This window comes from Longispora fulva (genome assembly GCF_015751905.1).
Lineage (GTDB): Bacteria > Actinomycetota > Actinomycetes > Mycobacteriales > Micromonosporaceae > Longispora > Longispora fulva.
Map to the genome: position 1 here is coordinate 5,821,808 of NZ_JADOUF010000001.1, position 111,676 is coordinate 5,933,483.

Below are 111,676 nucleotides of genomic sequence, written 5' to 3' on the forward strand. Positions count from 1 at the left end.
GTGGACCGCAACTACCAGGCCGGGCTCCGGCAGTACTTCGCCGGGCACAACAAGGCGGCGATCGGGTATTTCGACGCCGTACTCGCCGCGTCGCCGCAGCACCAGCAGGCGTGGGAGTACCGGCGGCTCGCCGGGGAGAGTCCCGGGAGCTCCGCCGTGCCGAACATCCTGATCGCGGTGTGCGCGCTTGTGGCGGTGGGGACGGGGGTGGCGGCCGGGTTCCTGTTCCTGTTGCGGAGGACCACCGGGGGCGTCGCGGTCGCCGGTGGCCCTGAGGTCAGGCCCGGGCCCGGATCCGGGGCCTGGCCTGGGGTCGGGTCAGCTCACCACGTCCTTGCGGAGGAAGCGCCACCAGCCCAGCGCCACGAACACCGTGACGTAGAGCAGGGAGGAGATCGTGCCCCGGATCATGTCCTCGGTCTGGACGGGGCTGGCCAGCAGGCCGAGCCAGCCGGTGTCGTAGTGCCCCGGCAGGTAGTTGCGCAGATCGCCGAGGGCGGTCACCGCGTCGAGGATGTTGGCGATGATCTGCAACAGCACCGCCCCGCCGACGGCGCCGAGCGGGGCGTCGGTGCTCACGGACAGCAGGAAGGCCAGGCCGGCGATCGGTAGCAGTTGGACCGCCAGGTAGCCGACGACGCCGAGGACCCGGCCGAAGCCCGTGCCGGCCGGCAGGACGCCGCCGAGCGGGGTGCCCAGGTCGTGCCAGCCGAAGAAGATCCAACCGCAGAGCATCGCGCTGCCGGCCAGCAGCAGGACGGCGATGGCGCAGTAGGACAGGGCGACGGACAGCTTGACGGCGAGCAGGCGCGAGCGGGGCACCGGGACGGCCAGCAGGTAGCGCAGGCTCCCCCAGCTGGCCTCGCTCGCGATCGTGTCCCCGCAGAACAGGGCCACGACCACGATCAGCAGGAACGTGGACGACACGAACAGCGCGAAGATCGTGAAGTTCAGCGCGCTGCCGGTCGCCAGGTCGACGAGGCTGCCGTAGGCGTTCTGCCGGCTGGGACCGCCGCCGCCCGGGTTGAGCTTGAACGCGCCCGCCAGGAGCAGTGGCAGCAGGGCCAGGAAGCCCAGGGCCAGCTTCGTCCGGCGGCGGGTGAGCTGGCGGCGGAACTCGACCCCGTAGCGGAGGGTGCGGCTCGCCAGCCAGCCTGCGGCGCGGCCGTCGGTCTCGATCGCGGTCGTCATCGGGCCACCTCGGTCCGTCGGGCCGACTTGTCAGTCGCGGTCATCTTCGGGGCCTCCTTCCACCAGGGCCAGGAACGCGTCCTCCAGGCGTCGGCCCGAGCTGGCCACCTCGGCCACCGGCCCCGACGCGACGAGCCGGCCGGCGTTGACGACGACCACGTGGGTGCAGGTCTGCTCGACCTCCGCGAGGAGGTGGCTGGAGACCAGCACCGCGCGGCCGTCGACGGCGTACTTCTTCAGCACCCGGCGCATCTCGGCGATCTGCGGCGGGTCGAGCCCGTCGGTCGGCTCGTCGAGGACCAGCAGCTCCGGCATGCCGAGCATGGCCTGCGCGATGGCGAGCCGCTGCTTCATGCCGTGCGAGTAGGTGCGGGCCTTGCGGTGGATGGACTTGCCCAGGTTGGCGATCTCCAGCACCTCGTCGAGGCGGGAGTCCTCGGCGGGGCGGCCGGTGGACTGCCAGTACAGCCGGAGGTTCTCCATGCCCGACAGGTGCGGGAGGAAACCGGGGCCCTCGACGAGCGCGCCCAGCCGGGACAGCACCGGGGCACCGGGGATGAGCTGGTGGCCGAAGACGAGCACCTCGCCGGCGCTCGGGCGGGTCAGGCCCATCAGGACGCGCAGGGAGGTGGTCTTGCCGGCGCCGTTCGGGCCGAGGAGGCCGACGACCTGGCCGCGTTGCACGGTGAGGCTGATGTCGCGGACTGCGACGTAGCCGCCCGCGTACTCCTTGCGGAGGCCCTTGATGACCAGCGGTGTGTCCGCGTACTCGGCGACGACCGCGCGGTCACGGCCCCGGTGCCGGGCGCGCGCGACCAGGATCGCGGCGAGGATGCCGAGCAGGATCAGGCCGACCAGGACGGCCAGCGCGATCAGCAGCGGGGTCTCCGCCGACGTGAGCGGGGTGCCGAGGGCGGTGGGCAGCGAGACGGCGTTGCCGACGGCCACGGTGTAGACGACGGGTTGCACCGGGCCCTGGTAGGACTGGTCGGATGTCGCGATCACCAAGCGGACCCGGTGCCCGACGTCGACCCGGGTGGAGATCGCCGGCAGGGTCACCTTGACCGGCTGGGCGGCGGAGACGTCGGCGGGCAGGCCGGAGAGCCGGACCGGGGCGACGAGTCCGTTGGGGAGGGACGCCTGGCCGTTGGGGCTGACGTCGTACAGCTTGGCGAACAGCACCGCCTCGCCGGTCGGGGACGCCACCCGCAGCTGCACGCTGGGCGTACCGACGACGTCGACGGCCTGGGTGAGGGGCGCCGACTCGAACGCCGCGTTCTGGCCGGGCATCTCGACGCTGGTCAGGCCGGTGCCGCCCAGGGCGAGACCCGGCAGCACCGAGATCGCCGACGGCACCCCGTTGGGCGGGCTGGCGATCCGCTGCTCGCGGCCGGTGAGGTCGACGGAACGCGGGGACGCGTCGAGCCCCGGGTACGTGTCCAGCTTGAACCCGGTCGTCGTCAGGCCGCGTTCCTGGGCGCTGACCCCGGTGACCCGGCTGTACGTGAACGAGGAGCCCGGCACGTCGCCCTTGTGCAGGAGATAGTGGTCGAGCCACTGCACGGTGAGGAACTTGACCCGGTCCTGGTCGCTGTTGGAGCCGGCCCCGCCGTCGTGCCCGCCGGAGAACCAGGCCAGGCGGACCGGCGCGCTGGTGATCGCCTTCGCGTTGGCCTCGGCCTCCGGCAGCGGGAACAGCGAGTCGGCCATGCCCTGGATCAGCAGGGTCGGGGCGGTGATCTGGCCGGCGACGGCGTTGGGGCTGACCGACCGGAGCAGGTTCACGGTGTCGGGCGTGGCCCGGCCGGTGGTCACGGTGTCCAGGAACGCCGCGCACACGTCGGCGGCGAACCGGCCGCACTGCGGATCCCCCGTGGCCCGGACCGGTCCGCCGAGGGAGAAACCCGAACCGGAGCCGAACAGAACGCCGACCCAGCCCTTTTTGAGCACGCCGTTCTCCGGCGGACCGCCCGAGCCGTCCGGCAGCAGGGACCGGGCCAGGTCGTTGTAGGTGATCTGCGGGACGATCGCGTCCACCCGCTTGTCGACGCCGGCCAGGTTGAGGGCCAGTGCCCCGCCGTACGAGCCGCCGACGACACCCAGCTTCGGGTCTCCGGCGGCGTCCAGCGCGACGGACTTCTGCCGCGCCGCCCAGTCGATCAGCGCCTGCGCGTCCTTGATCTCGTAGTCGCGGGCGTTGAGGTGGATCTCGCCGGACGAGCGGCCGAAGCCCCGGGCGGTCCAGGTCAACACGTTGTATCCGCGCCCGGCCAGTTCCTTCGCCGAATCAGCCACGGAGTTCTTCGAACCGCCGAAGCCGTGCGCGAGGAGGATGACGGGGGCCTTGCCGGAATCCTGGGCGTAGAAGGTGGTGTCCAGGACGACGCCGTTGACGGGGAGTTGTGCGTCGGTGGAGTGGTAGTCGGATTCGTTGTCCGAGAAATACCACCAGGAAAGGCCGCCCAGCAGGCCGATCACTACGGCGAGCGCCCACAGGCGGTGTCGACCGATCAAGCGCATGGAGCGACTGTACGCGGCGCGATGGCGTCGGCTAAAAAAATACGGTTAAATCTCCCCCATGCTTGGCCCTGACCTCCCCCCGCCCCATGAGCCGTTCAAGACGGACGCATTCGAAACGCGCTGGCCGACCGGTGCGACGAAATGTGAGCTCATCGATGGCGCTCTCATATTCTCCGGCGCGTTCGACGACCGCGACGTGCAGACGGCTTCCCGCGCGTACCCGGGCCGCCGGGTCCAACTCGGGCCGGACAACGGCGTCGAGGTGTATCCGGGCGGCAGTACCTGGACGATCTGGGACCAGTGGGGTGGCGTCGAGGCTGCGCGAGCGGCTATGAACAACGGATGACCCGGACCCTGATCCACGGCGGTGTCGTGTTCGACGGCACCGGCGCCGCCCCGTTCCCCGCCGACGTGGTCGTCGAAGGAGATACGATCGTGGACGTCGGCGTCGGTCTCGACGGTGACGTCGCCGTCGACGCGACCGGCCACACCCTGCTGCCCGGCTTCTTCGACTGCCACGTGCACGTGATGTTCTCCGGAGTGGACTACCTCAAGGGCCTGGCCCGGCCGTTCTCGCTGCCGTTCTACGAGTCGGTGCACAATCTGCGGGCCACTCTGGAATGTGGCATCACCTCGGTGCGCGACGCCGGCGGCGCCGACCTCGGGGTGAAGGAGGCCGTCCGGCGGGGCCTCGTCGCAGGGCCCCGGATGCAGATCTCCGTCAACGCGCTCAGCCAGACCGGCGGGCACGGCGACGGCTGGATGCCGTGCGGCTCCTCGGTGAAGCTGTTCCCGGCGCACCCGGGACGGCCGTCGGGGATCTGCGACGGGCCCGACGAGGCCCGGAAGAAGACCCGGGAGATGCTGCGCGCCGGGGCAGACGTTCTCAAGATCATGACTTCGGGAGGGGTACTGTCCCCCCGCGACGACCCGCGCCACGGCCACTTCCGCGACGCCGAGGTCGCCGTGATGGTCGAGGAGGCCACGGCGGCCGGCAAGTACGTCATGTCGCACGCCCAGGCCGCCGACGGCATCAAGGTGGCGCTGCGCAACGGGGTGCGCTCGGTGGAGCACGGCATCTACCTGGACGACGAGGGCGTCGAGCTGCTCCTGGAGCGCGGCGCCTGGCTGGTGCCGACGATGCTCGCGCCCCAGATGGTGCTGCGGATCGCCGCCGACGGCGGTGGACTGCTGCCAGAGGTGATCGAGAAGGCGCAGATGGTCGTCGGCCAGCACACGGCCGCAGTGGAGCGCGCGATCGCCGCCGGCGTGAGGATCGCGATGGGCACGGACTCCGGAGTCGGACCGCACGGCGACAACCTGGACGAGTTCCGGCTGCTGATCAAGGCGGGGATGACCCCGGCCGGAGCCCTGCACACCGGGACCGGGTCGGCGGCCGAGCTGCTCGGGGTCTCCGACACGCTCGGGACGGTCACGCCGGGGAAGAAGGCCGACCTTGTGCTGGTGGAGGGCGACGCGCTCGCGCACGCCGGGGCCAAGGGTGCGCTCAAGGAGGCCATCCGGGGCGTGTGGCTGGACGGGGCCCGGGTGGTGGAGAGGACCGGCGCGGCCCGGTGAGACGTCGGACCCGCGCCGCAGGGTGAGGGGTCGGACCGGCGCTGCCGGGTGAGGGACCACTCGTAACCGTCTGATCTGGGTTTGTGGGTTTGTGGCCCGGGTCGTTGTGCCTGGGGCAGGGCCCGGTGCGGGACCGGGGCGGTTCGGGCGCAGGCCCCGGGGCGTGCCCCGCCCGGCTAGTCTCGGGGCGTGACCGAAGCCCTGACGTTGACCGCCAGCCTGCGCCCCGCAGCCCTCGACGCCCGGCGCGGCATCGTCCGGCTGCACGCGGAGGTCCTCACGGCCCTGGGCCTGCGCCCGGGCGACCCGGTCCGCCTCGTCGGCCGGCGGGAGACGGCGGGCATCGCCGCGCTCGCCGAGCCCGACGCCGCCCGGGGCCTGCTGCACGCCGACGACCTGACGCTCGGCAACCTCGGCGCGCGCGACGGTTCCTCGGTGACGGTGTCCGCGCTGCCCGTCGAGGCCGCGCGGCGGATCACGGTCGCCGGCCAGCCGGAGATCATGGCCTCGGTCAGCCCGGAGATGCTCCGCCTGGCGCTGCTCGGCAAGGTCATCACCGTCGAGGACAACGTGTCGCTGCTGCCGCACGACATGGCGTCCGGCGCGCGGCAGAGCCTGGCCAACCGGGTCGGGCTCGCGTGGACCACGGTGCTGCTGACCGCCACGGGCATCGAGCCGGGGCCGACCGGGCTGGTCACGATGGACACCGTCGTCGGCTGGCGGGACGGGCACGCCACCCACTCGCCGTCCGCGCCGGAACCTGCCGGACCCGCCGCGGAGGAGATCGAACTCGCCGGGCTGCGCGGCCAGGCCCAGCAGCTGACCGAGCTGCTCGACCTGGGCCTGCACCACCGGGAGGTGCTCGACTCGCTCGGTACCGACGTGTCCCTCGGCGTGCTGATCACCGGCCCAGCGGGCTCCGGGAAGTCCACTCTGGTCAAAGCCGTCGCGCACTCGCTGCACGCCCGGGTCGACACGTTGTGGGGCCCCGAACTCGCCGCGATGCCCCCGAACGACGCCCTCACGGCGCTCCGCCGGTCCGACGGCATTCTGCTGGTGTCCGATGTGGACGCGTTGTCGGGCGGGCTGGCCACGGCGTTCCGGTCCCTGATCGCCGACCGGGTCGGACGCGGCCGGGCCGTCGTGTGCACCACGAGCCGCCCCGAGGACCTCGAACCGGGGCTGCGCGGGCCGGGCCTGCTCGAACACGAGATCTCCGTGCCGCTCCCCGACGCCGTCGGCCGGCGCGAGCTGCTCGAGGTGCTCACCCGGGGCGTCGCCCTCGCCGGCGACGTGACCCTGGACGACATCGCGGGCCGCACCCCCGGCTTCGTCGCCGCCGACCTGAGCGCGCTGACCCGGGAGGCCGGCGTCCGCGCGGCGCTACGGGTCCGGGGCGGGGCCGCGCCCAACGTCACCCAGGCCGACTTCGACGCGGCCCTCGAGGTGGTCCGGCCCAGCTCCATGGGCCAGTCGACCCTCGACCTCGGCCGGATCACCCTCGACGAGGTCGGCGACATGGCCGACGTCAAGCAGGTGCTGACGGAGAGCGTGCTGTGGCCGCTGACGTACCCGGACACGTTCGCCCGGCTCGGGGTCGACGCGCCCCGGGGCGTGCTGCTGTACGGGCCGCCCGGCTGCGGGAAGACGTTCCTGGTGAAGGCGATCGCCGGTACCGGGAAGGCCAATGTGCTGTCCGTCAAGGGCGCCGAGCTGCTGAACAAGTGGGTCGGCGAGAGCGAACGCGGGGTCCGCGAACTGTTCCGCCGGGCCCGCGACGCCGCCCCCACCCTGATCTTCCTCGACGAGGTCGACGCGCTCGCCCCGCAGCGGGGCCAGTCCACCGACGGCGGCACCACCGACCGGGTGGTCGCGGCGCTGCTCACCGAACTCGACGGCGTCGAGTCCCTGCGCAACGTGGTCGTGATCGGCGCGACCAACCGCCCGGACCTGATCGACCCGGCCCTGCTCCGCCCCGGCCGTCTCGAACGCCTCGTCTACGTCCCGCCGCCGGACGCCACGGCCCGGGAGGCGATCCTGCGCGCGTCCGCCCGCAACGTGCCGCTGGCCGACGACGTGGACCTCGCCGCGCTGGCGGAGGAGCTCGACGGGTTCTCGTCGGCGGACTGTGCCGCGCTGCTCCGGGAGGCCGCACTCGCGGCGATGCGGGAGTCCCTGGACGCGGCGACCGTGACGGCCGGGCATGTGGCGACGGCCCGGACGCGGGTGCGGCCGTCGTTGGATCCGGCACAGGTGGCGGCCCTGGCGGCCTACGCGGCGAGCCGCTAGCCGGCGGGTAGCGGGGCGGTGGGGCCGGGCGGCGGGGCGGCCGAAGAACCAGATCAAACCCATCATCCGATGACGGAGGAGTGTCCCCGCCATCCATCGGCCGGAGCCTCGCGGCTGACCGGCACCACCCGGCGATCGGCACCCCACCGACGGGGTCGGCCACCGGGCCTCTCCAGGTGCGGTGGCCGGGCAGTCCCTACCCCCGCGACCGACGCCGCGTGTCCCGGATCCGGCGCAGCCGCCCGACCAGGACCGGGTCGTGCACCAGGGCCGCCGGATTGTCGAGCAGCTCGTTGATCAACTGGTAGTACCGCGTCCCGGACAGGTCGAGCTGGTCGCGGATCGCCTGCTCCTTGGCTCCGGGGAACCGCCACCACTGGCGCTCGAAGTCGAGCAGCTCGCGCTCCCGGACGCTGAGCTCGGGCAGTTTCGCCTCGGGGCTGTGCGACGGAATGACCATCCCCCGACCCTAGCGAAGCCCCCGCCGCGAACGAAAGGCCAGTTTTTGCCATCCACAGGGTTATCCACAGGCCAACGGCGGATCGGCATTGATGTCCACCGACGTTCGGTTGCATGACAGACCCTTTTAGGACATGGATCACTATCTATTGGAGGCCCTCGGGGCACCTGCGAGGGTAAATCGGTCATGTTCAATCTTTTAAGGAGCTGGCATGAATTCGACATTCCGCAGAGCGGCGCTGGCCGTGCTCGGAATCCTCACGGTGCTCGGCCTGTCGGCCACGCCTGCGGCAGCGGAGGGCCGCCAGAGCACGGGCAGCCACGACCTGGTGATCCAGGGCCAGAGCCCGACCCGGCTCGCCGCCGGGCTGAGCGGCCCGGTCTACATCGTCAACAAGTGGACCGGTCGCTGCCTGGACGCCTGGTACAGCGACGGCGGGGGCAACGGCAACCGGGTCGGCCTGTGGGACTGCAACGGCGGCATCTCCGAGAAGTGGTACCTGTACAACAACGGCAGCTCCGGCCCCTACTGGCTGGAGATCATCAACGCCAGGACCGGCCGGTCCCTGGACTACCCGGCGTCCTCCGGCGGTGCCAACGGCTACCAGTATCTGACCTGGGACTACATGAACTCGACCGGCCAGCGCTACTGGCCGTACCTGCACACTGACACCAACGACTACGAGATATCCGTCGAGCTCGGCGGAGGGGCCAACGTGATGGACGCGTTCACCTCCGACGGCGGCGGCAACGGCAACCGGGTCGGCAACTGGTCGATCACGAACCACCCGGCGCAGCGCTGGACCTTCGTGGCCGCCTAGCCAGGCCAACGCCCGGGTCGCCGGTCGGCGCGGTCCAACCGCCCGGCACCCGGGTCCGCCGAGCGGCGCGACCCACCCGGGTCGGTTGATCGGCGGGGTACCCGAAGGAAAGGTCTTCGACCCCGGCGGCGGCACCCTCACGATCCCGGGCTCGGGCCGCCGGTCGGCCCCGGACAGCAGTGAGCCCGCGCGATGAGGGGGCCGCCTCGCCGCACGGGCTACGTCTACTCCAGATGATTACCCAGATCCGGACATGCGTCAACGCGCCGAAGCGTGTTCCGGTGACGAACCGGTCACACCTTGACGACCTTCAGCCCGGCCGCCTCGAACTCCGCTACGAGCCGCGGGTCGGCGTGCTGGTCGGTGACCAGGGTGTCCACCCGCTCGATGGGGCAGATCCGGGCGAAGGCGTGCTTACCCAGCTTGGAGCTGTCGGCGATGATGACGACCCGGCGGGCGCGCGCGGCCATCAGGTTGTTGATCGCCGCCTCGCCCTCGTGGTGCGCCGCCGCGCCGAGCTGGACGTCGACGGCGTTGACGCCGAGCAGGACCATGTCGAGGGTCAGCTCGCGGAGGATGCCGGTGGCCAGCGGGCCGACGAGTTCGTAGGACTGGGGGCGGACCACGCCGCCGGTCACCACGATCTTGATGTGGGAGCGGACGATCATCTCATTGGCGATGTTCAGCGCGTTGGTGACGATGGTCAGCCCCTGGCCGTCCACGCCGCCGGCCAGGTCGGCGCGGGTCGCCAGGGCCCGGGCGACCTCGGTGGTCGTGGTGCCGCCGTTGATCCCCACCACCATGCCGGGCGAGACCAGCGAGGCCGCGACCTGCCCGATCCGCTGCTTCTCACCGATGTTCTTGGCGGACTTGTACCGTAATGGCAGGTCGTACGACACTCCGTTGGCGACCGCCCCACCCCGGGTTCGGGTGATCATCTGTTGCTGGGCGAGCTGGTCGAAATCCCGCCGAATTGTGGCTTGCGACACAGTCAGGCGGTCAGCTGCGTCCTCAACACTGACACGTCCGGACTCCGCGAGGAGCTCCAGCAGCGCATTCCAGCGCGCGTACCGGTCCACGTGCGGCCCCTCTCCCAGTCAGCCCCAGTTGGGCTCGATCCCAGTGCTATGCATCCTACGGAGTTCCGTGCACAATGATTCTCCTGCACAATGATGCTCGAAACTAGGCCCTTACGTCGAGTTCCGTGCGCGAAATCGGATCATAAGCCATCAAGGAGGCCACGCAGGTGACGTACGTCGAGCAGGAGATCGCCAGCCAGCCCGCGTGCTGGACCCGCGCCGTCGAGGTGGCGGGAGCCCGGGCCGACGCTCTGCCCCGTCGCGGGGAGCGGATCGCGGTCGTCGGCTGCGGCACGTCGTGGTTCATGGCGCAGTCGTACGCCGTGCTACGCGAGTCCGCAGGACACGGCGAGACGGACGCGTTCGCAGCGTCCGAGTTCCCGATCGGGCGCGGCTACGACCGCGTCCTCGCCATCACCCGGTCCGGCACCACGACCGAGGTGCTGGAGCTGCTCGGCCAGCTGCCGTCCAGCATTCCGAGTGTCGCCATCATCGGCGACCCGACCTCGCCGGGCGTCGCCCTCGCCGGGGACGCCATCGTGCTGGACTTCGCCGACGAGAAGTCGGTCGTCCAGACCAGATTCGCCACCACCACCCTCGCCCTGCTGCGCGCCAGCCTCGGCGAGGACCTGACCGGGGCGATCTCCGACGCGGCCAAGGCCGTGGAGATCGCGCTGCCGGTGGACGTGGCGACGATCGAGCAGATCACCTTCCTCGGTCGGGGCTGGACCGTCGGGCTGGCCAACGAGGCAGGGCTGAAGTGCCGGGAGGCCGCGACGTTCTGGACCGAGTCGTACCCGGCGATGGAGTACCGGCACGGCCCGATCTCGATCGCGGCCCCCAACCGCGCGGTCTGGGCCTTCGGCGAGGTGCCGGTCGGCCTGGCCGACGACGTGGCGCGCACCGGGGCGGCGTTCGTGAGCAGCGACATGGACCCGCTCGCGGACCTGGTCGTCGCCCAGCGGGTCGCCGTGGCGCTCGCCGCGCACCGGGGCCTCGACCCCGACCAGCCGCGGCACCTGACCCGTTCGGTGATCCTGGATGGTTAGCACGGTCGTCGCGATCGACGTCGGCGGCACGGGGATGAAGTGCGCCCTGGTCGACACCGCCGGCCAGGTGCTGCACGTCGAGCGGCACGCGACGCACCGGGAGCGGGGGCCCGAGGCGGTTCTCGACACCATCGGCGACGTCGCGGCCGGCCTGGTCCGCACGGCGCACGACAAGGGGCTGGACCCCAAGGCCGTCGGCGTCGTCGTCCCCGGCGTGGTCAACGAGGACGGCGGCATCGCCGTGTACTCGTCGAACATCGGCTGGCGCGACGCGCCCCTGCGCGACCTGATCGAGACCCGCACCGGACTGACCGCGGCGCTCGGGCACGACGTCCGGGCCGGGGCCCTGGCGGAGGCCCGGATCGGCGCGGGTCGCGAGTACGACAATGTGCTCTTCATCCCGATCGGCACCGGGATCGCGTCCGGCCTGGCCGTCAACGGGCACGTCCGGAGCGGGGCGCACGGTGCTGCCGGCGAGATCGGGCACATCGTCATCCGCCCAGGTGGGCCCCAGTGCGGCTGCGGTCAGTTCGGCTGTGTCGAGGCGATCGCGTCGGCCAGCGCCATCGGCCGCAGGTACGGTGAAAACGTGACCGCGGCCGAGGTCGCCGCCCGGGCGGAAGCCGGGGAGGCCAAGGCGCAGCAGATCTGGCAGGAGTCCGTGGACGCCCTGGCCGACGGCCTGCTCGCCGGGATCGCCCTGCTCGATCCGGAGATCATCATCATCGGGGGCGGGCTGGCGGAAGCCGGCGGCCTGCTCCTCGCCCCGCTCGCGGTCGCGCTGGACGCCAAACGGACGTTCCATGCCCGGCCTCACCTGGTCCGGGCCGCGCTCGGCGACGAGGCCGGCTGCATCGGCGCAGCTCTCCTCGCGCTCGACAGGTTGGAGAGCTCGTGAAGATCGTTACCCCCGACGGGGTCATCACCGGCCAGCTCAACAGCGAAGACGGCATGATCACCGAGGTGGTACCGGGGGACGACGCCCACTGGCTGGTCCCCGGCTTCGTGGACATCCACACCCACGGCGGCGGCGGGCACACGTTCACCACCGGTGACCCGGTCGCCGCGCGCGAGGCCGCCGCGTTCCACCTGGCCCGCGGCACCACCTCGATCGTCGCCTCGCTGGTGACCTCGCCCCCGGAGCTGATGAGCACCGCGACGGCCAACTTCCGGCCGCTGGTCGGCGACGGGACGCTGGCGGGCATCCACTACGAGGGCCCCTATCTCTCTGCGATCCGGTGCGGCGCGCAGAACCCGGACTTCCTCCGCGACCCCGACCTCGACGAGCTCGCCGCGCTGATCAGCCTCGGCGGCGGCGCGGTGCGGATGGTCACCATCGCCCCCGAGCTGCCCGGGGCGCTGGCGGCCACGAAGATGCTGGTCGACGCGGGGATCGCGGTGGCGATCGGGCACACCGACGCGACGTACGAGCAGACCCTGGCCATGATCACGGCCGGGGCCACGGTCGGCACCCACGTGTTCAACGGCATGCGCCCGCCGCACCACCGCGAGCCCGGCCCCGTGTTCGCGCTGCTGCGCGCCCCCGGAATCGTCTGCGAGTTCGTCGCCGACGGGGTGCACCTGCACGACGGCACACTGTCCTTCGCCGCCGGGGTGACCGGCCCGGAGCGCGCGGCGCTGATCACCGACGCGATGGCCGCCGCGGGGATGCCCGACGGCGAGTACGAGCTGGGCGGGCAGGGCGTGGTCGTCGCCGACGGCGTGGCCCGGCTGACCCGCAACGGCTCCATCGCCGGCAGCACCCTGACCATGGACGCCGCGTTCCGCCGGGCCGTCGGGGCCGGCTTCTCGATCGTGGACGCCGCGCGGATGGCCGCGACCACGCCCGCCGGGGCGGTCGGCCTGCTCGACCGGGGCGCGATCGAGGTGGGCCGCAGGGCCGACTACGTGATCCTCGACGACAACCTCCAGGTACTCGAGGTGTACAAGGGCGGAGCGCGGGTCGCGTGATCCTCACCGTCACCCTCAACGTCGCACTCGACGTCACCTACCAGGTCGACGCGCTCGTGCCGGGCGCCGCGCACCGGGTCCGCACCGTCGTGGAACGCCCCGGCGGCAAGGGCCTCAACGTCGCCCGGGTGCTGCACGCCCTCGGCGAGCCGGTGATCGCCACCGGGCTGGTCGGCGGCGCGGCCGGCGCGAAGGCCCGCGACCTGCTGGAGACCAGGCACGCGTTCGTCGAGATCGCCGACGAGTCGCGGCGGACCGTTGTCGTGTCCGACGGCTCGGACGCCACCGGCTTCTGGGAGCCCGGCCCCCTGGTGACCGCCGAGGAGTGGGCCGAGTTCGTCGCGCGCTACCGGGGGCTGGTCGCCGTCGCCCGGGTCGTGGTGCTGTCCGGTTCGCTGCCCCGGGGGGTGCCGGCCGACGCGTACGCGCAGCTGGTGACCATCGCCAGGGAACGCGAGGTGCCGACCGTCCTGGACACCAGCGGTGAGCCGTTGACCCTCGCCCTGGCCGCCGGCCCCGACGTGATCAAGCCGAACGCCGAGGAGCTGGCCGAGGCCATGCGCGGCGGGGCCACACCCACAGACCGTCCGGGCGCTGACGGGGGCGCCCGGACGACCGCTCACCCCGATCCAGGAGCCCCCACCGGCGGACAACCCGCCTACGACGGTGACCGGATCGCCACCGCCGGGCTCGCGCACATCGTCGAGTGCGCCGAGGCGCTCCGGACGGCAGGGGCCCGCGCGGTCCTCGCCTCCCGAGGCCCCGACGGAATGCTGGCCGTCACCGCCGACGGCCGCTGGCGCGCGGCACCCCCAGCACCGGTCGCCGGGAACCCCACCGGGGCCGGGGACTCCGCCGTCGCGGCGGTGGCGCGGGGGCTGGCGTACCAGAAGGAATGGCCCTGGATTCTCGCCGACGCGGTGGCGCTGTCCGCCTCGGCGGTGCTGGCCCCCGAGGCCGGGGCCTTCGACTCGATCGCGTACCGCGGGTTCCGCCGCGCGGTGACCTCTCAGGAGTTGTAGATGCTGACCCCCACCGCAGAGCTCGTCGTCCCCGGCCGGGGCGTGGGCGCGTTCAACGTGATCACCGTGGAGCACGCCGAGGCCATCGTCGCCGGCGCCGAAGCCGCCGGCCAGCCGGTGATCCTGCAGATCAGCCAGAACGCCGTGCTCTTCCACCACAACCGGCTCGCCCCGATCGCCGCGGCGGCCCGGGAGGTGGCCCGCGCCTCGTCGGTGCCGGTGGCGCTGCACCTCGACCACGTCGAGGACATGGCCCTCGTCGAGCAGGCCCCGGAGCACGGTTTCGGCTCCGTGATGTACGACGGCTCCAAGCTCGACTTCGCCGCCAACGTGGCCGAGACCCGCAAGGCCGTCGAGTTCTGCCACGCGCACGGCCTGTGGCTGGAGAGCGAGCTGGGCGAGGTCGGCGGCAAGGACGGCGCGCACGCCCCCGGGGTGCGGACCGATCCAGCGGAGGCCGTGGCGTTCGTCCGGGACACCGGGGTGGACGCGCTGGCCGTGGCCGTGGGTTCCTCGCACGCGATGACGTCCCGGGATGCGGCGCTGGACCTGGAGCTGATCGGGCGGCTGCGCGAGGCCGTGCCGGTGCCGCTGGTGCTGCACGGGTCCTCCGGCGTGCCGGACGGGGAGCTGACGGCGGCGGTGCGCGCCGGCATGACCAAGATCAATATTGGTACGGCGCTGAACATCGCCTTCACCGGGGCGGTGCGCGACTACCTCGGCGCGAACCCGAAGGCCGTGGACCCGCGCAAGTACGTGGCCCCCGGCCGCGACGCGATGGCCGCCACCGTGGAGCACTTCCTCCGGGTGCTGGCCGCCTGACCACCGGGCCGCAGGTCACCCGCGCGGGTGGGGCCATCCGGGGAGGGCCGCCCAGTCCACCCGGTTGATCAGCCGGGACAGCAGCACGCCGATCAGGATGCCGGCGGCGGAGTCGGTGACCCAGTGGTACCCCAGGTAGACCGTGGTGAACGTGACCACGACCACCGGCACCACCCGCACCACCCGCCGCCACCGCCGGCTCAGCCACGGCGAGAGCAGGATCACCAGGATCGTGTACCAGACGAACGTGTTGACCATGTGCCCCGACGGGAACGACTCGTTGGCCGGCCCCCCGGAGAACCCGGGGTGCGGAGCCGCGAAGAAGGCCGGGTCGTTGGCCGGGTCGCGCGGCGGCAGCCGGTGCGACCACACCTTGAGCGGCTTGATCGCCAGCCCGGTGAGCAGGTAGCCGGCGACCACGGTCATCGGCGGCCAGATGTTGAGCAGGCCGTTGCCCCGCCAGCCGCGCCACAGCGCGATGAGCAGGCACAACACCATCAACGGGGTACCGCCGCCGAGCCGGTTGAACACCTGGCCCAGCACCCAGGCGGCCCAGTCCGGCCGGCTAGCGTCCGCCGCGTCGCGCACCGCCAGGTCCAGGTCGAGCAGCCAGCCGGCGCCCTGGGCGAGCGCCGTGGTCAGGGCAAGCAGAACGGCCAGGCAGGCGGCATCGAGCCACCAGCCTGGCCGTACCGTGGCCAGGGGAATTCGCATCCCCTATTAAAGCTTGCCGGCGAGCTTCTTCTGGATCAGATCGACCCGGACGCCCGAGTTGGGGCAGCCGCCGAAGTGGTGCAGGGCGACGACCTTGTGCGTCCGGCGCGACAGGACCGGGGAGCCGGACGAGCCGCCCTCGGTGTCGCAGAAGTACGAGACGTCGGTGCCGGGGCCGTACCCCTCGAAGTTGGGGTCGTCGACCTTGCAGTTGGCGCCGCGGTCCACGTCGCTGGTCATCGCGATCTGCTTGGCGTTGCCGCCCGGGTGCTGCGGGATGTAGATCTCCTCGCCGGCGTCGGGCCGCCGGTCGTCGAACTCCAGGTAGCCGAACGGCTGGATCGCCTCGAAGTCGTCCACCGTGAACAGGCTGAAGTCCAGCTTGTCGTCGGTGGCGAGGAACTGGTCGCCGTACACCTTGGTCACCGGCACGGACTTCGACCCGCCGCACACCTCACACTGGTAGTTGAACCAGACCTCGGTGTTGGACACGTCGCGCTGGCTGGCGATGCAGTGCTGGTTGGTGAGCATCCGGTTGTTCGCGCCGATCCGCCACGCGGTGCACAGCTCCACCCCGTTGATCAGGAGCCGGGCGACGGGCTTGGCGTGCTCGAACTCCTTCGGGTACTCCGACTGGAAGCACACCGCGTCGGACTTGTCATCCCGCTTGCACACGCTCTCGGTGCGCGGCTTCTCCTTGGCGGCGAGCTCCTTCTTGCTGAAGCCCCGGGCGACCTTGTCGACGGTGACGCCGAGGCCGCCGAGCTTCTCGGTCGGCAGCCCCAGCTTGTCGGTGGGCAGTCGCTTGCTCACGACCTCCAGGACCGCCGTGTCGCCCGGCACGGACATGGCCCAGGTGTCCACGCCCTTCAGCGGGCCACCGGACAGGGTCTTGCCCAGGTCGAGCAGGCTCGCCGGGTCGGCCAGCGGCAGGCCCTCCGGGCCGTAGTACCGGCTCTCCCTGCCCGCCGGGTCGCTCACCTTCAGGTACTGCCCCGGGAGCAGCAACAGGTTGCTGAAGTGCGGCTTCACGTACTCCGCCTCCGCGTAGTGCAGCTCGGTCCGCTGGTGTCCGAGCAGGTCGAGCACCTGGTGCACCGGCTCCACCCCGCCGATCAGCGACGGCGCCGGCTTGACCTTGGCCACCTTCGCGGCGGCCTTCGACACCTTCGTGCCGGGCGCGCTCGCCATTCCCTGCTCAGGCTGCTGCTCCGCACTCGAGGAGGCGACCAGCATCCCGAAGGGGCCGTCCTGTCGGTGCGTGATCGCCGCCTCCGCGACCCCTCCGGCGACGATCACCATCGCCACCCCCATGAGTACCGCCACGACTCGCCGCATGATGCCCCTTCCGCGCATTTCGGGTTTCGCCGTGGTTAACGACCCGTGCGGGGAAGGCGACGCGGTTATCGGATGATTCGTACCTCGTCAAGGGGCTTCTTCGTGATCGCGGGCACCTCGGCGTCGTCCGTCGGGTAGCCCACCGGGATGACCACGTACGCCCGCTCCTCCGCCGGGCGCTCCAACACCTCGTTGAGGAAACGCATCGGGCTGGGGGTGTGGGTGAGGGTCGCCAGGCCGGCGTGGTGCAGGGCCGCGAGCAGGAAACCGACCGCGATCCCGACGGACTCCTTCACGTAGTACGGCCGGGGCGTGTCGGGGCCCTTGTGGACCTCGAACACCACGATCAGGGCCGGCGCGTCCTCCAGGAACGGCTTGTCGGTGTCCGTGCCGAGCGGCGCGAGCGCGTCCAGCCATTCCTGGGTGGCCCGCCGGGTGTAGAACTCGACCTCCTCCTCCTCGGCCGCGACCCGCAGCCGGGACTTGATCTCCGGATCGGTGACGACCACGAACCGCCACGGCTGCACGTTCGCGCCGCTCGGGGCGGTCGCGGCGACCCGGATCGCCGCGTCGATCACGTCGAGGGGCACGGGGGCGGTGGAGAAGTCGCGGATGGTCCGGCGCCGGGACATCAGGTCCGCGAACGCCTCGACCCGGGCGAGGGCCTCGTCGGCGGGCACGTCGTAGTGCGGGGCCGGGACGGTGGGGTAGCTGCGCGTCATGCGTCCATTGTCAGACCCCGACCGCCTAACGGACAAGAGTGTTCACTATTCGGACGGGTCAGCCCGGGGACTGCCCTGTCGTCCTCGGCAGCAGCCGCCCCAGCCCGGCCCTGGTCGCCACCACCGTGATCCGGTCCCCCGGCCCGAGCACATGGTCGGCCGACGGCCGATACCCCGTCCGCCCGCCGTTGCGCATCCCGATCACCCGCACCTCGCCCGAGTCGTGCGCGGCACTCAACCTGGCCCCGACCAGCTCCGACCCGGGCGCCAGCGGCAGCTCCGCCACCAACAGCACCCGCCGGCCGACCGGGATCGTCTGGATCGCCTTCCGGTCGATCATCGCGGCGGCGAACGCCGGCGCCGCCAGGTACGACACGCTCCGGGACCGGGTGATCCCCAGATGCTTCTCCACCCGGTGCGCCAGGTCCCCGTCGAACAGCCGCAGCGCCACCCACAGGTCCGGCTGCAGCTCCTTGCCGAGCAGGCCGGCGTCCAGGTTCGTCGCGTCGTCGCTCGTGATCGTCACCAGCGCCCGGCAGGTGTCCACCCCGGCGGCGAGCAGCGTCTCCCGCCGGCTGGCGTCCCCGACGATCACCTCGAGGCCGAGCGACCGGACCACCGGCACCCCGACGGCCTTCTCGTTGCTCTCGACGGCCACCACGTCCACGCCCAGGTCGTGCAGCTGCCGGACCACCCGGGTGCCGACATTCCCCAGCCCGATGACGACCACGTGTCCGGAGTGCGAGGTCCGGGGCTTGTTCAACGCGATCGCCAGCCGGGTGTTCACCACGAACTCGACAGCCAGCGCCGTGGCCACCGGCACCAGGATCACCAGGCCGGCGAGGGTGACCACGACCTGTACCACCCGTTCGGGCCCGTGCAGGTTCTGGTCGACCTGGCCGGAGCCGGCGGAGGTCATCATCATCTCGTACGCCGACGTCAGCCAGGACTTTCCGGTCAGCTCCGACCACACCGTCGACACGACAGCCATCAGGCTCAGCCCCACGGCCGCCGCGATCCACAGCTTCCGGAACCGCAGCACGTCCCACAGCATCTTGGCCGGCGCGCGCCGCTTCGGCGGGGCCGGCGCGGCCTCCTCCGGCACGCCGGTCGCGAGCGCGAGCACCAGGTCGGTACTCCGCTCCCCCTCCGGCAGCAGCGGCGACGGCGTCTCGGTCGGGTCGGTGAGCGTGCACAGCACCTGGTCCTCGGGCACCGAGTCGCGGTGCGCGACCCGCAGCGTCTGGCCGGGCAGCCGGACCACGCTCAGCGTCGGGTCGTTGAGGGCCGCCACCACGAACGCCGGGGCGGCGATCGTCGCGTCCGACAGCGCCGTGCAGTCGTCGAACAGCTCGTGCATCCGCCGCCCGAGGCTCATACTCGACATCCGGACCACCAGCCGCAGCCCCGGGTGCAGATCCTGGGCGCGCAGGGCGGCGTGGATATTCTCGACGTCCCCGTGCTGCACGAGCGCCAACGCCCGAGCCTCCGGCAGCCCCGCCGCCCGGAACGTGTCCTCGTCGAGCCGGGTGGACTCCACGATCCGCACCCCCGGCAGCCGGGAGATGTCGGGCCCGTGATTGTCCCGTTTGGACCTGAGGATGACGGTGACGTTCTCCCCGTACTTCTTCGTCAGCTCCTCCGCCAGCCGGAACGCGAGCGGATTGTCCCCACAGACGACGAAATGCCGGCGTTGCACGCGCCGAGGGAGCACAGGGGACATGTGCCCGATGGTAGCCACGCGACGCAACCCGCCGTCCTCGCGCCGGGCCGGAGACGCGGAACGGCGGGCGGCACGATCGCCACCCGCCGTACCCGTAAGGTCAGAGCGCCGGTTCGAGGACCAGGACCTCCCAGGCCCCCTCGCGCACCTCTTGCACGCTGTAACTGTTGGGGCGGACCAGGACCAGCGGCCCGTCGGCGGTCGGCAGCTCGCGAATCGCGCTGCCGTCCTCCTCCACCAGGTGGCCGATCAGAATCCCGTCAGCGTCGACGAGCTTCCAACCGTCGTTGGGGCGGATCTCGTAGCGGAGGCCGGGCACCAACCACTGTCGGTAGGTCATCCCATCGTGCTCGACCAGGACGCCGGCGATCCCGTAGATCGTCGCCGGGTGGCCGGAACCGCCATGGCGGGCCGGCTCGTCGCTGGTCCGCCCGTAGGTCTCCAGAGCAGCCATTACTCCCCCTTTCGGGGCGTGTGCGCTGACCACGGCGGGTGGCCAACGCAGGACAATTGCCGCAATTAGGGTAACCAACATCTTGCAGATGTGGGTACCCTTCGCGCTTCTGATCTACGCAACGAGCGAATCCCGCCCAGGGCTCGCCCGGACGGCCGATTATTCGCCATCAATGGCCAGATCTCCGCAACCTTCCGAATGAGTGCCCACGCCACCACACTCCGCAACAACCAACCCGAAACCCATTCACATGTACGAATGGTCCAGCCCCCGACAGCGCCGACCCTCAACGACACCTTCGCCCTTCGTCCACCGAATCGTTCAGGCTCCGAAACATCGCGACTGATTCAGCAGCTCAGCGCCCTGTTTGGATCCTCCAGCGAGGCGCGTGGACCGCTCCGTTCGCCACGGAGGCCGGCTACTGCGGATCGCCGCGCCACTCGCCCTCGTCAGGCCCGTCCCAGTGCAGGCCCCTGTCGTTGCCCTCCGGGTCGAACTCGCGGACCACGAACCACCCTGGCCCGTCGGCTGGCGGCGTCAAGCCGAGCGAGCACGCGAATTCGGTGAGTTCGTCCGTGCCCATGACCTCACTGCGCACGAGCAGGTCGTCAAGAATGGGTTGAGCCGCCCGCAGGGGGAACTGACCTGGCCTGCTCATGGTGCCCCTTCCAGTCCGTCTCCGGTGCCAGGGTAGTTGAAGACCTTCGTGCTGCCGTCCGCGAAGACCTGGTGAACGACGAGCCGCGTGCCGGCCGGAAGGACCGCTCGAAGGTTTTCCGCGCAGCCCCGCGCACCGAGGCACGGCCGCATATTGATGTACAAGGTGGCCTCCCGCACGCCGTCACGCCGCATGATCGCGGCCGCGTGCCCCTCGACGTGCCCGGTCATCGACCCATACGAGTCATAAGGCTCCTTGAGCCCGGCTCCGCCCGTGGCGGGTCCGTCGCCAACGGGGCCGAACAATCCTGTGAGCGGCTGACCGAACCGGTCATAGAGCCTGCCGATCGCCGACCCCCGACCGACATGCGGCACGATCTCAGCAGAGCGGGCCGGAACCGACCGCACCAGCGGCTCGGGCTGCCGCTCAACCGGCCCCGCAGGCGCCGGGGCGCTGGCGGCCGGCGTCGGCCCTCAACCGTTGCCCATCGCGCGGTGCACGCCGCCAAGTGCTTCCTGGATCTGCTCCTTGGCAGCGTTGATCAGATTGGTCGCCTCTTCGGCCTGGCCCCTGGCGTACAGCGCGTTCTCCAGTCCACGCTGATCTCCCACCTCGGAGAACAACCCAATGGAACCCTCAAGGCCCTCCTGGGCGGCCGAGCCCATCTCGATCGCGGAGTCCGCCTGCTGGTCCATCTCCGTCAACTGACCTAGCACATCGTCAAGCCGTGACACGTCTTCTCCCCTACGGAGTACCGAGCCCGAACAAGGGTGGGTCAGGACAGCCAGGCGTCGTCACAGACGAGCGCCGCGAACGCCTCACGCTGACCGGGCTCGGCGAAATCCCCGGACACGAAGGTGTGCAGCACCATGAGCCGGTCGACCCCGCCGCGATTCATGATCGTTCGACAGCCGACCGGCGCGTCCGGCCCCTTGGAGAACCCGAACTTCCCTTCGTCGTCGACAAAGATCAGCGCGTCGATCTCGTCCGGCCGATAGCTGTCGACGAAACTCACGATCCGCTGACCCAGTTCCACGATCTGCGCTGGTGAAGCCTTGAACATGGCGGCTGCCCTTCGGGAGGATCATTCAGTTTCTTCCGCACACAAGCTCACCAGCTGCCGCATCGGGAAAGAACGGCTCGGCGACGCCAGCGGGAGGGCAACGACTAGGCATCGAGAAGGCGGCGACTGTCCTCGATCCCAGCCCGTTAACCTGTGGAGACACTGTCGAGCGCGGGAGGCGAAGTGGTGTCGCGAGCAGCGGACGCGGTCCCCAACATCGCTCTGTACAACCTGCGGGACGCGGCCGGCCAGACCCAGCAGGACGTCGCCGACGCGCTCAACGCACTGGGTGCCACCATCCAACGCCGTGGAATCGCCGTGTCAGCGAATCAGGTCAGCCGCTGGGAGCGGGGAATCACCCACCCGTCCGGTATCCACAGACAGCTGCTGGCGGAGCACTTCGGCGTGTCCTTGGCAGAGCTCGGGCTCGCCAGGCCGCGGGTCATAGGGGGCGCCGCCGCCGGTACCAGTGAGACCGCATCTTTCGGGTTCGACACACACCTCGCGGAGCACGTAACAGAGCCGCAGGTGGCGCGTAGCCAGTCTGATTGGCGCGCTGTCCGTGCTCGGCTGAACCTCCGCCGCGGGCACATCGCCCGAGCGGCGGCCTTGCTCTATGACCAGGAGTTTCGGCTGGGCAGCACTGGCCTCATCGCGCATCCGTCCTGGTTGCTCGCGGCTCCGAAAGAACTCAACGAGATCCGCATCGGCTACGAAGACCGGGGACAGCCCCCGGTTGATGGCACCGAGGAAGTGAACTCGAGGGCAAGGCCGCTCGTGGGCGTTGGCCGTCGCTATCAGCGCTACAGCCAGGCTGTGCGCGATCTGGACCATCCACGGCTCTTCGAGAACCGCCTGGCATGGCGTCTGCTGGACGTCAACTGGGACCACCCGGTTGCGGCGCTGACTTTCGGCCCCAGCACCTATTTCGAAGGATTCGACGTCGCGGAGTCTCTCGCCCACGAGATGGCCTCCCAGCACGTTGTCGAAGGAAGCGATAATCTCCGGCCCACGAGCTGGCGGGGGCTGCCCTTTCGCCGGGAACTGGCTGATCCCTTCGATCTGTCCCGGCGTCCGACAACGTCATCCACGGACACGCTGACTCTGCGTGTCGACCGGGATGGTGCGACCTTCGTCCTGCACAGTCGGGCCGCCAATCGAGTGGCTATCGCGGGCGGCACGCTGCACATCATGCCGGCGGGAGTCTTCCAGCCGTCGAGCATCGTGCCGACCGCCCAGCACTCGGACTTCGATCTCTGGCGCAACATCATGCGGGAGTACAGCGAGGAGTTTCTGGGCAACGCGGAGCACGGTGGCGACGGACAACCAGCGGACTACGCAGCTGAGCCGCTCTCATCCTTCGCCCAAGCCAGAAACGCGGGCGGAATCCGCGTCTATTGCCTCGGCATCGCCCTCGACGCGCTCACGCTCTGGGGTGAGATCCTGACCGTCGCCGTCTATGACGGACAGGTTTACGACCGCCTCTTCGCCGACATGGTCGACGCGAACGACGAGGGCACCGTAGTCACGACGGGCTCCGCTCATCCCACACCGGCACTCCCTTTCACCCGTCATGTCATCGATGAGCTGCTCAATAGTGGCCGTCTCGCGCCGGCGGCAGCAGGGTGCCTGGAGTTGGCATGGCAACACCGCTCGACGATCCTCGAAAGGAAACGCACGTGAACGTGTTGGTCACTGGAGGGCTCGGGTATCTCGGACGGGCTGTCACCCTTGATCTCCTCGCAGCCGGGCACCAGGTCGCCGTCCTCAGCCGGGCCCGAACCACCCTCACACTCCCTGGCGGCGCGACACTCGTCCACGGCGACGTCCGGGACCGGGGCCGGATGCGTGAGGTCGTGGCCGAGGGCCGGTTCGACGCCGTCTGCCATCTCGCGGCCCTCGCCCACGGCCGAGAGTCCTTCGCCCAGCCACTGGCCTACTTCGACGTCAACGTGGGCGGCACTCTGAACCTGTTGCTCGCCCTGGAGGCGGCGAAGCTCCCAACGAAGCCCCGCTTCGTGTTCGCCTCCACGAACATCGTCTACGGCTCGATCCACTCCGGCGCGCTCACCGAAGACATGGAGCCACACCCCGAAAGCCCGTACGCCGAGTCGAAGCTGGCCGCCGAGCGGCTCGTCGCGGCACAGGGCGCAACCGGTGCCCTCGCCGCTACGAGCCTGCGCCTGTTCAACTTGGCGGGAGCCGTTGACGGAGTCCCGGACACCGACAAAACCAGGATCATTCCGAACGCGCTGCGCGCCGCGTCCGGGGAGTCCGACCGGGTCACCCTCAACGGCAACGGGTCGGCGGTCCGGGACTTCGTGCACGTCCTGGACGTCGCCACGGCGTTCAGGCTGGCGCTGGAAGTGACGAAGCCGGGGCAGCACGGGCTGTACAACATCGGCAGTGGAACCGGGTCGAGCATGGCCGAGGTCGTGCGGGTCACGAAAGAGGTCACGGGCGTGGACTTCACGGTCGAAGAAATGCCGCCAAAACCCGAGCCCCAACTGCTGGTCGGCGACATCAAGAAGGCATCCGCCGGGCTCAACTGGGCCCCGACCAGGTCAGGGCTCCGGCGGATCGTCGAGGACGCCTGGCTCGCGTGGCGCACACGATGATGGACACGAGGGAACCCCGTACCCAAAAGACTGGGTTTGGGGCGATTTGAGCCGCTATCGGGACTCGAACCCGAAACCTTCCCATTACAAGTGGGGTGCGCTACCAATTGCGCCATAGCGGCCTACCGGCTGCAGAGGATCATACCGTCAGCTGTTGGCAACCGGTCTCCCCCGCACCTATGGTGACTGGGCACTGCACTTTCACTCGGATCGTCCGGCACGTTCCTGCCGGTGGAAGGAAGGTTCGTCGCACCATGGCCACAGTCAGTTACAGGTCCGCCACTCGGATCTACCCCGGTACCCCCCGCCCCGCCGTCGACTCCCTGAACCTCGAGATCGGGGACGGCGAGTTCCTGGTCCTCGTGGGCCCCTCGGGTTGCGGCAAGTCGACCAGCCTGCGGATGCTCGCCGGCCTCGAGGATGTCGACAAGGGTGGCATCTTCATCGACGAGCGCGAGGTCACGCACCTCGCCCCGAAGTCCCGCGACATCGCGATGGTCTTCCAGAACTACGCGCTGTACCCGCACATGACGGTGTACGAGAACATGGCGTTCGCCCTCAAGCTCCGTAAGACCTCCAAGGACGAGATCCAGCGGCGGGTCAAGGAGGCGGCGGCGCTCCTGCAGCTCGAGGAGTACCTGGACCGCAAGCCCAAGGCCCTCTCCGGCGGTCAGCGCCAGCGGGTCGCCATGGGCCGGGCCATCGTGCGGGAGCCGCAGGTCTTCCTCATGGATGAGCCGCTGTCGAACCTCGACGCCAAGCTCCGGGTCCAGACCCGCTCGCAGATCGCGGCGCTGCAGAAGAAGCTCGACATCACCACCGTGTACGTGACGCACGACCAGGTCGAGGCCATGACCATGGGCCACCGGGTCGCCGTCATGCTCGACGGCGTCCTCCAGCAGGTGGACACCCCGCGCAACCTGTACGACGCGCCCGCCAACGTGTTCGTCGCCGGCTTCATCGGCTCGCCGGCCATGAACATCAAGACGGTGCGGCTGACCGAGGGCGGGGGCCAGTTCGGCTCGATGATCATCCCGATCAGCCGCGAGCAGGTCGCCAAGGTCAACAACGGGCACGTGACCATCGGCTTCCGCCCCGAGGACGTCGACCTGGTCGGCGCGCACGACGGCGGCCTGCCGGTGCTCGTGGACCTGGTGGAGGAGCTCGGCTCGGACGCCTACGTCTACGGGCACGCCGAGGTCGACGGCAAGCAGGAGCGGTTCACGGTCCGCACGGACGGTCGGAGCGCCCCGCGGCTCGGTGACACGGTGTACGTGAAGACCCGTGGCGCGCACCACCACGTGTTCGACGCCCAGTCCGGGCTGCGGATCGCGTAAGCACGCAACACAGGGGGCGTTCCACGGCCGTGGAACGCCCCCTGCTGGAATTACCTGGGTACGGATAATTGTGCCCCTAGAAGGACCATCCCGTCAGCTTTTCGCTGATTAGCGTGCATACCAGGTACTTGTCGCTGGCCACGCATCGTTCGTCCCCCGCGCCCGGCAGGTTCCCCAGCGAGCGGATCCGGCCGGTCGGCACGTCGGCGACGCCCACCCAGTCGTCCCCCGCGAAGATCCCGCTCACCGCGATCCGGTCCGCCGGGCCTCTGGGGCCGGGCAGGGGCACCCACCGGCCCAGGTCGAGGAGCTTGCGCCCGGTCGTGGCGTCGACCAGCCTGATCCCGTCGGCACGGGGGCCGCCCAGGATCGATCCGACGATGTACAGGCCCTCGGCGGGCGTGGACCAGCGGCGCTCCCCGGTCCGGACGTCCACGGCCACCACCTCCGGGCCGGTCATCTCGCACAGCAACCGGCCGCACGGCATCGCCCACGCGACCGTCGGGGCACTCCACGTCCACAGCTGTTCGAGGGTGTCCGGGTCGTAGGTGGCGTACATCGGGCCCCGGCGCAGCACGAGCGCGTCCGGCGTGGCGAACAGGCCGCCGAACCGCTCCGCGCCGCCCTGATCCCCGCCGACCTCACGGCTGCGGAGCACCGCGCCGGTCTCCAGATCGACGATCCGCAGGGTACTGCCCTCGGTCAGCGCGATCCGCCACGGCGCCACCGGGGTCGACCCGCCGACCAGGGCCGCCCCGCCCTCCGGCTGCGGCCGGCGCCACAGCTCGCGACCCGAGGCCAGGTCGATCCCGACCAGGACGGTGCCCTGGCTGAACAGTCCCTTGTCCTCGCCGAGCCGCGCGAACAGGAAACCCGGGGTGGACCACAGCGCGGCCCCGGTACCGGCGTCGAACACCATCGTCGTGGGAGTCAGGACCGAAGCCCCCTGCGGCCCACCCGGATACCGCTGGACGAGCAGCCACCGGCCCTCCAACAGCAGCGAGCCCACCACGCTGGCGTCGACCTGCACCCGCCACGCCAGCCGGCCATGGTGGGCCAGGTCGTAGCGGGCCAGGTAGGTGGTGGGACCCTCGCGGTACACCCGGAACAGGGTGTCGCCGTCGATCACCAACTGCTGGTCGCTGCGGCCGTGCGACGTGGACGGCACGGAGAACACCTCGTGCAGCGGGGGCTCCCGGACCGTCTCGGCCGCCCCGCAGGCCAGTAGCGTGACGGCCGCGACGCCGAACACCATGGCCCGGCGACGCCACCGCTCCCACAGCGACGCGGTGGCCGGCTCCGGGTCCGTGCCGGTGATCTCGCCCAGGTCAATGAACCCCATAGGTCCAGACTCTCAGACCGCCCACGGAATCGACGCACGCCAGGTAGCCGTCGTTGCCGTACGTCAGCGCGGCGAGCAGCGCGGCCGGCACCGCGCGGCGCACCCGGCGCAGGTCCAGCGGACGGCGCGGCGGGTCCCGGACCGGCTCGTCGGTGATCTCACCGAGGTCGATGAAGCTCATGGCCCCGGGAGATTACCTCCCGGGGCCATGGCCGCGCACTCGTTCGATCAGACGTCCAGCGCCCGCCGGCGCGCGATCTCCGACAGCGTCACGGCCGCGGCGACCGAGGCGTTCAGCGACTCGACCTGACCGGCCATCGGGATGCTGACCAGCAGGTCGCAGGCCTCGCCGACCAGCCGGGACAGGCCGCGGCCCTCAGAGCCGACCACGACGACGATCGGGTCGACGGCCGCCTCGAGGTCGTGCAGGGACACGTCGCCGTCGGCGTCGAGCCCAACGACCATGTAGCCGGCCTCCTGACACGCCTTCAGCGCCCGGGTGAGGTTGGTCACCTGGGCGATCGGCAGCCGGGCCGCCGCGCCGGCGGACGTGCGCCACGCGGTGGCCGTCATGCCGGCGGCGCGCCGCTCGGGCACGATCACGCCGTGCGCGCCGAACGCCGCGGCCGACCGGACGACAGCTCCCAGGTTCCGCGGGTCGGTCACCCCGTCGAGCGCGACGAGCAGCGGGGCGGTCACCGAGTCGCGGGCCGCGCCCAGCAGGTCCTCGAACACCTCGTAGTTGTACGGCGGCACGGCCAGCCCGATGCCCTGGTGCAGCACCCCGCCGGTCATCCGGTCCAGCTCGCGCCGGGTGACCTCCAGGATCGCCAGGCCACGGTCGGCGGCGGTCCGGACGATCTCCGTGATCCGCTCGTCGATGTCGATGCCCTGCGCCACGTACAGCGCGGTGCTCGGCACGTGCGCGCGGAGCGCCTCGACGACCGGGTTACGCCCGACGAGCAGCTCCGGGGCCTCCCGGGGCGTGTTGGCGCGCCGACCCGGGGCGACCCGGGGTCCGGCGGGCCGGGCGGGGCCGGAGGCCTGCCGGATCCGGGTACCGGGCGCGACCTTGCCGCCGCGGGTGGTCTGGATCGAGCCGGGCTGGCCGACCTTGGGCGCGCGGCCCTCGACGGCCGCGGCCTTCTTCTCCTTGTGCTGCTTCCAGGCGGTCTTGCTCGGGACCTGCTCGGTGCCCGAGTAGCCCTTGTGCCAGGGCCGCTCCTCGGCGGGCAGCGTCTTGCCGCGCGGCTTGAGGGTCTGTGCGCCCCGCTTGCCGCCGCTACCGGCCGCCGCGCCCTTCTTCGCCTTGCGCTGAATCGCGCCCTTGCGCTGTGAATTTCCTGCCATCGTCAGCTCCCCAACGTCCAGCGAGGCCCGTTCGGGGTGTCCTCGACAATGATCCCGGCACGCTTCAGCTGGTCACGGACCGCGTCGGCTGCCTGGAAGTCCTTACGGGCGCGGGCGGCGTTGCGCTGCTCGAGCGCCAATGCGACAAGAGAGTCGACTGCCGGCTTGAGCTGCTGGTCGCTGCCGGCCACTCGCCACTGGGAATCCAGTGGGTCGATGCCCAGGATACCGAGCATGGCCCGGACGCTGGCCAGCGCCCGTCGCGCGGCGGCGTGGTGGCCGTCGGCGAGCGCCGAGTTGCCCTGCCGGATCGTCTCGTGCAGGGCCGCGAGCGCCCTCGATGTGTTCAGGTCGTCGTTCATGGCCGCGACGAACTCCGCGCCCAGCTCGCCGGGCTCGACCTCGCCGACCAGCTCGGTGGCCCGGGTGACGAAGCCCTCGATCCGGCGGAAGGCGACGGCGGACTCCTGGATCGCCTCGTCCGTGTAGTCGATCACGGAACGGTAGTGCGGGGAGGCGATGTAGTACCGGATCTCGATCGGGCGCAGGCCCTTGGCGATCAGCGCGTCCAGGTCGATGACGTTGCCCACGGACTTCGACATCTTCTCGCCGCCCAGGTTGAGCAGGGCGTGGTGCACCCAGTGCCGGGCGAAGCCGAAGCCGGCGGCCTTGCTCTGCGCGACCTCGTTCTCGTGGTGCGGGAACTGGATGTCCAGGCCGCCGCCGTGGATGTCGAACTCCTCGCCCAGGTAGCGCCAGGTCATGGCGGAGCACTCGATGTGCCAGCCGGGGCGCCCCCGGCCCCAGGGCGACGGCCAGTAGGCGTCGGCCGGTTCAGTGGGCTTCTCGCCCTTCCAGAGCGCGAAGTCCAGGGGCGAGCGCTTGTCGGACGCGCCACCCTCGGTGGGCATCATCGCGTCGGGCCGCTGCCCGGACAGCTCGCCGTACGGGGCCCACGAGCGCACGTCGAAGTAGACGTTGCCTTCCGCCGCGTACGCGTGGCCGCGCTCGATCAGCTGCTCGATCAGGGCGAACATCTCCGGGATGTGGCCGGTCGCGCGCGGCTCGACGGTGGCGGGGAGCACACCCACAGCGTCGTACATCCGACCGACCAGCAGCTCGTTCGCGTACGCGATCTGCCAGAACGGCACGCCGGCCTCCTGGGCCTTGGCGAGCACCTTGTCGTCGATGTCAGTGATATTGCGGACAAACCGGACCTCATAGCCGAGGTGCAGCAGCCAGCGGCGGAGAACGTCATAGTTGATCGCGGAACGCATGTGACCGATGTGCGGGCCTGCCTGAACCGTGATCCCACACAGGTAGATCCCCACCTTGCCAGGTTCCCGCGGGACAAAGTCCCGCACCGAGCGGGTCGCGGTGTCATGCAGCCTGAGAGTCACCCCAAAAGGGTACCGGAGCCTGCGCTTATCCTCTGCACGTGAGCTGCGCGGGCGACCACGCGGCCAGGGTCCGATGGAGTGACGTTGAGTACAGAGACCGCCCAGACCCTCGACCGGGGACTCCGCCTGCTGAAGCTCGTCGCGGACACCCCCGACGGATTGACCATCACCGAGGCCGCCGAACGCCTCGACGTCGGCCGCGCGGTGATCTACCGACTCGTCGGCCCGCTCACCGCGCACGCCCTGCTCCGCCGCGACCCGGCCGGCCGACTCCGGCTCGGCCTCGGCGTGCTCCAACTCGCCCGCCGGGCCCAGCCCCTGGTCGCCGACGCCGCCCTCGCGCCGCTGCGCCGGCTCGCCGAGGCCGCAGGCGCCACCGCGCACCTGACCGTCGTCGACGGCGGCGAGGCCCTGGCCCTGGTCGTGGTCGAGCCCAGCTGGACCCAGTTCCACGTCGCCTACCGGGCCGGCTCCCGGCACCCCCTCGACCAGGGCGCCGCCGGTCGGGCCATCCTGCGCGCCGAGCCCGGCCTGGTCGGCTCGGTGGGCGAACTCCAGGCAGGCGCGCACGGCCTGGCGGCCCCGGTGCTCGGGGTCCCCGGGCTGGAGGCCAGTGTGGGCGTGGTGGCACTCGGCCCACTCGACGAGGCCTTCGTCGGACCGTTGGTCCTCACTGCCGCCGCCGAACTCACCGTGGCACTCTCAGCGGCCTGACCAGACGGGTACGGCGACACCTCCCCGGGCACGCACCGGTCCGACGGGCACGCGGCGAGCAGGATGACTCCGCGTGACCTTCATGCACTTGGGTGGCCAGAGGTGCCCGAGTGCGTGAAGATCGCGCTCAGGCGGAGTCGGCGGGCCACCCGTGCGCGCATATGATGCACCTGCAATTTATGCACATGCATGATATGTATCGTCGGTTGCCATGGAGCGCGCCGTCAGTGGCCGTGTGGCCGGGCCATCCCCAGCAGGTCCAGCGCCTCGTCCAACTGCGCCTCGGTCAGCGTGCCCTTCGCCACGTGCCCGCGCCCGATCACCACCTCCCGGATGCTCCGCCGGGTCGCCAGGGCCTCCTTCGCGACGGCGGCCCCCTCCGCGTACCCGAGGTAGCGGTTCAACGGGGTGACGATCGCCGGGGAGCCCTCGGCGTACTCGCGCATCCGGTCCACGTTCGCCGCCAGGCCGGCCACGCAGCCGTCGGCGAACAACCGGGACACGTTCGCGAGCAGCCGGATCGACTCCAGCAGGTTGCGGGACAGCACGGGCAGCATCACGTTGAGCTCGAAGTCGCCCTGCGAGCCGGCGAACGCGATCGCCGCGTCGTTGCCGAGCACCTGCGCGGCGACCTGGCGCACCGCCTCGCACAGCACCGGGTTCACCTTCCCCGGCATGATCGAGGAACCCGGCTGCAGGTCCGGGACGTGCAGCTCGCCGAGGCCGGCGCGCGGACCGGAGCCCATCCAGCGCACGTCGTTCGCGATCTTGTAGAGCCCGACGGCGATCGTGCGCAGCTGGCCGGACAGCTCGACCAGCGCGTCGCGCGCGCCCTGCGCCTCGAAGTGGTCCCGCGCCTCGGTCAGCGGCAGCCCGGTCTCCGTGGCCAGCAACGCGATCACCCGGGCAGCGAACCCCGCCGGGGTGTTGATGCCCGTCCCCACCGCCGTACCGCCCAGCGGCAGCTCGCCGACCCGGGGCAGGGTGCCCCAGAGCCGCTCGACGCCATGGCGGACCTGCGCCGCGTACCCGCCGAACTCCTGGCCCAGGGTCACCGGCGTCGCGTCCATCAGATGGGTCCTGCCGGCCTTGACGACGTCGCGCCACTCCTGCGCCTTCGCCCCCAGCACCCCCGCGAGGTGCTCCAGCGCCGGCACCAGGTCGCGCACCACCGCCCGGGTGGCGGCGATGTGCAGGGCCGACGGGAAGACGTCGTTGGAGGACTGGGCGGCGTTCACATGGTCGTTCGGGTGCACCGGCCGGCCCAGCCGCTCGCTGGCCAGGGCGGCGATCACCTCGTTGACGTTCATGTTGGTCGAGGTGCCGGACCCGGTCTGGTACACGTCGATCGGGAACTCGTCCGGGTGCGCGCCCGCCGCGACCTCGTCAGCGGCCTCGGCGATCGCCTTGGCCAGATCCGGGGACAGGTCCGGGTTGGTCCGGGCCGCCGCCGATTTGATCATGGCCAGGGCCTCGACGTGCGCGGGGTCGATCCGCACGCCGGAGATCGGGAAGTTCTCCACGGCCCGCTGGGTCTGCGCACCCCACCGCGCGTCAGCCGGGACCCGGACCTCGCCCATCGTGTCGTGCTCGATGCGGTACTCCATACCTGCCATCCTGCCCCGCCCGCCGCCCGGCCGCCGCCATGATCTCCCGGTTCGCCGGTGGGCTTCGTCGCGACCGGAGGGACAGCGGGGACGCACCCGAGCTGGTAGGTTCCCGCCTCGTCATCCCTCATCTTTCAGGAGCTTCACATGCATCCCAATGCGCGGCGGCTTCTCGCCGGCCTGGGCATCGCCGCGACGGTCGTCGCCGGCGCGAGTCTCCCCGCGTCCGCCGCCCCCGCCGTCGAGGTCAAGGCGAGCGTCGACAGCGTCACGTTGACGCCCGGCCCCGCCGGCCGCCGCGCCGACCTGGTCCTGCGGCCCACCGCCGAGGTCGAGCTGAGCGGCTACGTCATCAAGATCGACACCTCCGGCCTGGCCGGCGTCGCGAGCCTGAAGCTCTCCGACTTCCGCACCGAGTGCGTGGCCGCCGGCACCGTCATCACCTGCACCCGCACCCAGCCCGAGAAGGTGTACGCGTCGGGCATGAGCTGGGAGCTGGGCACCTACACCGCCGATCCCGGCGCGAAGGTCGGCGCGACCGGGCAGGTGACCACCACCATCACCTCGCCCGGCGTCACCGGGAAGCCGGCCACCAGCACGGTCACCATCGCGCAGGGCGTCAACCTCACCGCGAGCCCCAACATCGAACTCGACGGCGTCAAGCCGGGCGAGACGACCAGCGCGGCGTACGGGGTCACGAACAGCGGCGAGACCACCGCGAACGGCGTGGTGCTGCTGCTGATGGGCGACCGCGCCTTCCAGCCGGCGAAGCGGTACTCGAACTGCGCGTACTCCCCGCAGTACACCACCATCGCGGCGTGCACGTTCCCGAACGCGCTCGCGCCCGGTCGCACCTACGCGCTCGCGCAGCCGTACGCGTACAAGCTGCCCGCCGACCTCGAGGCGCCGCGCCTGGTGGCCGCCGAGGTGCAGTGGCTCACGCCCGCCGACTGGGCCGCCCAGCAGTCCAACTACGGCTACGGCGGCCTCACCTCCGGTTCCGGCGACAAGCTCGAACTCGTCGAGAAGCCGAACTCGACCAAGGCCGCTCCGCAGTCCGACACCGACCCGAACGACAACTGGACCAGCTTCATGGTCAAGCTCGGCGGCAACAACACCGTCGACCTCGCCGGGGTGGGCGCCAGCGGCACCGGCAAGGTCGGCGACGTCGTGCGGGTCAAGGTCGGTGCGCGTAACAACGGGCCGGCCACGCGGGAGTTCAACCGGTCCGGCGACTCGATCTTCCGGTTCAAGGTCGTCGTCCCGGCGGGCAGCACCGCGGTCGAGGTGCCGAAGAGCTGCTCCTACAAGGACGCCGACGGCGGGTGGGTCTACGGCGGCAAGCCGGGCGCCAAGGAGTACAGCTGCTACGCCGTCTCCGACATCCTCAAGGCCGGCGAGCAGGAGCTGCAGCAGTTCGGGTTCCGGATCGACCAGGTCAAGGACGATGCCAAGGGCAGCGTCCAGTCGTTCACCTCGGTCTACGAGCAGAGCGACCGGGTCGACGCCAACCCGGCCAACGACAAGGCTGATATCGTGCTCAACCCGACGACCGCGGCCCTCCCGGTCACCGGCACCGCCGCGATCGGCATCGCCGCAGGCGGCGCGACCCTGGTCGGGCTCGGAGCGGTCGGCTTCGTGCTGGCCCGTCGCCGCCGGATCCGGTTCGCCGCGAACTAGCCGACCGGCGAACGCAACGGAAGGGGTCCGCGTCCCGCGGGCCCCTTCCTCATGTCCGTGAGCCGTCGGGAGTACGGACGGCCCACGCTCCGGCCAACAGTCCCAGCCCCGCGGACTCCAGGAGCCGAACCCCGATCACGGCGGTGAACCACGCGGCCGGCAGCAGAAAGCTGACCGCCGCCAGCGTGGCGGTGACGCCCAGCGCCACGCCCCAGAACCGCCCGGCCTCGGCCGGCGCCGGGTCCGGGTCGCCATGCCACGCCCGCAGCAGCCCGCGCCGGCCGATCAGGACCACCAGCCAGGCCGTCGCGAGCGCGCCGAGCACTGTGGAGCCCTGCTGGAGGAACCACCACAGGGGGTACCCTCCCGCCACCTCGACCGTCAGCGGCGACAGCTCCCGGGTCGCCCAGCCGTGCCCGGCGGGATCGTGGGTGAAGCCGTCCCAGAACAGGTGACTCACCGCGCCGAGCAGCGCGGAGGAGGCCGTCACGTACCAGGGGTGGCGGACCCGGCCGAGGACGCCGTAGTCGCGTCCCCAGCCCGGGAGACGCGCCGCGACGGCCGGGGCCGCCCAGCGGATGAGCCGGCAGCCGAGGAGCGTGGCGGGGAGGCACCAGAGGAGTACCCCCCAGACGTTGTGCGCCGAAGGCGTGTACGGCAGCACCCCGACGGCGGAGTAGGGCAGGTCCGGGGCGGTCGACCCGAGCACCAGTGCCACGCCGTCGAACCAGCGGGGCCGCCAGATCTTCAGCGGCACGACGATGGCGGCGTGCGACGGAAACGTCAGAGGCATATTCCGGACCGTAGCCAACAGATGTGGTGGAGCCGTGCAGGTGTGGGGCTGAAACGGGGCAGCACAGTGTCAGACCCCGGCTCGGCGCTCTTCGATGCGGGTCTGGGGTGTGGACCGCGCGCCGGCAACCGTTCCCCGAGCGGGTCTACACGTCCGGCGTCCCGTACAACGGCGCCGTACTTCACGGACGCAGACCCGGGCGGCGGACGTCAGCGCACCCGACGATCGAGGCCATCCGCCCCCGCACGCCCAGGCGAAGGCCGAAGCCAGCCAGCCGCTCCGGAACGGACGAGGCCAGCCCCGAACCAGAGCTGGCCTCGTACCGAGAAAGGGATCTACCGTCGCCCGAGCGTCAGCACCGGCTTCGTCGTCTCGGCGAAGAAGTCGTTCCCCTTGTCGTCGACGACCACGAACGCCGGGAAGTCCTCCACCTCGATCTTCCACACGGCTTCCATGCCGAGCTCCGCGTACTCCAGGACCTCGACCTTGCGGATGCAGTCCTGGGCGAGCCGGGCCGCCGGGCCGCCGATCGAGCCGAGGTAGAACCCGCCGTGCGCGGCGCACGCCTTGGTCACCTGCGCGGACCGGTTCCCCTTGGCAAGCATGACGAGCGAGCCGCCGGCGGCCTGGAACTGCTCCACATAGGAGTCCATCCGCCCGGCCGTGGTCGGGCCGAAGGAACCCGAGGCCATCCCGGCGGGGGTCTTGGCCGGGCCGGCGTAGTAGACGGCGTGGTCCTTCAGGTACGACGGCATGCCCTCGCCGGCGTCGAGCCGTTCCTTGATCTTCGCGTGCGCGATGTCGCGGGCCACGACGAGCGGGCCGGTCAGCGACAGCCGGGTCTTCACCGGGTACTTCGACAGCTCGGCCCGGATCTCCGCCATCGGCCGGTTCAGGTCGACCCGCACGACCTCCTCCGAGAGACCGTCGGCCTCGACAGCGGGGAGGAAGTGCGCTGGCTCGGTCTCCAGCTTCTCCAGGTACACCCCGGAGGACGTGATCTTGCCGAGCGCCTGCCGGTCCGCCGAACAGGACACGGCGATCGCCACGGGGCAGGACGCGCCGTGCCGGGGCAGCCGGACGACCCGCACGTCGTGGCAGAAGTACTTGCCGCCGAACTGCGCACCGATCCCGAACTGCCGGGTCAGCTCCAGCACCTCGGCCTCGAGCTCCAGGTCCCGGAAACCGTGGCCGGACATCGAACCCGAGGTGGGCAGGTTGTCCAGGTACTTCGCGGAAGCGTACTTGGCCGTCTTCACCGCGAACTCCGCGCTGGTGCCCCCGACGACGATCGCCAGGTGGTACGGCGGACACGCCGACGTGCCCAGCCCGCGCAGCTTCTCCTCCAGGAACCGCATCATCCCGGCGGGGTTCAGCACCGCCTTGGTCTCCTGGTACAGGAAGCTCTTGTTCGCGCTGCCGCCACCCTTGGCCATGAACAGGAACTTGTAGGCGTCGTCCCCGTCGGCGTACAGCTCGATCTGCGCCGGCAGGTTCGAGCCGGTGTTCTTCTCGTCCCACATCGTCAACGGCGCCAACTGCGAATACCGCAGATTCAGCTTCGTGTACGCGTTGTACACGCCCTCGGCGATCGCCCGCTCGTCGTCCCCGTCGGTGAGGACGTGCCGGCCGCGCTTGCCCATCACGATCGCGGTGCCGGTGTCCTGGCACATCGGCAGCACCCCGCCGGCCGCGATGTTCGCGTTCTTCAGCAGGTCGAGCGCGACGAACCGGTCGTTCGGCGAGGCCGTCGGGTCGTCGATGATCGACCGGAGTTGGGTGAGGTGCGCGGGGCGCAGGAAGTGGGCGATGTCATGCATGGCCGTCTCGGTCAGCAGGGTCAGCGCCTCGGGCGCCACCTGCAGGAACTTTCGACCGGCGGCTTCGATGACCTCGACGCCGTCGGAGGTCAGCAGCCGGTACTCGGTCTCGTCGGGACCGAGCGGGAGCAGGGGCGAGTAGTCGAACTCGGGCATGCCCGCCAGCCTATCTCCGACTCCCTCACCACCCAGGCAAGGCCGACCTAAGTCACGATGTTCAACGCAACACGTCGGCGAGGTCGAGCCACTCAATCAGGGTCAGGTCCACCGCACGCATCACATCGGCGGGCAGAGTGGTCAGCGGCTCACCGACGAAGGCTGAGGCGGGCACGCTCTGAATGCTGTACACCAGGGCCCAGCCGTTAGACATCCGCACGGTGTACGCGACGGCAGCACCGACCGGCGCACGGTCGGACAACACCACGACGGACCGGTCGGTGCCGCCGGCCATGCCGTCCGTGGAGACCAGCAGGACCGGGAAGAGCCGGGAGTCCCGGCGCGGGGCGACGTGCCAGATCTCGCCGCGCCTCACGCCGCAGTCGCCCGGGAGTCCTCACCCGGCAGCGCGAACGCAGTGCGGAACTCCGCGACCAGCGGATCCGGGTTGTCGGCGAGCGCGGTGGTGGCCTCGGCCATCCATCGGTCTCGACACGCCTTCTCCACCCAGCGGGACGGCCCCTCGCCGGACTCGGCGATGACCCGCTCCAGGATCGCTGCGGCGGACTCGCTGAACGCGAATGTCATCTTCTTCGCCATGGGTTCACCATAAGCCTGGCCAGCCGAAACGACAACCCGAACTGGCTGGCCTCACGCGCGGACCAGCGGCAGCACCCGGTAGTGGATCTGCTCCTCGAGCGCGATGATCGTCGACGCCCGGACGATGCCCTCCACGGAGACGATCTCGTCGATGACCCGCTGCAGGTCGGCGTTCGACCGGGCCACGATCCGGCACATCATGTCCCCGCTGCCCGTGATCGTGTGCGCTTCGAGCACCTCCGGGATGCCGGCCAGGTGCTCGGCGACCGGCTGGTGCCCGCGCCGCTGCCGGATCTCCAGGGTGATGAACGCCATCACCCCGTAGCCGAGGGCGACCGGGTCCAGCTCCGGGCCGAAGCCGCGCAGCACGCCGCGCTCGACGAGCCGGTCGAGTCGGGCCTGGGCGGTGCCCCGGGCCACCCCGAGCCGGCGCGAGCATTCAAGGACCCCGATCCGGGGCTCCGCGGCGAGCAGCCTGAGCAATCGGACATCGAGATCGTCGATGCTGTACACCTTGTCCATTACTTCAGGGTAACCGTAGAACAGTCTGCACAACATGACCAATGGCAGCACGCACAGTTGCCTAGTCGACGGCTCCAGGTAAAGCTTCGGGCGAAACCCCACTTCCCGGAAGGAGCCCAGCCATGACCCAGACGCTGGACGACCAGCTCGTCGGTGCCGTCGCGCACGACATCTCCACCGACCAGTTCCCGATCAAGGGCTGGGACCACGTCCGGTTCTACGTGGGCAACGCCAAGCAGGCCGCGCACTACTATTCGACGGCCTTCGGCATGACTCTCGTGGCCTACCGCGGCCCCGAGCAGGGCTTCCGGGAGCACGCGGAGTACGTCCTCACCTCCGGCGGGGCGACCTTCGTCTTCGCGGGCGGGGTGCGGGCCGACAGCGCGGCCACCCTGCACTACGCCAAGCACGGCGACGGCGTGACCGAGGTCGCCCTCGAGGTCCCGAACGTGGACGCCAACTACGCCTTCGCGATCAGGAACGGCGCCGTCGGCGTCGAGGAGCCGCACGACCTCACCGACGAGCACGGCACGGTCCGGATCGCGTCGATCCGCACGTACGGCGACACCCGGCACCTGCTGGTGGACCGGTCTAAGTACACCGGCCCGTTCCTGCCCGGGTTCGTGAAGCGCGCCCCGATCGTGGACCGCAGCAAGGCCATCGAGGCCGGCATCGAGCCGAAGCGCTTCTTCCAGGCCGTCGACCACGTGGTGGGCAACGTCGAGCTCGGCAAGATGGACGAGTGGGTCGGCTACTACGAGAAGGTGATGGGCTTCACCAAGATGGCGGAGTTCGTCGGTGACGACATCGCCACGGAGTACTCGGCGCTGATGTCCAAGGTCGTGGCCAGCGGTACCCGGAAGGTGAAGTTCCCGCTCAACGAGCCTGCGATCTCCCGGAAGAAGTCGCAGATCGACGAGTACCTGGAGTTCTACGACAGCCCCGGCGTCCAGCACATCGCCCTGGCCACCAACGACATCCTGGCCAGCGTGGACGCCATGCGCGCCAACGGCGTCGAGTTCCTCGACGTGCCGGACTCCTACTACGACGACCCGGAGCTGCGGGCCCGGATCGGCGAGGTCCGCGCGGACATCGCCGAGCTGAAGAGCCGCAAGATCCTGGTCGACCGGGACGAGGACGGCTACCTGCTGCAGATCTTCACCAAGCCCGTCCAGGACCGCCCGACGGTGTTCTTCGAGATGATCGAGCGGCACGGTTCGCTCGGCTTCGGCAAGGGCAACTTCAAGGCGCTGTTCGAGGCGATCGAGCGCGAGCAGGAGCAGCGCGGCAACCTGTAGTGGGATAGGGGCCGCGCTGTAGCAGGATAGGGGCCGTGACCAAGACCGACGGAGTCCAGCCCGGCTGGCATCGCGACCCGGCCGAACCGGACACCCAGCGCTTCTGGGACGGCGAGCAGTGGGTGGGCGAGCCCCTGCCGATCGACGCGGAGACACCGGCCGGGCCCTTGCTGGCCCGGCCGGTGCCACCACCCCCGCCCATGCCGCTACCGGGGGAAGCGGGCCTGCCGCGACCCGGGGCCGGCCCCGTTCCGGAACAGCACGTCCCGCAGCCGGGACAGCTCGGACCCGGCCCGGGACATCCGGGCCCCGGCTGGGCGCTGCCGCCGGGCATGCGCCTCATCCCCCCGCCACCCCGTCCGCACGGCCTGGCCCTGGCCACGGCCGGCGCGCGGTTCACGGCCCGCCTGATCGACATCAGCGCGGTGTTCGTGCTGGCCCTGGTCGCGAACTCCTGGTTCCTCTACCTGTTCTTCGACGCGGTGGGACCGTGGTTCCGGGACTTCATGCACTGGAGCGGGGCCGGTCAACACGGGGAACCGCCGGCCGTCCCGGACAGCGCGCAGTTCCTGCCGTTCTACATGGTGCTGGTCCTGATGGCGGTGTGGGGCGCGTACGAGGTCCCCGGCATCGCCGGTACCGGCCAGACCCTCGGCAAGCGGCTGATGCAGATCAGGGTGGTCCGGCTGGACACCACGGACAACGTGGGCTTCGGCCGGTCGCTGCGCCGGTGGTTGAACATGTCGCTGCCGTGCCTGATGTGGATCGCGTGCTGCGGGCTCGGCGTGTTGTTCCAGGTGTTCGACGCGCTCGGTGCCGTGACGAACCGCCCGTACCAGCAGTGCGTGCACGACCGGGCGGTGCAGACCGTGGTCGTCGCCGCAGGAGAAGTCACTACGGAAGAAGGAGAACGGACATGACCCGGCTGACCCGCGCGGACCTCGAGAAGCTGCCGAACTACGTGCCCGGCCGCAGCCCCGCCGACCTGGCCCGGGAGCTGGGCATCCCCGAGGCGATCAAGCTCGCCAGCAACGAGGTGCCGTACGGGCCGCTGCCGGGCGTGGTGGAGGCCGTGACCGAGGCCGCGACCAACGCGCACCGGTACCCGGACATGGGCGTCGTGGCCCTGCGGCACCGGCTCGCCGAGCTCTACGAGGTCGACCCCGACAACGTGGCCACCGGCTGCGGTTCGGTGGCGCTCGCCGAGATCCTGGTGAAGGCCACCTGCCTGCCCGGCGACGAGGTCGTGTTCGCGTGGCGCTCCTTCGAGGCGTACCCGATCATCACCGCCACGGCCGGCGCGACCAGCGTCATGGTGCCCAACACTCCCGAGCACGGCCACGACCTGGAAGCGATGCTCGCCGCGATCACGCCGAAGACCCGGCTGATGTTCGTCTGCAACCCGAACAACCCGACCGGCACGTTCCTGCGCGAGGCGGAGCTGACCGCGTTCCTCGACCGGGTGCCGGCGGACGTGCTGGTGGTGCTGGACGAGGCCTACAAGGAGTTCGTCACCGACCCCGAGGTCCCCGACGCCCTGGTGACCTACGGCGACCGGCCGAACGTCGTCGTCCTGCGCACCCTGTCCAAGGCCTGGGGCCTGGCGGCGCTGCGGATCGGCTGGCTGCACGCCTCCGCCGAGGTCGCCGGCGCGATCCGCAAGTGCGTCACCCCGTTCTCGACCAGCGCCGCCGCCCAGGCCGGCGCTATGGCGGCGCTGGCCCAGGCCGACGAGATGCGCCGCCGGGTGGACCTGGTGATCGCCGAGCGCGGCCGGGTCACCGAGGGCCTGCGCGCCCTGGGCGTGGACGTGCCCGACAGCCAGGCCAATTTCGTCTGGCTCCCGCTGGGCGACCGTTCGCTGCCGTTCGCGCAGGCCTGCGAGCAGCAGGGCGTGATCGTCCGCCCGTTCCAGGGCCACGGAGTCCGGATCACGATCGGCACCCCCGCCGAGAACGACGCCATGCTGACCGCAGCCGAAAAAGCCCTGTAGCTCGCCGAAAGGCCCCCGCTCCTCGGAGTGGGGGCCTTTTCAGATCACCATGTGGTACGGCGACACCTGGACCGGCGCGAGGACGGAAGTCGATCGCGACGATCGTCCGGCTCGGCTACCGTCCAGATCCATGCGACAACTCACGATCGCGTTCCACGTCCGCGAGTTGCGGGCCGCCGATCTGCCCGGCTGTGGCTGGTCCGGGTCGGCCTCGCATCTGCGTAACGTGGCCTGGCAACTGGAGCGGTCCGAGGTGGAGTACCTGGCCGCGTGCCCGCCGAGCGATGTCCCACTTGCTAAGGGCGGCATCGACTACGCGGTGACGCCCGGCGCCGGCACGCTCTTCCAGTTGGCGGTGCATCCGGCCGTGCAGTCCTGCGGAATCGGCGGCCTGTTGGTCGCGACAGCCGAACAGCGGATCAGGGCCCGTGGCCTGTCCGCCGCGGAACTGGCGGTGGAGGAGGACAACCCGCGCGCGCATGCCCTGTATGAACGGCTCGGCTACGTCGCCTACGGCCGCAAGCCGGACGCGTGGGACGAGGACGGCGTGCGCTACGAGACGATGTGCACGCTCATGCGCAAACCACTGTCGTGAACGGCCCGGGAGCTGAACGCTTCCGGGCCGGTCGTCGTCGCCGCCGCGCGCCGTGGCAGAGACGCGGCGTAACCAAATAAGGGTTTTAGGTTGTGAGGAGTTCGCCCAGTTCGGTGTACAGCTGGGTCACGGCGACGTTGACGGCCGTCGACTTGGTGTCGAAGTTGAGGAACCCGTGGATGAGCCCCGGGTAGGTGTGTCTGCGCACCGGCACCCCCGCGGCGGCCAGCGCGTCGGCGTACGCGAGCCCCTCGTCCCGCAACGGGTCGCATTCCCCGCAGCCGATCACGGCCGGGGCCAGGCCGGCGAAGTCCTTGGCGAGCAGCGGTGAGGCCGGGGGGCCGTTCCCGGCGCCCGGGTCGTCGCCGAGGTAGGCCTTGACGTCGCCCTGGACCTCCACGGTGGTGAGCAGGAAGCCGGTCGCGTTCTCGACCCGCGACGGGTACTCGGCTCCACCACTCATGTCGGTGATCGGATAGGCCAGCATCTGTGCTGCCAGCGGCCGGTTCTCGTCCCGGAAGACCTGGGCGGTGGCCGCGGCCAGGTTGGCGCCGGCACTGTCGCCGGCCACCGCGAGCTTCCCGCCGCCGAAGTCGACCGGATGGTCGGCGACGTGCCGGGCCACGGCGAACACGTCCTCGTGCGCGGCCGGGAACGGGTGTTCAGGGGCCAACCGGTAGTCGGGGCTGACCACCACAGCGCCCAGGTCGCGGCACAGCCGGCGGCACACCCCGTCGTGGGTGTCGAGGTCACCGACCACGAAGCCGCCGCCGTGCACGAACACGACCGTCGGCGCGACGCCGGCAGCCTTCGGCCGATAGACCCGGACGGGTACGCCGGCCAGGGTGTCGTCAGTGACCGATCCGACCTCGATCGGCGGGTTCGGGGCCACCGCCAGGGACAACATCCGGTTGCCCTGGCGCATCTGGTCGATGGTCGGCGGTGTGGCCGGCGGCGGCCCGTCGAGGCCGAACTGGTGCAGCAGTGCTGCGATCTCCGGATCCATCGTGGGCATGGCGCGGCTCCCCGTTGAGCTGGAATGTCCCTCGTAGCGTAGGGAAGTTCCGCCCAGCTCACCGGGGATTCGCCACAACCCCGTCAGCCGGTGACCGTGCCCGTGACCTCGCCCAGGACGACCGGTCGGCCCGTCGAGCCCGGGGCCGTCGCCGTCAGCGTCACGGTGTCCCCGTCGAGGAGGAACGTGCGCTCCGAGCCGTCCTCCAGCTTCACCGGATCGGCCCCCGACCAGGACAGCTCCAGGAACGAGCCCGTCTGGTCGCGCCGCGGCCCGGACACCGTGCCCGAGGCGAACAGGTCGCCGGTGCGCACCGAGGCCCCGTTGACGGTCATGTGCGCGAGCTGCTGGGCCGGCGTCCAGTACATCCCGGCGAACGGCGGCCGGGACACCACTGTCCCGTTCCAGTCGACCTCGAGGTCGATCCCGTACGTGCTCCGGTCGCTCTCCGCGAGGTACGGCAGCACCTCCGGGTCCTGCGCCGGGGCGGGCACCGTCGCGAGCGCCGCCAGCGGGGTCACCCACGCCGACACCGAGGTCGCGAACGACTTGCCGAGGAACGGGCCGAGCGGCACGTACTCCCACGCCTGGATGTCCCGCGCCGACCAGTCGTTGACCAGCACCACGCCGAACACGTGCGCCGCGAAGTCGTCCACGCCCACCGTGTCGCCCATGGCCGACGGCACGCCGACCACGAAGCCGACCTCGGCCTCGATGTCGAGGCGGACCGACGGCCCGAACACCGGGGCCGCCTCGCCCTTGCGCTGCCCGCTGGGCCGCTTCACCTCGGTGCCGGTGACGACGACCGTGCCGGAGCGCCCGTGGTAGCCGATCGGGATGTGCTTCCAGTTCGGGTACAGCGGCGGCGAGTCCGGCCGGAACAGCTTGCCGACGTTGGTGGCGTGATCCTCCGACGAGTAGAAGTCCACGTAGTCGCCGACCGCGAACGGCAGGGTCAGGGTCTTCCCTGCCAGCGGCGACAGGTGCGGCTCGACCGTCTCGCGGTGCTGCTCGTCGGTGAGCAGCTCCACGACCCGCTCCCGGACCGCGCGCCACGCGTCGGGGCCCAGCGCCATGAAGTCGTTGAGGGTCGACGAGCGCAGGGCCTCCAGCGCCAGCACGGACTGCAGGTCCAGCACCTGGTCACCGATCCGGACGACGATCCGCCCGTCGGCCACCCCGTACGGCAGGTTGTGCGTCCCCCACGGGCCGTCGGCTCCGGCTACCCAGCTCACGATCTGTCCTCCACAAGTCCCAGTTTGAGAATGTCTTCCAACGGCTCGGTCACGCTACAGGTCCCGAAACCCACCCAAAGGGGCCGCTCCTGGAAGAGGTGCGGCCGGACCACCGCGGCGAGCACCTCGGGGTCGGTGGCCTCCAGCATGAACGCCTCCTCGCCGGGCGTCAGGCACGCCGCGAGGATGTTCAGGAAGCCGTGGTGGGTGAAACCGGTGCTCGGGTCGGTGTGCCGGGCCGCGTGGTGCAGCCCGGCCGTCAGCTTGATCCGCAGGCCACGCGACCGGCAGGCGCTGATGATCGCGGCCAGCTCGCCGATGCTCGGGAACAGCTCCGGCGACAGGCCGCCGGTGCGGAACTTGGGCGTGACCGGCGTGCCGACCAGGGCGTCGAGGGTCGAGCGCCAGTCGCTGTCGCGGCTGATCTCCGCGTAGACCTTGGTGGTGTCGATCCAGTCCTCGTCGAGGAGCGACGGTGACCAGGGCAGCTCGACCTGGACGGCTCCCGGCGCGTGGCCACCGATGGCCCCGAACGGGAAGTCGAGTGGGCCGGCCTCGGCGATCCTGCCCACGGGGAGCAGGAGCGGGCCGACAAAAGCCGCATACCAAGCGGAACGATGCTCTCGGTGCGCGAGAATGGCGGCGGGCAGCGGCGCGTTGCCGGGCGGGAAGACAGCCGCGTCGTCGATCAGCCCCTGGAGGAGCTGTGGGATGGCAGACGTTGACACATCCACTACTGTAGGCGACGCTACAAATAGCGGACAAGTGTTGGTTGGACCGTCCGATTATCGGACGACCGGAGGTTGAGATGCCCTATTACCGGAGCGTTGGCGAGCTTCCGCCGAAGCGTCACACCCAGTTCCGGCAGCCCGACGGCAGCCTGTACGCGGAGGAGCTGATGGGCCAGGAGGGCTTCTCCAGCGACTCCTCCCTGCTCTACCACCGCTACCTGCCCACGGCGATCGTGGCGGCGGAGGAGTACGAGCCGACGGCCTGGACCCGGATCCCCAACAAGCCCCTCAAGCCCCGGCACCTGGTCACGGCCAAGCTGGGCGAGCAGACCGACCCGATCCTCGACCGGCAGCACCTGCTGGCCAACGCCGACTGTCGGATCTCCTACGTCGCGTCCTCGCGCACCTCGGTGCTGTACCGCAACGCCATCGGCGACGAGTGCCTGTACGTCGAGGCCGGCTCGGGCCGCCTGGAGACCACGTTCGGCGTCCTGGAGTTCACGGCCGGCGACTACCTGATCGTGCCCACCTCGGTGATCTACCGCGTGGTGCCCGACGGCCTGGTCAAGATGCTCGTCGTCGAGGCCACCGGCCACATCGGCCCCCCGAAGCGCTACCTCTCGGTGCGCGGCCAGTTCCTGGAGCACTCGCCGTACTGCGAGCGCGACGTCCGCGGCCCCTCCGCCCCGTTGCTCGAAGACGGCTCCGATGTGGACGTCTACGTCCAGCACCGTACCGGCTGGACCAAGTTCACCTACGCGCACCACCCGTTCGACGTCGTCGGCTGGGACGGCCACATGTACCCGTGGGCGTTCTCCATCCACGACTTCGAGCCGATCACCGGACGGGTGCACCAGCCGCCGCCGGTGCACCAGACGTTCCAGGGCCCCAACTTCGTGATCTGCTCCTTCGTCCCGCGCAAGGTGGACTACCACCCGCTGGCGATCCCGGTGCCGTACAACCACCACAACGTCGACTCCGACGAGGTGCTGTTCTACACCGGCGGCAACTACGAGGCGCGCAAGGGCTCCGGCATCGCCCAGGGCTCGATCTCGCTGCACCCGTCCGGCTTCACGCACGGCCCGCAGCCGGGCGCGGCCGAGGGCTCGATCGGAGCCGACTACTTTGACGAGACGGCAGTGATGGTGGACACCTTCCGCCCGCTGGACCTGTGCGAGCCGGGCCTGTCGGTCGAGGACGAGAACTACGCCTGGACCTGGGCCCAACGCAAAATCTGACGGGTACGAGCGTCGGGGCCACCGCGGGCGGGGTGGCCCCGATCGCACACAGCCGCTCCCGGACCGCGTGAGGATCAGGGGTCAGCGGGCCGCCAGCCAGGCCAGCAGCAGGCCGACCGCGAAGACGACCGCGGCCACCTTCAGAATCCCGCCCCAGCCGTCGCCACCCCGCCCGGCAGGCCAGCCACCGTCCCCGGCAGCACCGTCACGTGCGCCCCGGCCACCGTCGGCGCGGGAACCACCGGTCCTGGACCCGGCCGACGCGGACTCCACCCCGCCGAACCGGTCCCACCACAACTTCCACACCCCAGCCCGCCGACCCGGGAACGGCGGCAACTGCCGGGCATGGAACACGCCCTCCTCGACCACCTGCGCCAGGCCCATCGGCGCGGCGATCCTGGCCAGTAACCAGTGCGCGTCCGGATCCGCCGGGGCCAGCCGGACCGCCTCCCACGCCGCGTCGAGCGCGAGCTGCCCGCCGCCGAAGACGCTGAACAGCGCGGTGGCGACCAGCGTGGCATACGCGGACGTCGCGAAGTCCCGCAGCAGCTCCTCGGCGAACGCCACAGCACCCGCCCGGTTGTCCGAGGACGCGAGCACCCAGGCCCGGGTGATGATCGCCTCGTCATGCCCGGGCGCGGCGTCCGTGGCCGCGGCGGCGAACTCCGCGGCCTCCCCCGCCCGGCCCTCGTGCGCGGAGACCAGCGCGGACAGCGCGAGGATGTCCGCGTCCTCGGGAGCCAACGCCCGGGCGAAGGTCAGCTCCTCGACAGCGTCGGTCCAGTGTCCGAGGTCGATGAGCAGCCGGGCCCGACTCAGGTAGACGTCGGCCGTCTCGCCGCTCACGCGGTCGCCACCTGGTAGATCAGGGCGGTGGCGAGGCCGACCAGGCCCTCGCCGCGGCCGGTCATGCCCAGGCCATCAGTGGTTGCGCCGGCGAGGTTCACCGGCGCGCCCACAGCGGCGGTCAGCACGGCCTCGGCTTCAGCGCGTCGAGTCCCGACCCGGGGCACCACCCCGATCACCTGCACCGCGATGTTCCCGATCTCGTAGCCGGCGTCCCGGACCCGGCGGGCCGACTCGGTGAGCAGCGCCACCCCGGACGCGCCGGCCCACTCGGGCCGCGAGGTGCCGAAGTTGGAGCCCAGGTCGCCCAGCCCGGCCGCCGACAGCAGCGCGTTGCAGGCGGAGTGCGCGACGACGTCCGCGTCGGAGTGACCGGCCAGGCCTGTCACCCCCGGCCAGTGCAGGCCGGCGACCCAGCAGTCCCGGCCCTCCTCGAACGCGTGCACGTCGGTGCCGATGCCGATCCGGGGCACGATCACAGCAGAGCCTCAGCGATCTTCAGGTCGAGGGGACGGGTGATCTTCATGGCGAGGTCGTCGCCGGGGACCGTGGCCACCCGTACCCCCATCATCTCGACAAGGCCGGCATCGTCCGTGAGGTCGTCGCCGGCCTGGTCATGGGCGGTGGTGAGGGTCTTGCGGTCGAAGCCCTGCGGGGTCTGCACGGCGCGCAGCACCGCGCGGTCGACGGTGGCGAGCACGTCGCCGGCGTCGTCGACCCGCTTGATCGTGTCCACGACGGGCAGCACCGGGATCACAGCGAGGGCGCCGGCGCGCACGGCCGCCGCGACCCGCGCGATCACCGCCGGCGGCGTCAGGGCCCGTGCGGCGTCATGGACCAGGATGATCGTGTACTCCGCGGGCACGGCCCGCAGCGCGTTCGCCACCGAACTCTGCCGGGTGGCGCCCCCCTCGACGACGAGCACGCCTTCGGGGAGCATCGCCTGGACCGTGTCGACCTCGCCCGGCGGGGCGGCAACGACCACGCACCCGACATCAGGGGTCGCCAACAGTCGGCGGACAGCATGCACCAGCAGTGGTTCGCCGGCGAGATGGCGGAGCGCCTTCGGGGCCCCCGGACCGAGACGGAGACCGGCACCCGCGGCAGGAACGAGGGCCGCGACATCACCACGCTGCTCGGATTGCGTGGTCACGCCGCGGCCCTTGATCGATCTATTGGAACTGTTGGTCACGCCTCAAGAAGCACCTTGTCGAGGAGACCCTCGGCATCGTCCTTGGTGCTCTTCTCGGCGAGTGCCACCTCGCCGACCAGGATGTCGCGGGCCTTGGCGAGCATGCGCTTCTCGCCAGCGGAGAGCCCACGCTCCCGCTCACGACGCCAGAGGTCACGCACGACCTCCGCCACCTTGAGCGGATTGCCGGAGGCCAGCTTCTCCAGATTCGCCTTGTAACGCCGCGACCAGTTGGTCGGTTCCTCGGTGTGTGGGGCCCGGAGAACATCGAAGACTGCCGTGAGGCCCTCTTCGCCGACCACTTCCCGCACACCAACGATCTCGGCGTTCTCCGCAGGCACCCGGACCGTCAGGTCGCCCTGTGCGACCTTCAAGACCAGGTACTGCTTCTCCTCGCCCCGAATGACGCGAGTCTCGATTGCCTCGATGAGTGCGGCCCCGTGGTGGGGGTATACAACGGTCTCGCCGACACTGAAAGCCATAGGTTCGAAACCCCTTTCGCTGTGTCTAGGGTAACACGCTCCGCAGCCTGACGGACAGTGTGCTGACCGACATAACCGCAGGTCAGGGGCTATGTGAGGCACTTGACAACATCCGCGTTTCGCTGATCCGCACCGGGAACGACACGTGGAGTAACGATCTGGTGACAAGTATGGGGGACTAATCGTTTATTTCGGACTAGCGCGGGGCCAGTGTCACGGTTCTGTGCGGTCCAGGTCACGTCGGGAAAACTTCCCCGCCAACCTCTGGCCCCCGTCGCCCGACTGCGGGAAACTGGAAAGCAAGGACTAAACGGTCCGTTGGGTGCTGCTCCGCGAGGGGGTGCGCATGGCCACATGGCGAGAGGACGACAACAGCCAGCCGGTCACGGGGCTCCCACCCGAATGGGGACGCGTCGTGATCCCCGACAGCCCCGCTGAGCTGGCATCCGAGTCCAGGCGGGTCCGCAGGGAGCTGCGCTGGGCGGCCCGTAGGCGGCGCTGGGCCGGTAACGGGTCGCTGTTCCGGTCCCCGTTCGCGATCCTGTTGATCACGCTCGTGCTGGCCCTGAGCAGCCTGTTCTCGATGGTCGGCCCCCTGAGCCGCGCGCCGAGGACCTCCGGCCCCGCCGACGCCGACCTGACCCTCACCGGGGTCACCCTCGTCGACGACCTCGGGCGCTCCGTCCGGATCGGCCAGCACCTGCCCGCCGCCATCCTGATCCTCGACTCCTGCGCGTGCGCCGAGCTCGCCGCGTCCGTGGCCGGCGCCGCACCGGCGGGTGTCGCCGTGCTCCTCGTCAGCCGGCAGGCCCCCACCGCGAGCGGGCCCGGCATCCACCTGGCCGATCCCACCGGGCTGGTCCGCAGCCGGGCCGGTGCCGGGGCCGCGACGGCCGACATGGCCACCGTCGTGCTGCTCGACGCGACAGGCCGGGTCACCCGCCTGGTGCCGGCCACCGCGACCATCGACCCGTTCCAGTCCGAGCTCCTCGCGCTGCATCCCTAGGGCGTGCGCGACGCGCCCACACACAGGCTGGTCATGAATTGGGCGGGGTGCCTCCGCCTCCCCGAACGCGACAACTAGGCTGTCAACCGGTCTGCGTGTGGCTATCGAGGAGGACCGACGTGACCCGTCTGACAACTGCCATCCCGGCGTTCGCCTTGGGTGTGGCTGCCGTCGCGCTCACGGCAGGCTGTAGCGCCGGACAGATCTCCCAGACCTCGAGTCAGGTCGCCGCCGTACCGGGGGCGAACCGCGACATCGAGCTCAAGGACAGCCACGACCTGCTCGTGGGCCGGGTGTCGCTGCGTGACGTGATGGTGCAGTACTCGGAGAAGGGCTATCCCAAGGACGGCACGGCTCCGCTGCAGATCCGGATCATCAACGACAGCCCGTTCGCGGTGAAGCTGTGCGCCGTGACCAGCGAGTCCGGCACGGTCGCGAAGGCCAGCGGTGGCATCGTCCCGCCGTCGGCCGCCGCCACCCCGTCGAATTCGGCCTCGGCCGCCCCGACGGCTGGCGCGTCCGCTTCGGCCTCCGCGTCCGCCGCGCCGACCGCTTCCGCCGTCGCGAGCCCGAGCGCGTCCGCCGCGCCGGTCGCCGCCGGGGGCTGCGAGCTCAACATCACGGTGCCCGGCCAGGGCTATACCCAGCTCCTCCCGGGCCAGCTGACGTACCTGCAGCTGACCAAGCTGACGGACGAACTGAAGCCGGGCGTCGTCGCCCGCGGCTTCACGTTCACGTTCCAGGATTCCAAGGGCAAGTCGGTCACGAGCGATAAGTTCGAGATCCCGATGGGCATCCCGCTGACCCCGGGTCCGCGGACCAGCCCGGAGCTCGGCGGCGAGCACAAGTAGGACTGTCGCACTCCTGGGCTAGGTTCACTGGGTGACCACGCCCAGGAGTTCCCGTTCGGCCACGAAGGCGCCCCGCGCCGTCGTGCAGTGCGACGCCTGTGGACACCGGCCGCCCCGCTGGGTGGGCCGCTGCCCGGAGTGCAACGAGTGGGGCTCGGTCATCGAGATCAGCGCCGAGCCCCCCGCGCTGCGGAACATGACGGCCCGGGTGCCCAGCGAGCCGGCCCGCCCGATCTCCACGATCAGCGCCGAGCCGGCCCGGCGGCGGCCCAGCGGGGTCGCGGAGCTCGACCGGGTGCTCGGCGGCGGCCTGGTCCCCGGCGCGGTCATCCTGTTCGCCGGCGAGCCAGGGGTCGGCAAGTCCACCCTGCTCCTCGACGTCGCCCAGCAGTGGGCCGCCAACGCCGACACCCCGGCGCTCGTGATCAGCGGCGAGGAGTCCGCGAGCCAGGTCCGGCTCCGGGCCGAGCGGATCGGCGCGCTGCACGAGCGGCTGTTCATGGCGGCCGAGGGCGACCTGACCACGATCCTCGGGCATGTGGACGCCGTGCAGCCCGGCCTCCTGATCATCGACTCGGTGCAGACCGTGTCCTCCCCGAGCACGGACGGGGTGCCCGGTGGCGTCACCCAGGTCCGGGCCGTGGCCGCCGCCCTGGTCGCCACGGCCAAGGAGCGCGGCATCGCCACCGTGCTCGTCGGACACGTCACGAAGGACGGCACGGTCGCCGGGCCCCGGGTGCTGGAGCACCTGGTCGACGTCGTGCTCAACTTCGAGGGCGACCGGCATTCCTCGCTGCGCCTGCTCCGCTCGATGAAGAACCGGTTCGGGGCCGCCGACGAGGTCGGCTGCTTCGAGATGCACGAGTCCGGGATCGCCTCGCTGCCGGACCCGTCCGGCCTGTTCATCACGCGACACGCCGACGCGGTCCCGGGTACGTGTGTCACGGTGACCATGGAGGGCCGCCGGGCCCTGATCGCCGAGATCCAGGCGCTGGTGGGGGCGGAGATGCCGGGTAACCCGCGGCGGACGGTGAGCGGCCTCGACGGCGCCCGGCTGGCCATGGTGCTCGCCGTGCTCCAGCGCCGTGCCCGGCTCAAGCTGCACGACCGCGAGGTGTTCGCCGCGACCGTGGGCGGCATGAAGATCACCGAGCCGGCCGCCGACCTGGCCCTCGCGCTCGCCGTCGCCTCCGCCACCCACGACATCCCGCTCACGCCGGACCTGGTCGCGATCGGCGAGGTCGGGCTGACCGGGGAGGTCCGACGGGTCGGAGCCGTGCCGCGCCGGCTCGCCGAGGCCGCCCGCCTGGGCTACCGGATGGCGCTCGTCCCGCCCGGCTGCGGCCCGAACAACACCTCGAAGGCCCCCGAGGGGATGCGGGTGCTGGAGGTCGCGGATCTCCGCACGGCGCTGCACGCCGCTGCCACGGCGTACGCGCAGGCGGCCAACGAAGGCCCCAACTAGGATGATCACGACCGCAGCCGCAGGCGGGGGCAGGCGCAGTCCCGCCAGCGCCGAGACCGGACACGCTAAAGTAGCTGTCGTGCCGATCGACCGCGATGACCCACTCCGCGCCACACTCGCGCTGATGGCTCCGGGCACCGCGCTCCGTGACGGCCTGGAGCGCATCCTGCGCGGCCGTACCGGGGGCCTCATCGTCCTGGGCTACGACAAGGTCGTCGAGACCCTGTGCACCGGCGGTTTCCCGCTGGATGTCGAGTTCTCCGCGACCCGGCTGCGCGAGCTCTGCAAGATGGACGGCGGGGTCGTGCTGTCCAGCGACGGCGCCCGGATCGTCCGCGCCGCCGTGCACCTGATGCCCGACCCGACGATCCTGTCCGAGGAGTCCGGCACCCGGCACCGGACGGCCGAGCGGGTGGCCAAGCAGACCGGCCATCCGGTCATTTCGGTCAGCCAGTCCATGCGGATCATCAGCCTGTACGTGTCGGGTCAACGACACGTCATCGACGACTCCGCGGCGATCCTGTCCCGGGCGAACCAGGCGCTGGCGACGCTCGAGCGGTACAAACTCCGCCTCGACGAGGTCGCCGGCACGCTGTCCGCGCTGGAGATCGAGGACCTGGTCACCGTCCGCGACGCGATGGCCGTGGTCCAGCGCCTGGAGATGGTGCGCCGGATCGCCGACGAGATCGAGGGGTATGTGATCGAGCTCGGCACCGACGGCCGACTCCTCGCCCTCCAGCTCGACGAGCTGATGGCCGGCGTCGACGCCGACCGCACCCTCGTGGTCCGCGACTACCTGGCCAGCCCCCGGCGCACGTCCCGCACGGTCGGCGACGCCCTCGCCGAGCTCGACGGGCTCTCGGCCACCGAGCTGCTCGACCTCACCCTGGTCGGCAAGGCCCTCGGATATCCGGCGGCGTCCGACGCGCTCGAGGCGGCGGTCAGCCCGCGCGGCTTCCGCCTGCTCACCAAGGTGCCCCGGCTGCCCGGTGCCGTGATCGACCGGATCGTGGACCACTTCGGCAGCCTCCAGCGGCTGCTGGGGGCCACGGTGGAGGACCTGCAGGCTGTGGACGGGGTGGGCGACGCCCGGGCTCGTAGCGTGCGCGAGGGGCTGTCGCGCCTGGCCGAGGCCTCGATCCTGGAGCGCTACGTCTAGCAGCACCCCGGAGCGCCACGCCTCGCCACGGGGCTTCGGCTCGTCGCGGCCCGCAGCGCCATACGTCGCCACCGGGCTTCGGCTCGTCGCGGCCTGGAGCGCCGTACCTCATCGCGGCGCATCACCGCACCACGCAGTGGGCGGTCAGCGAGGGTGTCCGGCGGTGAACCCATCGATGGCCGCGCTGCTGGGCGGTAGCGGTTCCAGGTCCGGTTCGACCCAGCCCGATCTCGCCTCGGCGCTGGCCAGCGTGACGGAGCGGTAGTGCCGGGACAGCAGGCTCTTGTCCAGCAACCCGTCGTGGCGGGTGAGGAACGAGTCGAAGTCGTCCGTGCCGGCGTCCATGTGGCGACTGACGAGTTCGATCCAGGCGCGGGTGACCGTCGCGTGGTACTTCTGGGGTGCGCCTGCTGATCGGGCCGTCCGCTCGATACCCTCACTGACCAGCGCGATCGCCGGACCGGCACCGTATCGCCGCACGGCGAGCCAGGCCAGGTGGATGTGCTGACGATGCCCGAACTGGTGAGCGACCGCCAGGACCTCCGCCATCATGGCATCGAACAGCTGGCGGCCGTCCGACACTGTGGTCGCGGGAAGGTCGCCGCTCATCACGACTGTGGTCACGGGAAGGCTGTCGGTCATCGTGCTGCTCCCGTCAAGGCTCGCAGCACGACCCCGGCGCCGGCGACAGCGTCCGCCGGGATGCCGGCCAGGGTGCGGTCCTCGATGTCGGTCAGTGCCCGGCGGATCAGCGCCGCCGTCTGGTCGCCCTGAGGAGTGAGGGAGATCTGCACGGCCCGGCGGTCGCCCTGGCGGGGGCCACGGACGATCAGGCCTCGACGTTCGAGGCGGTCGAGGATGCCCGTGAGCGTCGCCGGTCGCGAGCCCACGGCGGCTCCCAGTTCTGAGGCGGTGCGCTCCACGCCATCGGCGAGGTTGCCGAGAGCGTTGATCTCTGACGCCGTCAGGTCGAGATCAGCGAGTTCTGTCATGAGCAGGTGGAGCGTCGCGTGGGTCGCGCGCTGAAGCTCAAGTATTACGGATTCGTTCATCACGATTATGAACTATACGGTTCCGTACTACCTGCCGCCACGTGTTGTCGGTCGCACCTGTCTGGCCATGGCACCTGCCGCCTGGCGACACCGTTTTCAGCGCACGCGGTGGCGCATCGAGTCTGGTCACGTGCAGCGTCGGAGATGGCGCGGGGATGACGGCGGCGTCCGGGAACGTCACATCGCGCGGGGCAGGCCGACAGGTGGCGGGGTCACCGGCAGGACAGGAGGAGGTGTCGCCGTAACTGAATGATGGGGTTGATCTTGGGGTTCAGCTCACCCGGAAGTTCGCCGGGGCGCTCATCTTCGTGCCCAAGCGGCCGAACACCTGGTAGGAGCCCTGCTCGACGAGAGCGCGGCCCTCCTTGCACGTGGACGGGCTCGACGACGTGGTGTTCCAGTCGGTGAAGAACTCCTGGCCGTCGGTGTTCGGCGCGAGGGAGACGACGTTCGTGCCGTGCAGGGCGTTGCAGTCGTCAGAGGACCAGATCCGCTTTTCGCCCTGCTTGATCTGCGCTTCCTGGGCGTCAGCGCCGAGATCGCGGGAACACGTCCGGGCGGAAGTGTTCTTGATCTTGATAAAGATGCGCAGGAACGCCGCGCTCGGCACCGGGTCCCGGTCGGTGCGCACGGTCACCGAGATCTCGTCGTCGGTGCACGGCGTCACGGCACCCTGACCGGGGACCGGCGAAGGGGTGCCCGACGGGGCCGGGGCCGAGGGGCTCGCCGTGGACGGCACGGCATCCGGGGTCGACGCCGTGGTCTTCACCGCGCCGGTCTTCTTCGGGGAAGACGGGTCCGAGCAGGCGTAGAAGGCGCCCACCAGCAAGACAAGCAGAATCGCCCCGAGCACGATGGCTCGACGCCGCCAGTAGACGGCGGGCGGTAGGGGTCCGACCGTCGATCGCATAATTCCGTCACAGTATCCGAGTCCGCGCAGGAATGCGGAATCGGCTCGCCCGGGCCCATAGCGTGGTCACCGCCCATGCCATCATCGGGGGGATGACTGCGATCGCTGCACAGGCCCTCACCTGGTACGACGAGCACGCCCGTGACCTACCCTGGCGCTCCCCCGACGCGACCCCCTGGGGCATCCTCGTCAGCGAGGTGATGCTGCAGCAGACGCCGGTCGTGCGCGTCCTGCCAGCCTGGCTCAACTGGCTCGACAAGTGGCCTACGCCGGCACACCTGGCCGCCGACACGCCAGCCGAGGCGATCCGCGCCTGGAACCGGCTCGGCTACCCGCGCCGCGCGCTGCGCCTGCACGCCTGCGCCACCGCCCTCGTGTCCCAGCACGAGGGGCAGGTGCCCGACGCCGTGGACGCGCTGCTCGCCCTGCCGGGGATCGGGGCGTACACGGCGCGGGCAGTGGCGGCGTTCGCCTTCGGGCGGCGCGAGCCGGTGGTGGACGTCAACGTGCGGCGGTTCGTCGCGCGCGCCGTGACGGGGCTCGCCGACGGCGGGGCCGCCACCACGCCCGCCGACTTCGCGCTCGTCGAGACCCTGCTGCCGGCCGAGGACGCGCCCCGGGTGTCGGCGGCGTTCATGGAACTCGGCGCGCTGGTGTGCGTGGCCAGGAGTCCGCGGTGCGCGGACTGTCCCGTGGTGCGGACCTGCGCGTGGCGGGCGGCCGGCCAGCCGGCGGCGGAAGGGCCGGGGCGCAGGCCCCAGGGGTACGCCGGGACCGATCGGCAGGTTCGGGGACTCATGATGGCGCTGCTGCGCGACGCGCGGGATCCGGTGCCACTGCGGACACTGGACGCCGTGTGGCCGGATGAGGTGCAGCGGCGGCGGGCGTTGGCCGGGTTGGTGGAGGACGGGCTGGCGTATGAGGTGGGGGCGGGGTTGTATTCGCTGCCGGTGTGAGGCTGGGGCTGGGAGCGGCGTGGTGTGCCTCACATCGCGGTCCGCCCAGCCGGCGTGGCGCTGGCGGCCCGCCGGATAGGTCCATGGCGCAGCGATTGCGGACGGCGTGCGGGCCACGCCCGGGCGGCGTGCGGAGAAGAGTGGCACGCCGAGTAAAACAGGCGGCACGCCGGGCGACATCGCCTCAGGCCAAACCCGACCTAAGATGGCGCGATGCGCCTTCCCCGTCCCCGGCGACGACTGCTCGCTACGCTGCTCGTGCTCCCCACGTTCGCGATCCTGGCCGGCTGCGGCCCCACGCCCACCCACTGGTCCGCCCCGGTGTCATCGCCGAGCGCCAGTCCCAGTCCGGTGGCCAGCGCGTCGCCCAGCCCGACCGGGTCGCCGAACCCGTTCGACGGGAAGACGCCGAAGTTCGATCCCGCGCCGCCGCCGGTGCCGATCAGTCTCGCCGGCGGGCCGACCGCGCCGCTGCTCGACCATATTCCGACCACGCAGAAGGTCGCGTTCCTGACCATCGACGACGGCTGGATCAAGAAACCGGAAGCCATCGCGCTGCTGAAGGCGTCGGGCGTACCGGTGTCGTTGTTTCTGCTCAGCCCGGCCGCGAAGGAGAATCCGGCGTACTTCAAGGAGCTCGTCGCCAACGGGGCGGTGATCGAGGCGCACACGATCAACCATCTCTCGATGCCGACGCTCGGGTACGACCGGCAGAAGCAGGAGATCTGCGGGGGCGCCGACGAACTCACGAAACTCTTCGGCACCCGGCCGACCCTGTTCCGGCCGCCATTCGGGGACTACAACCAGAACACGTTGCGCGCCGCGCACGACTGTGGGATGAAGGCCGTCCTCTACTGGAAGCAGACTGTCGACAAGGGGAAGGTCCGCTATCAGGGCGAGTGGGGGAAGATGCAACCCGGCGACATCGTGCTGATGCATTTCCGCGACGCGTACGCCGACGACTTCACCGCGGCTCTGAACGCGATGAAGGCCAACGGACTGACTCCGGCTCTCCTGGAGAACTACATTCCGTAAAGCTTGCGGAAAAAAGGGCGACGCCCCGGAAGATTTCTTCCGGGGCGTCGCCGTTGTTCTGTGACAGCCGGTATCTATTCGGCGGTCGGTTCCGTGGAGCCGAGTTCGGCGGGAACCGCGTCGGGGACCATCGGGGGCTTTTCGACGCCCTTGAACACCAGCTTCGACTGGTCGATGTTCTCGGGGTCCCCCTCGCAGTCGACGACGACGATCTGGCCGGGCTTCAGCTCGTTGTAGAGCACCCGCTCGGACAGGTTGTCCTCGATCTCGCGCTGAATGGTGCGACGCAGCGGACGCGCGCCCAGGACCGGGTCGTAGCCCTTCTTCGCCAGGTACTTCTTGGCGTTGTCGGTGAGCTCCAGCCCCATGTCCTTGTTCTTGAGCTGGTTCTCGATGCGGTGCGTCATGATGTCGACGATCTCGAGAATGTTCGGCTCGCTCAGCTGGTGGAAGACGATGGTGTCGTCGATCCGGTTGAGGAACTCGGGCCGGAAGTGCTGCTTGAGCTCGTCGTTGACCTTCGTCTTCATCCGGTCGTAGCTCGCGTCCGTGTCCTCGGACTGCTGGAAGCCCAGGGACACGGCCTTGGCCACGTCCTTGGTGCCCAGGTTCGTCGTCAGGATGATCACCGTGTTCTTGAAGTCCACGATGCGACCCTGGCCGTCCGTGAGCCGGCCGTCCTCCAGGATCTGCAGGAGCGTGTTGAACACGTCCGGGTGGGCCTTCTCGATCTCGTCGAACAGCACCACGGAGAACGGCTTGCGCCGCACCTTCTCGGTGAGCTGGCCGCCCTCGTCGTAGCCGACGTATCCGGGCGGGGCGCCGACGAGCCGGGAGACCGTGTACCGGTCGTGGAACTCGCTCATGTCGAGCTGGATCAGCGAGTCCTCGGAGCCGAACAGGAACTCGGCGAGCGCCTTGGACAGCTCGGACTTACCGACGCCGGACGGGCCGGCGAAGATGAACGAACCAGCCGGACGCTTCGGGTCCTTCAGGCCGGCCCGGGTCCGCCGGATGGCCTTCGACACGGCCTTGACCGCGTCGATCTGGCCGACGATCCGCTTGTGCAGCTCGTCCTCCATGCGGAGCAGACGGGCGGTCTCCTCCTCGGTGAGCTTGTAGACCGGGATGCCCGTCCAGTTCGCCAGGACCTCGGCGATCTGCTCGTCGTCGACCTCGCTGACGATGTCGAGGTCTCCGGCCTTCCACTCCTTCTCCCGCTGCGCCTTCTGGCCGAGCAGGGTCTTCTCCTTGTCGCGCAGCTGTGCCGCGCGCTCGAAGTCCTGCGCGTCTATCGCCGACTCCTTGTCCTTGCGGACCTGGGCGATCTTGTCGTCGAAGTCGCGGAGGTCCGGCGGAGCGGTCATCCGGCGGATCCTCATCCTGGCCCCGGCCTCGTCGATCAGGTCGATCGCCTTGTCCGGCAGGAAGCGGTCGGAGATGTACCGGTCGGCCAGCGTCGCCGCCGCCACGAGCGCCGCGTCGGTGATGGAGATGCGGTGGTGCGCCTCATACCGGTCGCGGAGGCCCTTGAGGATCTCGATGGTGTGCGCCAGGGACGGCTCGGCGACCTGGATGGGCTGGAAACGGCGCTCGAGAGCGGCGTCCTTCTCCAGGTGCTTGCGGTACTCGTCGAGCGTGGTCGCACCGATCGTCTGCAGCTCACCCCGGGCGAGCATGGGCTTGAGGATGGAGGCCGCGTCGATCGCGCCCTCGGCGGCACCAGCACCCACCAGGGTGTGGATCTCGTCGATGAACAGGATGATGTCGCCCCGGGTGCGGATCTCCTTGAGCACCTTCTTCAGGCGCTCCTCGAAGTCACCCCGGTACCGCGAGCCGGCGACCAGGGCGCCCAGGTCGAGCGTGTAGAGCTGCTTGTCCTTGAGCGTCTCGGGCACCTCGCCCTTGACGATCTTCTGGGCGAGCCCCTCGACGGCCGCGGTCTTACCGACACCCGGCTCGCCGATCAGGACGGGGTTGTTCTTGGTCCGGCGGGACAGGACCTGCATGACCCGCTCGATTTCCTTCTCCCGGCCGATCACCGGGTCGAGCTTGCCCTCGCGGGCGGCCTGGGTCAGGTTACGGCCGAACTGGTCGAGGACCAGGGAGGTGGACGGGGCAGCCTCGGTCGTGGTGCCGGCGGCGGCCGGCTCCTTGCCCTGGTAGCCGGAGAGCAGCTGGATGACCTGCTGGCGGACCCTGTTGAGGTCGGCGCCCAGCTTGACCAGCACCTGGGCTGCGACGCCCTCGCCCTCGCGGATCAGGCCGAGCAGGATGTGCTCGGTGCCGATGTAGTTGTGCCCCAGCTGCAGTGCCTCGCGCAGTGACAGCTCGAGGACCTTCTTGGCCCGCGGCGTGAACGGGATGTGCCCGCTCGGCGCCTGCTGTCCCTGCCCGATGATCTCCTCGACCTGCTGGCGAACGCCCTCGAGGGAGATACCGAGGCTCTCCAACGCCTTGGCTGCAACGCCCTCACCCTCATGGATGAGGCCGAGCAGGATGTGCTCGGTGCCAATGTAGTTGTGGTTGAGCATCCGGGCTTCTTCTTGAGCCAGGACGACAACCCGCCGCGCGCGGTCAGTGAACCTCTCGAACATTCCTCGTGCTCCTCACGTGCGCGGTGGCACCGTGTGGGTCCCCGAACACCTCTTGGTATCCGTGCCCTTACTCTATCGCCCGCCCCTGACTGTTCAGGGGTAGCGCCGGTCGGGTCGGGGCGCACACCCGGGTACGACCGTCACGTTTGCCCTAACCAACGGCGTTCTGGAGCTGTTCCCGCAGCTTGAGCGCTACGCCAAGAGCGAAATACCGCCCGGACACGCAGCCGGCCCGACCCCGGGTACCAGGGGTCGGGCCGGGCGGGAACGCGAAGATCAGCGGCCGGCCTGCGCGTTGTACAGGTCGACGATGTCCTGGGAGATACGCCCACGACTGGAGACCTTGTGGCCGTTACGCACGGCCCAGTCACGAATGGCCTTGTTCTGCTCACGGTCATTCGCACCACTGGTCCGGGCACCAGTGGTGACCTGCCGGGTGGCAGGACGGCCGGCGCCGGCGCGCTGCCGACGACCAGCGGTGATGTACTTCGCCAAGGACTCGCGAAGCACCTTTGCGTTTTCACTGGACAAGTCGATGATGTAGCTGGCCCCGTCAAGGCCGAAGCTCACCGTCTCGTCGGCTGGACCCGAGTCGAGGTCATCGACGAGGACCACGTGCACCTTCTGTGCCACGGTTTTCCCCTTCTTTCCCAACAAATTAAAAGAAAGATAGCCCACGGTACGGGAAAAGAAAAGCCGCTAGCACTATTCCTTTACTCTGGCTTAACCATGGGGAACAGGATGGTCTCCCGGATGCCGAGACCGGTCAGAGCCATCAGCAGTCTGTCAATACCCATCCCCATACCACCCATGGGTGGCATTCCATACTCCATGGCGCGGAGAAAGTCCTCGTCGAGTTGCATGGCCTCGTCATCTCCCTTGGCGCCGAGCAGGGCCTGGGCGACGAGTCTTTCGCGCTGGACAACCGGGTCGACGAGCTCCGAATACGCCGTACCCAATTCGAACCCTTGTACGTACAAGTCCCACTTCTCCGTGAGGCCCGGCTCCGTACGGTGCGCGCGGGTCAGGGGGCTGGTCTCCTCGGGGTAATCGCGCACGAAAGTCGGCGCGATCAGGCCCGGAACCACCAGCTCCTCGAACAGCTCCTCCGCGAGCTTTCCGGGGCCCCACAAGGGGTCCACGTGCAGGTCGTGCGCCTCGGCGTACTTCACCAACTCCGGATACGGAGTGCGGATCGTGACCTCGGCACCCAGCGCCTCGGATAGCGAGCCGAAAAGCGTGATTTCCCGCCAATTCCCGCCGAGGTCGTGTTCGGTGCCGTCATGATGCGTCACGACGTGGCCACCGAATACGGAGTACGCGGCGTTCTGAACGAATCCCCTGGTCAGATCAGCCATGGTGTTGTAATCGCCATACGCCTCGTAGGCTTCCAACATCGCAAACTCAGGTGAATGAGAGGAGTCAGCTCCTTCATTACGGAAGTTTCTGTTGATCTCGAAGACCTTGTCGATTCCGCCGACCATCGCCCGCTTGAGGTACAGCTCGGGGGCGATCCGCAGATAAAGGTCAATGTCGAGCGCGTTGGAGTGCGTCTTGAACGGCCGCGCCGTCGCCCCGCCGTGCATCTGCTGGAGCATCGGCGTCTCGATCTCGACGAAGTCCCGCGCGTGCAGGAAGTCGCGGATCGACCGGACCGTGCCCGAGCGCACCCGGACGACCTCGCGGGCCTCCGGACGCACGATCAGGTCGACGTACCGCTGTCGGATCCGCGTCTCTTCACCCATCGGCTTGTGCGCGACGGGCAGCGGACGCAGTGACTTCGCCGTGATCACGAAGCGCTCGACCATGATCGACAACTCGCCGCGGCGGCTGGTCGCGACATCGCCCTCGACGCCGACCAGGTCGCCGAGGTCCACGACGCGCTTCCACTGCTCAAGGGCGTCCGCACCGACCTTGTCCAGGGACAACATCGCCTGCAACTCGGTGCCGTCGCCGTCGCGGAGCGTCGCGAAGCACAGCTTCCCGGTGTTCCGCACGAAGATCACCCGGCCCGTGACCGAAGCCCGCTCACCGGCCGCCGTGTCGGGCGGCAGATCCGGATAGAGAGCCTTCAACTTGGCCAGCGTCGTCGTCCGTGGGAAACTCACCGGATACGGCTCGATACCGTCAGCGAGCAACTTGGCTCGCTTCTCGTGACGAATCCGCAACTGCTCGGGCAGGTCATCGAAGTCTTGCTGGAGGACGGGCTTGGTCACGGCAACACCTTTCTTGTATGCAACAAAGGGTATAGGTTCGCCTCCGATGGACGCCTTCGACTTGTCACGCCAGGCCAGATCCTTCGGGCCCGTGGCAGATCTCTATGACCGGATCCGCCCCTCCTACCCGGCCGAGGCCGCGGCCTGGCTCCTCGGCCCGGCACCCATGAAGGTCGTCGACCTCGGCGCCGGTACCGGCATCTTCAGCCGCGTGCTGGCCAACGCCGGCCACGAGGTCATCGCGGTGGAACCCGACGCGGCGATGCGGTCGCGGATCGGCAGCGGGATCACGGCGCTCGAGGGCAGCGCCGAACGCATCCCGTTACCCGACGCCTCTGTGGACGCCGTCGTCGCCGCCCAGGCGTACCACTGGTTCCACCATGACGAGGCGCATCCCGAGATCGCGCGGGTCCTCCGCAATGGAGGCGTCTTCGGTCCGATCTGGAACATCCGCGACGAGTCCGTCGACTGGGTCGCCGCCATCTCGAAGATCGCCGAATCCGAGGCGCAGCGCGTGTTGCACTCGCCGCAGCCGGGTTTCGGCCAGCACTTCCACCCGGCCGAGCGGGCCACCTTCCGGCACTCCGTGCACCACACCACCGACACCCTGGTCACCCTCACCCGGAGCCGGTCCTACTACCTGACCGCCACCCCCGAGCGACAGGCCGAGGTGGAGGCGGAGCTGCGCGACCTGACCACGGGGCTCGACGAACCGTTCGAGTTGCCGTACATCACCGTGGCGTTGCGGACGCGCAGGCTGCCGCGCTAGCCGCCGTCAGGGGCGGGTGCGTTCCCAGACCATCCGCAGGCCGATCAGGGTCAGCGACGGCTCGTGGTGCGTCACCGTCTCGCACTCCTCGATCACCACGGGGGCGAGTCCCCCGGTCGCGATCACGGCGGTGACGGAGCCGCCGAGTTCGGCCACCATCCGATGGATCATGCCGTCCACCTGGGCGGCGAAGCCGTACACCAGGCCGGACTGCAGGCACTCGACGGTGTTCTTGCCGATCACGGAACGCGGGCGCACCGGCTCGACCTTGCGGAGCTGGGCCGCGCGCGCGGCGAGGGCGTCGATCGAGATCTCGATGCCGGGGGCGAAGGCGCCGCCCATGAACTCGCCCTTCGGGCCGACCACGTCGAAGTTCGTCGCGGTGCCGAAGTCGACGACGATCGAAGGACCGCCATACAACTGGTACGCGGCCAGCGTGTTCACCACCCGGTCGGAGCCCACCTCCTTCGGGTTGTCGATCGACAACGGCACGCCGGTGCGCACCCCGGGCTCGACGACCACCGCCGGCACGCCGCCGAAGTGCCGGTCGAGCATCCAGCGGAGCTCACGCAGGGCCTGCGGCACCGACGAGCACGCGACCACGCCCGTGACCTGCACGGAGTCGGCGGCGAGCAGGCCGCGGTACACCAGTGCGAGTTCGTCGGCCGTCGAGCGCGAGTCCGTCTTGATCCGCCACGAGTGCACCAGCCGCTCGCCGTCGAACGTCGCGAGGACCGTGTTGGTGTTCCCCACATCGATGGCGAGCAGCATCTTCGATTACCTCCGCAGGTCGAGTGCGATGTCCATGATGGGCGAGGAGTGCGTGAGCGCTCCGACCGACAGGTAGTCCACGCCGGTCTCGGCGTACGGGCGCACTCTATCGAGCGTGAGGTTCCCCGTGGCCTCCAACTCGGCCCGGTCGCCGACGGCCGCGACCACCTCGCCGATCAACTCCGGGGACATGTTGTCCAGCAGCAGGAACGTCGCGCCGACCCCGACGGCCTCGACCGCCTCCGCGAGCGTGGTGACCTCCACCTGCACCGGCACGTCGGGGAACTGCTCGCGCACCCTGCGGTACGCCTCGGCGACCGAGCCCGCGGCCAGCTTGTGGTTGTCCTTGATCATGGCCACGTCGTAGAGGCCCATGCGCTTGTTGGAACCGCCGCCGACCCGGACGGCGTACTTCTCCAGCGCGCGCAGGCCCGGGGTGGTCTTGCGGGTGTCGAGGACCACGCATTTGGTACCGACCAGGGCGTCCGCCCAGGCGCGGGTGTGGGTGGCCACCCCGGACATCCGGCAGAGCAGGTTCAGCGCGGTCCGCTCGGCGGTCAGGAGCGCGCGGGTCGGGCCGGTGAGGGTGGCGAGCACCGTGCCCGCCGGTACCCGGTCGCCCTCGGCCACGTGCAACTCGACCTCGACGGGGCCGACCGCCTGGAACACCGCGATGGCCACCTCCAGCCCCGCGACGACGCCGTCGGCCCGGGCGACCAGCTCGGCCACGTCGGTCTGGTCGGCGGGGATCGTGGCCACGGAGGTGACGTCGAGCCCTGCGGGGCCCAGGTCCTCCGCCAGCGCGGTCGCGATCACGCGGTCGATGTCGGCCCTCATTGTTCCTCCGGTTCACTCAGCCTCGCGGCAGGCCTCGCGGACCCGCTCGCGGATGCGTTCACAGTGCTTCCCAGGTCGCGGTGTCCAGCCCGAGCAGCACGTGCCCGAGGAAGTCGGGGCTGGCGTCGGGGAAGTCCTCCCGCCAGTGGCAGCCCCGGGTCTCCCTGCGCATCGTCGCCGCCCGCAGCAGACCCGAGGCCACGGTCAGCAGGTTCGTCGCCTCCCACGTCACGTTACGCGGCCGGCCGGCCCGCCCGGACAGTTCCTGGACGGTCGCCGTCGCGCTGGCCAGCGAGTCCTCGCTGCGGAGCACGCCGGCGTGCCGGGTCATCGCCCGCTGCAGTTCGCCCTTGACCGACTCGTCGATCACCTTCTGCTCGGCCCCGCCGAACACCGGGTCGGACTGCGGGGGCAGGTCGGCGGCGATGTCCGCCGCGATCCGCTTGGCGAACACCAGGCCCTCGAGCAGGGAGTTCGAGGCGAGCCGGTTCGCGCCGTGCACGCCGGTGCACGCGACCTCGCCGCACGCGTACAGGCCGGGGATGCTGGTCCGGCCGTGCAGGTCGGTCCGCACCCCGCCCGAGGCGTAGTGCGCGGCCGGGGCGACCGGGATCAGGTCCGTGGTGGGCTCGATGCCGGCCTCGCGGCAGTACGCCGTGATGGTCGGGAACCGCTCCGGCAGCCGCTCGACGTGCCGGGCGTCCAGCCAGACATGGTCGGAGCCCTCGGCGTGCATCACCCGGGTGATGGCCTTGGCGACGATGTCGCGGGGAGCCAGCTCGTTGAGCTCGTGCCGGCCGACCATGAACCGCTCGCCGGCCCCGTCGCGCAGGTACGCGCCGGCGCCGCGGAGCGCCTCGCTGACCAGGGGCTGCTGGGCGCGCGAGCCCGGCAGGTACAGGGAAGTGGGGTGGAACTGCACGAATTCGAGGTCGGTGACCGCGGCGCCGGCCCGCAGCGCGACGGCGACCCCGTCGCCCGTGGACACCTCGGGATTGGTGGTGACGCTGAAGATCTGGCCCAGTCCGCCGGTCGCGAGGACCACGGCCCTGGCCAGGATCGCGCCGACGCCGTCCTCGGTGCCCTCGCCGAGGACGTGCAGGGTGATGCCGCAGGCCCGCCCCGCGGCGTCCTTCAACAGGTCGAGGACGAGAGCGTGCTCGACCAGGCGGATCCACGGGTCGCGGCGCACCGCCCGGTGCAGCGCCCGCTGCACCTCGGCCCCGGTCGCGTCGCCCCCGGCGTGCACGATCCGGTCGGCGTGGTGGCCGCCCTCGCGGGTCAGCATCAGAGAGCCGTCCGGGTGCCGGTCGAACTGGGCCCCGAACCGGATCAGTTCCTTGACCCGGGCCGGGCCCTCCTCGGTGAGCACCCGCACGGACTCCGGGTCGCACAGCCCGACCCCGGCGACCTGGGTGTCGAGGGCGTGCGCCTCCGGGGTGTCCAGCGGGTCGAGCACGGCGGCGATCCCGCCCTGGGCCCAACGGGTCGAACCGTCGTCGATATTCACCTTGGTGACCACGGTGACGTGGTGGCCGGCCTCGCGGAGTTGCAGGGCCACGGTCAGTCCGGCGATGCCCGTCCCGACGACCAGGACGTCGGTGGTTTCCACCCAGCCGGGCTCGGGGGCCTGCAGTCTGTGCATGCACACAGTGAACGCCACAGGCCCGCCGACGTACTGACCGGGGTCTTAACCGGCCAGGGGGACCGGCTTGTCCCCGAGGCCCTTGACACTGGCCGTGAGCTTCTTGTTATCCAGGGTGGTCACGAAGCAGCGGTAGGTCGCCCTTCCCCTGCCGACAGTGCGGACGGACGGCCCCCAGGAGGTGACGTCCAGGCTCCGGTTCTCCTCGAACGTCCGCTGGTCCCAGCCGAGGAAATCGGTGACGGACTTCTGGCATCCGGCCGAGACGACCTTGTCCAGCTCCACCCTGCTCTCCGGGTGGTAGTCGGAGGCCACCGAGAAGAGGCCGGCGAACTCGAGGTCGTGGGGGGCCGAACAGTCGCCCCGGTAGACGTAGTCCTTGGCGACCTTGTCGCCGCAGGTGATGGCCAGCGGTCCCGGCGTGGCCAGCGCCCCGCGCAGTGAGGACTTCCGGGTCACCAGGGCGGGGAAGGCCGCCGAGCCGATCTCGGCGACGTCGCAGGCGAACCAGCGCGCCTTGCCGGACATCTCGTCCGCCGCTTGCACGTAAGAGTTGAGGCCGATCCGGTGCGCCTGGTGTCGCCCGCCGAGGTAGTCATCGGCCCGCGAGGCGCAGATCTCGCCCATCTCCTTGTCGCCGGTCTCCTCGGTCCAGTTGGTGGAGTACACGCCGACGTAGACCGTCTCCATCTCGTGGGGCTCGGCGCACTTCACCCTCCGGCCGGTGTGCTCGGCGGGGAAACCATCCGATCCCGCGTCCGGCGTGCCCGCCTTGGCAGCGTGGCGGCACTCGCCGGCCACCGGGGTGACCGAGCTGTCGTCCGGGTTCAGCCCGTTGGCCAATCCACCCAGAACTATAGTTCCACCACAAGATAGGACAAGGAAGGCGCCGATGATGACGGCAATCAGTCTCGCGTTCACGGCGCGGGAGCCTACGCGGCCGTTCGCCGTCCGCGCAGCCCCGTTTTCCGGCCCGGGTCCGACGCGTCTTTTCGGGCCGGGTGCGATGCGCCACAGACCCTCCCCGGACGCCCCGGGCAGACCTCATACTTGCGTCGACCGGTACCCCAACCAGGACTGGATCGCCAGATGAACGTAGAACGCCCTGGCCGCCTCCGGGTCGGCATAGTCGGGGCCGGCCGGGTCGGCGCCGTCCTCGGGGCAGCGCTGGAACGCGCCGGGCACCACGTCGTCGCGGCCTCGGCCGTGTCGTCGGCCTCCCGGTCACGGGTCGAGCGGCTGTTGCCCGCCGCGGAGATCCTGACCCCCGACGAGGTGGTCGCGCGGGTGGATCTCGCGCTGCTGGCCGTACCCGATGATGTTCTTCCGAAGCTCGTCGAGGCCCTGGAGTTTCCCGCCGGGCAGATCGTCGCGCACACCGCCGGCACCCACGGCCTGACCGTGCTGGTCCCCGCCGCCCGCCGGGGCGCGCTGCCGCTGGCCCTGCACCCTGTGATGACGTTCACGAACCGGGCGGAGGACCTCGACCGGCTCGAGGGGATCTCCTGGGGGATCACCGCCCCCGACGAGCTGCGGTTCGTCGCGGAGGCGCTGGTCCTGGAGCTGGGCGGGGAGCCGGAGTTCGTCGCGGAGGCCGACCGGCCGCTGTACCACGCCGCGCTCGTGCACGGCTCCAACCACCTGGTCACCCTCGTCAACGAGGCGATGGACCTGCTGCGCGGCTCCGGTGTCACCCACCCCGAGCGGATGCTCGGCCCGCTGCTGTCCGCCGCGCTCGACAACACGCTGCGGCTCGGCGACGCCGCGCTCACCGGGCCGGTGGTCCGGGGCGACGCCGGCACCGTGGCCAGCCATCTCGCGGCGCTGGGCGCCCACGCGCCCGACTCGGTCGCCGCCTATGTCGCGCTGGCCCGCCGGACCGCCGACCGGGCCATCGCCGGCGGGCGGCTCAAGGCCGTCGACGCCGAAGAACTTCTGGGGGTACTGGCGGTGCGCACGTGACTCTCGTCGTCGCCGACCGGGCGCGGCTCGCCTCCGCCCGGCAGTCCCTCACCGGCCGGATGGCCGTGGTGATGACCATGGGCGCCCTGCACCCGGGGCACGCCGCCCTGCTCCAGCAGGCCCGCGCCGAGGCCGACCACGTCATCGCGACCATTTTCGTGAACCCGCTGCAGTTCGGGCCGTCGGAGGATCTGGACCGCTACCCGCGGACGCTGGACGCCGACCTCGACATCTGCCGCGCGGCGGGCGTGGACGCCGTCTTCACCCCGACCGTGGACGTCATCTACCCGGTGACCCCGTCGGTGCGGATCGACCCCGGCCCGACCGGGGGCATCCTCGACGGCGCGAGCCGGCCCGGGCACTTCGCCGGCATGCTCACGGTCGTGCACAAGCTGCTCCGGCTCACCGCCGCCGACGTGGCGTACTTCGGGGAGAAGGACTACCAGCAGCTCACCCTCATCCGACAGATGGTCCGTGACCTGGACATGGGTACCGAGATCGTCGGCGTGCCCACGGTCCGCGAGCCCGACGGCCTGGCCCTGTCCAGCCGGAACCGCTTCCTGTCCCCCGCCGAACGCGAGCGGGCGCTGGCGCTGTCCCGCGCGCTGCACGCGTGCCCCGGCGGCACCGCGGAGGAGATCCTCGCGGCCGCCGGCAACGAACTCAAGGGCGTCGACCTCGACTACCTTGCGCTGACCGACCCGCTCCTGGGCCCGGTCGTCCCCGGACCGGCACGCCTGCTGGTCGCCGCCCGGGTCGGTACCACCCGCCTGATCGACAACGCGCCCGTGGAGGTGCACTGATGCTGCGTACGATGCTCAAGTCGAAGATCCACCGCGCGACCGTGACGCAGGCCGACCTGCACTACGTCGGCTCCGTCACGATCGACGAGGACCTGCTGGACGCCGCGGACCTGATCCCCGGCGAGCAGGTGGCCATCGTGGACGTCACGAACGGGGCGCGGCTGGAGACGTACGTGATCCCCGGCGAGCGGGGTAGCGGCGTGATCGGGATCAACGGGGCCGCGGCGCATCTCGTGCACCCGGGCGACCTCGTGATCATCATCTCCTACGGGCTGATGGACGAGACCGAGGCGAAGTCGTACCTGCCGAAGGTCGTGCATGTGAACCCGCGGAACGAGGTCATCGAGCTGGGGAACGACCCCACGGTGGCGAATCCTGGCGTTCGGTTGGTGTAGGGGCCGGCGCGGCATGCCGGCGCGGGCACGCCACCGCGCGGGCGGCGCCTGAAGTGTCGCGAAGGCCCGGTCTCACCCCCACGGGAGACCGGGCCTTCGTCGTTCTCGGACAGCCGGGTGGTGTCGCGACACCCGGTGCCCACGGGTCACTCGGTCGCGAGTGACTCCACCACCGGCCGGCTCACGGCCCGCCGGGCGGGGAACACCGAGGCGGCCAGGGCCGCTCCGGCCGCGACGGCCAGGATGATCGCGAGCTTGCCCCACGGGACGGTCACCCCGAAGTCACCCCCCAAACTGTTGATCATGTTCATCGCCCCGGCGCTCACCGCTGTCCCCAGGGCCACGCCGAGCAGCGCGCCCACCAGGGCCATCATGATCGCCTCCACGGCCAGCATGCCGCGCAGCTTGCCGCTGGTGAGGCCCACGGCGCGCAGCACGCCGTTCTCCCTGGTCCGTTCGACCACCGACAGGGTCAGGGTGTTCGCCACGCCGATCAGGGAGATCACCACGGCCAGGCCGAGCATCGCCGTCACGAACGCGAGCATGGTGTCCACGGTGGACGTGAGCTGCTGCTTGTACGCTGCCCGGTCCATCAGCTCCAGGGTCGGATAGTTCTCGAGCACGGTGTACGCGGCGTCCATCGCCTTGTCCGCCGCCACCCCGGACGCGATCGAGGCCTCCAGCGCGTACGGCCGGTAGTCGGGGAACATCGCCGTGAAGTCCGCGTCCATCACCGAGACCTGCTTCAGGGTGGCCCGCTTCTTGTTCTCGTCCTTCTGCTGGACCACGCCCACGACCTGGAACGACCTGCCCTTGACCGTGACCTTGTCGCCGACCTTGAGCCCGGTGGGCTCCGTCGCGACGGCCTTGCCCGGGGCCAGGGTCTTCGGGTCGCCGCCGACGGTCTTCTCCCCGGCGTTGAGCGCGAACACCGGCTGGGTGGAGCGGATCTGCAGCTTCGACGCCTCGTCCACGGCCTGCCGGGGCTCGGACACCGTGCCCAGCTCGGGGAGTTTGCGCAGCTTGTCGATGACCTCCTGGGGGATGTCGCCGGCGTTGGACTGGAACATGAAGTCCGCGCCGATCTTCTGGTCGATCTGGTTGCCGATGCCGTCCTTGATGCTCTCGCCACCGACCTGGAACGCCGAGACCAGCCCGATGCCGATCACCAGCGCCACCGAGGTGGCCGCGATCCGGCGCGGGTTGCGCACGGCGTTGGAGATGGCCAGGGTGGCCGTCGCGCCGAACAGCTTCCGCAGCGGCCAGCCGAGCACCCGGACCAGGAAGGGCACGAGGACCGGGCCGAACATCACGATGCCGGCGAAGGTGAGCACGCCGCCGGCCCCGACGAACAGGAAGTTGCCGAACGTGCCGGCACCGACCAGGCAGACGACGCCCGCCGCGAGCACCAGCCCCCCGGAGATCAGCCGGAACAGGCTGACCTTGCGGGCGGTCTCCACCGCGGAGTCCGACAGCGCCGCCACCGGGGGCACCCGGGTGCCGCGCCAGGCCGGGACCAGGGCGGAGAAGACCGTGATGCCGGTACCGATGACCAGGGATAGCACGATCGTCTTCCACGTGAGGACGAGGCCGCCCTCCATCGGGAAGTCAAGCCGTCGGAGGACGGTCTGCATGCCCGCCGCGATGCCCAACCCGGCGAGGATCCCCGCAGCCGACGCCACGAAGCCCACCACCGCCGACTCGAGGACGACCGACCGGAACGCCTGACCGCGGGTCGCACCGACCAGCCGGAGCAGCGCGGTCTGCCGGGCACGCTGGGCGAGCACGATCGTGAAGGTGTTCGCGATCACGAACGCCGCGACGAATGCCGAGATCGCGCCGAAGGTCAGCAGGACATAGTTGAACTGTTCGACGTTTTGGACCACCTGGGCTAAACCCGCGTCGAGCAGCTGCTGGCGCGTCTTGACGTCCCCGAGGGAGCCGACCACCTGCTTCACCTCCTTGGCCAGGGCCTCGTCGGTGACGCCGGGCGTGGCCGCGACGATGATGCCGGTGTACTTCGCGGTCCCGCTCATCCGCAGCGCCTCAGCCGGCGTGACCCCGATGAACGGCCCGCCGAAGTCGAGCGCCGTGCCGGAGACGTCCACGACCCCGACCAGGGTCATCTTCTGGCCGGCACCCTTCTCGCCGGCGACCGTGACCGACTGGCCGAGCTTGAAGCCCTGCTTGTCGACCGTGCGCGTGTCGAGGGTGACCTCGCCGGGGTTCGCGGCGAGCCGGCCGGCGGTCACGCCGTAGGACTGCAGGTCCTTGCTGGTCGGGACGCTCGACAGGGTCGCGTAGCCCCGGACCGGCTTGCCGTTCGACCCGGTCAGGGCGCCGGAGCCGCGCAGGACGCCCTCGGCGACGGCGACCCCGGACAGTTTCGCCACCTTGTCGACCGTGGCCTGGTCGAAGCCGGGCGACTCGACCTTGGTGCCGTCGGGGTTGCGGCCCGCGGCGCGGAACGCGTCCTCGGACAGCTCCACGCCGACGCTGGTCTTCCGGTCGAGCTTGCCGACCTTGTCGTAGGAGGCCTGCTTGAGGCCGTCGGTGAACACGAACGTGCCCGCGATGAACGCCACGCCCAGCACGATCGCCAGGGAGGACAGGATCAGTCGCACGGAGTTCGCCCGCAGCGACTTGAGGGTCAGCTTGATCATCAGCGCGCGCCAGCCTTGTCGAGGTTGCCCATCACGTCGAGGATGCGCTCGGGGGTCGGCCGGTACAGCTCGGTCATGAGCCGGCCGTCGGCCAGGAACACCACCCGGTCGGCGGCGGACGCGGCCATCGGGTCGTGGGTGACCATGATGACGGTCTGGCCGAGGGTGTCCACGGCCTCCCGCAGCAGCCGGAGCACCTCGGCGCCGGACCGCGAGTCCAGGTTGCCGGTCGGCTCGTCGGCGAAGATGACCAGCGGCTTCGTGATCAGCGCCCGGGCCACTGCCACCCGCTGCTGCTGGCCGCCGGACAGCTCGCTCGGCCGGTGGCCCAGCCGGTCTGCGATCCCCACGGCGGCGACGACCTGGGCGAACCACTTCGCGTCCGCCTTGCCGCCCGCGATGGAGATCGGCAGCATGATGTTCTCGGCGGCGGACAGGGCCGGGAGCAGGTTGAACTTCTGGAACACGAAACCCACGTGGTCACGGCGCAGCAGCGTGAGCCTCTTGTCGTCGAGCCGGGTGACGTCGGCGTCCCCGATCCGCACCGTGCCGGCGCTCGGCCGGTCGAGCCCGGCGAGGCAGTGCATCAGCGTCGACTTGCCGGAGCCGGACGGCCCCATGATCGCGGTGAACTGGCCGGCCCCGAATTCCAGGGTCACGTTGTCCAGTGCGACGACCGCGGCCTCGCCCGTTCCGTACTGCTTGCTCAGGCCGATGGCGGCCACGGCTGCTGCGTAGTTGGTCATGCGCCAAACGCTAGGCGCGGGGCGCGGCTCGTGCGTCCACCCGCGAACGGGACCTCACGTCGTCCGCCGGTCGCGCACTAGGGGCACACCCCTACGACCTGAGGATTACGCCACCGGGCCGCGAGCCGGGCGGACCGGGCCAGCCGCGGTCCGGCACGCGGGGCTCCGGCCGCCGCGCGCCGAGCAAGGGACCACCGTAACCATCTAATGGGTTTAGCGGGTTGGTTTCACCAGGCCGGACTCGTAGGCCAGGATCACGGCCTGCACCCGGTCGCGCAGCTCCAGCTTCGTGAGGATCCGGCCGATGTGCGTCTTCACCGTGGCCTCCGCGACGAACAGCCGCTCGGCGATCTCCTGGTTCGACAGGCCCTGGGCGACGAGCAGCAGCACCTCGTGCTCCCGGTCGGTGAGCAGCTTCACCCGGGAGTCGTCGGTGCCGCTCTGCGGGCCGAGCTGGCCGGCGAACCGGTCCAGCAGCTTGCGGGTCACCCGCGGCGCGACCACGGCGTCGCCGCCGGCCACCACCCGGATCGCCGCCAGCAGGTCCTCCGGCGGCACGCTCTTGAGCAGGAAGCCGCTCGCGCCGGCCCGCAGCGCGGCGAACGCGTCCTCGTCGGTGTCGAACGTCGTGAGCACCAGCACCTTCGGGCCGTGCGGGATGGCCGTCAGCCGCTCCGTGGCCGACACCCCGTCGAGGACCGGCATCCGGATGTCCATCACCACCAGGTCGCACTCGACCGTGGTCAACTGGCGGAGCGCGTCGGCCCCGTCGCCGGCCTCGCCGACCACCGTCATGTCCGGCTGGGCCTCCAGGACCATGCGGAACCCCGCGCGCACCAGGGACTGGTCGTCCACGAGAAAGACCCTGATCATGTGCTCGTCGCTCCGCTCGGTCATGGTCGCAAGGGTAGCGTCGCGAAGACCTCGAAGCCGCCGACCAGCCGGGGTTTGGCGATCAGCTCGCCGCCGTAGAGCATCGCGCGTTCGCGCATCCCGACCAGCCCGTGCCCGCCGGAGCCGACCGGGCGGGGCACCTGGCCGCCGCCGTCGTCGACGATCGCGATGTTCAGGGTGTGCGGCAGCCACTCGAAGGTCAGGGTGACCCGGGTGCCGGCCCCGGCGTGCTTGAGCGTGTTGGTCAGGGCCTCCTGCACGATCCGGTACGCCGTCAGCTCCAGCGCCTGCGGCAGCCCCCGGGGCTGGCCGACATGGGTCATCTCGATCAGCAGCCCGGCGGCCTCCGAGCGCTCGACCAGGGTCTCGACCTGGTTGAGGACCACCACGTTGCGGTCCTCGTCCGGGGCCTCGCGGAGCACCCCGACGAGGCGGCGCATCTCCTCCAGGGACTCCCGACCCGTGTCGCCGATGGTCCGCATGGCCTCGCGGGCCTTCTCGGGGTTGGCGTCCATGACGTACCGGGCGCCGTCGGCCTGCACGATCATCACCGCGAGGCTGTGCGCGACGATGTCGTGCAGCTCGCGGGCGATCCGGTTGCGCTCCTCGCCGACCGCGATCCGGGCCAGGTGGGCCTGCTCGCGTTCCAGGGTCTCGGCCCGGTCCTCCAGGCTCACCACGTACAGCCGGCGGTTGCGGGCGTTCAGCCCTGCGAACCACACCCCGGCGACCAGGGAGCCGAGCGCGACGCCCATGCTCCCCTTCTCCTCCCAGTTCTGCTCGGTGTCGTTGACCGCGAGGACCACCCCGATCAACAGGGCGCCGCCGGCGGCGAAACCCTCCCAGAGCCTTTTCGAGTACTTGACCACGCTGTAGCCCGCGACCAGTACCGCGACGTCGTGCGGGAGGACCTGCCAGTCCATCATCGTCTGGAACAGGGCCAGCAGGGCGACCACGGTGCACGCGATCGTCGCGTACCTCCGGCGGAACAGCAGCGCCAGGCACATCACGGTCCCGAGCAGGAACTGGGCGACCCCGAAGTTGTCGCTGCCCAGGCCGGCCACGCAGAGCAGGAGCGCGCCGAGCACCACGGCGGCGTCGAAGACGGCACTGCGCAGCGGGAGGCCGAAATAGGTACGGGGCACGTACCGAGCGTAACGACGTGGGCGGGTCGCGACGGCCGTCGCCAGGCTGATCAGCCCGTCATCCCTGAGGATGACCCTCGTTATGCGGAGGAGGGAGGAGTACGACGAGTCGACGTCCAGGGAAAGTGAGACTTCGTGGCGCCTCCCTATTTCGAAAAACTGAAACAATCGGTACTGTCTGCAACCATGCCAGCCTCGGACACCCAACAAGGGCGTCTGAGCGGCGGTCTACCCACGATCCTGTTCTGGATCGGGGTGGGCCTGGCTCCGGTGGCCGCCGCGTTGCTGCTGCTCAGCCAGGGCGGGGGCCCACTTCGAGTCGCCGCCGCTCTCGCCATCCTCTCGATCGTTCTCATCGGGTTGTCCATCACCCTGCGCCGGGACAACGGTGCGGTGAGCGCCGAGATGGAGGCGACCCTCGTCGAGGAGCTGGAGCTGCTCCGCGAGGACGTCCGCGACGACATCCGGACCGCGGCCAAGGCCACGCACGCCGCGCTGCTCCGCGAGGTGCAGACCCTGCGCGGTGAGGTCGACGCGCTGCGCGGCGGCCGGCCCCAGCCCGGCCCGGTGACCGCGACCGCCGCCGTGCCCGCGCCGGGAGCCGGCGTCGTGCACCACACCGAGACCGTCCAGGTCACCACCCGGCAGACCACGCTGACCGCCGACCACCCGCACGGCCGCGCCACCCCCTATCCCCCGGCCGACGAGGCCCGCCGGCCCGAGCCGGACCCCCGCTTCGAGGGCCGCCGGGCCGAGCCGGCGCAGCCGGACGTCGCGCGTCGGCCCGGTAACGAGTACGGCGCCCGCCCCGCCCTGGAGACCAGCCGGATCGAGCCGTCGACCGTGCTCGGTCCGCGCCCCGAGCCCGCGCGGGCCGCCGAGTACGGCCGCCGGGTCGAGGACGACCGGCCCCGGTGGGAGCCGGAACCGGTCCGCGCCAGGGTCGCCGAGGAGCCCGTGGGCCGGGCGCGGATCGTGGACGACGGCCCAGCTGTCGGCTGGCAGCCGCCGGCCCCGACCGGCCGGTACGACGACTCGACCTCTGTTTCCCGCTACGGCTCGAGCCCCCGGGCGGACGGTCCCGCCCGGGCCGACGGCGACGGCCGTTGGGACGGCGAGGGTCGCCGGGCCGACGACGGCCGGCGGGCAGACGGTGACGGGCGGCGGGCACTGCCCGAGCCGGCGCGCTTCGAATCGGAGCCCCGGCCCGCCGGGTTCGACGCCCCCCGCTGGGCCGACGGCGAGAGCCGCCGGTCCGAGCCCGAGCCGGCACGGTTCGACTCCGACCCCCGCCGCGTGGACAGCGACCCCCGGCGTGCCGACATCGACCCGCGGCGTGCGGAACCCGAGCCGCGCCGGTCGGAGCCCGGCCCCCGCTGGGCGGACGCCGACCAGCGCAGGCCCGACACCGGCCCCCGCTGGGCCGACGGCGACGGCCGCAGGGCCGAGCCCGAGATGGACGGACCGACCCGCAACCGGCGGGCAGCCCGGCGCGCCGAGCCCGACGACGAGCCCGGCTTCGCCGCGAACCTGCCGGCCATCCCCCGCGGCAACGACCCGTGGGCGGATCTGCGGTCCGACGCGCCCGGCTCGACCCGTTCGGCGGGCGAGTCCTGGGCCGAGGTGCGCTCCGACGAGCGCGGCGGCGAGCTGCGGATGGGTGAGCGGCGCGCGGAGCTGCGCACGGACGAGTACGGCCAGGAGTTGCGGGTCGCCGACCGGTGGGCCTCGATCCGGCAGGAGCCGGCCGACCAGGACCGCCCCGGACGCCGGGCCGCAGCGGACTGGGACGACCACCAGCCGCAGGCGACCGACGTCCCCGGCTGGCGCAACCAGGACTCCGGCGGCGACGAGCGCACGACCTCCGGCTGGACCCCGCCGCGCGACTACGACGACACCGGCTACCGCTCCCGCCACACGGAGGAACCCCGCGGCTGGCAGCCCCCGCAGGAGGACTACCCGCGCGAGGAACGCTGGCGGTAACCCGCAGCCACACTGGGCGGGGCGTTGGGCGAAGCCCACGCCGCGTATGGCGAAGCCAGAGCTACCCGCGCGAGGAACGCTGGCGGTAGGCCGCCGGGACGAGGTCGGTGATCGAGTACCGGCCCAGACTGGAGCCGACCAGCATTCCCAGCGCGATCGAGATGAACGACCACAGCCCGCCGATCGCGTCGCTGGCCCCGATCGGCACGTCGGTGGCCAGCTCGTTGAGGCTGAGCAGCCCGAGCGCGCCCGGCACCATCAGCCAGAAGGCTGGCAGGAACAGCACCTGGGCCGGCGGGGCCCCGGGCACCCGCTGGAGCCAGTACGACACGACGGTCATCACGAGCGCGCCGACGAATCCGCTGAACAGGGCCCCGATCAGCCACGTGCCGACGAACTGGGCGGTGTAGGCGAGGTAGAGCATGCCCATCAGCCAGAGCAGGGACCTGGCGGGGGCGGAGAAGTACAGGTACACGCCGAGGCCGAACACCGCGACGCCGACCCACGGCGTCCACGGGCCCAGGGCGGGGATCAGGGTGACGTCGGCGTGGTGCGCGCCGGCGAGCCGGGTGCCGGCGGCGATCCCGAAGGTGAGCAGCAGCAGCCGGCTGATGCCGTATACCAGGCGGGTCGAGCCGGAGATCATCGCGCCGGACGCGAGTTCGACGGTGGCCATGGTCAGGGTCGCGCCGGGCAGGAAGGACACGAGTGGCGGGATCAGCACCCGCAGGGCGGTCTCGCCGAGCAGCGGGGCGGCGACCTGGTAGGCGACGGCCGTGACGAGCAGGCTGGCGAGGACCGGCAGGGCCAGGGACAGCGAGCGGCTGCGCCGGGCGAGGAGTCCGAGCAGGCCGACGCCGAGGCCGCCGACCGCGTAGGCGACCAGGGCGCGCCAGGTCGGCTCGAGGAGCAGTCCGAGGCCGACGGAGAAGGCGACATGCCCGAGCAGCGTCAGGGCCGTGCCGAACCGGGGCGCCGAGGAGAGCAGGGCGTCCAGTCGCGCGCTGCCCTCGGCGGGGGTGATCCGGGCGGTGGACGCGAGCCCGACCAGCTCGTAGAGGCCGCTGATCTGGTCGAGGCGCAGGCCGGTGCCGGCGGCCTCGGAGAAGTCGACGGCCTCGTGGTCGCGGATGAACACGCCGGTGGGCAGGACGAAGAACCGGACGTCCTCGGCCCCGTACGCGTCGGCGATGCGTTGCAGCCGCTCGGTGGTCTGGTTGACCGGGTCCCCGGCGTCGCACATGGCCACGCCCAGCTTGCGCAGGAACGTGAGCAGCGTGGCCGGGTTACTTGTCAATATCGCCCACGACGAAGAACATCGAGCCGAGGATCGCGACCAGGTCGGGGATGAGGCAGCCGGGCAGCAGGGTGGCCAGTGCCTGCACGTTGGAGTACGACGCGGTCCGCAGCTTCAGCCGCCACGGCGTCTTCTCGCCCCGGGACACCAGGTAGTAGCCGTTGAGGCCGAGCGGGCTCTCCGTCCACGCGTACGTGTGGCCCTCGGGGGCCTTGACGACCTTGGGCAGCCGGGTGTTGACCGGGCCCTGGATGGTGTCCACCTTGTCCAGGCACTGCTCGGCGAGGTCGAGGGAGACGTAGACCTGGTCGAGCATGCACTCGAACCGGGCGTGGCAGTCGCCGGCCTGCCGGGTGACGACGGGCACGTCGAGCTCGCCGTACGCGAGGTAGGGCTCGTCGCGGCGCAGGTCGAAGTCGAGGCCGCTGGCGCGGGCGACCGGGCCGGACGCGCCGTACCCTGCGGCGGCCTCGGCGGTGAGCACCCCGACGCCCTTGGTGCGGGCCATGAAGATCTCGTTGCGCCGGATCAGGACGTCGATGTCCTTCATGCCCTTGCGGACCTCGGCGATGGTCTCCCTGGCCCGCCTGGTCCAGCCGGCCGGGACTTCTTCCTTGATCCCGCCGACCCGGTTGAACATGAAGTGCATCCGGCCGCCGGCCGCCTCCTCCATGATCGCCTGGAGCTTCTCGCGCTCGCGGAAGGCGTAGAAGACGGGGGTGATCGCGCCGATCTCCAGCGGGTACGAGCCGAGGAACATCAGGTGGTTGAGCACCCGGTTCATCTCGGCCAGAGCAGTGCGCAGCCAGGTGGCCCGCTCGGGCACCTCGATGCCCATCAGCCGCTCGACGGCCAGCGCGACGCCCAGCTCGTTGGCGAACGCCGACAGCCAGTCGTGCCGGTTGGCGAGGACGATGATCTGCCGGTAGTCGCGGACCTCGAAGAGTTTCTCCGCGCCCCGGTGCATGTATCCGATGATGGGTTCGCAGGTCACGACCCGCTCGCCGTCGACGGTCAGCTTGAGCCGGAGCACGCCGTGGGTCGACGGGTGCTGCGGTCCGATGTTCAGCACCATGTCGGCGGTGTCGAGTCCAGCTCCCACGCCCACGGTTAACTCGGTCATGGGAAGCATCGTGCCACGTCCACCCCCCTTCCTTCGAGGAGCCACCAGTGTCCGCCGAGCCCGGCCGGGTCGGTCAGCTCCGCGGCCTCGGTCGCCGCGACGAGCGCGCGGAGGTAGCGGCGTGGGTCGGAGCTGGCCAGGGACAACGGCGGCCGGGCTCCGGTGATCCCGAGCGCCCGGAGCGCGTCGCGTTGGGAGATCAAGATCGATTCTCCGGTACTCAGCGAGTCCATCGCCACGTGCGCCGTGATGTCCGTGCTCCCATCGGGCGCGGGCTGGACCTGACGCCCCTCGCGGTACCCGGTCAAAGTACTAAAAAAAGGTCGTTGATCTTTGGTGTGGCCGTAGTCCACGGCCAGCGCGAGCCCGGTGTGCCCTGCCAGCGCCGAGCGCCAGGCCCGGTCCCGGGTCAACCCCGCCTCGGCCTGCTCGAAGTCCGGCCACCAGGCGGCCAGCCAGTCGACGGTCTCCGGGTCGGCGGCCGGGCCCAGGGTGCCGTCGGTGAGCAGCAGCCGGGCCACCCCGTCCCCGTCGCGGCCGACGACGTCGACAGGCACGTTGTCCAACCACTCGGTCGCCACGACCAGGCCCACCGTGCCGGTCGGCACCTCGCGCAGCCACGAGATGTCGGGCGAGAGCCCCGGCGGCCGATCGGCGATCTCGACCGCGGTGAACCGCAACCGGGGATCGGCCAGCTGGACCCTCAGCGCCTCCAGCAGTTCCCCGCGCCCGGCGCCGATGTCCACGATGTCGAAGCGGTCCGGATGGCCGAGCACGGCGTCGACCTTGTGCACCAGGGTCGCGATCGCGGTGCTGAGCTGGGAGGAAGCGTGCACGCTCGTCCGGAACTGGCTCGCGGGAGCCTGCCGGACGAAGAACCCGTCGGGGCCGTAGAGCGCCCGTTCCATGGCCTCGCGCCACGTGCTGACCGGCATGTGAGGGACCCCGCTCGTGTCTGGCCGTTCCATCACCGAAACCTAACCCAGGGGTCGGGTCGGGTCGGGCCTGGCCGCGGCAGAGACGGGCCTGCCCGGGGCGGGGCCACCGGCGCTCGGGACAGCCTGGCCTGTTGTCGGACCGGTCTTCAGGTGGTGGGAGCGGGGTCAGATCCGGCGGGGCGGGGTGCCCCACGGGTCGATGTCCGGGCCCAGGCCGTCCGCGCGGTCGGTGCCGAACGCCGGGCGGAACGGGGAGGCGTCCCCCGGTCGGGCGCCGTAGGCGGTGTCGTTGCCGTAAGCCGATTCGCCCTGGCCGTGGGCCGAGCCGGGCTGGTTCTGGCCCGCCTGGCCGGAACCGGTCTCGTAGCCGGAGCCGGAGCCGTAGCCGGAGTCGCCGAAGCCGGGGACCGGGCCCGGACCGGTGCCGTAGCCGGGGGTCTGGGTCTGGCCGTAGCTGGCCGGCGGGGGCGGGACCGGCGGGGCCGACAGGGTCGCGGTCGCCGGGCCGGACCAGGAGTCCCCCGACGTCGCGTACGGGCCGCCGGCGGACCACGTGTCCTCCACGACCGCCGCCTCGCCACTGCCCGGGGCCACGCTCGGCGGCCAGTCCGGCGCCGCCGGGTCACCGATCGGCGGCGGGATCCGCCGGGGACGGCCGAACCGCTCCACGAGCCGGGTCACGAACAGCCCGCCCAACACGGCACCGGCGCTGACCAGAAGATCACTGAACGCGATCCGCTGCACGGCCAGCACCTGCGCGCCGAGGACGACGACGAGCGAGCCCAGGACGGTACCCAGAACGCCGCCCCGCCGGCCGAAGGCGCTCACCCCGCCGAGCAGCACGGCACCCAGGGCCGCGAACGTGTACTGCGACCCGTCCGACGCGACGCTCGCGCCCGCGTGCAGGGACAACAGGATCCCCGACAGCGCGGCGAGCAGGCACGAGCCGATCAGGGTGAGCGACGCCAGCAGCGCTGGCCCGGCGCCGGGCCGGCCGGCGGGGTCGCCGTCGATCCGGTACCGCGAGAAGCCCCGCCGGATCCCCGGGGCCATGCACAACAGCCCACCGATCACCGACAGCGCGACGGCGCCGCTCAACCAGACCACGCCGAACTTGTCCGGCTGGTCGAGGAACTTGATCTCGACCGTGTGCAGCCTGGCGACCAGCGCCAGGATCAGCGCAGAGATGCCGGCGCTCGCCGCCCAGCCCGGCACCCGGACCACGCACACGAACAGCGCCAGGACCAGGCCGGCCAGCAGCGCGGCCCCGAACGCCAGCACCCCGGCCTCGACGTAGCCGGCGTCGCTGTGCCGGGCGAACAGGGCACCGGCCACCAGCGCGATCGGCCCGACGGCCAGGTTGACCACCCCGGCGCGGACCGTCGCCGACAACCCGACGGACATCAGCAGCAGCACGGCCGCCACCAGCGCCAGGGAACGCAGATTGTGGGCGCCGAAACTGGCCGGCGCCAGCCCGTACAGCGTCACGGCCAGGCCGGCCACCGCGCAGGCGAGCAGCACTTCCCAGACAAGGTGGACGAACAGCCGATCCTTGCCGGGCGCCCCGGGGGCATCGAGAGCCATGTGCGGGACCGTACCCGCCGAACTCAACCGGCGGAAGGGTCCTTGTCAATATCTTCGGGCCCCGGCGGAATCCGGCACGCGTGCTCCAGCCACAGCGCGGCGGCCAGCAACAGCGCCGACGCCGACAGCGCGAGCACCGCCCCGGGCAGGTCCCGGTCGGCCGCGTCGAGCCGCGACATCCACAGCCACAGCGCCAGCGCGCCGTACCCGCCGGCGAAGATCGCGCCCACCACCGACGAGGCCTTGGCGAGCACCACGAGCCGCGCGACGGTCAACGGCTCGACCGGCTCGGTGCCGGGCCGGCGGGCGAGCCGGGCCCGGGTGTTCCACGCCGCGTACAGCTCAGCGAGGGCCAGCAGGCCCATGGTCAGCGCGGACAACCAGGTGAGTTTGGGCAGCTCGCCGTAGAACCTGCCGACGAACACCCAGGTCAGGGCCGCGGCGGCCAGGCCGGCCACGAACAGGGTCGCTGGGCTGGTCGGGCGCAGGCTGGGCTCCGGCTCGGTCATGACGCCACGGTACCCACCGCGACGACGTCGCGCGCGTCCGCCGCGAGCGCCGGCTCCCGGAGCAGGTCCGCGACGAAGCCGTGCCCGGGCAGCTCGGCCCACGGGTCGACCTCCAGCCACGGCACGAGCACGAACGCCCGCAGGTGCGCCCGGGGATGCGGCAGGGTCAGCTCCGGGTCGGCGGAGAACACCGGCGTCGGGTCCCAGACCATGATCACGTCCACGTCGAGGGTGCGCGGGCCGAACCGGCGCTCCGGGTCGCGCACCCGGCCGGCCGCCTCCTCCAGGCCGCGCGCGACGGCCAGCCAGTCCGAGTGGCCCTCCACGATCAACACCATGTTCAGGTACGCCGGCTGCAGCTCGTCGCCCCACGGCGGCGTCTCGTACACCCTGGAGGCGCTCAGCACCGCGTCGCCGAGCGTGGCCACCGCCGCCCGGAGCGTCTCGCGCCGGTCGCCGAGGTTGGACCCGAGGGCCAGGAGCGCCCTCATGCCTTCCTGCGCACCGTGACGGCGACGTCCGCGAACTCGTGCGGGATCGGGGCCTGCGGCTTGTGCACGGTCACCACGCAGCTGGCGACCCTCGGGTCGCCCAGGCACACCTCTGCCAGCCGCTCCGCCAGCGTCTCGATCAGGTTCACCGGCTCGCCGGCGATCACCGCGACCAGCTGGCCGGCCAACTCGCCGTAGTGCACGGTGTCGGACACGTCGTCGGTGGACGCCGCCTTGCCCAGGTCCAGGTCCAGGGTCACGTCCACGACGAAGTCCTGGCCGGCGGCGCGCTCGAAGTCGTACACCCCGTGGTAGCCGCGGGCGCGGAGTCCCCTCAGCTCAATCGAGTCCATCGTTCACCTTTCGCAGGACGGCCAGCGCGTCGGCGGTACCGAGCACGTCGTGGACCCTGACCCCCCAGGCTCCCGCCTGGGCCGCCAGGACGCTGACCGCCAGGGTCGCGGCCTCCCGACCCTCGGTCGGCCGCGGCGCGCCGTCCGGGCCGGCGAGCAGCGCGCCGAGGAAGGACTTGCGGCTCGCGCCGATCAGGAAGGGCAGCCCGAGGCTCTTCAGGCCATCCATGTGGGCCAGCAGTGCCCAGTTGTGCGCCGCGTTCTTGGCGAAGCCCAGCCCCGGGTCGAGGATCAGCCGCGCCGGGTCGACCCCGGCCTTCGTGGCCGCGTCCACCCGCTCGGCGAGTTCGGCGGCGACCTCGGCGACGACATCCCCGTACACGGCGTTGGCCTGCATCCGGTCGGAGTGCCCGCGCCAGTGCATCAGGATCCACGGGCAGCCGGCGTCGGCGACCACCCGGGCCATGTCGGGGTCGGCCAGCCCGCCGGACACGTCGTTGACGATGCCCGCCCCGGCGGCGAGCGCCGCCGCCGCGACGGTCGACCGGGTGGTGTCCACGCTCGTGGGCACGCCGGCGGCGGCGAGTTCCCTGATCACGGGCACCACGCGGGCCACCTCGGTGTCCGCGTCGACCCTTGCGGCACCCGGGCGGGTGGACTCGCCGCCCACGTCCACGTAGTCGGCGCCCTGGGCGCGCAGGGCCAGCCCGGCGGCCACCGCCCCGGCCAGCCCGGCGTGCCGCCCGCCGTCGCTGAACGAGTCGGGCGTGACGTTCAGGACGCCCAGGATGACCGGTGTGTTCACCCGTTCAGGGTAGAACGTGGCCGGCGGCGGCCCCGCGCGATCCGTGCTGCCCGGGATTCCGCCGGGCGGGCGGGCCGGGCGTGACCCGCCTGCCGTCGGGCCTCTGCGTGGCCTTCCGGCTGCGGCCGGCGCCGTGAGCTTCTTGTGGGCGGGCCGGGGCGGCGCGAACGTCCTCCCGGCGGGCCCAGGCGTCAGCTTCGGGGGTCAGCCGGTGGGGCCGGGCGGAGTCAGGGGCCAGACGGCGAGTTCGACCGCGCCGACGATCTCCAGCGGCAGCTGCGCCGCCCCCGGGGGCAAGAGTCGGAAATCCGTCAGCCGGACGAACCGGCGGCCCTCGCCGTCCTCGGCGGCGACCACCATCAGCCACGTGCCGATCACGTCCCGATACACCCAGCCCAGCTGGGCGTCGTCGGGCACCCCCCGGTCGTCGGTCGGAACAGTGGACGGAGTTGGCAGGTTGGCCACAGGGGCCCCCTCAGTCGGCATGGGAATGGTCGGGACGAGCACGGGCAGCAGCGCGGCACCCTTGGCGTACGCGGAGATCTCGACCCTTCGGACGAGCTTTGTCACCCCGATCAGCCCGACGGCGAGGACGAGCACCCCCGCGCCGGCCACCAGCGCCCAGTGCTGGGCAGTGCCCACCGGTACCGGCCAGACGACCGCCCCGGCCCCGGCGGTGGCGAGGACGAGACCCAGCCCGATCGCCGCGACGGCCAGCGGGCCCGTGCCGAGATGCGGCCGGCCGGCGGATCCGAAGGAGACCACGGGGGCACCCTGCTCGGGGGTTGTCGGCCGGGCCGCGCGGGCGGCGGCGACGCCGATCCGCAGGGCGCGGGCCGCGCGGGCGACCCCGAGGTCGTACCCGCTCAGACCGGCCATGAGCAGGCCCGCGAGCACGATCATCGTGCCCGCGATCGCCATGCGCAGCATGCCTTACCTCCACGGTCAGCTTTGTGCGCCGGAAGGACTCGTGCAACAGTCTTCTTAGCTTGTCCGCCGTCAGGGCGCAATGTACGGTCAAGCTCACCCTGAGCAGCGGCGCGACACAGGGTCACTGCTTACTACCACTCGGAGCAGTTTTCCGGAAGGCTAGAGCATTGGCGGCCGGGCTCCCCCGGCCGCGACCGGGGAGGTCAACATGATCTTGTTGGAACTCGCGCAGGCGGCGCCATCCGTCAGCCTCGCGCACGCGGCAGAGATCGTCCTCGCCGAACCAGGAATCAACACGAACGGTGTGCTGGGCTTCTTCGCGACCAAGATCGCGCCGATCCTGCTCGCCGTGCTCGGCATCATCTTCATCGGGCGCGCCAGCAAGGGTGAGGTGTCCAAGGTCCTCACCAGCTCAGCGATCGCGATCGTGGGCATGGTGTTCGTGGCCGGTGCCGCCACACTGTTCTTCCTGGGCGAGTACCTGATCAATCTGCTGTTCACGAAGTAGCGGGGACGTGAGTGGACCATGCGGCTGAGGACAGATGACGACATCTACCGGGCGCGCCTGGTCTACCTCGGGCCGCCTGGATATACCCTGCCAGTCCATCTGCCTTATGCGCAATATGGACTTTTTATCCTCTTAGTACCCGTTTTCATGTTCATTCACTTCCTCTTCAGCCGTACAGTGGACCTGTTTCCGGCGTGGGAGATCGCGCTGGCGATGGTGACCACGTCGTACGTCTTCCGGCATGTGGACCCGGACCGACCGGCACGCATGGTCATCCGCACCGCGCTCACCGACTGGCGTCGCACCAGGGAGCCCCGCGCCGAACAGCGGGAGCCCCGCCTCGTCGCCAGGAAAGTGCTCATCCGCGAGGAGCTGATATGACCACGACCCCCCGAGGGCCGGGCGAGACCTCGCCACCGACGACGAGTGAGAAGGCCACTGTGCCCGGACAGCCCGGCCCGGTAGCGGTGTTCCGCGCACCCGGGGCAGACCCGAACGGGTCGGCGTCGATCCTGGACGCCGACGATGCCACCCTGTCGCCGTTCCTCGGGCTGGTGACGCCGGCCCGGGAGCCGGAGCCCCGCACCACCGGCCCCGCCTCCGCTCCCGCCTCCGTCTCGGGGTCCGGGGAGCGTCAGGCGGAGCCCGCACCGCGTCGGGCGGAGCCGGAAGCCGGCCAGGGCCCGGTCCACCGGCCGATCGAGCGGACCCAGGTCCGGCCGCCGGCCGGGACGACCCGGGTGCCGACGGCCGCGGACCGGGCGGCGCAGCCCGGCCAGACCACCCGGCAGGGTGGCCCCGCGCAGGCGGGCGGCCAGCCGCAGACCGAGCGCGCCGCGCAGCCCGGTAGCTACTCTCAGCCGGGCCACGGCGGGCAGCCCGGCGGTTACTCGCAGCCCGACCAAGGCGGACAGCCCGGCGGGGGGTTGCCGCCGCCAGGCGCGCCCCACGGCGGCCGCCCGGTGGCCGCCGGAAACCCGGCCGGCGTGTCCCGGGCCCCCGACGTCCGCCGCCCCGACGGCATGCCCGGGACGGGCACCCCCGAGTGGCAGGGCCCGCCCGTCCCGCCCCGGTACCCCGACCCGACCGGCCAGGCCGGCTCGCGCGTCCCCGGTGTCCCGCCGACCGGCCGGCCCGCCTCCGACGCCGCCCGGCGCGCGCACGACGACGAGCTCGCCCAGCACGTCGACCAGCTGTTCAACGCCGCCGTCGAGGCCGTGCAGTCCGCGCCGCAGCACCAGGCGCCCGCGCCCGTGCGGGCCACCGGCCGGGCGGTGCCCGCCGAGCGGTCCCGGATGCCTCAGGCGCCGAGGGACAACCGGCCGACGGAGGACATCCGGCTCGGCCGTGAGCACCGCGGCCTGGGCACCGCGCCGTCCACCAAGCCGGACCCCCGCCCGCGTCGGGTGCCGAAGCGCGAGGTCCAGCCGATCCGGGACGGGGTGCCGCGTCGGCAGCTGCCCCGGTTCACCGACCGCGATCCGGCGTCGGACCTGGCGATCACCGAGGTCGCCGGGCACCTGACGTTCACCCCGAACACCATCACCGCGTGGTACTGGCTGCCGGAGGTCCGCTGGGCCTTCCGCCCGGACGCCGAGCGCGAGGCGCTGATCGTGGCGATCTCGGAGCAGTACGCCGGGCTGGCCGGCTTCCGGCTGCACCTGCGGCGGACCACGATGCCGTTCCCGGCCGACGAGTGGGCCCGCACCGTGGACACCCACACGCCCCGGCCGCTGCCCAATGTGCCCGGGGCGCCCAGCTGGGGCGACCACCTGGTCAACGCGCAGAAGCACCTGTTGCAGGTGAACCATGCCGAGGGGCAGACGTACCTGGGGATCACGTTCGCGCGGCGTACCCTCGGAGACTCTTTTTCCGAGAAGATCAACCGGATGTTCGGCAAGGGCGTGACCGAGTCTGAGCGCCGGCGCACGTCGCGGCTGGTCGAACAGTTCGACGAGGTGCTGGGCGCGTTCGGCATGCGCGGCCGGCGGGTCACGGTCAAGGAACTCGAGTGGCTGCTCTACCGCTCGGTGGCGCTGTGCATGGCCCCGCCGCGCGACATGTCCCCGGTCGGCAACGGCGAGTGGGAGCGCGGCGACCTGCTGGCCCTCACCGAGCACATCGAGCGCTACCGCACGCCCTACGGCGCGACGGTCAAGCTCGTCAACCGGCTCACCGGCGAGGAACGGCACGTCTGCGTCCTCACCGTCGGCCGGATGGAGCCGCTGGACATCCCCGAGCGGCACGAGCCGTGGCTGCACTTCCACGAGCGGCTGCCATGGCCGATGGAGCTGTCCAGCCGGGTCGACGCGCTCGGCCAGAACGACACGTTCAAGAACCTCGAGCACCGGCTGCGCATGATCCGTTCCCAGCAGCGCGACTACGCCGAGCACGGCATGGACTCCCCGCCCGAGCTGGAGCGTCTCGCCAAGCGTGCCCTCGGCATCGGCGACGAGATGACCACCGGCCTGCCGATCGACGCCGCCCGCGTACACGGCTGGCACCGGATCGCGATCGGCGGCCGGACCCGCGACGAGGCCCTGGAGCGCACCCGGAAGCTGATCCAGATGTACTCCCGGGAGCTGCGGATCTCCCTGCAGCACCCGAAGAACCAGGACTGGCTGGCCCGCGAGTTCATCCCCGGCGAGCCCATCGCCAACAGCGGCTACGTCCGCCGGATGCCGGTCAAGCTGTTCGCGGCGGCGCTGCCCCAGGCCGCGTCCACCGTGGGTGACCGCAGGGGCGACCTGATCGGCCGCACCGCGGGCACCTGCCGCCGCCCCGTCTTCCTCGACGTGCACTTCCCCACCGAGGTCCGCGAGCGCTCCGGCCTGGCCGTGTTCGTCGCGGAGCCCGGCGGTGGCAAGTCGACCCTGATGGGCGGCCTCGGCTACCTGGCCGCGCGCCGCGGCGTGCAGGTCACCATGCTCGACCCGTCCGGCCCGCTCGGCCGGCTGTGCGAAATGCCAGAACTCAAACCCTATTCCCGGGTACTGAACCTGACCGGCTCCGGCCAGGGCACCCTGAACCCGTACGCGCTGATCCCCACCCCGCAGCGCCCGCACTTCGCCCCCGGCACCGAGGGCGACCGCGAGTTCCAGATCGCGCTCGGCAACGCCCGGGCCGAACGCCGGATGCTCGTCCAGGACATCTGCTCGATGCTCGTCCCACCCCAGGTGGCCCGCGAGGCGCGCACGGCCACGATGCTCCGGCACGCGGTCCGCAAGGTCCCCGCCGAGGAGACCGCCACCCTCGACGACATCGTCAAGGCCCTGCAGGACGGCGACGACCACTCCCGCGAACTCGGCAACCTGCTCCTGGACACCGCCGAGATGCCCCTGGCCCTGCTGTTCTTCGGCCGTCCCCCGGAGGGCGCGCTCGGCGACGACAAGACCCTGACCGTGATCACCATGGCCGGCCTCCGCCTGCCCGACCTCAAGATCGAACGCGAGTACTGGTCCGCGGAGGAGCAGCTGGCCCTCCCCATGCTGCACACCGCGCACCGCCTCGCCGTCCGCCGCTGCTACTCCGGCGACATGCACCGCCGCAAGCTCGTCGGCCTCGACGAGGCGCACTTCATGGACGGCTGGCGTTCGGGCCGGTCCTTCCTGGTCCGCCTCGCCCGCGACTCCCGAAAGTGGAACCTGGCCGCCTTGGTCGCCTCCCAGAACCCGAAAGACATTCTCGGACTCGACGTCCAAAACCTCGTGTCCACAGTGTTCGTGGGACGAATCGCCGAGGACTCCGAGATCGCCGAGGAGGCCCTGCGACTGCTCAGGGTGCCCCGTGGGGTCGGATATGAGCAGACCTTAGCGACACTCTCCCAAGTTGAGGCATCATCACAGGATCGGCTCGGATTCCGGGAGTTCGTGATGCGTGACGTGGATGGGCGGGTGCAGAAGGTGCGGGTGGACATCTCCTACGTGCCACAGTTGCTGGACTACCTGGACACCACACCTACGGCCGCTGCGGAGGCTCCGCCGACCCAGGAGCGTGACTGATGCCCGGCCATCGCTGGGCAGCCATTCTCCTCACGCTGATCGTCACGGCCCTCTCGATCGCTGTTCCGGCGTCGCCGGCGATGGCGAAGAAGCCGTGCAGCCTGGAAGAGTGGCGGGAGCCCGGCAACCTGTCCCGGTGCGTCGGGGAACTCGACGATGTCGCGGCGAGCCGGGCCACGTGCCTGAAGTCGCCGACTCCGAGCGCGCCGGACTCGGGGATGGCCGGCTGGTTCGCGTCCCGCCCGGAGTCCTCCCGCAAGGCCGGCGTCACCGGCATCTACAGCAAGTACGGCTACGCCGGCTACGACTTCACCACCTACGACATCAACTGCGTACAGACCACGATGCACCCTGACTACAAGTTCGAGAACACCGTCGCCAACGGCGAGTTCATGATCGCCACCGGTATCGTAGGCGCGTCCAACGCGCTGCGCGAGCGCGCCTGGGAGCCCAAGGAACTGTGGGGCTGGGCGGATCCGTTGGTGGAGAAGGCCACCAAGGCCGTGTACACGAAGGTGTTCACCGTCTTCGGTTCGCTCACGCTGGCTGTGGTCGGCCTCTACCTGCTCTGGCGGTCCCGGCAGTCGGACATGTCCTCGACGATGACCACCGCCGGCTGGGCGATGTTCGTGCTGGTCGTCGTAACGGCGCTGGCCACCTGGCCGACCAAGGCTGCGGGCCTGGCCGATGCCACCTTGACGAACGGGCTCGCGGCGGTCCACTCGGCGATTGGGCCGTCTACGCGGGATATTCCGCCAGACAAATGCCCGCCACTCGCGGGGCCCGAAGGTTGTAAGGACAACCGCCCGCCCGCTGTTCGGGCGGGCGACACTGCCGCGGAGAACCTGCTCTACAAGAACTGGCTCCGGGGCACCCTGGGCAGCGCGGACAGCGTGACGGCGCAGAAGTACGGCATGGCGCTCTACGACGCCAAGTCGTTCAGCTGGGCCGAGGTCGAGAAGATGCGCAAGGAGCCCAACCAGCGGGCCGCGATCATCACCCAGAAGTCCGACGAGTGGCAGCGGGTCGCCGAGCAGATCAAGACCGAGGACCCGGAGGCCTACGAGTACCTTCAGGGCATGCGGGGCACCGACCGGATCGGCGCTGGCTTCGTGGCGATCCTGGCCTCCCTCGCGTACTCGTTCTTCGACATCACCGCGTCGGTACTCGTGCTCCTCGGCTTCGTGCTGTTCCGCTGGGCCGTGATCGCCGCTCCGGTGATCGGCACGGTCGCGCTCCTCAAGCCCGCCTCGGCTGGTTTCCGCCGCCTGATGAACGCGGTGCTGGCCGCCGTGTTCAACATCCTGATCTTCGGCACGGGGGCGGCGATCTACCTGTTCGCGGTCGACCAGATCATGAGCACCGCCGCGCTGCCGGGTTGGCTGCAGGTCGTGCTGATCTGGCTGTGCGGGATCGTGGGCTGGATGCTTTTGCGGCCGTACCGGCGGATCACCCAAATGGCGGGTAAGGAGGCCGGGGCCGCTGCGCCCGGGGCGACGTGGCGGGAACGCTTCTTCTCCGACCTGCGGTCCGCGGCGGTCGCCGCCGGTACGGCCAAGGCCGTCGCCGAGGACGACAAGGCCCCGAGCACGTCGTCGGGCGCGTCGGCACGGGTGGAGACCCGGGCTGAGGAGGTTTCGGCGGTGCCGTCGGCCCCCGTGGCGCAGTCCGCTTCCTCCCGCCCCGAGTCGAGTTCCGCTCCGGCGACCCCGGCCAGGTCCACCGGCGAGCGCCGACTGCCCGCCCCGGTGGCCGCCGAGTCCGGCGAGTCGACGTGGGGCGAGGTCTACCGGCCGTCGGAGTCCAGAACCGAGGAGCGGGTGTAGTCGATGCGGTGGCTGTCCTACCTGGGCGCCCGGTACGGGATCGCCCTGGTGCTGGCGCTGCTCATCGGTGCGTTGGTCCTCACTGTCAAGATCGCGGCTCCGGAGGCCGCGCCGTCAGCGGTCGGGCCGGACACGGGCAGCGCGCAGCCGGTGCCGGCGAACACCGAGGCGCACCAGGAGGGTGACGACCTGGAGCCGAGTAGGTCGCCGGCCCCGCCGTCGACCAGCCCCGGTGCCGCCGCGCCGGACGTCGTGGCCAAGACGTTCACGAGCGCGTGGCTGAAGCACACCGGGGTCACGGGCGACCAGTGGCGGGCCGGTATGCGGCCGTACGCGACCGCGAATCTGATGGAAAAGCTCAAAGACACAGATCCGATTCAGGTACCGGCCGAGCGGCTCACGGGCGAGCCGAGTCCGGGTGTCTACACAGGTGCGTCGTTCGTGGAGTTCCGCTTGGCCGTCGACTCTGGCACTCTGAGTCTGAGGCTGATCGCCGATCGCGGTCAGTGGCGGGTCGACACGATCGACTGGGAGCGGACACGGTGAAGCGCAGGCTGATCATCTCGGCCGTTCTGGCCGGAGTGCTCATCCTGCTCTGTTGTGCCGGCGGCACGGCCGCGGCCCTGCTCGGCGGCCTGAACGGCGACCCGAACGACCCCCGGCTCAATCTCGCCGCGTGCGGAGCCGGCACCACGATCAACCTGGACCGGCTGCCCACACTGTCCGAGTTGTCCCCGGCCGAGATGCGCAACGCCGCGATGATCGTGCAGGAGGGCCAGCGCCTGGCCATTCCGCCCCGCGCGTGGGTGATCGCGATGGGTACAGCGCTGCAGGAGTCCAACCTGCACAACCTGGCCAACAGCAACGTGCCCCGCTCTCTCGGCATCCCGCACGAGGGGGTCGGCCGGGACCACGACAGCGTCGGGCTGTTCCAGCAGCGCCCGCTCCCGCCGGACGGGGCCGGCGGGTGGGGCACCGTCGATGAGCTGATGACCCCGGCGACCAGCGCCCGGAAGTTCTACGAGAAGCTGCGCGGCATCCCTGGCTGGGAGAAGATGCGGCTCACCGAGGCGGCTCAGCGGGTGCAGGTCAGCGCGTTTCCGGAGGCGTACCAGAAATGGGAGCCCTTGGCGGCCGCCATCGTCGACAGCCTGACCGGCGGGGCGGCCCGGGCTCCCGGGGCGGCCGATCCGGCAGCGCTGGGCTGCGCGCCGGGCGGGGTGATCACCGCCGGCGGGTGGACGACGCCGGTGTCCGACCAGGTGGGCAGCAGGTTCGGCCCCCGGGACAGCAGCTTCCACTACGGGGTGGACCTCAGTTCGCCGTACCGGACGCCGATCCGGGCCGCCGCCGCCGGCATCGTGATGACGGCCGAGTGCAACGCGCACTCCGGCACTGGGCCGATGAGCTGCGATGTCGACGGTGGGATCTGGGTGTCCGGATGTGGGTGGTATGTCGAGATCAAACACGCGGACAACGTCGCCACCCGGTACTGCCACATGATCCAGCGGCCGCCCGTCCGGGTCGGGCAGTTGGTCAGCGCCGGCGAGGTGATCGGACTGTCCGGGAGTTCCGGGAACTCGTCCGGGCCGCATCTGCATTTCGAGGTGCATTTGGGCGGCGACATGTCGAACTCGGGTGCGGTGGATCCGGTGCCCTACATGGCGGCCAAGGGCGCACCGCTGAAGGACGTCAGGTGAGCTGACGGGCTGAGCAGACTCTCCAGCCGTCCTGATTCGCAGTTTCGAATGCCCAATTCTGAAAATTGTTCCAGCCTTCGCCGGTGAGGCTCAGCCTCGCTTCCACGACGGATTGGCTGGACAACTTCATCTCGTCCGCAGCAACCGAAATGTGCGTGTGGAAACGGGCCTCTTGGTCCTTGACGTTCGTCATCAACCGACGCAACGCCCCTAGATCCGCCTTCTTGCAACTGAACCGCGCCACCGTCGACTCATCCCGTGCCGTGAACATTGCATCCACCAACTGCGAAACCGCCAAGGTCGGCGTGCTTCGGTCGATTTTTGTCTGTTGGTCGTACACATTCAGCGCGATGCCCCCGGCAACCACCACCGCGACGATCACCGCCAGCCCCGCCACCAGCGCGATCACCTTCGCCCGCGGCCTCTTCCGACCTGCCCGCCCGACGACCTCCGGCTCATCCCCACCACCCGAAGGCACCCCCGCGACCGCCTCAGCCTGGGGCAGTCCCGCACCAGAAACCCCAGACTCACCAGACACCAGATCACCGGCCACGGCCGAAGCCCCAGACCCATCCGTGACCACGCCCCGACCGTCCGCCCCGCCACCCGACCCGTCCCGGGTCGAGCCCGGCCCGGCCTGCGCCGGCACCACCCCGGCCTGGGCCGGAGCAGCCATCGGCCACATCGGCTCGTCGTCCCGCCCGTCCCCAGTGGTCATGCCCGAAACTCTACGCGGCACCCGCCCCACCCGGCTCGAAGCAATGCCCCCGAACCGGAACTCGCAGTGCCCCGACCGCCCACCCCACGGCGGTGCTGTCCCCGCGCCCCCGACTGCGGTAGCGTTCGCGGGTGGGAATCGGCAGGCTGAGGTTCGGGGTCGAGCAGGCTGTCACTCTGCACAGGCAAGCGTCCGGCCTGGTCGCCGCCGTGCGCCGCGCCCTGGAGATGCCGACGGAGACCGGCTACTCCGCCGAGTCCACGGCCGAGCAGCGCGCGATCGTCGCGCACCTGACCCGCACCGCCGCAGAGCTGGCCCCAGGCTGGCTGAGCAGCCCACTGACGCCCGAAACCCCCGGAAGCACCGAAGCCCCCGGAGGCAACAGGGGCAACGGAATCGCGGGGAGCATCGGAGCCGCAGACCAGGCCACGCCGATCACACTCCCAGCCCTGGTCCGGATCGGCGAAGCCCGCCCCCTCCCCGACGCCGCCTTCCCCCTCCTGATCCCCACCCTCGGCAAGGGCCACCTCGTCATCGACGCCGACGCCCGCGACCCCCGGGTCACGGCCCTGATCCGCACGGTCCTCCTCCGGCTGCTGGCCACGATGCCGCCCCGCGAGCTGCGGGTCCTGATCGCCGACAGCGCGACCGTCGGCGCGGCGACCGCCCCGTTCCGCCCGTTGTTCGAGGCCGGCGCCCTGCCGGCTCCGGTCACCGACCGCGACGGTCTCAAGCATGTCCTGGACGAGGCCGAGCGGCAGGTGAAGGCGGGGCACAAGGAGCTGCCGTACCTTCTGGTGGTCGTGGCCGTGGCCCCCGAGCTGCTGGAGCCGGCCGACGCGGCCCGGATCGCGGCCCTCGCGCACGCCGGTCCCGCCGCGCGGCTGCACCTTCTGGTGACGGCGCACGCCGGGAAGCCGCTGCCGAACAGCACCCAGCTCACCCTGCGTAAGGATCATGCGCTTCTGGTCAGTCCGGGCGGGGAGACGTCCACGATTCCGGTGCATCTCGATCCGGCCCCGCCAACGAGTGTGATCACCGAGGTGGCGGAGCGGCTCGCGGTCGAGGCGGCGCTGGCCGGGCGGACCGAGCTGGCGAGCCTGTTGCCGGCCCAGCGCTGGGCGGAGTCGAGCCGGGCCGGGTTGAACGCGACGATCGGCCGGTCGGGCATGGCCGAGCAGACCCTGAGTTTCGACGACGCGACCCCGCACTGGCTGGTGGGCGGCCGCTCCGGTGCCGGTAAGACGGCGTTCCTGGTGAACGTGCTCTATGGCCTGGCGACCCGGTACGCGCCGGAGGAGCTGATCCTCTACCTGCTCGACTTCAAGGAAGGCGTGAGCTTCACGGAGTTCACGCCGACCGAGCGCGACCCGTCCTGGATCCCGCACGCGCGTGCCGTGGGCATCGAGTCCGACCGGGAGTACGGCGTCGCGGTCCTCAGGGAGCTCGACGCGGCGATGTCCCAGCGGGCGACGCTCCTGAAGCGGGCCGGTGTCACCAAGATCGGGGAGCTGCCGGAGACCATCGCCCGGGTGGTGTGCGTGATCGACGAGTTCCAGGTGCTGTTCGCCGGGAACGACAAGCTGGCCCGCGACGCCGTGGACCTGTTGGAGTCGCTCGCCAGGAAGGGCCGGTCGTACGGGATCCACCTCGTGCTCGCCAGCCAGACCGTGAGCGGGGTCGAGGCGCTGTACACGAAACGGGAGTCGATCTTCGGGCAGTTCGCCGCGCGCGTGGCCCTGCCTGGCGGGGCCGGGGTGCTCGATCCGCTGAACAACGCCGCGACGGCGCTCCGACTGGGCGAGGCGGTGGTGAACACGTCCGCTGGCGCGCCCGGCCACGACACGGTCGTGCGTTTCCCCAACCCGCACGCCGAGGTCGAGACCCTGGCCGAGCTGCGGCACACCCTCTGGCAGGCCCGCCCCGCCGGGTCGGAACCCCCGAGCGTCTTCGAGGGGTACGCGGAGCAGCACATCACCAACGACCCGGTCTTCGGCATCCCGGTGCACCGCCGGCGCGCGGAGGTGATCGTGGGCCGCAATGTGGACGTGTCGGGTTCGACGGCCTCGTTCCCGCTGGACGCGAGCCCTGGTCGGCACATCGCCGTCCTCGGGCCGAGCGAGGTCGGCGCGGACATCCTGCACGCCGCGGTGGCGGGGCTGGCCCGGCAGCACGGCCCCGGCGACGTGCGGTTCCTGCTGGTCCCGCTGGTCGCGGCGGCCGATCCGGTGTGCGACGACGTCGTGGTGGACCTCGACCGGCTCGGGCACAGCTACGAGATCCTCGACGGGTACCGGCTGCGGAACGTGCTCGCCGAGATCGCCGACCCGGCGACGGACGGCGCGCAGAAGCCCACCTACCTCGTGCTCTTCGGCGCGGACGCCGCCAGCGGCCTGCTCGAGCAGCGTGACCCGGAGCGCCGCCGCTCTGGCATCGACGACCTGCGCACGGTGCTGCGGACCGGCCCGGCGCGCGGCGTGCACGTGCTCGGCTGGTGGCGCGGGCTGCGCCGGTTCGGCGAGGACGTCGGCGGCTCGTCGGCCCGGGAGGACGTGGCCTGCCTGGTCACGCTGAACGTGCCGGGGGCGGAGGTGGCGATGATGTTGGGTCAGTCGCAGCTGGACTGGCAGTACCGGCCGAACCGGGCGCTGCTCATCGACCGGCACACCGACCGGATCGCCACGATCGTGCCCTACGTCCGCCCGGGGAGGTACGCATGACGTGGCGCGAGTACGCCACCCTCGCCGGCCAGCTGGAGGCGCACCGCGGGGTGCAGGCCGCCAGGGCCGTCGGCCACGTGAACGCGCGCACCGCGCTGGGCGCCGAACTGACCTCGCTGGAGGAGTTGCTCGCCGGCCAGCAGGAGCGCCTCTCCGAGCTGTACGACAGGTTCGATCTGTCCGAGCCGGTACTCTCCGCGCAGCAGCCCCCGCAGGTCACCGACCTGGCCGAGGCGCTCCGCCGGGCCCGGGACGCGGCCGAGCGGTCGTCGAGCCAGCTCACGGCGGTGGAGTCGGCGGCGCGGCGTTCGCCGTACCTGCCGCACTGGTCGACGAACCTGCGCAACGCGCTGGTCTACGGCAGCACCTCGGCGGTCGCGTTCTTCGTCAACGTCGCGGCATTCCTGGCCACCTCGGGCGTGGGCCGGCTGCTCGTGACGGTGCTGTTCATCGCCCTGCCGTTCCTCGCGTACGGCGTCGGCAGTTCCCTGATCGGCGTCCTCTTCAAGCCGGTGCTGGGCGCGAAGCCCCCGAAGACCCGTCCACTGGGGCTGGCGATCTGCCTGGCCCCGATCCTGCCGCTGTGTGCCCTGTGGGGCATCTCGTGGACCGTAGGAGGCTGACCGCGCCATGGCCAACATCGAACAGATCAAAGTGATCATCACTGCGGCGACCCGGGACACCGAGGACATCGTCACCGAGGTGCACGGGTTGTGCGACCGCCTCGACGAGGCGATGGTCCGGTTGCGCACGGCGGCCTCCGGCAGCTCGCACCCGAAGGCCGACGAGGCGATCCGCTTCCTCCAGCAGGCCCGCGACCGCCTCGACGAGGCCGGCACCCTGGCCAGGGGTGCGGTCGACGCGGCCGGGGTTTACCGCGCGCTGATCTAGCACACACGGCTGTGTGCCGGCATGTGTGCCTACATGTTCGACACTCCCTTTCGACAGCGACCCCCGTCGAAAGGTTGTTCCCATGAGTATCGTGCGCAAGTCCTTTGCCGTCGCCGCGATCGTCGCCGCCCTCCTGGTGGGCGGGGCGGCGGCGGTCGCCGCCGGCCAGCACTCCTCGGTCACGGCCCAGCAGGAGTGCGGCAACCAGCCGCAGTACCCCTACACCTGCAAGGTCGTCTGACCCCACTCCAGCTCGCCGGACCCTGTGAGAGGACCCATCAGATGAGTACCAGCATCATGTCGTTCGTTCGTGTCGGCCTCGCCGCGGTGGCGGTCGTCGCGGCCCTCGCCATCGGTGGGGCGGCGGCGGCCAGCCACCACACCACGGTCACGGCCGAGGGCCAGTGCCAGCACGCCTTCCCGACCTGCAAGCCCAACTAGGCACCACGCGTCGAGCACCCGGTCACACCGTGGCCGGGTGCCTACCTGTGCAGGTTGAGGAGGCTCATCGCCTCGCTGCGGGAACGCGCGTCGGTCTTGAACCGCCCGCGCACCGCCGACGTGACGGTCCGCGACCCGGGCTTGCGGATCCCGCGCATCGCCATGCACAGGTGCTCGCACTCCACGACCACGATCACGCCGCGCGGCTCGAGCTGACGCTCCAGGGTGTCGGCGATCTGCGCGGTCAGCCGCTCCTGCACCTGTGGCCGGCGCGCGTACGCCTCCACCAGGCGGGCCAGCTTGGACAGGCCGGTGATCCGGCCGTGCATTCCCGGGATGTACCCGACGTGCGCCACCCCGTGGAACGGCAGTAGGTGGTGCTCGCACATCGAGGCCACCTCGATGTCGCGGACCAGCACCATCTCGTCGTGGTTGGCGTCGAACGCCGTGGTGAGGGTCTGGGCCGGGTCGACCCGCAGCCCGGCGAACATCTCCGCGTACGCGTGCGCGACCCGGGACGGGGTCTTGCGCAGGCCGTCGCGGTCCGGGTCCTCCCCGATGGCGATCAGGATCTCGCGCACCGCTGCGGCGATCCGCGCGACGTCGACGACGTCACCGACCGGGCGGCCGGCGATCCCGCCGTCGACGAGCCGGGCGGCGAGGTAGTCCAGCTTGTCGATGTCGACGAGATCCGGTTCCGTCGAACTACCGGAGACGACCGCGCCGACCGCGGCGTCTCCCGCCGGAGCGGTGTCCGGGGCGGAGAAGCCGACTGCCGGCCCCGTGCCCTCGGCGGATGCCGAGGGCTGCGAGCCGGCAGTCGACCTGGACGCCTGGTCCCCGCTCAGCGGGACTCCTCGACCGCCGTGGGGGCGATCACGATGGCCGGCTCGGCCACGGGCTCGTCCTTGGACGGGACGGACACCGGGGGCTTGTCGGACGGGGTGCGCTTGCCGAAGCCGTTGAACGGGGCCATCGGCGGGCGCTTGACGACCCGGGCACAGATCCGGGCCATGTCCTGGGTGGTGAGGGTTTCCTTCTCCATCAGCTCCAGGACCATGTTGTCGAGCACGTCCCGGTACTCGGCGAGGATCTCCCACGCCTCGTCGTGGGCGAGCTCGATCAGGCCCCGGATCTCCGCGTCGATGTCGGCGGCGACCGAGTCGGAGTAGTCCCGGGTGTGGCCCATCGTGCGGCCGAGGAACGGCTCGTCGCCGGAGGTGCCGTACTTGACGGCGCCCAGCTTCGAGCTCATCCCGAACTCGGTGACCATCGACCGCGCGAGCGCGGTGGCCTTCTCGATGTCGTTGCCGGCCCCGGTGGTGGGCTCGTGGTAGACGAGCTCCTCGGCGGCGCGGCCACCCAGCGCGTACGCCAGGGTGTCGATCATCTCGGACCGGGTCTGGGTGTACTTGTCCTCGACCGGCAGGATCAGCGTGTGGCCCAGCGAGCGGCCACGCGGCAGGATCGTCAGCTTGTGCACCGGAGCTGTGTTCGGCAGGGCCCAGGCGACCAGGGCGTGTCCACCCTCGTGGTACGCCGTGACCAGCTTCTCCTTGTCGCTCATCACCCGGCCGCGGCGCTCGGGGCCGGCGACCACGCGGTCGATCGACTCCTCGAGCTCGGCGTCGCTGATCGCCTTCTTGCTCACCCGGGCGGTCAGCAGGGCCGCCTCGTTGATCACGTTGGCGAGGTCGGCACCGGTGAAGCCCGGCGTGCGCCGCGCGATGGTGTCGAGGTCCACGTCCGGCGTGAACGGCTTGCCCTTGGCGTGCACCCGCAGGATGGCGCGGCGGCCCTCCATGTCGGGGCGGTCCACGGCGATCTGCCGGTCGAACCGGCCGGGACGCAGCAGGGCCGGGTCGAGGATGTCGGGCCGGTTGGTGGCGGCGATCAGGATCACGCCGCCCTTGGCGTCGAAGCCGTCCATCTCGACGAGGAGTTGGTTGAGCGTCTGCTCCCGCTCGTCGTGCCCGCCGCCGAGGCCAGCGCCACGGTGCCGGCCCACGGCGTCGATCTCGTCGACGAAGACGATCGCTGGGGCGTTCTGCTTGGCCTGCTCGAACAGGTCACGGACCCGGGAGGCGCCGACACCGACGAACATCTCCACGAAGTCCGAACCGGAGATCGTGTAGAACGGCACGGACGCCTCGCCGGCCACGGCACGGGCCAGCAGGGTCTTGCCGGTTCCGGGCGGCCCGTACAACAGGACGCCCTTCGGGATCTTGGCGCCGAGAGCCTGGTACTTCGCAGGGTTCTGCAGGAAGTCCTTGATCTCGTGCAGCTCCTCGACGGCCTCGTCGGCCCCGGCCACGTCCGCGAAGGTGGTCTTCGGCGTGTCCTTGGAGATCAACTTGGCCTTGGACTTGCCGAAGTTCAGGACCCGCGAACCGCCGCCCTGCATCTGGCTCATGAAGAACAGGAGCAGCAGCACGACGAGCGCCAGGGGGAGCAGGCTGAGCAGGATGCTGCCGAGCGTGCTGTCCTGGGCGACATCCGTGTTGAACTGCTCGATCTTCTTCTCGGCGGCCAGCGCGTTGAGCCGGTCGTAGAGGTCCTTCGAGACGTTTCCACCAGCCGGGTACTGAGACTGGACCTTCGTGGTCTTGTCGACCTTGTCGAAGGACGTCGGCGTCTTCAGCTCGAACTGGAGCGTCTGCTCCTTGTCCTGGATCAGGACCTTCTTGATGTTGGTCCCGTCGGCAAGAAGCGCGGAAGCCTCCGACGACTTGATCTTCTTGTAGTCACCACTACTGGAGAAGATGCCCGTCAGCAGGATCGCGCCCAGAACCACGAGGATGACCCAGAACCAGGTTCTTTTGAAGATTCGAGTTCTATCCATGCTTATACGAGCGCAGTGCGCTCGGACCTCCCGATCCTCGGACCAGCCATCCCCGCACCAGACACGAAGGTGCGCTCCCGGACCTCACTCCGGATATTTGACGGTACACCGTGCCAGCCATCAACACGGAGTGGCTAGCCGGCTAGTGTGTGATCGCGGTCACTCTGACATTGTCCCCCAGGTCGGGATCCAGGGTCGGGGAAGCCACGCTCGCCGCGCTGGGCACCCGGTCGCCCGAGGTCCCACCGGCCTCCGGTCGCAGCGTCACAACCCGCTGGACGCTGGTCCCCGGCGGCACGTCGCCGAGCTCACACGTGAGCAGTTGGCCGGCGAACGTGCAGCCAGGCATGGCTTCCGGCGCCCCGAGCGCCGTGGGCACCGTGTCGCGGAGGACGACGGCGGCCGCGGTGGACGGCCCCTGGTTCGACACCGTCAGGGTGTACCGCCAGGCGTCGGTCACGTCCAGCTCGTTCGTGATCTTCAGGTTCGCCGCTGGCGTAATCCGCAACGCCGGTGAGCGCCCCGTGGCGGTCCGCGTCAGACTGGGCAGATAGTCCGGAGCGTACAAAACGGTCGCGGTGCTGCGGAGGTTGTCCCCACCGGCGGCGACCTCGGCGCGAACGCTCAGGGTCGCGGTGGTGGTGGCCCCGGCGGCGAGGGTGCCGATCGGTACCCAGATCTGGCCGTAGATCCGTTCGCCGGAGTTGTCGAGCACCGTGGTGTGGTCGGGAATGGACGCGATCAGCCAGACATTCGTCGCGTTCGTGACCGGGCTGGCCGAGACCGTGTAGGTATAGACGATCCGGGCGCCCGGCACGACCGGGTCGCCGGCCAGCGGCAGCCGCTCCGCCTCGGCACTGACGCCGACGGAGACCTGGGGCAGGGCGACGGCCACCGCGGCGAACACCGCGCCCACCCAGCCGGTGCCGTTCCCGGAGACGGTCAGGCGGTCGCCTCCGGTGACCTCCAGCGGATCACCCGGGGTCACCGACCGGCCGTTGACGGTGCCGACCAGCGCGCCCGGTCCGGCGGCCTGGTCGTAGCCGATCCAGCCGATCTGGGCGCGGCCGGCGCGCAGCGGCAGCTCGGCGGTCGGGGACAGCCCGTCGGCCACGGTGACGGCGCGCAGCGGTTCGCCGGGCGAGGCGTGCACGACGAGGAGGGTCCAGCGGGCGGCGGCGACCCGGTACGCGCCGGGGCCGGCCTGCCGGACGAGGGCCGTGACGTCGGCTGTGCCCTGGAACCCGCCCGGGTAGTCGGCCAGCTCGCCGGCCACGGAGGTGTCGGGACGGCCGGGTGCGCCGACGTCGACCAGGGCGTCATCGCGGGGCGACCACCAGTACAGCCGGGCGTAGCGCACGGTCGCGCCCGAGGAAAGGGCGAGGGGCTGGGTGGCGGAGGCGGTGGCCAGGCCGCCCTCGACGGTGGTGGAGTACCGGAGCGCGACAGCACCCACCGGCTCCGCCGACGCCGGGGCGGCGCCACACGACAGCAGAAGTAGACAGAATACGAAAGAGTGCGTTTTCAGCATGCCTACCCCCAAGCTTGAGGTAGGTCATACATTAGGGGATCTAGCGGGAATAAACCTCAGGTTTGAGAACCCCGACAAACGGGAGCTCCCGGTACCGCTCGGCGTAGTCCAGCCCGTACCCGACGACGAACTCGTTCGGGATGTCGAAGCCGACGTACTTCACCGGCACGTCCACCTTCACGGCGTCCGGCTTGCGGAGGAACGCCACGACCTCGATGGACGCCGCGCCCCGGCTGGCCAGGTAGCGCAGCAGCCACGACAGGGTCAGGCCCGAGTCGACGATGTCCTCGCACACGATCACGTGCTTGTCCGCGATGTCGCGGTCGAGGTCCTTGAGGATCCGGACCACCCCGGAGGAGGTGGCGGCCTGGCCGTAGGAGGAGACGGCCATGAACTCCAGTTCGGTCGGAAGCGGGAACGCGCGGGCGAAGTCGGCCATGAACATGACCGCGCCCTTCAGCACGCCGACGAGAAGCACGCCGTCCCGGTCCGCGTAGTCGGCAGCGACCTGCTCGGCCAGCTCCTTCGTGCGCTCTTTGATCTGTTCCTCGGAGACGATGATGCGTTCGATATCGTCGGCGTACCAGCCCATGTGGTTAGCCTGCCCGATGACCGGGGTCACTCCCCCACCGGGGGTGCCACGATCCGGCCGGCCCGCCGCGCGACCGGCACCCCGCCCGGCAGCTGGGTGGGGCCCTGGCCCCGCCACGCCGTGACCAGGGCGTCAAGGGCGTCGAGGTGGCCCTTGGTCAGCGCGCCGCCCGGTACGCCCAGCGACAGCGCCCAGCGGCGCAGCACCCGGCTGCGCAGCGCCGGCCCGAGCGCCGCCAGTTCGGCGACGGCCAGCGAGGTGCCGAGCGGAAAGCGATCGGCTTGCGCGTCGAGCTCGGCGCAGTCGGCCGCCACCAGTGCGGCCGTGTTCGCCAGGTTCGCCACGACCTTCTCGCCGAGGGTGTCGACCAGCTCGCGGACCCGGGACCGGGCGAACCGCGCGTCGGTGTTGTGCGGGTCCTCCCACGGCTCCAGGTCCAGCCCGGCGCAGCCGGCCCGGACCACGGAACGGGGCAGGTCGAGCAGCGGGCGGACGTACACGCCGCGTCGGGCCGGCATGCCGGAGATGCCGCGCGGGCCGGAGCCCCGGGCCAGCGCGAGCAGCACCGTCTCGGCCTGGTCGTCGCGGGTGTGGCCGAGGAGGACTGCGGTCGCCCCGGTCTCGTCGGCGACCCGGGACAACGCCCCGTAGCGGGCCGTGCGGGCGGCGTCCTCGGGGCCGGCGCCGGGGCGGACGGTGACGGTCTCGACCCGCACCACGTCGAACCGCGAAGCGGCCCAGGCCGCCAGGGCCGCGGCCCGGGAGCCGGAGCCCTCCTGAAGCTGGTGGTCGACCGTGACCAGGCCGATCCGGTGCCCGGCGCGCTGCCCGACGAACGCGAGCGCCCCGGCCAGGGCCAGCGAGTCGGCCCCGCCGGAACAGGCGACCCAGACCAGCCCATCATCCGGAAGGGCCCGCCGCACCGCCACCCGGACGGCCGCCACGGCCGGCGGCGGACCCGTCACGAGACCCGGGCGACCCACGCCGCGGGATCGGACAGCTCCTCGACGTGCGGCAGCGTCTCCGGCGAGGTGAACACCTTGTTGAAGCCGGCCATGCCGACCTGCCCGACGACGGCCGCCACGAACTGCCGGCCCTCCTCGTACTGCCGCATCTTCACGTCCACGCCCAGCAGCCGGCGGATGAACTTCTCCATCGGGTTCCCCCCGGCGCGGCGCTGGGTGAACTTCGCGCGAATGTTCTCCACACTGGGCACGACCTGCGGGCCAACGCCGTCCATCACGAACTCGGCGTGCCCCTCCAGCAGGGTCATCAGCGCCGTGAGCCGGGCGACGACGACCTTCTGCGCGGGACTCTGGATGACGTCGAGGATGCTCGACTTCTCGTCCGACAGCGCCTGGAACGCCCGCCGGGCCCGCTCGGAGAACGCCTCGCCGTCGAGCTTGGAGGCGTCGGCGTAGGCGTGGATCTCGGCGAGGAAGTGGTCGCGCAGCCACGGCACGGCCGTGAACTGGGTCCGGTGGGTCACCTCGTGCAGGCACACCCACAGCCGGAAGTCGCGCGGGTCCACGTCGAGCTTCTGCTGCACCTCGGAGATGTTCGGCGCGACGAGCAGCAGCTCGCCGGGGGCGCCGGAGAACACCTCGTACTGCCCGAGGACCTTCGTCGACAGGTACGCCAGCACCGTGCCGGCCTGCGCGCCCGTCACCTTCGCGCCGATCGCGCCGGCCAGGAAGCCGGGCTGCTGGTCGGTGAGCCGGGGCGCGAGGGTGCCGAACAGGTTCTTCAGGCCCTCGATGTTCACCGCCGCCCAGTCGGCCCGGTCGACCACCTTCACCGGCGGCAGATCCGCCGGCGGGAACAGCCCGGTGTACTCCGCGACGTGCGTCGCCGCCTCGTCGGTCAACCTGCGCAGCTCGGAGACCGTCTCCGCCGCCACCGCGTACGTCACCTTGGGCCCGGAACCGCCGAGTGTCGCTGCGGTCGAGGCGGCCAGCTCCCAGTCCACGAACTGCGTCATGGGACTAACGTAGCTCTTCCCAGCGGATCAGGGCCCGGACGCCGAGTTCGGGATACTCCTCGTAGGCGGTGACCGCCGCGACGCCCAGCCAGGTGGCGCCGGCCCCCTCGACGAGGGTGCGGGCGGCGCGGGCCTGGGTGCCCGTCTCGACCAGGTCGTCGACGAGGAGCACCCGATCGGTCGGGGTCAGGGCCTCGGGGTCCAGCGCCAGCACCTCGTACTCGCTGATCCGGGCGGTGTTCAGAGCTGACACCACCTCGGCCGGGGCCTTGCGGAGCGCCAGGAAGCCGAGGCCGAGGTGGGCGGCGACCAACGGGCCGAGCAGGTAGCCGGAGGACTGGTTGCCGGCGACGACCGTGGGCCGGCCCTCGTGCAGGGCTGCCAGGGCCGGGCCGAGGGCCGACAGGATCTCCGGATCACGCCACAGGGCGCGCAGGTGCAGGAAGCCGTCGCCGACGAAGACGGCCCGCTCCTTCAGTACCCGTCGAATCGCTTCGGTCACAGCTTCGCCAGCTGGCCGGCTGCCTTGTCGATCGCCGGCCGCGCGTCGGCGAAGCTCGGCGAGGCGTCCGCCATCACGACGAACACCACGGCCCGGCCACTCTTCGTGGTGATCACCCCGGCCAGCGCGTCCACCCCGGTCAGCGTCCCGGTCTTCGCCCGCACGACCCCGGTGCCGTCCGCCGTCGGCGGGTAGCGCGGGTCGAGCCCGCCGGAGAACCCGGCGACTGGCAGGCCGGTGAACAGGTAGCGCAGCTCCGGGTGGTCCGGCTTGGCGGCGCGGACGAACAGGCCGCCGAGGTAGCTGGCCGGCACCTGGTTCTTCGGGGACATCCCGGAGCCGTCGACCTGCCCCGTCGGCGGCGTGAGCCCCAACCCGGCCACCGCTTCCTGAACGCCCTCCATGGCGCCCTCGAAGGAGGCCTGCTTGCCCCTGCCGAGCGCCGCCTGCCGGGCCAGGGCCTCGGCGAGCACGTTGTCGCTGCGCAGCAACGCGAACTCCACGAGCCGGCCGATGGTCGGGGACAGCACCTTGCCGTACTCCCGCGCGCCCACGTCAGCCTTGCCGGCCACGACGCTCACCTTGTCGGTGCTGAGCAGCTTGGCGAACGCCGACCCTGCGCTGGCCGCCGGGTCGGGCTGGCGCTTGGCGCCCTCGCCGGCCGGGTCCTTCGGGTCGACCCGGCCGCCGTCGACGGCCAGGGGCACGACGGTGTTGACCCAGCTGCCGATGTCGGCTGGCGCCCAGCCAGGGCCGGTCCCGGCCCCGGTGAACAGGGAGCTGTCCACGATCACCTTGGTCACGGCCTGCCCGGCCAGGGCGGTCTTCACCTGGGTGGCGAGGTCGGAGAGCTTGCCGGCGCCCGGGTAGGCCCCCGCGCCGTCGACGGACAGGGTCACGTCGCCGCCGCCGATGATCACGACCTCGCCCGGGTTGGGGCCGGCGACGACCTTCGTCTCGATCCGGTACTCCGAGCCCCGGGCCACCAGCGCCGCCGCCGCCGTGGACAGCTTGATCGTGGAGGCCGGGGTGGCCAGGGTGTCGCCGCTCTTGTCGTAGAGCCGGTCGCCGGTCTCCAGGTCGAGCACGACGGAGGAGACCTTGGGGCCGAGCCGGGAGTCGGCGAGGGCCGGGCCGAGCGCCTTCGCGACGGAGTCGGCGGTCAGCGGCTGCCCGCTCCGGGTCGCGCCCTCGAGCACCGGCACCGGCTGCTTCTCGTCAGCGAGGCCCGGCATGAACGCGACGGCGGGCTTCTGCGTCCACGGGCGCAGGGCGGTCGCCGCACCCCCGCCAGCGCTAACCAGAAGAACTATGACAAACGCGGCAATCCACTTAACCTTGCCGGATTTTTGTTCCACTGTGGGCGGGTTTGCCGGAAGCACGGCCGCGACGGACTGTGATGAGCCGTACACTGTCCCCGTCGAGGGGCGTGCATCGTAGCGCCCTCCGGTCACGGGTGGCTCCGAGCCCGCCGCTTGTGTGCTATGCCTCCCCATGAGCCCCCACTTTCTCCGTACGCCCAGCCTTACACGAGACTAGATTGGATAATCAGTGATGCGCGACAAGGGAGATGGCGTGGAGTTCGAGGTAACGATCGAAATCCCCAAGGGTCACCGGAACAAGTACGAAGTTGACCACGCCACCGGTCGCATCCGCCTCGACCGTACCTTGTTCACGTCGACGCAGTACCCGGCCGACTACGGCTTCATCGAGGGTACGTTGGGCGAGGACGGCGACCCGCTGGACGCGCTGGTGCTACTGCCCGAACCGACGTTCCCCGGCTGCCTGATCCGCTGCCGCGCCATCGGCATGTTCCGCATGACCGATGAGAAGGGCGGCGACGACAAGGTCCTGTGCGTGCCGGCCAACGACCCGCGCCAGGAGCACCTCCGCGACATCAACCACCTGCCGGTCTTCGACAAGCTCGAGATCCAGCACTTCTTCGAGGTCTACAAGGACCTCGAGCCCGGCAAGAGCGTCGAGGGCGCCAGCTGGGTCGGCCGCGTCGAGGCCGAGGCCGAGGTCGAGGCGTCCCGCAAGCGGCTCGCCGACTCCGGCGGCCACGAGGTCCCGGTCGCCCCGAACGCGACCCCGCTCGACCACTAGGCACCCGGTCAACGGCCCGTCTCATACTTGAGGCGGGCCGTTACCCTTGCCGGCATGACTACCCCAACCCCTCCCGGCTGGTACCCAGATCCGTCCGGCACGGCTGCCCAGCGTTGGTGGGACGGCCAGAAGTGGACCGAGCACACCCAGGGCGCGAAGCCCGTGGACTGGGAGTTGTCCGTCGACGGGGCGCACAACCCCGCCCGGATCGCGCAGCAGGTCCAGCAGGGTGCCGGCGTCGCGCCCACCCAGCAGGGCGGCGGCTCGCTGTTCACCGAGCCCGTGCTCGTCGTGAACCAGAAGACGAAGCTGATCGAGGTCAACAACGAGTACTCGGTGTTCGACCAGCAGGGCCGCCAGCTCGGCACCGTGGTTCAGGTCGGCCAGAGCACCCTGAAGAAGGTCGTCCGCTTCCTCGGCAGCTACGACCAGTTCTTCACCCACAAGCTCGAGGTCCGCGACAACGCCGGAACCGTGCAGCTCCTGCTCACCCGCCCGGCGAAGGTCATGAAGTCCCGGGTGATCGTGCAGCGCGGCGACGGCCAGCAGATCGGCGAGATCGTCCAGCAGAACATGATCGGCAAGATCCGGTTCGCCCTGATGTACAACGGGCAGCAGATCGGCGAGATCCGCGCGGAGAACTGGCGCGCGTGGAACTTCTCGATCGTCGACCACACCGGCCAGGAGATCGCCCGGATCACCAAGACCTGGGAGGGCCTGCTGCGCACCGCCTTCACCACGGCCGACAACTATGTCGTGCAGATCCACCGGCCGCTCCAGGATCCGCTGCTCAGCATGGTGGTGGCGTCGGCGCTGACCGTGGACACCGCCCTGAAGCAGGACGAGCGAGGCCTGGGCTAAAACCCATTCTTCGGGTACGCCGCGTTCCCGACCCGGTTTCCGTCGGTCGTCGGGGCGTGCCAGCGGTGCGGGGTGCCCTGCCCCGGCCCCCGCACCTCTTCCCGCCCGGCCGGAGGCGTGGCGGTCTATCCAGCGCGTGGCCGCACCCGCCGGCTCGGCGTCAGGCGTTCACCGTGAAGCCACGGCCCGGGTCCGACGGCGGGGCGGCTGGAACGTAGCTGGCCTCTTCCAGTCGGCCGGCCCAGCCCGCCGGGTCGAACGCGGTCACCGCACCGAGCACTCGGGCCCCCAGGTCGGCGGCGGCCAGGAGCACCTCGGGTCCCGCGTAGGCCCCGGCCACGGCCGTGCGGACGGCGACGGCCTCCGCCGACCCGAGCGCCGCGGCCAGGGCGTCGGCCATGTCCGACCGCACCGCGTACATCCAGTCGCTGACCTGCGCCGCGTACTCCGCCGTCGCCTCCGCGCGCGCGATCACGGTCTCCTGGTGCGCGCGCAGCCCCGTCCAATGCGCCCCGAACCGCGTCGCGGCCGGCCCGGTCCACTCCAGCACGGCCTCGGGCAGCGGCCCGGGCACCGGCGGCGGGGTCAGGGGCGGCCGGAGCGCCGCGGCGAACTCCAGTGCCCCGCCGGGCAGGACCCGCCACCGGGCGATCAGCGCCAGCACCGGGTGACCGGCGGGAGCGCCGCCCTCGTCGAGCAGCCGGTCGACCCGGCCGAGCAGGTCCCGCCCGGACGGGAGGAGCCGGTCCAAAGCCGCCGACTGCCGCCGGTCCACCCGGTGCCGCCCGGTCGCCGGACTCCGTCCGCCGTGCCGCACCCGCCCCGCCGAGGCCGACGACGCCCGGGTGAGGTCAGCCATCGAGGGTGTCCGTGGTCGCGTAGCGGTCGGCGGCCGTTCGCAGGTCATGGGCCGTCGCCGCGAGCCGGGCACGCTGGGCGGCCTCCTCGGCGGCCCGGGCGGTCAGGGCCGCCGTCCACTGGGCGTGCACGGCCCGACCGAGTTCCCCCAGGCCGCCCTGCGCCCCGCCGCCGAAGTCCTCCGGGCCATGGGCCCCGTGCTCCGGGCCCTGGGCTCCGGGGGTGATGGCGGCGGCGAACTGTTCGGGGGTCATCGGGGCACCAGGGGCGGATAGTCCCCCAACTCCTTCGCGCGAACCTTCTCCCGGGCCCAGGTGGCGGCCTCGCGCGCCGAGCGCAGGGTCTCCAGGATGTCGGCGCGGCTGTGCCCGTCGACCGTCACGGCCCGGATCTCGCCGTCCGCCGCGACCGTGACCTCGACGTTCCCGTCGGGCGAGCGCACGATCACCTCGACGGCGCGGACCGCGCGCTCGTACGCCACCTGGCGGGCCTCGATGCGCTCGTAGCGCGCGACGGCCTCGTCGGTCCAGGCCGGGTCGTACTCGGGGGGCATCGATCGTCCCTTTTGGATGGTGAACGTTTGCCATCGGAGATTACCTATCAATGATCTCCTTGGGAAGGGAAGATGGAGACATGTCCGCCTGGGACAGCGAGTTCGCACCACCCCGCCTGGCCGCGTTCGGCGAGGCGGTGCGGGCGGCATTCCATCTCGGACCGCTCGCCATCGGCACGAAGGGTGACGCAAACCATACGTATGGTTATCACCGTTCCCGCAGCTGGATCATGATCGACGGGGACGGCGACGACGACTACTCCGTCCAGGTGCCGCTCGACCAGGGCGGCGACGGCAACTGGATCTCCGCGATCGACATCAGTCTCGACAGTGAGCGGATGGCCGCCGTGACCGGCAGGCTGCTCGAGGCCGTCCGCGCGGGAGACCCCCGGCTGGCCGCCGTGCGCGAGTTCTACGGCACGGTCGACGGCCGGACGGTGGTCGGCTGGGACACCGCGTACCACCGGGCGGTCACCGCCGACGACAGCCACCTGTGGCATGTGCACCTCAGCTTCTACCGGTCCCGGGCGGACTCCGATCACGCGGACGTGCTCGCCGTCCTGACCGCCGAGGGAGGATCCATGGACGACTATGGCCCGTACGGAAAGCCCGCCGTCGTCGGCGACCGCACACTGGCGGTGATGATGGCCGACCTGTGGTATCAGGAACTGGCCGACAGCAGCCCGTTCATCCCCGGCCGTCCCAGCCGGCGCACCGAGCGGCTGGCCCGGATCGAGGCGAGCCTCGCAGAGATCCGCCGCGACCTCGCCCGGATCAGCGCCGGGAACGTGGACGTGCAGGCGCTCGCCGAGGCGCTCAAACCGTTCATCGGGGCCGCGGTGGCCGCCGAGCTGGCCAGACGCCTCCAGGAGTAGGCCACAACTTCTCCACAAGCAGGTACTACGGTCAGTCCCGTGAATCAACGTCGTGTCCTGGTCGTGGAGGACGAGCCGACCATCGCCCAGTCCGTCGCGGCCCGGCTGCGGGGCGAGGGCTACCTCGTCGACATCGCGGGGGACGGGCCGTCGGCGGTGTCGGCCGCCGCCGCGTACCCGCCGGACATCGTCGTGCTCGACGTCATGCTGCCCGGGTTCGACGGGCTGGAGGTGTGCCGGCGGATCCAGGCGGACCGGCCGGTGCCCGTACTCATGGTGACGGCCCGCGGGGACGAGACGGACATGCTGATCGGCCTCGGGGTGGGCGCCGACGACTACCTGACGAAGCCGTTCAGCATGCGCGAGCTGGCCGCCAGGGTCGCGGTGCTCCTGCGCAGGGTGGACCGGGCGGCGAGCGTCACGCCCCGCCAGCTCGGGCCGCTGCGGATCAACGCCGCGGAGCGCCGGGTGTTCCTGGAGGAGACGGAGGTGCACCTGACTCCGACCGAGTTCGACCTGCTCAGCAGCCTGGCGACCCGACCGAGGGCCGTGCACAGCCGCGAGCAGCTGCTGTCGACGGTGTGGGGCTGGTCGGACGCGTTCGCGAGCCGGACCGTGGACAGCCACATCAAGAGCCTGCGCCGCAAGATCGGGGCCGAGCTGATCCGGACCGTGCACGGCGTCGGCTACGCCCTGGAGGTCCCCCGGTGACTGGGCGGCAGCGGCCCGACACCGGCTACACGACCGGCGGCTTCCCCGTGGTGCGCGGCAGCCGGGTCGGCGAATGGGCCGCCGAGTGGCTGCGGCGGGTGGTGCCCCGGCCGTTGGACCCGGTGCACTCCATCAAGATGAAGATCGGCATCCTGGTGGCCGCGTCCATCTGGGCCGCGGCCATGGTGTTCTACTTCGGGGTCCGCTGGCCGATGCGGTACACCCTGTTCAGCGCCCTGGTCGTGGCGCTGGGGGTCACCCAGGTCATCGCGCACGGCATGACCTCTCCGCTGCGGCAGATGACGGCCGCCGCCCGCGCGATGGCCAGGGGCGACTACGGGCAGCGGGTCCGGGCCACGTCCCGCGACGAGGTGGGCGAGCTGGCCCGCGCGTTCAACCAGATGGCCACGGATCTCGCGGCGGCCGACCGGCAGCGGCGGGAGTTCATCGCGAACGTGTCGCACGAGTTGCGTACCCCGATCACGGCTCTGCAAGGGGTGTTGGAGAACGTCGTGGACGGGGTGTCGGACCCGTCGACCCTCCAGGCGGCGCTCGCCCAGACCGAGCGCCTGGGGCGGCTCGTCACCGAGCTGCTGGACCTGTCGCGGCTGGAGGCCGGCGCGGCACCCCTCAATCGGGTTTCGTTTCCCGCGAAGCCCTTCCTGGTCGAGGCCACGGCCCTGAGCGCGGCGGTGGTCGACGCGCCCGACGACCTGATGGTCACCGCCGACCGGGAACGGTTGCACCAGGTGGTCGCCAACCTGCTCGCCAACGCCTACCAGCACGGTCCGGCGGACGGCCGGGTCACCGTCGCGGCCCGGCGCGCGGGGGGCACGGTGCTGTTCGAGGTCACCGACGAGGGGCCCGGGATCCCCGTCGACCAGCGGGAACGGGTCTTCGAACGGTTCATCCGGGGCGATCGGGCGATCGGGGCGGTGGCCGACGGCGGCACCGGGCTCGGGCTCGCGATCGCCCGGTGGGTCGTGCAGTTGCACGGGGGGACGATCGCGGTGGTCGGGTCGGATCCGGGGTGCCGGATCCAGTTCACCCTCCCGGCGTGAGCGGCCCGGCGGTGTGAGCCGCCTCACACGTCCGGCACCACGGCCGGACCCGACGCGCTGCGGGACGGGCCGGGCCGGTGGCCGCCCCAACCCATCGGGGACGCCGCCCCGGATGGCGCCGGGGACGCGGGCGGCGTGGTCGCCGGGGCGTGGCTGGCCGGCAACGTCGGCTGGGGCGCCGGCGTGGTCACCGCCGGGCTCGGCGAGCTGAACGTCCGCTCGGGCGTCGGCGGGGCGCTCGACGGTGCGGGGGTGGCCGACGGGCTGGCCGGTTTGGTCACCGCCGGCAAGACCGGCTGCGGCGCGGCTGTCGTGGCCTGGGCGGTCGGGGACGTGGTCGGCGTGGCCGGCCCGTAGGAGTCCCCGGGCATCAGGCTCGGGTACGCCACCCCGGCGGCGAGCGCGGCGGCCCCGAGCCCGGCGGCGAGCGCGACGAGTACCGGCCACGTGCGGCGTTTGCGGGCGCCGGTG

Annotated in this window: 111 protein-coding genes, 1 tRNA gene and 1 pseudogene (1 of these 113 only partly in view); 46 read left to right on the forward strand and 67 right to left on the reverse strand. The window is 71.0% G+C overall.

Going from position 1 to position 111,676, the window contains the following annotated elements:
• Positions 1-318 precede the first annotated feature (318 nt).
• Complete coding sequence (locus tag IW245_RS26265) at positions 319-1,191, reverse strand: ABC transporter permease (protein ID WP_197005831.1); 873 nt, start codon at positions 1,189-1,191, stop codon at positions 319-321.
• Between the two features lie 30 nt (positions 1,192-1,221).
• Positions 1,222-3,711, reverse strand: a complete 2,490-nt coding sequence (locus tag IW245_RS26270) for an alpha/beta fold hydrolase (protein ID WP_197005832.1) — start codon at positions 3,709-3,711, stop codon at positions 1,222-1,224.
• Between the two features lie 196 nt (positions 3,712-3,907).
• Between IW245_RS26270 and IW245_RS40975 the strand changes: the two genes are divergently transcribed.
• The 3 genes from IW245_RS40975 (at position 3,908) to IW245_RS26285 (ending at position 7,578) form a co-directional block, all read left to right on the forward strand.
• Positions 3,908-4,057, forward strand: a complete 150-nt coding sequence (locus IW245_RS40975) for a hypothetical protein (protein WP_231398947.1) — start codon at positions 3,908-3,910, stop codon at positions 4,055-4,057.
• A complete protein-coding gene (locus tag IW245_RS26280) occupies positions 4,054-5,289 on the forward strand; it encodes a metal-dependent hydrolase family protein (protein WP_197005834.1) in 1,236 nt (411 codons plus the stop codon). The genes IW245_RS40975 and IW245_RS26280 overlap by 4 nt, the downstream gene beginning before the upstream one ends.
• Positions 5,290-5,478: 189 nt before the next feature.
• Positions 5,479-7,578 carry an AAA family ATPase gene (locus IW245_RS26285; RefSeq protein ID WP_197005835.1) on the forward strand — a complete coding sequence of 700 codons (2,100 nt, stop codon included), beginning with the start codon at positions 5,479-5,481 and terminating at the stop codon, positions 7,576-7,578.
• Positions 7,579-7,774: 196 nt separating this feature from the next.
• Here IW245_RS26285 and IW245_RS26290 read toward each other — a convergent pair.
• Positions 7,775-7,996, reverse strand: a pseudogene (locus tag IW245_RS26290) (DUF3263 domain-containing protein); the annotation flags it as partial.
• A 253-nt stretch (positions 7,997-8,249) separates the two neighbouring features.
• Here IW245_RS26290 and IW245_RS26295 point away from each other — a divergent pair.
• Positions 8,250-8,858 (forward strand): RICIN domain-containing protein, encoded by a 609-nt coding sequence (locus tag IW245_RS26295; RefSeq protein WP_197005837.1) that lies wholly within the window; start codon positions 8,250-8,252, stop codon positions 8,856-8,858.
• Positions 8,859-9,151: 293 nt separating this feature from the next.
• Here the strand turns inward: IW245_RS26295 and IW245_RS26300 are convergent, their stop codons facing one another.
• Complete coding sequence (locus IW245_RS26300; protein ID WP_197005838.1) at positions 9,152-9,937, reverse strand: DeoR/GlpR family DNA-binding transcription regulator; 786 nt, start codon at positions 9,935-9,937, stop codon at positions 9,152-9,154.
• A gap of 167 nt (positions 9,938-10,104) precedes the next feature.
• Between IW245_RS26300 and IW245_RS26305 the strand changes: the two genes are divergently transcribed.
• The 5 genes from IW245_RS26305 to IW245_RS26325 are packed head-to-tail and all read left to right on the forward strand — an operon-like array spanning position 10,105 to position 14,801.
• A complete protein-coding gene (locus IW245_RS26305; RefSeq protein ID WP_197005839.1) occupies positions 10,105-10,986 on the forward strand; it encodes an SIS domain-containing protein in 882 nt (293 codons plus the stop codon).
• Positions 10,979-11,884: an ROK family protein gene (locus IW245_RS26310; protein WP_197005840.1), complete on the forward strand. Its 906-nt coding sequence runs from the start codon at positions 10,979-10,981 to the stop codon at positions 11,882-11,884. The genes IW245_RS26305 and IW245_RS26310 overlap by 8 nt, the downstream gene beginning before the upstream one ends.
• Positions 11,885-11,937: 53 nt before the next feature.
• The gene (gene nagA, locus IW245_RS26315; protein ID WP_197008689.1) at positions 11,938-12,957 is read left to right on the forward strand and encodes an N-acetylglucosamine-6-phosphate deacetylase; all 1,020 of its coding nucleotides are present in this window, start codon (positions 11,938-11,940) and stop codon (positions 12,955-12,957) included.
• A complete protein-coding gene (locus tag IW245_RS26320; protein ID WP_197005841.1) occupies positions 12,954-13,979 on the forward strand; it encodes a 1-phosphofructokinase family hexose kinase in 1,026 nt (341 codons plus the stop codon). The genes nagA and IW245_RS26320 overlap by 4 nt, the downstream gene beginning before the upstream one ends.
• Positions 13,980-14,801: a class II fructose-bisphosphate aldolase gene (locus IW245_RS26325; RefSeq protein ID WP_197005842.1), complete on the forward strand. Its 822-nt coding sequence runs from the start codon at positions 13,980-13,982 to the stop codon at positions 14,799-14,801.
• Between the two features lie 15 nt (positions 14,802-14,816).
• Here the strand turns inward: IW245_RS26325 and IW245_RS26330 are convergent, their stop codons facing one another.
• The 9 genes from IW245_RS26330 to IW245_RS26370 form a co-directional block, all read right to left on the reverse strand.
• Positions 14,817-15,515 (reverse strand): phosphatase PAP2 family protein, encoded by a 699-nt coding sequence (locus IW245_RS26330; protein ID WP_197005843.1) that lies wholly within the window; start codon positions 15,513-15,515, stop codon positions 14,817-14,819.
• 6 nt (positions 15,516-15,521) lie between these two features.
• Positions 15,522-16,841 (reverse strand): trypsin-like serine peptidase, encoded by a 1,320-nt coding sequence (locus tag IW245_RS42365; protein ID WP_197005844.1) that lies wholly within the window; start codon positions 16,839-16,841, stop codon positions 15,522-15,524.
• A gap of 77 nt (positions 16,842-16,918) precedes the next feature.
• Positions 16,919-17,575, reverse strand: coding sequence for a nitroreductase family protein (locus tag IW245_RS26340; RefSeq protein WP_197005845.1), 657 nt, complete (start codon positions 17,573-17,575; stop codon positions 16,919-16,921).
• A 58-nt stretch (positions 17,576-17,633) separates the two neighbouring features.
• Entirely contained in the window at positions 17,634-19,298 is a 1,665-nt protein-coding gene (locus tag IW245_RS26345) for an NAD-binding protein (RefSeq protein ID WP_197005846.1), read from the reverse strand.
• 100 nt (positions 19,299-19,398) lie between these two features.
• Positions 19,399-19,752: a hypothetical protein gene (locus IW245_RS26350; RefSeq protein ID WP_197005847.1), complete on the reverse strand. Its 354-nt coding sequence runs from the start codon at positions 19,750-19,752 to the stop codon at positions 19,399-19,401.
• Between the two features lie 418 nt (positions 19,753-20,170).
• Positions 20,171-20,410: a hypothetical protein gene (locus IW245_RS26355; protein WP_197005848.1), complete on the reverse strand. Its 240-nt coding sequence runs from the start codon at positions 20,408-20,410 to the stop codon at positions 20,171-20,173.
• Positions 20,407-20,817, reverse strand: a complete 411-nt coding sequence (locus tag IW245_RS26360) for a DddA-like double-stranded DNA deaminase toxin (protein WP_307788919.1) — start codon at positions 20,815-20,817, stop codon at positions 20,407-20,409. Before IW245_RS26360 ends, IW245_RS26355 begins: the two co-directional genes overlap by 4 nt.
• Before the next feature lie 66 nt (positions 20,818-20,883).
• On the reverse strand, positions 20,884-21,144 hold the full coding sequence (locus IW245_RS26365) for a hypothetical protein (protein WP_197005850.1): 261 nt from the start codon (positions 21,142-21,144) through the stop codon (positions 20,884-20,886).
• 41 nt (positions 21,145-21,185) lie between these two features.
• A complete protein-coding gene (locus IW245_RS26370; RefSeq protein WP_197005851.1) occupies positions 21,186-21,425 on the reverse strand; it encodes a hypothetical protein in 240 nt (79 codons plus the stop codon).
• 201 nt (positions 21,426-21,626) lie between these two features.
• On the opposite strand from IW245_RS26370, the gene IW245_RS26375 reads away from it, so the two are divergent.
• Positions 21,627-23,156, forward strand: coding sequence for a helix-turn-helix domain-containing protein (locus IW245_RS26375; RefSeq protein WP_197005852.1), 1,530 nt, complete (start codon positions 21,627-21,629; stop codon positions 23,154-23,156).
• Positions 23,153-24,091 (forward strand): NAD-dependent epimerase/dehydratase family protein, encoded by a 939-nt coding sequence (locus IW245_RS26380; protein ID WP_197005853.1) that lies wholly within the window; start codon positions 23,153-23,155, stop codon positions 24,089-24,091. The genes IW245_RS26375 and IW245_RS26380 overlap by 4 nt, the downstream gene beginning before the upstream one ends.
• Positions 24,092-24,140: 49 nt before the next feature.
• Here IW245_RS26380 and IW245_RS26385 read toward each other — a convergent pair.
• Positions 24,141-24,213 (reverse strand) — tRNA-Thr (locus IW245_RS26385).
• A gap of 132 nt (positions 24,214-24,345) precedes the next feature.
• On the opposite strand from IW245_RS26385, the gene IW245_RS26390 reads away from it, so the two are divergent.
• On the forward strand, positions 24,346-25,428 hold the full coding sequence (locus tag IW245_RS26390) for an ABC transporter ATP-binding protein (RefSeq protein WP_197005854.1): 1,083 nt from the start codon (positions 24,346-24,348) through the stop codon (positions 25,426-25,428).
• Between the two features lie 76 nt (positions 25,429-25,504).
• On the opposite strand, the gene IW245_RS26395 is transcribed toward IW245_RS26390, so the two are convergent.
• The 4 genes from IW245_RS26395 to cysS are packed head-to-tail and all read right to left on the reverse strand — an operon-like array spanning position 25,505 to position 29,520.
• Positions 25,505-26,770 carry an outer membrane protein assembly factor BamB family protein gene (locus IW245_RS26395; protein WP_197005855.1) on the reverse strand — a complete coding sequence of 422 codons (1,266 nt, stop codon included), beginning with the start codon at positions 26,768-26,770 and terminating at the stop codon, positions 25,505-25,507.
• On the reverse strand, positions 26,757-26,951 hold the full coding sequence (locus IW245_RS26400; RefSeq protein ID WP_197005856.1) for a hypothetical protein: 195 nt from the start codon (positions 26,949-26,951) through the stop codon (positions 26,757-26,759). Before IW245_RS26400 ends, IW245_RS26395 begins: the two co-directional genes overlap by 14 nt.
• A 47-nt stretch (positions 26,952-26,998) precedes the next feature.
• Positions 26,999-28,120 carry a 23S rRNA (guanosine(2251)-2'-O)-methyltransferase RlmB gene (gene rlmB / locus IW245_RS26405; RefSeq protein WP_197005857.1) on the reverse strand — a complete coding sequence of 374 codons (1,122 nt, stop codon included), beginning with the start codon at positions 28,118-28,120 and terminating at the stop codon, positions 26,999-27,001.
• Positions 28,121-28,122: 2 nt separating this feature from the next.
• Positions 28,123-29,520, reverse strand: coding sequence for a cysteine--tRNA ligase (cysS, locus tag IW245_RS26410; protein WP_197005858.1), 1,398 nt, complete (start codon positions 29,518-29,520; stop codon positions 28,123-28,125).
• Between the two features lie 84 nt (positions 29,521-29,604).
• On the opposite strand from cysS, the gene IW245_RS26415 reads away from it, so the two are divergent.
• Entirely contained in the window at positions 29,605-30,234 is a 630-nt protein-coding gene (locus IW245_RS26415; protein ID WP_197005859.1) for an IclR family transcriptional regulator, read from the forward strand.
• A 224-nt stretch (positions 30,235-30,458) separates the two neighbouring features.
• Here the strand turns inward: IW245_RS26415 and IW245_RS26420 are convergent, their stop codons facing one another.
• On the reverse strand, positions 30,459-31,841 hold the full coding sequence (locus IW245_RS26420) for a class II fumarate hydratase (RefSeq protein ID WP_197005860.1): 1,383 nt from the start codon (positions 31,839-31,841) through the stop codon (positions 30,459-30,461).
• A gap of 147 nt (positions 31,842-31,988) precedes the next feature.
• Here IW245_RS26420 and IW245_RS26425 point away from each other — a divergent pair, with 147 nt between their 5' ends.
• A complete protein-coding gene (locus IW245_RS26425) occupies positions 31,989-33,521 on the forward strand; it encodes a hypothetical protein (RefSeq protein WP_197005861.1) in 1,533 nt (510 codons plus the stop codon).
• A gap of 49 nt (positions 33,522-33,570) precedes the next feature.
• Here IW245_RS26425 and IW245_RS26430 read toward each other — a convergent pair whose 3' ends face one another.
• The 5 genes from IW245_RS26430 to IW245_RS26450 form a co-directional block, all read right to left on the reverse strand.
• Positions 33,571-34,314: a DUF4184 family protein gene (locus tag IW245_RS26430; RefSeq protein ID WP_197005862.1), complete on the reverse strand. Its 744-nt coding sequence runs from the start codon at positions 34,312-34,314 to the stop codon at positions 33,571-33,573.
• Positions 34,315-34,649: 335 nt separating this feature from the next.
• Positions 34,650-36,290, reverse strand: a complete 1,641-nt coding sequence (locus IW245_RS26435; protein ID WP_197005863.1) for a fumarate hydratase — start codon at positions 36,288-36,290, stop codon at positions 34,650-34,652.
• A 61-nt stretch (positions 36,291-36,351) separates the two neighbouring features.
• Positions 36,352-36,666 (reverse strand): type II toxin-antitoxin system PemK/MazF family toxin, encoded by a 315-nt coding sequence (locus IW245_RS26440; RefSeq protein ID WP_197005864.1) that lies wholly within the window; start codon positions 36,664-36,666, stop codon positions 36,352-36,354.
• Positions 36,663-36,890: a hypothetical protein gene (locus tag IW245_RS26445; RefSeq protein WP_197005865.1), complete on the reverse strand. Its 228-nt coding sequence runs from the start codon at positions 36,888-36,890 to the stop codon at positions 36,663-36,665. The genes IW245_RS26440 and IW245_RS26445 overlap by 4 nt, the downstream gene beginning before the upstream one ends.
• Positions 36,891-36,941: 51 nt before the next feature.
• Positions 36,942-37,412: an Lrp/AsnC family transcriptional regulator gene (locus IW245_RS26450; protein ID WP_197005866.1), complete on the reverse strand. Its 471-nt coding sequence runs from the start codon at positions 37,410-37,412 to the stop codon at positions 36,942-36,944.
• Between the two features lie 122 nt (positions 37,413-37,534).
• Between IW245_RS26450 and hppD the strand changes: the two genes are divergently transcribed.
• The 4 genes from hppD (at position 37,535) to IW245_RS26470 (ending at position 41,298) form a co-directional block, all read left to right on the forward strand.
• Positions 37,535-38,710, forward strand: a complete 1,176-nt coding sequence (gene hppD, locus IW245_RS26455; RefSeq protein ID WP_197005867.1) for a 4-hydroxyphenylpyruvate dioxygenase — start codon at positions 37,535-37,537, stop codon at positions 38,708-38,710.
• 35 nt (positions 38,711-38,745) lie between these two features.
• Positions 38,746-39,630, forward strand: coding sequence for an RDD family protein (locus IW245_RS26460; RefSeq protein ID WP_197005868.1), 885 nt, complete (start codon positions 38,746-38,748; stop codon positions 39,628-39,630).
• A complete protein-coding gene (gene hisC / locus IW245_RS26465) occupies positions 39,627-40,703 on the forward strand; it encodes a histidinol-phosphate transaminase (RefSeq protein ID WP_197005869.1) in 1,077 nt (358 codons plus the stop codon). The genes IW245_RS26460 and hisC overlap by 4 nt, the downstream gene beginning before the upstream one ends.
• A 130-nt stretch (positions 40,704-40,833) precedes the next feature.
• A complete protein-coding gene (locus IW245_RS26470) occupies positions 40,834-41,298 on the forward strand; it encodes a GNAT family N-acetyltransferase (RefSeq protein WP_197005870.1) in 465 nt (154 codons plus the stop codon).
• Between the two features lie 85 nt (positions 41,299-41,383).
• On the opposite strand, the gene IW245_RS26475 is transcribed toward IW245_RS26470, so the two are convergent.
• The 3 genes from IW245_RS26475 to IW245_RS26485 form a co-directional block, all read right to left on the reverse strand.
• Positions 41,384-42,313 carry an alpha/beta hydrolase gene (locus IW245_RS26475; RefSeq protein ID WP_197005871.1) on the reverse strand — a complete coding sequence of 310 codons (930 nt, stop codon included), beginning with the start codon at positions 42,311-42,313 and terminating at the stop codon, positions 41,384-41,386.
• A gap of 83 nt (positions 42,314-42,396) precedes the next feature.
• The gene (fahA, locus tag IW245_RS26480; protein ID WP_197005872.1) at positions 42,397-43,548 is read right to left on the reverse strand and encodes a fumarylacetoacetase; all 1,152 of its coding nucleotides are present in this window, start codon (positions 43,546-43,548) and stop codon (positions 42,397-42,399) included.
• Positions 43,545-44,276: a hypothetical protein gene (locus IW245_RS26485; protein WP_233472938.1), complete on the reverse strand. Its 732-nt coding sequence runs from the start codon at positions 44,274-44,276 to the stop codon at positions 43,545-43,547. Before IW245_RS26485 ends, fahA begins: the two co-directional genes overlap by 4 nt.
• Before the next feature lie 80 nt (positions 44,277-44,356).
• On the opposite strand from IW245_RS26485, the gene IW245_RS26490 reads away from it, so the two are divergent.
• On the forward strand, positions 44,357-45,517 hold the full coding sequence (locus tag IW245_RS26490; RefSeq protein ID WP_197005873.1) for a homogentisate 1,2-dioxygenase: 1,161 nt from the start codon (positions 44,357-44,359) through the stop codon (positions 45,515-45,517).
• A gap of 81 nt (positions 45,518-45,598) precedes the next feature.
• On the opposite strand, the gene IW245_RS26495 is transcribed toward IW245_RS26490, so the two are convergent.
• The 4 genes from IW245_RS26495 to IW245_RS26510 are packed head-to-tail and all read right to left on the reverse strand — an operon-like array spanning position 45,599 to position 48,037.
• Positions 45,599-46,363: a tetratricopeptide repeat protein gene (locus tag IW245_RS26495; protein WP_197005874.1), complete on the reverse strand. Its 765-nt coding sequence runs from the start codon at positions 46,361-46,363 to the stop codon at positions 45,599-45,601.
• On the reverse strand, positions 46,360-46,842 hold the full coding sequence (gene ispF / locus IW245_RS26500) for a 2-C-methyl-D-erythritol 2,4-cyclodiphosphate synthase (RefSeq protein WP_197005875.1): 483 nt from the start codon (positions 46,840-46,842) through the stop codon (positions 46,360-46,362). Before ispF ends, IW245_RS26495 begins: the two co-directional genes overlap by 4 nt.
• On the reverse strand, positions 46,839-47,516 hold the full coding sequence (gene ispD / locus IW245_RS26505) for a 2-C-methyl-D-erythritol 4-phosphate cytidylyltransferase (protein WP_197005876.1): 678 nt from the start codon (positions 47,514-47,516) through the stop codon (positions 46,839-46,841). Before ispD ends, ispF begins: the two co-directional genes overlap by 4 nt.
• A 35-nt stretch (positions 47,517-47,551) precedes the next feature.
• The gene (locus IW245_RS26510; protein ID WP_197005877.1) at positions 47,552-48,037 is read right to left on the reverse strand and encodes a CarD family transcriptional regulator; all 486 of its coding nucleotides are present in this window, start codon (positions 48,035-48,037) and stop codon (positions 47,552-47,554) included.
• A gap of 346 nt (positions 48,038-48,383) precedes the next feature.
• On the opposite strand from IW245_RS26510, the gene IW245_RS26515 reads away from it, so the two are divergent.
• The 4 genes from IW245_RS26515 to disA all read left to right on the forward strand — a co-directional run bounded on the left by IW245_RS26515 (position 48,384) and on the right by disA (position 52,518).
• Positions 48,384-49,043 carry a hypothetical protein gene (locus IW245_RS26515; protein WP_197005878.1) on the forward strand — a complete coding sequence of 220 codons (660 nt, stop codon included), beginning with the start codon at positions 48,384-48,386 and terminating at the stop codon, positions 49,041-49,043.
• A gap of 119 nt (positions 49,044-49,162) precedes the next feature.
• Positions 49,163-49,894: a hypothetical protein gene (locus IW245_RS26520; protein WP_197005879.1), complete on the forward strand. Its 732-nt coding sequence runs from the start codon at positions 49,163-49,165 to the stop codon at positions 49,892-49,894.
• Positions 49,895-49,925: 31 nt separating this feature from the next.
• Positions 49,926-51,359 carry a DNA repair protein RadA gene (radA, locus tag IW245_RS26525; protein WP_197005880.1) on the forward strand — a complete coding sequence of 478 codons (1,434 nt, stop codon included), beginning with the start codon at positions 49,926-49,928 and terminating at the stop codon, positions 51,357-51,359.
• A 124-nt stretch (positions 51,360-51,483) separates the two neighbouring features.
• Entirely contained in the window at positions 51,484-52,518 is a 1,035-nt protein-coding gene (gene disA, locus IW245_RS26530) for a DNA integrity scanning diadenylate cyclase DisA (protein WP_231400265.1), read from the forward strand.
• Between the two features lie 144 nt (positions 52,519-52,662).
• Here the strand turns inward: disA and IW245_RS26535 are convergent, their stop codons facing one another.
• From IW245_RS26535 to IW245_RS26545, 3 genes are all read right to left on the reverse strand, one after another.
• A complete protein-coding gene (locus IW245_RS26535) occupies positions 52,663-53,160 on the reverse strand; it encodes a hypothetical protein (protein ID WP_231398948.1) in 498 nt (165 codons plus the stop codon).
• Positions 53,157-53,570: a MarR family winged helix-turn-helix transcriptional regulator gene (locus IW245_RS26540; protein WP_197008692.1), complete on the reverse strand. Its 414-nt coding sequence runs from the start codon at positions 53,568-53,570 to the stop codon at positions 53,157-53,159. Before IW245_RS26540 ends, IW245_RS26535 begins: the two co-directional genes overlap by 4 nt.
• A 271-nt stretch (positions 53,571-53,841) precedes the next feature.
• Positions 53,842-54,399 carry a hypothetical protein gene (locus tag IW245_RS26545; protein ID WP_197005882.1) on the reverse strand — a complete coding sequence of 186 codons (558 nt, stop codon included), beginning with the start codon at positions 54,397-54,399 and terminating at the stop codon, positions 53,842-53,844.
• A 173-nt stretch (positions 54,400-54,572) separates the two neighbouring features.
• On the opposite strand from IW245_RS26545, the gene IW245_RS26550 reads away from it, so the two are divergent.
• Both IW245_RS26550 and IW245_RS26555 read left to right on the forward strand, forming a co-directional pair.
• Positions 54,573-55,436, forward strand: coding sequence for an HhH-GPD family protein (locus IW245_RS26550; protein ID WP_197005883.1), 864 nt, complete (start codon positions 54,573-54,575; stop codon positions 55,434-55,436).
• A gap of 213 nt (positions 55,437-55,649) precedes the next feature.
• The gene (locus IW245_RS26555) at positions 55,650-56,471 is read left to right on the forward strand and encodes a polysaccharide deacetylase family protein (protein ID WP_197005884.1); all 822 of its coding nucleotides are present in this window, start codon (positions 55,650-55,652) and stop codon (positions 56,469-56,471) included.
• Positions 56,472-56,545: 74 nt separating this feature from the next.
• Here the strand turns inward: IW245_RS26555 and IW245_RS26560 are convergent, their stop codons facing one another.
• The 3 genes from IW245_RS26560 to lysS all read right to left on the reverse strand — a co-directional run bounded on the left by IW245_RS26560 (position 56,546) and on the right by lysS (position 61,284).
• Positions 56,546-59,068 carry an ATP-dependent Clp protease ATP-binding subunit gene (locus IW245_RS26560; protein ID WP_197005885.1) on the reverse strand — a complete coding sequence of 841 codons (2,523 nt, stop codon included), beginning with the start codon at positions 59,066-59,068 and terminating at the stop codon, positions 56,546-56,548.
• A 276-nt stretch (positions 59,069-59,344) separates the two neighbouring features.
• Positions 59,345-59,701, reverse strand: a complete 357-nt coding sequence (locus IW245_RS26565) for a histone-like nucleoid-structuring protein Lsr2 (RefSeq protein ID WP_197005886.1) — start codon at positions 59,699-59,701, stop codon at positions 59,345-59,347.
• An 80-nt stretch (positions 59,702-59,781) separates the two neighbouring features.
• Positions 59,782-61,284, reverse strand: a complete 1,503-nt coding sequence (gene lysS / locus IW245_RS26570) for a lysine--tRNA ligase (protein ID WP_197005887.1) — start codon at positions 61,282-61,284, stop codon at positions 59,782-59,784.
• A 91-nt stretch (positions 61,285-61,375) separates the two neighbouring features.
• Here lysS and IW245_RS26575 point away from each other — a divergent pair, with 91 nt between their 5' ends.
• Positions 61,376-62,053: a class I SAM-dependent methyltransferase gene (locus IW245_RS26575; RefSeq protein ID WP_197005888.1), complete on the forward strand. Its 678-nt coding sequence runs from the start codon at positions 61,376-61,378 to the stop codon at positions 62,051-62,053.
• A gap of 6 nt (positions 62,054-62,059) precedes the next feature.
• On the opposite strand, the gene IW245_RS26580 is transcribed toward IW245_RS26575, so the two are convergent.
• Genes IW245_RS26580 through IW245_RS26595 form a run of 4 tightly spaced genes read right to left on the reverse strand, consistent with a single transcriptional unit; the run spans position 62,060 to position 66,149 of the window.
• Positions 62,060-62,824 carry a type III pantothenate kinase gene (locus tag IW245_RS26580; RefSeq protein WP_197005889.1) on the reverse strand — a complete coding sequence of 255 codons (765 nt, stop codon included), beginning with the start codon at positions 62,822-62,824 and terminating at the stop codon, positions 62,060-62,062.
• 6 nt (positions 62,825-62,830) lie between these two features.
• Complete coding sequence (gene nadC / locus IW245_RS26585) at positions 62,831-63,661, reverse strand: carboxylating nicotinate-nucleotide diphosphorylase (protein WP_197005890.1); 831 nt, start codon at positions 63,659-63,661, stop codon at positions 62,831-62,833.
• 58 nt (positions 63,662-63,719) lie between these two features.
• Positions 63,720-65,306, reverse strand: coding sequence for an L-aspartate oxidase (locus IW245_RS26590; protein ID WP_197005891.1), 1,587 nt, complete (start codon positions 65,304-65,306; stop codon positions 63,720-63,722).
• A gap of 45 nt (positions 65,307-65,351) precedes the next feature.
• On the reverse strand, positions 65,352-66,149 hold the full coding sequence (locus IW245_RS26595; protein WP_197005892.1) for a septum formation family protein: 798 nt from the start codon (positions 66,147-66,149) through the stop codon (positions 65,352-65,354).
• A 246-nt stretch (positions 66,150-66,395) separates the two neighbouring features.
• Here IW245_RS26595 and IW245_RS26600 point away from each other — a divergent pair, with 246 nt between their 5' ends.
• The 3 genes from IW245_RS26600 to panD are packed head-to-tail and all read left to right on the forward strand — an operon-like array spanning position 66,396 to position 68,466.
• Entirely contained in the window at positions 66,396-67,268 is an 873-nt protein-coding gene (locus IW245_RS26600) for a Rossmann-like and DUF2520 domain-containing protein (protein WP_197005893.1), read from the forward strand.
• A complete protein-coding gene (panC, locus tag IW245_RS26605; protein WP_197005894.1) occupies positions 67,265-68,071 on the forward strand; it encodes a pantoate--beta-alanine ligase in 807 nt (268 codons plus the stop codon). Before IW245_RS26600 ends, panC begins: the two co-directional genes overlap by 4 nt.
• A complete protein-coding gene (gene panD, locus IW245_RS26610; RefSeq protein WP_197005895.1) occupies positions 68,071-68,466 on the forward strand; it encodes an aspartate 1-decarboxylase in 396 nt (131 codons plus the stop codon). The genes panC and panD overlap by 1 nt, the downstream gene beginning before the upstream one ends.
• A 146-nt stretch (positions 68,467-68,612) precedes the next feature.
• Here the strand turns inward: panD and IW245_RS26615 are convergent, their stop codons facing one another.
• The 4 genes from IW245_RS26615 to IW245_RS26630 form a co-directional block, all read right to left on the reverse strand.
• Positions 68,613-71,129: an ABC transporter permease gene (locus IW245_RS26615; RefSeq protein WP_197005896.1), complete on the reverse strand. Its 2,517-nt coding sequence runs from the start codon at positions 71,127-71,129 to the stop codon at positions 68,613-68,615.
• Positions 71,129-71,875 (reverse strand): ABC transporter ATP-binding protein, encoded by a 747-nt coding sequence (locus IW245_RS26620; RefSeq protein ID WP_197005897.1) that lies wholly within the window; start codon positions 71,873-71,875, stop codon positions 71,129-71,131. Before IW245_RS26620 ends, IW245_RS26615 begins: the two co-directional genes overlap by 1 nt.
• Positions 71,876-72,088: 213 nt before the next feature.
• The gene (locus IW245_RS26625; RefSeq protein ID WP_231398949.1) at positions 72,089-72,772 is read right to left on the reverse strand and encodes a response regulator; all 684 of its coding nucleotides are present in this window, start codon (positions 72,770-72,772) and stop codon (positions 72,089-72,091) included.
• Positions 72,769-73,914 (reverse strand): sensor histidine kinase, encoded by a 1,146-nt coding sequence (locus IW245_RS26630; protein WP_197005898.1) that lies wholly within the window; start codon positions 73,912-73,914, stop codon positions 72,769-72,771. The genes IW245_RS26625 and IW245_RS26630 overlap by 4 nt, the downstream gene beginning before the upstream one ends.
• A gap of 186 nt (positions 73,915-74,100) precedes the next feature.
• Between IW245_RS26630 and IW245_RS26635 the strand changes: the two genes are divergently transcribed.
• Positions 74,101-75,897 (forward strand): hypothetical protein, encoded by a 1,797-nt coding sequence (locus tag IW245_RS26635; protein ID WP_197005899.1) that lies wholly within the window; start codon positions 74,101-74,103, stop codon positions 75,895-75,897.
• Positions 75,898-75,958: 61 nt separating this feature from the next.
• On the opposite strand, the gene IW245_RS26640 is transcribed toward IW245_RS26635, so the two are convergent.
• The 9 genes from IW245_RS26640 to IW245_RS26680 form a co-directional block, all read right to left on the reverse strand.
• A complete protein-coding gene (locus IW245_RS26640; protein WP_197005900.1) occupies positions 75,959-77,194 on the reverse strand; it encodes a threonine/serine exporter family protein in 1,236 nt (411 codons plus the stop codon).
• Positions 77,184-78,317: an NADH-quinone oxidoreductase subunit D gene (locus tag IW245_RS26645; protein ID WP_197005901.1), complete on the reverse strand. Its 1,134-nt coding sequence runs from the start codon at positions 78,315-78,317 to the stop codon at positions 77,184-77,186. The genes IW245_RS26640 and IW245_RS26645 overlap by 11 nt, the downstream gene beginning before the upstream one ends.
• The gene (locus tag IW245_RS26650) at positions 78,314-79,252 is read right to left on the reverse strand and encodes an SAM-dependent methyltransferase (protein WP_197005902.1); all 939 of its coding nucleotides are present in this window, start codon (positions 79,250-79,252) and stop codon (positions 78,314-78,316) included. Before IW245_RS26650 ends, IW245_RS26645 begins: the two co-directional genes overlap by 4 nt.
• A gap of 168 nt (positions 79,253-79,420) precedes the next feature.
• Positions 79,421-80,839 carry an ABC transporter permease gene (locus IW245_RS26655; RefSeq protein WP_197005903.1) on the reverse strand — a complete coding sequence of 473 codons (1,419 nt, stop codon included), beginning with the start codon at positions 80,837-80,839 and terminating at the stop codon, positions 79,421-79,423.
• Positions 80,840-80,862: 23 nt separating this feature from the next.
• A complete protein-coding gene (locus tag IW245_RS26660; protein WP_197005904.1) occupies positions 80,863-81,348 on the reverse strand; it encodes a DUF3180 domain-containing protein in 486 nt (161 codons plus the stop codon).
• Positions 81,345-81,839, reverse strand: coding sequence for a 2-amino-4-hydroxy-6-hydroxymethyldihydropteridine diphosphokinase (folK, locus tag IW245_RS26665; RefSeq protein ID WP_197005905.1), 495 nt, complete (start codon positions 81,837-81,839; stop codon positions 81,345-81,347). Before folK ends, IW245_RS26660 begins: the two co-directional genes overlap by 4 nt.
• On the reverse strand, positions 81,836-82,192 hold the full coding sequence (folB, locus tag IW245_RS26670; protein WP_197005906.1) for a dihydroneopterin aldolase: 357 nt from the start codon (positions 82,190-82,192) through the stop codon (positions 81,836-81,838). The genes folK and folB overlap by 4 nt, the downstream gene beginning before the upstream one ends.
• Positions 82,179-82,997, reverse strand: coding sequence for a dihydropteroate synthase (gene folP, locus IW245_RS26675; protein ID WP_233472939.1), 819 nt, complete (start codon positions 82,995-82,997; stop codon positions 82,179-82,181). Before folP ends, folB begins: the two co-directional genes overlap by 14 nt.
• Before the next feature lie 204 nt (positions 82,998-83,201).
• Positions 83,202-83,927 carry a hypothetical protein gene (locus IW245_RS26680; RefSeq protein WP_197005907.1) on the reverse strand — a complete coding sequence of 242 codons (726 nt, stop codon included), beginning with the start codon at positions 83,925-83,927 and terminating at the stop codon, positions 83,202-83,204.
• Positions 83,928-84,135: 208 nt separating this feature from the next.
• On the opposite strand from IW245_RS26680, the gene IW245_RS26685 reads away from it, so the two are divergent.
• Genes IW245_RS26685 through IW245_RS26710 form a run of 6 tightly spaced genes read left to right on the forward strand, consistent with a single transcriptional unit; the run spans position 84,136 to position 91,962 of the window.
• Positions 84,136-84,435, forward strand: coding sequence for a hypothetical protein (locus tag IW245_RS26685; protein ID WP_197005908.1), 300 nt, complete (start codon positions 84,136-84,138; stop codon positions 84,433-84,435).
• Between the two features lie 18 nt (positions 84,436-84,453).
• Entirely contained in the window at positions 84,454-84,816 is a 363-nt protein-coding gene (locus IW245_RS26690) for a hypothetical protein (RefSeq protein ID WP_197005909.1), read from the forward strand.
• Positions 84,813-88,436 carry an ATP-binding protein gene (locus IW245_RS26695; RefSeq protein WP_231398950.1) on the forward strand — a complete coding sequence of 1,208 codons (3,624 nt, stop codon included), beginning with the start codon at positions 84,813-84,815 and terminating at the stop codon, positions 88,434-88,436. The genes IW245_RS26690 and IW245_RS26695 overlap by 4 nt, the downstream gene beginning before the upstream one ends.
• Complete coding sequence (locus IW245_RS26700; protein WP_197005910.1) at positions 88,436-90,262, forward strand: cation diffusion facilitator family transporter; 1,827 nt, start codon at positions 88,436-88,438, stop codon at positions 90,260-90,262. Before IW245_RS26695 ends, IW245_RS26700 begins: the two co-directional genes overlap by 1 nt.
• Positions 90,263-90,265: 3 nt before the next feature.
• Positions 90,266-90,808, forward strand: coding sequence for a hypothetical protein (locus tag IW245_RS26705; RefSeq protein WP_197005911.1), 543 nt, complete (start codon positions 90,266-90,268; stop codon positions 90,806-90,808).
• Entirely contained in the window at positions 90,805-91,962 is a 1,158-nt protein-coding gene (locus IW245_RS26710; protein ID WP_197005912.1) for a M23 family metallopeptidase, read from the forward strand. The genes IW245_RS26705 and IW245_RS26710 overlap by 4 nt, the downstream gene beginning before the upstream one ends.
• Here IW245_RS26710 and IW245_RS26715 read toward each other — a convergent pair.
• Positions 91,955-92,680, reverse strand: a complete 726-nt coding sequence (locus tag IW245_RS26715) for a hypothetical protein (RefSeq protein ID WP_197005913.1) — start codon at positions 92,678-92,680, stop codon at positions 91,955-91,957. The genes IW245_RS26710 and IW245_RS26715 overlap by 8 nt on opposite strands.
• Positions 92,681-92,811: 131 nt before the next feature.
• Between IW245_RS26715 and IW245_RS26720 the strand changes: the two genes are divergently transcribed.
• The 5 genes from IW245_RS26720 (at position 92,812) to IW245_RS26740 (ending at position 96,732) form a co-directional block, all read left to right on the forward strand.
• Positions 92,812-95,400, forward strand: coding sequence for an FtsK/SpoIIIE domain-containing protein (locus IW245_RS26720; RefSeq protein ID WP_233472940.1), 2,589 nt, complete (start codon positions 92,812-92,814; stop codon positions 95,398-95,400).
• Positions 95,397-96,023 (forward strand): hypothetical protein, encoded by a 627-nt coding sequence (locus tag IW245_RS26725; protein WP_197005914.1) that lies wholly within the window; start codon positions 95,397-95,399, stop codon positions 96,021-96,023. Before IW245_RS26720 ends, IW245_RS26725 begins: the two co-directional genes overlap by 4 nt.
• A 7-nt stretch (positions 96,024-96,030) precedes the next feature.
• Positions 96,031-96,291, forward strand: coding sequence for a hypothetical protein (locus tag IW245_RS26730; RefSeq protein WP_197005915.1), 261 nt, complete (start codon positions 96,031-96,033; stop codon positions 96,289-96,291).
• 82 nt (positions 96,292-96,373) lie between these two features.
• Positions 96,374-96,532: a hypothetical protein gene (locus IW245_RS26735; protein ID WP_197005916.1), complete on the forward strand. Its 159-nt coding sequence runs from the start codon at positions 96,374-96,376 to the stop codon at positions 96,530-96,532.
• 41 nt (positions 96,533-96,573) lie between these two features.
• Positions 96,574-96,732 (forward strand): hypothetical protein, encoded by a 159-nt coding sequence (locus IW245_RS26740; RefSeq protein WP_197005917.1) that lies wholly within the window; start codon positions 96,574-96,576, stop codon positions 96,730-96,732.
• Between the two features lie 41 nt (positions 96,733-96,773).
• On the opposite strand, the gene folE is transcribed toward IW245_RS26740, so the two are convergent.
• The 8 genes from folE to IW245_RS26780 form a co-directional block, all read right to left on the reverse strand.
• A complete protein-coding gene (gene folE, locus IW245_RS26745) occupies positions 96,774-97,403 on the reverse strand; it encodes a GTP cyclohydrolase I FolE (protein ID WP_231400272.1) in 630 nt (209 codons plus the stop codon).
• Positions 97,404-97,576: 173 nt separating this feature from the next.
• Positions 97,577-99,574 carry an ATP-dependent zinc metalloprotease FtsH gene (gene ftsH / locus IW245_RS26750; protein ID WP_197005918.1) on the reverse strand — a complete coding sequence of 666 codons (1,998 nt, stop codon included), beginning with the start codon at positions 99,572-99,574 and terminating at the stop codon, positions 97,577-97,579.
• A 142-nt stretch (positions 99,575-99,716) separates the two neighbouring features.
• The gene (locus IW245_RS26755) at positions 99,717-101,030 is read right to left on the reverse strand and encodes a DUF11 domain-containing protein (protein WP_197005919.1); all 1,314 of its coding nucleotides are present in this window, start codon (positions 101,028-101,030) and stop codon (positions 99,717-99,719) included.
• A gap of 115 nt (positions 101,031-101,145) precedes the next feature.
• Positions 101,146-101,697: a hypoxanthine phosphoribosyltransferase gene (hpt, locus tag IW245_RS26760; RefSeq protein WP_197005920.1), complete on the reverse strand. Its 552-nt coding sequence runs from the start codon at positions 101,695-101,697 to the stop codon at positions 101,146-101,148.
• Positions 101,698-101,723: 26 nt separating this feature from the next.
• On the reverse strand, positions 101,724-102,662 hold the full coding sequence (gene tilS, locus IW245_RS26765; protein WP_197005921.1) for a tRNA lysidine(34) synthetase TilS: 939 nt from the start codon (positions 102,660-102,662) through the stop codon (positions 101,724-101,726).
• On the reverse strand, positions 102,659-103,678 hold the full coding sequence (locus IW245_RS26770; RefSeq protein WP_197005922.1) for an Rv3626c family coenzyme F420 biosynthesis-associated protein: 1,020 nt from the start codon (positions 103,676-103,678) through the stop codon (positions 102,659-102,661). The genes tilS and IW245_RS26770 overlap by 4 nt, the downstream gene beginning before the upstream one ends.
• A gap of 4 nt (positions 103,679-103,682) precedes the next feature.
• Positions 103,683-104,180 (reverse strand): phosphoribosyltransferase, encoded by a 498-nt coding sequence (locus IW245_RS26775; protein WP_197005923.1) that lies wholly within the window; start codon positions 104,178-104,180, stop codon positions 103,683-103,685.
• Positions 104,177-105,415 carry a D-alanyl-D-alanine carboxypeptidase/D-alanyl-D-alanine-endopeptidase gene (locus tag IW245_RS26780; protein ID WP_197005924.1) on the reverse strand — a complete coding sequence of 413 codons (1,239 nt, stop codon included), beginning with the start codon at positions 105,413-105,415 and terminating at the stop codon, positions 104,177-104,179. The genes IW245_RS26775 and IW245_RS26780 overlap by 4 nt, the downstream gene beginning before the upstream one ends.
• Positions 105,416-105,755: 340 nt before the next feature.
• Here IW245_RS26780 and IW245_RS26785 point away from each other — a divergent pair, with 340 nt between their 5' ends.
• Positions 105,756-106,286, forward strand: coding sequence for an inorganic diphosphatase (locus IW245_RS26785; RefSeq protein ID WP_197005925.1), 531 nt, complete (start codon positions 105,756-105,758; stop codon positions 106,284-106,286).
• A gap of 54 nt (positions 106,287-106,340) precedes the next feature.
• The gene (locus IW245_RS26790) at positions 106,341-107,147 is read left to right on the forward strand and encodes an LURP-one-related family protein (protein ID WP_197005926.1); all 807 of its coding nucleotides are present in this window, start codon (positions 106,341-106,343) and stop codon (positions 107,145-107,147) included.
• A 160-nt stretch (positions 107,148-107,307) separates the two neighbouring features.
• Here IW245_RS26790 and IW245_RS26795 read toward each other — a convergent pair whose 3' ends face one another.
• The 3 genes from IW245_RS26795 to IW245_RS26805 are packed head-to-tail and all read right to left on the reverse strand — an operon-like array spanning position 107,308 to position 108,558.
• Complete coding sequence (locus tag IW245_RS26795; RefSeq protein ID WP_197005927.1) at positions 107,308-108,006, reverse strand: hypothetical protein; 699 nt, start codon at positions 108,004-108,006, stop codon at positions 107,308-107,310.
• Positions 107,999-108,259: a hypothetical protein gene (locus IW245_RS26800; protein WP_197005928.1), complete on the reverse strand. Its 261-nt coding sequence runs from the start codon at positions 108,257-108,259 to the stop codon at positions 107,999-108,001. The genes IW245_RS26795 and IW245_RS26800 overlap by 8 nt, the downstream gene beginning before the upstream one ends.
• Complete coding sequence (locus IW245_RS26805) at positions 108,256-108,558, reverse strand: YbaB/EbfC family nucleoid-associated protein (RefSeq protein ID WP_197005929.1); 303 nt, start codon at positions 108,556-108,558, stop codon at positions 108,256-108,258. Before IW245_RS26805 ends, IW245_RS26800 begins: the two co-directional genes overlap by 4 nt.
• 80 nt (positions 108,559-108,638) lie before the next feature.
• Here IW245_RS26805 and IW245_RS26810 point away from each other — a divergent pair, with 80 nt between their 5' ends.
• From IW245_RS26810 to IW245_RS26820, 3 genes are read left to right on the forward strand one after another with little or no spacing between them, the layout of a single operon-like run.
• A complete protein-coding gene (locus tag IW245_RS26810; RefSeq protein WP_197005930.1) occupies positions 108,639-109,433 on the forward strand; it encodes a hypothetical protein in 795 nt (264 codons plus the stop codon).
• Positions 109,434-109,472: 39 nt separating this feature from the next.
• Positions 109,473-110,144: a response regulator transcription factor gene (locus IW245_RS26815; RefSeq protein ID WP_197005931.1), complete on the forward strand. Its 672-nt coding sequence runs from the start codon at positions 109,473-109,475 to the stop codon at positions 110,142-110,144.
• Positions 110,141-111,205, forward strand: a complete 1,065-nt coding sequence (locus IW245_RS26820) for a sensor histidine kinase (protein ID WP_443673916.1) — start codon at positions 110,141-110,143, stop codon at positions 111,203-111,205. The genes IW245_RS26815 and IW245_RS26820 overlap by 4 nt, the downstream gene beginning before the upstream one ends.
• 23 nt (positions 111,206-111,228) lie before the next feature.
• On the opposite strand, the gene IW245_RS26825 is transcribed toward IW245_RS26820, so the two are convergent.
• Positions 111,229-111,676 carry the end of a serine/threonine-protein kinase gene (locus IW245_RS26825; RefSeq protein WP_197005932.1) on the reverse strand. 821 nt of this gene lie beyond the right edge of the window, so the window shows 448 of its 1,269 coding nt (coding positions 822-1,269); its start codon lies off the right edge, out of view; its stop codon occupies positions 111,229-111,231.

What these genes read in the sequence shown, in the direction of transcription:
- IW245_RS26265 (WP_197005831.1), bottom strand. Translation starts at nt 1,191, where the DNA reads ATGACGACCGCGATCGAGACCGACGGCCGCGCCGCAGGCTGGCTGGCG.
- IW245_RS26270 (WP_197005832.1), bottom strand. Translation starts at nt 3,711, where the DNA reads ATGCGCTTGATCGGTCGACACCGCCTGTGGGCGCTCGCCGTAGTGATC.
- IW245_RS26280 (WP_197005834.1), top strand. Translation starts at nt 4,054, where the DNA reads ATGACCCGGACCCTGATCCACGGCGGTGTCGTGTTCGACGGCACCGGC.
- IW245_RS26295 (WP_197005837.1), top strand. Translation starts at nt 8,250, where the DNA reads ATGAATTCGACATTCCGCAGAGCGGCGCTGGCCGTGCTCGGAATCCTC.
- IW245_RS26310 (WP_197005840.1), top strand. Translation starts at nt 10,979, where the DNA reads ATGGTTAGCACGGTCGTCGCGATCGACGTCGGCGGCACGGGGATGAAG.
- nagA (WP_197008689.1), top strand. Translation starts at nt 11,938, where the DNA reads ATGATCACCGAGGTGGTACCGGGGGACGACGCCCACTGGCTGGTCCCC.
- IW245_RS26325 (WP_197005842.1), top strand. Translation starts at nt 13,980, where the DNA reads ATGCTGACCCCCACCGCAGAGCTCGTCGTCCCCGGCCGGGGCGTGGGC.
- IW245_RS26330 (WP_197005843.1), bottom strand. Translation starts at nt 15,515, where the DNA reads ATGCGAATTCCCCTGGCCACGGTACGGCCAGGCTGGTGGCTCGATGCC.
- IW245_RS26340 (WP_197005845.1), bottom strand. Translation starts at nt 17,575, where the DNA reads ATGACGCGCAGCTACCCCACCGTCCCGGCCCCGCACTACGACGTGCCC.
- IW245_RS26345 (WP_197005846.1), bottom strand. Translation starts at nt 19,298, where the DNA reads ATGTCCCCTGTGCTCCCTCGGCGCGTGCAACGCCGGCATTTCGTCGTC.
- IW245_RS26350 (WP_197005847.1), bottom strand. Translation starts at nt 19,752, where the DNA reads ATGGCTGCTCTGGAGACCTACGGGCGGACCAGCGACGAGCCGGCCCGC.
- IW245_RS26355 (WP_197005848.1), bottom strand. Translation starts at nt 20,410, where the DNA reads ATGAGCAGGCCAGGTCAGTTCCCCCTGCGGGCGGCTCAACCCATTCTT.
- IW245_RS26390 (WP_197005854.1), top strand. Translation starts at nt 24,346, where the DNA reads ATGGCCACAGTCAGTTACAGGTCCGCCACTCGGATCTACCCCGGTACC.
- IW245_RS26395 (WP_197005855.1), bottom strand. Translation starts at nt 26,770, where the DNA reads ATGGGGTTCATTGACCTGGGCGAGATCACCGGCACGGACCCGGAGCCG.
- IW245_RS26400 (WP_197005856.1), bottom strand. Translation starts at nt 26,951, where the DNA reads ATGAGCTTCATCGACCTCGGTGAGATCACCGACGAGCCGGTCCGGGAC.
- rlmB (WP_197005857.1), bottom strand. Translation starts at nt 28,120, where the DNA reads ATGGCAGGAAATTCACAGCGCAAGGGCGCGATTCAGCGCAAGGCGAAG.
- IW245_RS26420 (WP_197005860.1), bottom strand. Translation starts at nt 31,841, where the DNA reads ATGGAGTACCGCATCGAGCACGACACGATGGGCGAGGTCCGGGTCCCG.
- IW245_RS26425 (WP_197005861.1), top strand. Translation starts at nt 31,989, where the DNA reads ATGCATCCCAATGCGCGGCGGCTTCTCGCCGGCCTGGGCATCGCCGCG.
- IW245_RS26430 (WP_197005862.1), bottom strand. Translation starts at nt 34,314, where the DNA reads ATGCCTCTGACGTTTCCGTCGCACGCCGCCATCGTCGTGCCGCTGAAG.
- IW245_RS26435 (WP_197005863.1), bottom strand. Translation starts at nt 36,290, where the DNA reads ATGCCCGAGTTCGACTACTCGCCCCTGCTCCCGCTCGGTCCCGACGAG.
- IW245_RS26445 (WP_197005865.1), bottom strand. Translation starts at nt 36,890, where the DNA reads ATGGCGAAGAAGATGACATTCGCGTTCAGCGAGTCCGCCGCAGCGATC.
- IW245_RS26450 (WP_197005866.1), bottom strand. Translation starts at nt 37,412, where the DNA reads ATGGACAAGGTGTACAGCATCGACGATCTCGATGTCCGATTGCTCAGG.
- hppD (WP_197005867.1), top strand. Translation starts at nt 37,535, where the DNA reads ATGACCCAGACGCTGGACGACCAGCTCGTCGGTGCCGTCGCGCACGAC.
- hisC (WP_197005869.1), top strand. Translation starts at nt 39,627, where the DNA reads ATGACCCGGCTGACCCGCGCGGACCTCGAGAAGCTGCCGAACTACGTG.
- IW245_RS26470 (WP_197005870.1), top strand. Translation starts at nt 40,834, where the DNA reads ATGCGACAACTCACGATCGCGTTCCACGTCCGCGAGTTGCGGGCCGCC.
- IW245_RS26475 (WP_197005871.1), bottom strand. Translation starts at nt 42,313, where the DNA reads ATGCCCACGATGGATCCGGAGATCGCAGCACTGCTGCACCAGTTCGGC.
- IW245_RS26490 (WP_197005873.1), top strand. Translation starts at nt 44,357, where the DNA reads ATGCCCTATTACCGGAGCGTTGGCGAGCTTCCGCCGAAGCGTCACACC.
- IW245_RS26510 (WP_197005877.1), bottom strand. Translation starts at nt 48,037, where the DNA reads ATGGCTTTCAGTGTCGGCGAGACCGTTGTATACCCCCACCACGGGGCC.
- IW245_RS26515 (WP_197005878.1), top strand. Translation starts at nt 48,384, where the DNA reads ATGGCCACATGGCGAGAGGACGACAACAGCCAGCCGGTCACGGGGCTC.
- disA (WP_231400265.1), top strand. Translation starts at nt 51,484, where the DNA reads ATGGCTCCGGGCACCGCGCTCCGTGACGGCCTGGAGCGCATCCTGCGC.
- IW245_RS26535 (WP_231398948.1), bottom strand. Translation starts at nt 53,160, where the DNA reads ATGACCGACAGCCTTCCCGTGACCACAGTCGTGATGAGCGGCGACCTT.
- IW245_RS26540 (WP_197008692.1), bottom strand. Translation starts at nt 53,570, where the DNA reads ATGAACGAATCCGTAATACTTGAGCTTCAGCGCGCGACCCACGCGACG.
- IW245_RS26550 (WP_197005883.1), top strand. Translation starts at nt 54,573, where the DNA reads ATGACTGCGATCGCTGCACAGGCCCTCACCTGGTACGACGAGCACGCC.
- IW245_RS26555 (WP_197005884.1), top strand. Translation starts at nt 55,650, where the DNA reads ATGCGCCTTCCCCGTCCCCGGCGACGACTGCTCGCTACGCTGCTCGTG.
- IW245_RS26560 (WP_197005885.1), bottom strand. Translation starts at nt 59,068, where the DNA reads ATGTTCGAGAGGTTCACTGACCGCGCGCGGCGGGTTGTCGTCCTGGCT.
- IW245_RS26580 (WP_197005889.1), bottom strand. Translation starts at nt 62,824, where the DNA reads ATGCTGCTCGCCATCGATGTGGGGAACACCAACACGGTCCTCGCGACG.
- nadC (WP_197005890.1), bottom strand. Translation starts at nt 63,661, where the DNA reads ATGAGGGCCGACATCGACCGCGTGATCGCGACCGCGCTGGCGGAGGAC.
- IW245_RS26590 (WP_197005891.1), bottom strand. Translation starts at nt 65,306, where the DNA reads ATGCACAGACTGCAGGCCCCCGAGCCCGGCTGGGTGGAAACCACCGAC.
- IW245_RS26600 (WP_197005893.1), top strand. Translation starts at nt 66,396, where the DNA reads ATGAACGTAGAACGCCCTGGCCGCCTCCGGGTCGGCATAGTCGGGGCC.
- panD (WP_197005895.1), top strand. Translation starts at nt 68,071, where the DNA reads ATGCTGCGTACGATGCTCAAGTCGAAGATCCACCGCGCGACCGTGACG.
- IW245_RS26615 (WP_197005896.1), bottom strand. Translation starts at nt 71,129, where the DNA reads ATGATCAAGCTGACCCTCAAGTCGCTGCGGGCGAACTCCGTGCGACTG.
- IW245_RS26620 (WP_197005897.1), bottom strand. Translation starts at nt 71,875, where the DNA reads ATGACCAACTACGCAGCAGCCGTGGCCGCCATCGGCCTGAGCAAGCAG.
- IW245_RS26625 (WP_231398949.1), bottom strand. Translation starts at nt 72,772, where the DNA reads ATGACCGAGCGGAGCGACGAGCACATGATCAGGGTCTTTCTCGTGGAC.
- IW245_RS26635 (WP_197005899.1), top strand. Translation starts at nt 74,101, where the DNA reads ATGCCAGCCTCGGACACCCAACAAGGGCGTCTGAGCGGCGGTCTACCC.
- IW245_RS26645 (WP_197005901.1), bottom strand. Translation starts at nt 78,317, where the DNA reads ATGACCGAGTTAACCGTGGGCGTGGGAGCTGGACTCGACACCGCCGAC.
- IW245_RS26650 (WP_197005902.1), bottom strand. Translation starts at nt 79,252, where the DNA reads ATGCCGGTCAGCACGTGGCGCGAGGCCATGGAACGGGCGCTCTACGGC.
- IW245_RS26655 (WP_197005903.1), bottom strand. Translation starts at nt 80,839, where the DNA reads ATGGCTCTCGATGCCCCCGGGGCGCCCGGCAAGGATCGGCTGTTCGTC.
- IW245_RS26660 (WP_197005904.1), bottom strand. Translation starts at nt 81,348, where the DNA reads ATGACCGAGCCGGAGCCCAGCCTGCGCCCGACCAGCCCAGCGACCCTG.
- folK (WP_197005905.1), bottom strand. Translation starts at nt 81,839, where the DNA reads ATGAGGGCGCTCCTGGCCCTCGGGTCCAACCTCGGCGACCGGCGCGAG.
- folB (WP_197005906.1), bottom strand. Translation starts at nt 82,192, where the DNA reads ATGGACTCGATTGAGCTGAGGGGACTCCGCGCCCGCGGCTACCACGGG.
- IW245_RS26680 (WP_197005907.1), bottom strand. Translation starts at nt 83,927, where the DNA reads ATGCTGCGCATGGCGATCGCGGGCACGATGATCGTGCTCGCGGGCCTG.
- IW245_RS26685 (WP_197005908.1), top strand. Translation starts at nt 84,136, where the DNA reads ATGATCTTGTTGGAACTCGCGCAGGCGGCGCCATCCGTCAGCCTCGCG.
- IW245_RS26690 (WP_197005909.1), top strand. Translation starts at nt 84,454, where the DNA reads ATGCGGCTGAGGACAGATGACGACATCTACCGGGCGCGCCTGGTCTAC.
- IW245_RS26695 (WP_231398950.1), top strand. Translation starts at nt 84,813, where the DNA reads ATGACCACGACCCCCCGAGGGCCGGGCGAGACCTCGCCACCGACGACG.
- IW245_RS26700 (WP_197005910.1), top strand. Translation starts at nt 88,436, where the DNA reads ATGCCCGGCCATCGCTGGGCAGCCATTCTCCTCACGCTGATCGTCACG.
- IW245_RS26705 (WP_197005911.1), top strand. Translation starts at nt 90,266, where the DNA reads ATGCGGTGGCTGTCCTACCTGGGCGCCCGGTACGGGATCGCCCTGGTG.
- IW245_RS26715 (WP_197005913.1), bottom strand. Translation starts at nt 92,680, where the DNA reads ATGACCACTGGGGACGGGCGGGACGACGAGCCGATGTGGCCGATGGCT.
- IW245_RS26725 (WP_197005914.1), top strand. Translation starts at nt 95,397, where the DNA reads ATGACGTGGCGCGAGTACGCCACCCTCGCCGGCCAGCTGGAGGCGCAC.
- IW245_RS26730 (WP_197005915.1), top strand. Translation starts at nt 96,031, where the DNA reads ATGGCCAACATCGAACAGATCAAAGTGATCATCACTGCGGCGACCCGG.
- IW245_RS26735 (WP_197005916.1), top strand. Translation starts at nt 96,374, where the DNA reads ATGAGTATCGTGCGCAAGTCCTTTGCCGTCGCCGCGATCGTCGCCGCC.
- IW245_RS26740 (WP_197005917.1), top strand. Translation starts at nt 96,574, where the DNA reads ATGAGTACCAGCATCATGTCGTTCGTTCGTGTCGGCCTCGCCGCGGTG.
- ftsH (WP_197005918.1), bottom strand. Translation starts at nt 99,574, where the DNA reads ATGGATAGAACTCGAATCTTCAAAAGAACCTGGTTCTGGGTCATCCTC.
- hpt (WP_197005920.1), bottom strand. Translation starts at nt 101,697, where the DNA reads ATGGGCTGGTACGCCGACGATATCGAACGCATCATCGTCTCCGAGGAA.
- IW245_RS26770 (WP_197005922.1), bottom strand. Translation starts at nt 103,678, where the DNA reads ATGACGCAGTTCGTGGACTGGGAGCTGGCCGCCTCGACCGCAGCGACA.
- IW245_RS26780 (WP_197005924.1), bottom strand. Translation starts at nt 105,415, where the DNA reads ATGCCGGGCCTCGCTGACGAGAAGCAGCCGGTGCCGGTGCTCGAGGGC.
- IW245_RS26790 (WP_197005926.1), top strand. Translation starts at nt 106,341, where the DNA reads ATGACTACCCCAACCCCTCCCGGCTGGTACCCAGATCCGTCCGGCACG.
- IW245_RS26795 (WP_197005927.1), bottom strand. Translation starts at nt 108,006, where the DNA reads ATGGCTGACCTCACCCGGGCGTCGTCGGCCTCGGCGGGGCGGGTGCGG.
- IW245_RS26800 (WP_197005928.1), bottom strand. Translation starts at nt 108,259, where the DNA reads ATGACCCCCGAACAGTTCGCCGCCGCCATCACCCCCGGAGCCCAGGGC.
- IW245_RS26805 (WP_197005929.1), bottom strand. Translation starts at nt 108,558, where the DNA reads ATGCCCCCCGAGTACGACCCGGCCTGGACCGACGAGGCCGTCGCGCGC.
- IW245_RS26810 (WP_197005930.1), top strand. Translation starts at nt 108,639, where the DNA reads ATGTCCGCCTGGGACAGCGAGTTCGCACCACCCCGCCTGGCCGCGTTC.